This window comes from Enterococcus sp. B2E4 (assembly GCF_030499455.1).
GTDB lineage: Bacteria > Bacillota > Bacilli > Lactobacillales > Enterococcaceae > Enterococcus_D > Enterococcus_D casseliflavus.
Genome location: NZ_JAUKPK010000005.1, coordinates 115,344 through 230,686 on the forward strand (window position 1 = coordinate 115,344; position 115,343 = coordinate 230,686).

The window sequence follows — 115,343 nt, forward strand, 5'->3', positions numbered from 1 at the left end:
CTACCAACGCCTGAGAAAATCGCGGAGCTGCTGCCAAAGACTGATCCTGCCAAGATCATTTTGGATGAAACGCTGCAGACCGTCGGGTTAGCTGCTGGCATGAAGCTTGATCTAGGGGCTGTGGCAAAAGGATATTTTGCTGATTTGTTGATGACCTATTTCAAACAGGTTGGTGTCACAGCCGCTTTGATCGATCTTGGAGGCAATGTGGTGACTTACGGCGATGCCCCGAGCCACCAAGATGGCTATTGGCGGATCGGGATCCAAAACCCTTTCTTACCAAGAGGAAATTTTGTCGCAGCGTTGAAGGTTCGTAATCAATCAGTCGTTACATCAGGGATCTATGAACGAACCTATCAGGTAGCGGGCAAGACCTATCATCATATTTTTGATCGAGAAACGGGCTATCCGTTAGAGTCAGCCATTGCCAGTGTCACGATTCTCTCCGACCAATCGGTTGATGGAGAGATTTGGACGACCCGCTTGTTCGGCAAAGAGCCACAAGCCATCTTGCAGGAGCTGGCGCCGTTAGAAGGGATCACTGGGTTAGTCATTACCAAACAAGGAGAACTGATCTATCCGCAAGAATTAGCCCGTTTGATCGAAACGCCAACAGCAGAATGAAAACAAGCAGCGATCACCTAGGAATATAGGTGGTCGCTGCTTGTTTTTTTGTAAAAAAGAAAGCTAGACGTGTTGCAAAAAGGTCTCGATCAAGTCGGCTTCGCTGTTTGACAATGCCCGTTCGGCTTGATGGGCAATAAAATAGGTGAGGGACAAGAGTTCCTCTGGCATCGGATAAAGATTAAAAGGAGTCGCATTCGCTGCTTGCAGCACGCTTTCTGGTACGATCGCAATCCCAAGGTTGTTTTCTGCCAATGCTGCTGCTGTATAAATATTGCTGCTTTCTATGAGAACGGTCGCCTCTACTTTGTATTTTTGCAGCAATTGATCGATTTGGCGCCGAATCGCCGAGCCGCTGGCAGTCAAAATCAACTGACTTTGCAGCAAGTCTTTGACTGCCAATGAATCAGGTGCTAAATACCGCTTCTCTGGTTGATACAGGGGAGAACAAGGCGGAATGATCGCTAGATACCGTTCTTGATTGGTACTGTGGACTGTTAGATTCGGTGCGATCGTCTCAGGATTTTGTCCGATAAAAAAGTCCAGCTGCCCATTCAAAAGTCGTTTTTCATTGTGCTTCGGCAGGTCTTCCCGTAAGAAAAAGTGTACGTTGGGATAGTGTTCATAATATGCAGGCAAAAAGAGTGGCAGCAGATAGGAACCAAGGCTAGGCAAGATGCCTAAGCGCAAAGAACGCTTCTCGGTCGCGGTATACCAAGACAGCCGACTTTTCAATTTGGCAGACTCTGTTTCCAAGGTTTCCAGATATTGATAATAGATTTTACCAGCTTCCGTCAGTTGAAAATGACCCGGCTGCCGATTGATGATGGGGGTCCCTAGCTCTTGTTCGGCACGTTTCACGGTTTGTGTCAAGTAAGGCTGTGAGATGTAGAGGTCTTTGGCGGCTTTGGTATAGTTGCTATGCTTTAACAAGGTATCGAGGTATTGCAGCATCAGATGGGAATCTTTAAGTGCCATTGCGTGGTCCTCCTAGTCATTTTTTTATTATAACAAATTTGTTATCGATAGATAGTTAAATAAATATTTCACAAATAAAGAATTCAGTCGTACACTAAATGGGTACTTGGGGAAGATTTTTTTGTTTAGAAAGAAGCCTTTCATCTCAGTAGGTCTTAAAAACCAACTTGAGAAACGATTAAAAAAAGAAATCAAAGCCAATGGTCAAAAACTTTTTATTTATTGTTAAATGTTAAATTATTCACAATTAGGAGAGATGATAATGAAATTGATTGGAATCGTAGGAACCAACTCGACGCGTTCGACCAACCGTCGCTTACTGCAATTTATTCAAAGCCATTTTAGTGACCAAGCGGAGATCGAACTTTGCGAAATCAGTGATCTGCCAGCATTTAATGAACCAGAAGATCGGACGGCACCAGCGGCAGTCCAAGCCTTGTCAGAGAAGATCGAAGCAGCAGATGGGGTGATCATCAGTACACCAGAATACGATCACTCGATCCCAGCGGTGCTAAAAAGCATGATTGAATGGCTTTCTTATACGACGCGGCCTTTGATCGATAAACCAGTGATGATCACGGGTGCTTCTCTTGGTGCATTAGGTTCATCGAGAGCCCAAGCCCACTTGCGTCAGATCTTAGATGCACCAGAAGTAAAAGCTCGAATCATGCCGAGTGCGGAATTTTTATTAGGGCACTCCATGCAAGCCTTCGATGAACAAGGAAACTTGATCGATAGCGAAAAAGTTGCCGAACTAGAAGATTGTTTCAATGAATTTGTCTTGTTTGTCGAAATCACGAACCGTCTGGTCAGTGAATATTCAACGGCTAAAGAACGAGCAAAGAAATTTTCGTGGGAACAAGCATAAGAAAGAGAGGAACCAGTCATGAAATTTGTCGGCCTAATCGGAACGAACGCCAAAAAATCCACCAATCGCCAATTAGTGGCGTTTATGCAGCGAGAATTTGCTGCCCTAGCAGAAATTGAACTACTGGAAATCAAGGATGTCCCAATGTTCAATGAAACACAAGATCAAACCAATAGTGAAGTGATTCAACGGTTAAATAGCAAGATTTTAGCAGCCGATGGGGTGATCATTGCGACACCAGAGCATAACCATTCGATTCCTTCCGCATTGAAAAGCGTCTTGGAATGGCTCTCCTTCAATCTCCATCCCTTTGATGGCAAACCGGTAATGATCGTCGGTGCATCCTACGATGTACAAGGCTCTTCGCGAGCACAGCTTCATTTGCGCCAAATCCTTGATGCACCGGGTGTCAATGCGACAGTCATGCCAGGAAATGAGTTCTTGCTGGGACGTGCCCATCAAGCCTTTGATGAACAAGGCAATTTAAAAGATCAACGAACGGTCGATTTTTTGGAAAGCTGTTTCCGCAAGTTCGTTCGGTTTACGGAAGTCGCTAATTTGTTGAACGTACCAGAAGAAGTCGTTTATGAGCCTGGCGAATACACCGTCACAGCACCAGGACATAACGGGGATCTACCAATGGTCGTCAAATTGAGCGAAGAACGGATCGAAGCTATTGATATCGATACTTCTGGTGAATCCGAAGGGATCGCTGATGTCGTTTTCGTACGGATTCCTCAAGAGATCATTGAAGGGCAAACCTTAAATGTCGATGCGATCTCTGGTGCTTCGGTTACTAGTAACGGTGTCGTTGATGGCGTAGCAAAAGCCGTGAAAATGGCTGGTGCGAACCCAGATGTCTTGCGCAAACGGCCAAAAGCCGCCAGTGCTTTGCAAACAGAAGATGAAACGTATACCACCGATGTCGTTGTCGTAGGTGGCGGCGGTGCGGGTCTGAGTGCAGCTGCCAGTGTGCTGCAAGCCAATAAAGATGTGATCTTAGTAGAAAAATTCCCAGCGATCGGTGGCAATACTGTACGTACTGGCGGACCGATGAATGCCGCGGATCCAAAATGGCAAAACGGCTTTTCCGCATTGCCTGGCGAACGCAGTGCTTTAGAAGAAGTGCTGACGATCGATGAGCAAGAGATCGATACAGAATACTTACCAGACTTCAAAGCTTTGAAGGCACAAATCACTGCGTATCTTTCAGAAACGACGCCAGAAAAAGAATACTTGTTTGATTCTGCTTTGTGGCATCGAATTCAAACCTATTTAGGCGGAAAACGCAAAGATTTGAATGGTCAACCGATCTATGGGAAATACGAGCTAGTGAAGATCTTGACGGATCAAGCATTGGACTCAGTGAAATGGCTAGAAGAAATCGGCGTAGAATTTGATATGAACAATGTCGATATGCCAGTAGGAGCGAAATGGCGCCGAGGACATAAACCAGTCAAAAACGAAGGGTATGCCTTTGTCTCTGCTTTGCATCAATTCGTGAAAGAACATGGGGGAACGATCTTAATCGATACGCCTGTCAAAGAATTATTGATCGAAGATGGCAAGGTTACTGGAATCATCGGGGAAGGCCGTAACGGTCAAAAAGTCACGATCCATGCCAAAGCAGTGATTTTAGCTTCTGGTGGGTTCGGAGCGAATACGAAAATGTTGAAACAATACAATACCTATTGGACAGAGATCGAAGACGATATCAAAACGTCAAATTCACCAGCGATCACTGGTGACGGGATCAAACTAGGGGAAAGTGCTGGCGCGGACCTTGTTGGCATGGGCTTTTCGCAAATGATGCCCGTATCTGATCCAAACACAGGGGCTTTGTTCAGTGGCCTGCAAGTGCCACCTGCTAACTTTGTGATGGTCAATCAAAAGGGTGAACGCTTTGTCAATGAATACGAAAGTCGCGATGTATTGACCCAAGCGGCGATCGATAATGGCGGATTGTTCTATTTGATCGCGGATGAAGAGATCAAGAAAACCGCTTATAACACGAGCCAAGAAAAAATCGATAAGCAAGTAGCTGCTGGTACGCTGTTCCGCAGTGAGACCTTGGCTGGTCTGGCAGAGCAGATCAATGTTGATCCAGCCGTCTTAGAGGCGACCGTTGCGAAATACAACAGCTATGTGGATGCTGGGAAGGACCCAGAGTTTGGCAAGGATGTCTTCGACTTGAAAGTGGAAAAAGCACCTTTCTATGCCACACCAAGAAAACCAGCGGTTCACCACACGATGGGGGGATTGAAGATCGATCCGCAAACCCATGTGTTGACGAAGGAAGATCAAATCATTGAAGGGCTGTATGCAGCAGGGGAAGTTGCTGGGGGGATCCATGCTGGCAATCGCTTAGGCGGCAACTCGTTGACAGATATCTTTACTTTTGGCCGAATTGCTGGAAAAACAGCAGTCGCAGAACATCTCGAATAAAAAGCCTTGCGCGTTGTGTTTCGTCACGCGCGCTAGCTTTTGAAAAAACATGTGAATAAAGTAACATGCTTAAAGCAAAGGAGGGAAAAAATGGAAACAAAAATCAATCGCTGGCTGATTCTGATCGCTTCGACCGCGGTATTGCTGTGTACGGGCGCTGTTTACGCCTTTAGTGTTTTTGCAGGACCTCTTAGTCAATTAAAAGGCTGGTCCATGGAAGAGATCATGTTAGCCTTTACCATCAATGCCGCAGTTGGCCCGATTACCATGATTTTGGGTGGTTTGCTGACAGACCGAGGAGCCGCTAGATGGGTCATCGCTGGTGGAGGCGTGTTGTTCGGAGCGGGCTTCTTCTTGACGGGATTGGTCAACTCACCCGCCATGTTGTACCTGACTTATGGAGTCTTTGCTGGTTTAGGGCAAGGCTTTGCCTATTCGGCTTGTTTAAGCAATACGATTCGGCTATTCCCGGATAAACGGGGACTGGCGTCGGGCTTGATCACAGCAGGTATGGGTGGGGCAGCGATTATTGCCGCACCGATTGCGAATCGTTTGATCGAATCACAAGATGTACTAGCAGCGTTTCGGATTTTAGGGATCGCCTATATCGTGATCGTCTTAGTGGCTAGTCTGTTTATTCGCAAGGCACCAGAAGATTATCGCCCAGCAGGTTGGCAACCAGCTGCGCAAGGGAAAAATGGCCCACAAATCAATCTGAATTGGTTGGACATGCTAAAGACCCCAACCTTCTACTTGATTATCGTTATGTTAGGGGCAGGGGCTTTCTCAGGTTTGATGATTGCTTCTAACGCATCAGTGATCGGGCAAAGTATGTTCGGTTTGACGGCAGCCGCCGCTGCTTTTTATGTCAGCTTGTACTCATTGAGCAACTGTTTTGGTCGTGTCCTTTGGGGCACCGTTTCTGATAAAATTGGTCGGACGAATACGTTGATGATCATCTATGGCGTGGTGGCATTGTCCTTATTCTTATTAACGCTTGGTCAAACAACCGTGATCTTCACTGTCGGGATCATCGGTTTAGGACTGTGCTTCGGGGGCGTGATGGGGGTTTTCCCATCGATCGTTATGGAAAATTACGGACCGATCAATCAAGGAGTCAACTATGGAATCGTCTTTATTGGTTATTCTACGGCGGCATTCTTTGGGCCTAGAGTGGCAGCAGCAATCGCTGAAAGTAACCAAGGAGATTATACAAAAGCCTTTTATACAGCAATTTTCTTGGCGGTTTTTGGGCTCGTTCTCAACATTGGCTATGCGATGCTGAAAAAAGCCAAAAAGCCCGCACCTGTTATTAAATAACAATTCAACCAAAGCAGTCTTTTTGATAAAGGCTGCTTTTTTGGTGCCAAAACCACTCTTTTTTCTTTTTTTAAAACAGAGGATTGGCGGATGAAGCAAAAGAGAGAACTGTTTCATAGCAAGAAATTATCTCGTTGATTTCACTGTTTTTTCATCTTAACCCCCCATTTTTTAATAAATCGTGTTACAATAAAAAAAGGCTAATACGACGGAGGGATTAAATGACAATTCGTAAAGAACGACGCCGCTTAGAAAAGCGCTTGAAGCGCACACAATATACCCAAAAAAGTATTACGATGGCTACTACTTTAGTAGCGGGATCAACGTTTATCCCGACCTTAGGGCATGCGGCTGAAACGGCAACGACAGAAACTAGCAATGACCTCAAGGTCGTTGAACAAACAACAAACACTACACCAGAAACCGACAGCACACCGGTTGAGGAAACGACAGCATCGACGACAGCACCTGTTGTGACCGAAGAAACTTCGGAAACGACGGAGGAGTCAGGGACGGAAGTAGTCACTGAGGGATCAGAAACAGCGACGACAGAAAGCACAACAGTCGCTAGTGATGAAGTCTTAGAAGCAGATGAAGTACCATCAGCCCTTTCGGATTTGACCAGTCGGGCATTATTTTCACGGGCAACGATCGATCCGGCTGCCTTTATCAGTCAGATTTGCGGCTATGCAACGGAAGTAGCGGCAGCAAACGATCTGTATGCCTCTGTCATGATGGCACAAGCGATTTTGGAATCTGGCTGGGGCGCATCAACTTTGACGACCACGGCCAACAATATGTTTGGGATCAAAGGTAGCTATAATGGCCAATACGTGACAATGGATACGTATGAAGATGATGGTTCAGGCAATTATTATTTGATCAGCGCCAAGTTTCGGAAATACCCATCATTAAAAGAGTCTTTTGAAGACAATGCGTATGTGTTGCGCAACACGAGTTTTTCTAGCGGCAACTACTATTACAGCGGTGCGTGGAAAAGCAATACGACCTCTTACACGCAAGCGACCGCTTGGCTGCAAGGGCGGTATGCAACCGATACTTCTTATGCCAGCAAATTAAACAATTTGATCAGTACGTATAATTTAACGCAATATGACACTGGCAGCTCAAATGCAGGCGGCGGCAATAGCAATGAAACGATCGTCAGTGATGAAACAGCGATCAATCAGCAAATGAAAACCACGTCATCCATGAATATTCGTTCCGATGCCTCCACCAGTGCCTCTATTACTGGTTCGTTAGCAGCCAATACGACGTTTACGGCAACGGCGACCAAAACGGGCACCAGCGTCAACGGCAACACCACGTGGTATAAGATTTCTGGCAAAGGCTGGGTCAGCGGTGCATATTTGACGAAGGTTTCGACCGATGATTCAAATAACAATAGCGGATCAGGCAACACCGGTTCTGACAATAGCAATTCTGGCACGACGATCAACAAAAAAATGAAGACGACGGAAGCGATGAATATTCGTTCCAGCGCTTCTACTAGCGGATCAGTGGTAGGATCACTTAGCAAAGGCACGACCTTTACAGCCACTTCTATGAAAACCGGCACATCAGTCAACGGCAACAAAAATTGGTACTATGTCTCTGGCAAAGGTTGGGTCAGCGGTGCCTACCTTACTGAAGTGACCAACAATAATGCTTCTGAAGCAGAAAAAGAAGACAACAGTTCAAGCATCAATCAAAAAATGAAGACGACGGCCGCATTGAATGTCCGCTCGGATGCTTCTACCAGCAGCCGTGTCGTGACGACGCTTGGTCAAGGGGTGACCGTTACCGTGACAGCGAAAAAGAACGGCACTTCAGTGGAAGGCAATAAAACGTGGTACTACGTTTCTGGCAAAGGTTGGGTCAGTGGTGCCTACTTGACAACAACCAGCAGCTCTTCCAATAACAGCGGTTCAACGACGACAAATCAGAAAATGAAAACCACCGAGATTTTAAATGTTCGTTCCGATGCTTCTACCAGCAGCAGTATTACTGGTTCTTTAAGTAAAGGGGCAACCGTCACGGTTACCGCAACAAAAACCGGGACGACCGTCAATGGCACGAACAAATGGTATTATGTTTCTGGCAAAGGCTGGGTCAGCGGTGCCTACTTGACAGCTGCTAGCAGTGGGTCTTCTAATACGAATACCAGCAGTAGTTCAACGAAGACGCACACGGTGAAATCAGGTGACAGCCTATGGTCACTGGCACAAAAATACAACACCAGCATCAGCCAAATCGCATCATGGAACAAGATCAACAGCAGCTATACGATCTATGTCGGGCAAAAGTTGATCGTTTCCAAATAATAAGCAAAAGCAACCGCGTGTATGCCATTGGCTCACGCGGTTTTTTATGCTGGATCAAGCGTTCACTAAGATGCTAGCGGTTTATCAAGAAACTACTTGTTTTTCGTAAGCGCAATCAAACTATTTGGTCAATCATAGAACCCTGCGTTAGAATGAAAGAAGCAATAGAAATTGCTAGTTTTAAAAGAATTGCTTCAGAACCAGAACAATCGAAGCGTACACAAAATAAGGAGGATTTCACATGCACAACAGAAACCTAACGATTATTGGCAGTTACGACACTCGAACAGAAGTATTACCGGTTATTGAGCAATTGACAAACGAAGGCTATGGCAAAGACGATATCGTGCTGTATGCGAATCAAACAGTCATCGATCAATTTGGGTTAGAATCCATCGATGATGTGGAAGTGGAGCATGCTGCTAGTGAAGACGAAGATCGTTCGCTTTGGGAAAAAATCAAAGATGCGTTTTCTTTTGGCGATTCAGATCACAGAGACGATGAACATGATCCATTATACGGCTACCGAGATGACATCGAACGAGACAAACTCGTTGTCGGCGTCTACGATTATCAGCCGATGGACAAAATAACGGATCGTGATGCAGATACTGAGCCAATCATCGATCAACCGTTACCAGGTGAAACAGCGATGCCCGATGAGTCCGTTCATCCAACACCGCGCATGGGAGACAGTGATATTGAAGCACCGATCCATGACCCGAATCATCTGCGAAACTTATAAGTAAAAGAATTTCTTAAGTAAAGGAACCATTAAAGCCAGAGGAACGAGCATCCGTCGCACCTGCCAACCCTTAGTGAAGGGATGGGCCCGCAGGTGATCGACCGTCGCCCTCGGGCTTTTTTTGTTGCGCAACGGGCATTCATGTCTTTGTCATCTTTGAAAATAAAACTTAATTTGTTGACGATTGCTTTTTTTTGTATAATATAAGAATGAGATAGATCATTGACGGAAGGTCCAACCATATTTTTGGGAAAGGATGGGGAGTGCGATGAAATTCAAGTTCAATATGCAGTCGGCATTAGTCAGTTGTTTTGTTGCGGTTTTTTTGAGTGTGGCGATCAATCAAGATGCCAATGCCTTTGTTGCCGCGCCCTTTGTTCGAGATTCTTCCAGTAGTTCCTCCGAGCCACCTTACCAGACCGCAAGCAGCAGTATCGAAGAAACCTCTGATTCCAGTCAGATTTTTTATGAAGCCAGTGTTAGTTCGTATACACCGTCTTCAACGACTAGTCGCTCGATCGAAGCGTCGACAAATGAAGGCACGTCTGTTTCTGTAAGCGAAGTAGAGACAGAGCCTAGCGTCAGTACTTCTGCAAGTAGCGAAAGCAGTTCGAGTACCGCGCCGAGTGGCGGCTCAACGACCACCAGCGATACCTCCAGCAGTAGCGCTAGCAGCAGTTCTTCAAGCTCTTCGTCTACGAGTTCGACCAGTACTACAACAAGCAGCTCCAGTAGTGAAACGACTGAACCGTCTTCGGAAACCTCCAATAGCGATGACGAAGCTGCGGAAGATACGAGTGAAAACGTTGATCTAACAGTCGAAGGGGTCAACTGATCCCAGTTTATAAGGAAAACCAGTCCAATCCAAAGGCACCATTTCAGCTAGGCTTTATGCCTAGCTTTTTTATTTGCTTGTGTGAAGGAGGTCACGCCCGGCCATTGCTATAAACAGGCTTTTTCGTTGCTGTGTTTCCGTAAAGTCGCAGAAAGCAGCTATCCCTTTTGACTAGTGAAAAAAGCGACTACCCTCAGTCCTGCGTGTTTATTTCCTTCCTTCCTAAAAAAAGCTGCACTTGCAAGCATATCGTAAAGTGATTTTGAACAGTTTCGCTATAATAAGTGCGAGGAGGGGTGTTATGGGAAAGTATTTTAAGCACTTCGAAAAAATGATTAGTGTGATTGTTGATATTATGTTAGGACTGTTGGTTCTGTTGGTTTTGGTGGTGATGGCGGAAGCGATCTACAAAATCGTTGTCCATGTGATCCCGCTGCATGAAGTCAGTGATCTTTCCTTATTGATCGAAGAGATCGCGACATTGTTTATTTTACTGGAAATTATTTTGATGTTATTGCGTTACGTAAAAGAAGGTCACCATATTCCGGTGCGTTACTTGATTTTGATCAGTATTACAGCAATTTTAAGAGAGCTGCTTTTGGCACAAGGAAAAGGGTTAGAAACGCTCTTTTTGGCCTTAGCGATCTTGGTCTTGATCATTGTGCTGCAGGCGTTGGAAAAACTCAAAGCCTTTCATAGTTCTAAAGGACTGTAAAAAAAAATCATCCGATTGGTTGACGAATGACTCGTCAAGGGATCGGATGATTTTTTAATTCTTCAAAAAGCACTCGGCTTTCTTGCTGCAGCCGCTTGCCGATATCTGTTTGCCCTACCGTTGTTCTTTCCGTTTGCCGCACGACGATTTTTTTCTGAGTGACGATGTCACGTCGCTGCTGGATGGCTTGCTGGCGATCTGTAAAGGGTTGATGGGCTGCTAAGGTCATGCCGAAGGAATTTGACAACAGCGTGTAACCAGCAATGCCTGTGACGGATTGATAGGAGCGAGAGAGTCCCCCATCGATCACCAATAAACGACCATTTGCCTTGATGGGCGTCTCACCTTTACGCACTTTCACAGGGGTGTGGCCATTGATGATGTGGCCTGTCGGCGGCAGACCGAAGGCAGCTAGGACACGGCAGCAGAAGTCTTCGTTTTCCCTTAAAGAATAATAGGCATTTTTTTGTTCCGTATGGGTGTTGCGATCTGCTATAAAGTAGCGCTCAAAGGTTTTCATGGCTTTTTTGCCGAAGAGGGAAGAGCCTTCGCCGCACCAAAGATACCAGATCATATCGGTGGCAAGGTCTGTTTGCTTTTCTGGTTGGGTAAAGCTTTCCTGCAAGCATTGCTGAAAAAAGTCCATCAACGCTTTGCCTGCTAAGGGCTGCTGCTGGAAAGTAAAGGCCAGGAAATCGCCGTTTTCCTGACAAGGCAGGCAGCCGTGATACAGCAGGTTGTCGTTGAAGCGCTGGTATAATGTGCCATGCTCAACTAAAAAGCGCATATGCGCAGCTAAACGGGGCGAGCGTTGAAATTGGCTCAGCAAATCTTGCAGTACCTCATGTTCTTCTGCTGTCAAACGGTAAGGATCATCGGGAGCTACTAGTTGAAAACAGCCGTTGATCAAAGGATAGGTCTGGTCTAGCTGGATTTGTTGCCGATCTTGAGACAAGCGATGCAACAAGCAGCGCTCTGCCATCGCAAATGCTGGGCGCCGCTGGATCACGGCTGCTTCGACTTTGAATTGGATGATGGCAAACGCCTGTTGCAAAAGCATGGCTGCTTTTTTTTGCTGGCTTGATAAAGGGTCCACTGTTTTTTGCGGATAAAAGCCTTCATTTTCTGTGTAATATTTTTGGCTAAAAGCCAGTGCTTTTGATAGATCGATGCCATAACCATCTTGTAATAATGCCAGATTGCCGTAGCGAGCAGCGATGCGGATCGTATTGGCCAAACAGGGCAGCGAGCCGCAAAAGCTGCCGATCCACAAAATATCATGGTTGCCTAGCTGAATATCCAGTGAGGGCAAAGTCATCAAGCGATCGACGATTTTGTCTGGCGCTGGTCCGCGATCATAAATATCGCCTAAGACGTGGAGATGATCCACTACGAAGCGCTGAATCAAGTACGCCAGTTCTTGGCAAAAAAGCGGGGCTGCCTCTAATTCAATGATCTTATCAAAAATCGCCCGATAGTAAGCTTCTTTATTGAAGTCAGCATCATATTGGTACAACAGTTCTTCTAAGATATAAGCAAAAGAAGACGGCAGTGCTTTGCGTACCTTGGAGCGTGTGTATTTACTGGAAGTAAAGCGGGCAACTTTCACTAGCTGTGCCATCTTTAAGCGCCAATCGGCAGGGGTCCATGCCTGTTCTTGTAATAGCTCCTCTGGATAATAAATGACAAAACAAAGTTCGGTCTGTTCTTCTTTCGTCAAGACGCCAGTAAACAAAATCTCGACTTTTTCTCGGATACTGCCAGAACCATTCCGCAAAATATGGTCAAAGGCATCGTATTCACCATGCAGATCGCTGACAAAGTGCTCGGTGGCTTTCGGCAGCTGCTGGATGGCTTCCAAGTTGATGATCTCGGTCAGGTTTGCCAAGGCGTCTTTATTGAACATGGGCCTGTTCTTTGGCTTGTTCTTCAATCAGCATCGCGCTTTCTTCAATGGAGCGTTTGCTGACATCGATCACCGGAATGTTCAGCTTTTTGAACCATTCATTCGCGTAAGCTAATTCTGCTTCGATTCGTTCACAATTGGTGTAATGGGTCTCTTCTTTTAAGCCCAATGAATGCATTCGGGATCGCCGAATCTCGGTCAGAGATTCTGGATTCGTGGTCAAACCGACCATTTTTCGCGGGTCGACTTGGTGCACTTCGGCTGGCAAAGCAACTTCAGGAATCAAAGGCAGATTTGCCACTTTGTAGCCGCGGTTTGCCATGTATAAACTCAATGGTGTCTTCGAGGTTCGCGAAACCCCTAAGAGGACAAAGTCAGCATCGAGAAATCCCCGTGGGTCTTTGCCGTCGTCGTATTTCACCGCAAATTCCATCGCTGCCACCCGGCTGAAATATGCTTGGTTCAAGCGATGCAAGGCACCAGGCTCTTGGACGGCTTCTACACCGAATGTTTTTTCCAGCATCGTGGTCAAGGGCGACATAAAGTCGACATACTGCAAACCAGTCCGCTTGGCAAAGGCATCAACAAAGGCGACTAACTCTTTATTGACTAAGGTGGTAACGACGATCGATTTGTCTAGCAAGGCATCTTTGAGGATCTCGCCTAAGCTCTCTTCATCATTAGTAAAGGGAAAGAGCTGGATGTCTGAAAGGTCGATCGTGGGAAACTGCGCGGAAACGGCTGCGATCAGCTTTTGTGCCGTTTCGCCTACGGAATCTGAAATCAAATATATTCGAACGTTCTTCATTGTTTTTGCCCCCTAAAAGTGTGTGTTGTCACTGTCATTGCCTGCTTGAATAAAGTAATTCATCAGCCGTGTCTTCGTGATTTTGCCGATGACTTTTTTTGGTTCCTGCGGATCGACCACAGGCAAGGTATCGACTTCATGTCGCCCTAACAACGTACCAGCCGTCAAAATCGTTTCTTCGGGTGTGATGGTCACGATGTTTGGCATGCGAGTCATGATCATCGCTACAGGTGTTTTTTCTGGTGCGGCATTGCTGATCGCAAAGCGCAGTAGGTCTTTGCGGGAGAGGACCCCAATCAGCTCGTCTTGGTCATTTTTGACATAGAGGGAACCGACATCGTACATAAACAAAGTCGTGACCGCTTCATAAACGGAGACCGTTTGTGAGATCAGCAACGGTGGGATCATGATTTCTGCAACTTTGGTATGATAGAGTTTTTCGAAAAGCAAAGGCTCAACGGTTTGTCCTGTATAGAAATAGCCGACTTTCGGTCGGGCGTCTAATAAACCGGTCATGGTCAAAATCGATAAGTCATTCCTCAAGGTTGCGCGGCTCAAGCCCAACTGCTTCGCAATGGTCTCCCCACTGATCGGCTGATGCTCTTTGACGATCTCAATGATTTTCATTTGTCTTTGGCTTAATTCCAATGTGTCACCTTCTTTCTTTTATGTGCTATGCTATTGATTATATGATTTTCCGAATAAAAAGGCAATCCTTCTCTATTTAAAAAGGATAAATCCCTTAAAAGTTTTCTTTTTTCAGCTTGACGATTAAATGTGTCATACTATATACTGCTAATTAATCGAAATAGTATATAACATTTAAAAGGAGGAACATGATGGAAAAAGCAGTCGTATGGTTTTCAGAAGGCACAAAAGAGCAAAAAGCACTATTAGGCGGGAAAGGGGCAAATCTTGCGGAGATGACCAATTTGGGTTTGCCTGTTCCCCAGGGATTTATCGTCCCTGCGACTATTTGCCTGACCTATTTAGAAGAACAGGTTCTTCCTGAGGCGATCATCAAGCAAGTCAAAGCTGCCATCGAAGAATTGGCAGTCCGCAGGAACAAAACATTTGGCGGACTGCAGTCGCCGTTGTTGGTTTCTGTCCGCAGTGGGGCTAAGTTTTCCATGCCAGGGATGATGGATACGATCTTAAACCTTGGGTTGAATGATGAAACCGTCCAAGGCTTGGCTCAGCAGACGGGGGACCCCGTTTTTGCTTATGATTGTTATCGCCGCTTGATCCAGATGTATGGGGATGTGGTGAAAGGTGTAGCAAAAGAGCACTTTGAAGCCTACTTGACAGATTATAAGAAACAGCAGAATTATGCGTCAGACCAAATGATGACCGGCAATGATTGGCAAATGATCTGCCGCGTGTTTCAAAGTATTTATATGGAACATACTCAAGAAGCGTTTCCGCAAGACCCGTTTCAGCAATTGTTGGCAGCCATCACGGCGGTTTTTCGCTCATGGAACAACCCACGGGCAAAGACCTACCGATCTCTCCATCGCATCCCTGACGATCTAGGGACTGCCGTAACGATTCAAGAAATGGTGTTTGGTAACACCGGGATAAATAGCGGGACGGGTGTCGCCTTCACCCGCAATCCAGCAACCGGGGAACCGGGACTTTTCGGCGAATTTTTAGTGTGTGCCCAAGGGGAAGATGTGGTTGCAGGGATTCGTACACCGCAACCGATCCAAGCGTTGGCACAGCAGCATCCCATGATCTATCAGGAATTAAAGCAACTGGCTGAGCGTTTGGAGGATCACTATCAAGACATGCAAGACATTGAGTTTACCATCGATGACGGCCAGCTGTTTGTCTTGCAAACGAGAAACGGCAAACGAACCGCCGCTGCCGCAGCGCAAATCGCAACAGATATGGTCGCAGAAGGTCGGATCACTATTAGGCAAGCACTAGATCGCATCACACCAGAAATGATCGATCAATTGCTGCACCCGTTATTTGCCCCCGAAGCCTTACAGCAAGCCAAAGCCTTTGCGCAGGGCTTGCCGGCTAGTCCAGGAGCAGCTTCAGGACATGTCTATTTCACTGCAGAGGCGGCGGAAAAAGCCAACCGCGCAGGAGAAAAAGTCCTGCTGCTGCGGCAGGAAACCTCACCTGAAGATATTGAAGGTATGGTGGTGAGTGAAGCGATCATTACCGCTCGTGGGGGGATGACTTCGCATGCGGCGGTGGTCGCCCGTGGTCTGGGGGTCTGCTGTGTGGTAGGGTGCGAGGCATTAAGTGTCGATGTATTTTTGAAGCAGGCTCGCTGTGGTGAGCTGCTGATTGAAGAAGGTGACGTGCTTTCGGTAGACGGCAGCACTGGCAAACTGTATCAAGGGCAGCTGCCTATGACCAGTGTCCAGGAGCGGGTCTTGCTGGATCAGCTTTTGACGTGGGCACAAGCCCAGGCAGATCTAAAGGTTTACGCAAATGCGGAAACAAAAAATGACATTGAGGCTGCGCTGGCCTTTGAGGCAGCGGGCATCGGTCTGGCACGGACGGAGCATATGTTTTTTGGGGAAGAGCGTTTGTGGAAAATGCGGGAAGTCATTTTGGCAGAAACGAAGGCGGAACGATTGAAGGCGTTGGCTGAGATCAAGGCTTATCAAAAAGCCGATTTCCAAGAAATGCTGCAGGCCGCGCAAGGAAAGAAGTGCACGATTCGTTTATTAGATCCGCCACTTCATGAATTTTTGCCCCATGAGCATGAACGCCTTGAAATGGCTCGCCGCAGTCAAAAATCATTGGCAGTGATCGAGCGGCGAATTGCCGAGCTGCAAGAGGTCAATCCCATGATGGGGCATCGCGGCAGCCGTTTAGGACTGAGCTATCCAGAAATTTATGAAATGCAAACAGCGGCGATTTGTGAAGCGGCTGTGGAATTACGGCAGCAAGGAGTCGAGGTAGAGGCGGCGATTTTATTGCCCCTGATCAGTTTGCCCGCAGAGCTGCAGGTGTTGAAAGCGACGTTGACGCAGGTGATCGCTCAAGCAGAAGCAACCCTGCAGCAACCGTTGCACATCGAGATCGGCATGATGATCGAGACACCTAGAGCGTGCTTGATCGCTGGGGAGTGTGCTGAAGATGCTGCGTTCTTTAGTTTTGGTACCAATGACTTGACCCAAATGACCTTTGGCTTTTCGCGGGATGATGCAGGCAGCTTTATTCAAGCCTATTTGCAGTCGGGGATCTTACAAGAAGATCCTTACCAGCACTTAGATCAGGCGGGTGTTGGCACGTTGATGCGCCAAGCGATCACTGGCGTAAGAGATCGTCAGCCAGAGCACTCGATCGGTGTTTGTGGCGAAGTCGGTAGTGATCCCTATTCCATTGCATTTTTGCGAGAGATCGGCATCGACTATGTTTCTTGCTCCCCATACCGAATCCCTGCTGCCTGGTTAGCGATCGCCCAATCCGCCCCCATCATCGAAGAGGCGTCAGTGGGCTCCCGCTAAAATAGGAGAAAAAAATACACCGCAGTCCACTAGCAAGGCTCGCCTGCTTGGTAGATTACGGTGTGTTCGTGCAGCGTCGTTCTTACAGGGGCTGATCCGTTTTTTGAATCGCGGGTTTGCGTCCTTTTAAATACCAAGTGATCCCAATGACATGGGCGAGGTAGATGGCAGCGAGGACGAAACGTACCAGCAGATTAGGGATCAATAGTGCAGGAATTGCAAAGACTACCAGCATCATGGCAAACATCCGAACCATTCCCTTGGTGCTCAGCTGTTTTTGTACGAGTGGTTTTTCAATGTATTTTTGATAATTTTCTGATTGAACCAAGCGTTGATAATAGGTATCGGAACTCCGCAGCCAGAAATAAGCCGTCAGCAAGTAAAAGACCGTTGTGGGTAAGAAAGGTAAAAAGATTCCTAAAGTACCTAGACCGAATGTCAGTGATCCACAAAGAAAAAATAGTGTTTTTTTCAAAAGTAACCCTCCTTATTTGGGTGTTTCGTGTCTTACCCTCAGTATAACGGAGGAGGGGCAGCTTGAACATGCGTTTTGTGTTTTTCCCCGTTTTTTAGCGGCAATAAGAGTTTTTCTTCCCCTTACTCCTGCTTTTTTGATAGACTAGAAACAACACAAAGGGGGAAGCAGCATGGAAACGATTGAATTGAATACCGGCATTCAGATTCCAGTGATCGGCAGTGGGACGAATACATTTGGGAAAGAAAACCGAGAATACCAAGGTGCGATTAATGATGATACGACAGAGCTGTTGACTGCCATCAAGCTTGGGTATCGGCATTTTGATACGGCGATTTCTTACCGCAACGAAGCCGTGGTAGGCAAAGCCATCAAGGAAAGCGGGATCGACCGCAGCGAATTTTTCCTGACTTCTAAGATTCCTGGCAAACCAGAGCATACGCAAGATGCAGCTGCCGTGAAAGCGTCTGTCGAAGCGAGTTTAGCAGCCTTGCAGACGGAATCGATCGATCTTTATTTGATCCATCATCCGTGGGACAACTTGGCAGAGATCGCAGCTGTCTGGGCGGTTCTTGAGGCTTATGTCGATAAAGGAGTCTTAAAAGCGATCGGGGTGTCCAATTTCCAAGAAGAAGAACTTAGCTATTTATTGGCAAACAGTCGGATCAAACCAGCGGTCAATCAAATCGAATCGCATCCAGGCAAGTGGAACGATGCGATCATCGCCTATTCCTTAGCCAATCAGGTAGTTCCAGAAGCCTGGGGGCCCCTTTCGCGGATTTCAGAAGCGGCTCGGGAAACCTTGACCCAAATCGGTGAAGCGTATCAAAAAACCTGGAGCCAAGTGGTCTTGCGTTACCAAATCGAGCGTGGGGTGATCGTGATTCCGAAATCCCATTCAGAAAAACATCAAGCCGAAAATTTAGCGCTCTTTGATTTCGCTTTGACTGCGGAAGAAAAAGCCGTCATCAAAGAATTATAGGCAATAAAAAGCAGTCCCATTAAAGGGGCCCCTGCAGCCAGTGCGGAAACTTCCGTGCTGGCTATTTTTATGCAGTCGCAACGCTCCTTCATGACTGAGGAGCTTTTCTATTCGTTAGATCAGCAACCGTAAGCCTTAGCAAAAAAAGAAAATGCGCTTGCAGCCGTTTCTGCCAATGAACCCTCTTAATCATTCAAAGAAATAACCGATTATCCTTACTAAGGGTCGTCTACGGACGAGTCTTCATTGGATCGTGTGAAATTGGAAATGAAGGAGTGGCACAGTTGTGAAAAAAAGAAAAAAGACGATAGGAATTTATGTGATGATCACCTTGATGCTGGTTGCGGGGATCCCGATCATTGTCATGCTGACAAGTTCCTATTTAACCACCAAGAACTTATTGATTGAACGAAATGATTTGAACAAAGAAAGTGCCGTCAATTTGATCTTGGCGGAAGAAAAGAGTTTGCGCCGATCGACGGAAAGCAAATTGAAATCAATGGCTGAACTGCCAGCGATGAAAACAGAATTCAGCATGGGGCGCATCCGTTCAGATCTTTCTTTAGCGATTGCTGGAAGCAACAGCTTCTTAGCGGTGACTTTTGGGACAGAAGATGATGAGTATGTGACCTTCAATCCCTTACCAGATGATTATAAGCCTACGATTCGGCCATGGTACAAAGGGGCCGTAAAAGCTGAAGGAGAAGTGTATTGGACAGCACCTTATTTAGATACGGTGTCGAATCAATTTGTGACGTCGGCTTCGATCAGGGTCAAAAATTCCCATAATCAAGTGGGGGTTTTAAGCGTCGATGTTTCCTATGAAAGCATTCAAAATATCTTGTCTTCCTTTACCGTAGGGCGGACTGGGAATGTCACCTTAGTTTCAGAATCTGGGGTCATCGTGACCTCAAAAAACACCAAACAAATCGGTAAGAATATCAAAGAAGAAGAAGTGTTCCAAAAAATCAAAGAAGCTAAAAACCCGACAGGCATGGTTGGCTTAGGCGACTCGAATAAAGTCAACGATGTGTTGTATGACAAGTCTGCTGATTCCAATGTTTGGGCGTACTCCGAAGTCAAAGCTAGTGATCTAGACAAAGAGTTAGGGGCGTTAGTCCGCACCACCATTATCGTTACGATCTTGATGCTGCTCTTTGTAGGACTGGTTTCTTATGCCGCGATCAAAGTAGTCGCAGCGATCATCGATTGCTTCAATCGTTACTTTAGAAAAGTCGGTGAAGGCAAACTAGAGAAGATGAGCAAAACCAAACGAGCCAAAGGCGAAAAATGGACATGGGATCAATTGGCACGCCGAGTTGTGTATCCAGACAAAGCAGGCAATGAGATCCAGCAAATGGCGGACAATTACAATGTGATGATCGAAGGCACGGGTGCATTGATCCAAAAAGTACAAAAAGAAAGCAACAGTGTCGCAGGAATGTCGGATTCTTTATTAGAATTGTCAAAACAAACCAATATTGCGACAGAAGAAGTCTCTCAAACCATTACGGGGATTGCTGAAGTGACCGGTGCTCAAGCCCAAGAAACAGAATACAGCGTGTCACAAATGCAAAACCTCTCGCAGGTCGTGAAAGAATTACGAGAAAATGTTGGCGGCATGAGCAGCAAGTCACAAGAATCTACGAAGATCAATCAAGAAAACTTAACGATCATGGATCAAGTCGATGACAGCTGGCGACAAGAGTTGGCACAGATGGAGCGTTTGATGTCGAACATGACGGGAATGAATGATAGTATCCAAAACATCAACTCGATCATTGGGGTCATCAACGATATTTCTTACCAAACCAACTTGCTAGCCTTGAATGCATCGATCGAAGCCGCAAGTGCAGGTGAGTCGGGCAAAGGCTTTGCCGTCGTGGCTGCTGAGATCCGTAAATTGGCGGAACAAAGCAAGGCTTCTACCAAAGAGATCGAAGCGATCATTGAAGAAATTCGTGAGCAGTCTAGTCAAATGGTCAAACAAACGTCGGCGTCTGTCAAAGGCGGCGTTCGCCAAACCAACTTGATCAAAGAAGCGATCTCGTCTTCAAAAGAAGTTTTCCAACGCAGCAGCTATATGATCGAAGGCATCCATCATATTGAAGCAGCCAGTGCCCGTATCGAAAACATTCAAAACAGTGTACTGGAAAACTTAGAAAACATTTCCGCATCAACGGAAGAAAATGCCGCTGGTACACAAGAAGTTTCCGCAAATGCAGAAGAAGTCTTGGCAACCATGGATGAATTTACCAACCATGTGGCCGATCTCAGAGACATTGCAGAAGAGTTGAAGCGATTGACCAATCGGTTTGAAGTCGAAAAATAAATGATTGACTAGCGAAAGCTGATCATCCCCCCATTCCCAATAAATTCGTTGGTAATGGGGGTTTTTTGATGTGTATGGTTAAATCAGAATTGTCCAACTGCAAAAAAAGAAGGTCAGTTAGGAAACCGTAGGGTGAGGCATGAAGCATCTGTTATAATGAGAAGAAGCAACCAATGGCTGTCGACTTTTGCCAAGCAGCAACATCAGACAGGTGAACTGTGATTGCTCATTAAGAAGCGTACACTTTAAGTTGAGAAAAGGAGGGGTACGGTTGCTGAAGATTTTTGGAAAAGAATACCAATTGATTCGTCTCGCCTCTTGGCTGATGCTAGTTATGGGTATCATCATTTTAGGCTTAAAAGGGTTGCTTTTTATGGTTTTTGAGATTCCTTTTATTGACCGTTCCACATTGGTGGGCATTGTCATCATTTGTTACGGCTACTACAATTTATTTATAGATAAAAAAAACGATCGCCTTTGAAAGGGGATCGTTTTTTTAATTGGAAAAGGTTATTTATTGAGCAGCTGCCGTTTCAGTCCGCTGAATGATCATCTCCACGCGGCGGTTTTCCGAGCGGCCTTGGGGGGTGTTGTTATCGGCCTTCGGTTCGGTATCGGCAAAGGCTTGGATGGCAGCATTTTTTTCTAAAACAGCGCCTTTGCTGATGAAGTACTCCATAACGGTAATGGCCCGAGCGGAACTAAGATCCCAGTTAGATTGGTAGCGGCCATTGCCTTTTTCAGGTACGTTATCGGTATGCCCAGCGATCACGATTTTGTTGGCTTTTAATTTTTTTAGTGAGTCCGATAGCAGATCCAGTGACTGACGAGTGGTGTCCGTGATCTCGGCGCTGCCAGAGGCAAACAAGATACTGCTGGCAAGCGTGATATGCAAGCCATCGGATTCCAAGCGGACTTCTGTCTGCTCTTTTAAGCCAGAAGCTGCCAGCTCTTGTGACAGCTGGTCGCTGATTTTTTCTAGTTGCTGATTTTCCAGTTGGGTCCGAACCGCTGCTTCTTGCGCTTGTGCTTCGGCAGAAGTGGCGGCTTTTTTTCGCGGCGTGGTCTCGCCCATATCGATCACCGACCCAATCACAGATGAATTGCTGTGGTGGCTGGAAAGGATGGTGCCAAATTCGCTTTTGATTTCTTGGAACTTCTCATCATCGACTTTCGCCATGGCAAACATGACGATGAACAAAGCCAGCAGCAAGGTCAACATATCCGAGTAAGGCAAAAGCCACGCTTCGTCTACATGTTCTTCATGTTTCTTTTTTCGCTTCATGTCGCTTCACCCTTTATAATTGTTCTTGCCGTTTTTTCGGATCGATCAAGCTGTATAATTTTTTCTCAATGCTTTTCGGCGATTGCCCGGCTTGGATCGCTAAGACCCCTTCCACGATAATCGACATCATTTGGACCTCTTGTTCCGATTTCAAGGTCAGGCGTGAGCTAAAGGGAATGAACAGGACATAGCCGAAGAAAATACCATAAAGGGTCGCCACGAAGGCCGCCGAGATCATGTGCCCCAGTGCCTCTACATCCTCTAAATTACCTAGCGCCCCAATCAGCCCGATCACGGCTCCTAACACCCCTAAGGTCGGGGAACTCGTGCCGGCGGTTTTAAAAATAGCCGAGCCGATGCGATGCCGTTCTTCGATCCCATAGATCTCATTCTCCATGATTTCTTGGATCTGTTCGGCAGCGATGCCATCAACCACCATTTCCAAGCCCTTTTTTAAAAAAGGATCTTCTAAGTTTTGGATGGCACCTTCAAGAGATAACAAGCCATCGCGCCGGGCTTGGTTGGCTAATTCAACGATGGTATTGATGGTTGTTTTTAAGTCGTATTCTTTATTTTTCAGCAGAACGCCGAAGATCTTCGGGATTTTTTTGATATCACTGCTGGGAAATGAATTGATAACGGCTGCGATCACACCAACGAAAATGATGATCGCGGCTGCCGGATTGATCAAAACGGCCACATTGGCACCTTTTACAATCATCCCAACCACCACAGATATCAATCCTAAAATAATACCGATCAGCAAGAAAAAATCCATTTGTTGCGTCCTCCTAAATTCTATTTCCAGGTTTTAAACCCTCATTTATTTTATCGGTGAATTAAAATCATTCTTAATAGCAAAAAAAAATAATCCTAAAAATAACTAAAATAAATTTTCATCTTCTTCTTTTTTTGTTGTTTTTTGGGCAAGTGGCGGCAAACTTTTGAAATGGTACAGCTTGCAATTTTTGTGAATATTTATAGATGGTACCGTTTTTTTTTCGTGAAGCGTTTCTCAGGGTTTGTCATGTCATTCAGCACAAATGAAAATGTTTTAATCAATTTTTCGAATAATGCTTGTTTTTTTATCAAAAATCATCTTTTGATCAAAAAGCATAGATATGCTTGTAAAACGCTTTATATCGATCGTTTACTTTTTATAACTGGGGACGAAATTGCGATGAAACAGTGTTTAACAAATAACATAACATGGTTGTAACTTAAATGTCATATCCGTAAAGTTGCAAAAATCAAATTGTAAAATAAAAATAATTCTACTATAATGACATCACGTCTTCTTGTTTTTTTAATCTATAACAAAAAAATAAATAAATATATTTGTTTCTGTTCCATCGCTGAAAAAAACGTTTGGTACAGAAGGTGGAAGGAGCAATTATTGTTGGATACCTATGATTTATTAAAAACAGCCATGAACGTTTCTGCCCAACGCGCAGAATTGATTTCGTCTAATATCGCCAATGTCAACACGGATGGGTACAAAGCAAAACGCATCGTGTTTGAAAGCGAATTAAAGCAGGCACTCGCTTCATCAGGGACGGACGCTGCAACCGAAGCGTCAGTTTCTCAAGTAAAACCGAAAATCACTGAAAATGCAACTACCAGCATCAAAGACAACGGCAATAACGTGGATCTTGAAGTGGAGATGTTGGATCAAGCAGCCAATGGGTTATATTACAGTGCATTGACCGCACAAGTCAACGGTCGCTTGCAAATGATGAACCTTGTATTGAGTAATTGATAGAAAGCGCAGGAAAAACAAATGGGTATGTTTAATGGACTAACGATCAACGCGAGCGGTCTAGCATTGGAACGGTTAAAACTAGATACGATCTCCAGCAATATCGCAAATGTAAATACGAATCAAACACAAACAACCGCTGCTTATCAAAAAAAGAGTATTCTTTTTTCAGAAAATTTAAAAAATAGTCGCGAAGGAACACCGGCGACATATGGTGTCAAAGTGACGGGGATCGCTGCCGATGAGACGGAAAAACTGACCTATGATCCTACGAATCCCGCTGCCAACGATGAGGGATATGTCGGTCAATCAAATGTGGATATTGCCGATGAAATGGTGGCAATGTTGCAAGCGGTTCGAACGTACGAAGCCAATGTTTCTGCTTCAGAAATGAATAAAACGATCTTGAAAAAAGCATTAGAAATATCAAAGGGGTAACGAGAAAATGGATGGACTTTTAACGACAGGATTAACGGACTACCAAAACGTTTTGCGGACACTAGGCACGGGGGCTGCTTCAAACGAGACCAGTGCTGCAGGCGCCAAGGAAAATCAGTTTTCTTCTTACTTGACCAATGCGGTTGATCAGTTGAATCAAAAAACGGCGGTCATGGATCAAGATACTGTAAATTTGATCACCGGCGATGAAAGCGATCTAGGGAATGTGATGATTCGCATGACGGAGGCGCAATTGGCGCTACAAACAGCCGTTCAAGTACGAAACAAGTGTTTAGAAGCTTACAATGACGTGAAAAATATGCAGTTTTAGCAGTGGGTGAGGGAATAAGGATAAATGATGGATAAAGTGAAAGAATGGACAGAACAACTCAAAGACCGTTGGCAAATGCAAAGCTCTTTAAAGAAAATGATCGTTGTTCTTTCCGTTATCAGCGTTCTCGGAATCACAGCAGCTGTGTATTATTTAAATACGCGAATTGAATACGGTATCTTGTTTACGGATCTAAGCGATGCCGATGCGGGAACGATCAGCAAGGATTTGGAGGAACAGCAGATCGCCTACAAATTAGCCGACAATGGGACGACTATTTTGATCGACAAGGACCAAGTCGATGAATACCGCATCAATCTTGCCGTGGACAATAAATTACCAAATACCAGTACAGGCTTTGAATTATTTGATGATGCCAACATGATGACAACCGACGAAGACCGCAAGATCATGTATCAGCGGGCAGTAACGGGCGAACTGCAACGGGCGATCGAGTCGATCGATGCGGTCAAATCCGCCAAAGTTTTACTCGTAATGCCAGAAGAAAGTGTCTTTTCTTCTGAGGAAAGTGCGCCAACTGCTTCTATCGTGTTGACCTTGAAAAATCAGCAGATTTCAGATGAGTCCGTGCAAGGGATCGTTACCTTGACTTCAGGGGCAGTGGAAAAGCTGAAGCCAGAAAATGTAAAAGTCGTTGATAGCGCGGGCAATACCTTGACGAGAACCGAAGATGAAGCCAGTCAATTAAGTGGCCTGAACAATAAATACATTGCCATCAAAGATTCCTACGAAAAAACGCTAGAAGAAAAAGTAGCGAAGTTGCTGACACCGATCTATGGTGCAGACAAATTCCAAGTGTCGATCAATTTAGACTTGAATTTTGACTCGATCGAGCGGAAGAAAGTTACTTATGATGACCCAGAGATCAAGAGTGAGACAGTGCAGGCTGCTGGTTCGCAAGGGACCGTCCAAGAAGCCCAAACAGGGACGGTGGATGACAATGTCTCCAATGTGACGGGCACGGATGGAGAGGAAAACAATTCCTACAGCCGTTCGGTGGAAAACGAATTGGATACCGAGACCACCACAACCATTACGGCCCCTGGCATGATCGAACGAATGACCAGCTCGATCGTGATCAATGCGAACCTTTCGCAAGCGGATCAAGCAGAATTGCAGCAGTTGATTGCTAGTGCCGTCGGCTATGACAATGACCGTGGTGATCAAATCGCGATCCAAGGATTTGACTTTGCCCAAGCAGAGGTTGATCCAGCCGTTGATCCGCAAGGGAATGAACCGATTGCAGCTGCCAAAGGTTATCTCAAGTATGCCATCATCGGCGGCATCGTGTTGGCCTTGTTCTTAGTGATTTTAATGATCGTTGGCGTGATCCGACGTCGTCGTAAAGAAGACGAGCTGGAAGTCGATGTGACGGAGGAAATGGTCACTTTTGCACAACCGTCAGCAGTTAGCACTGGTACAAGTCCGTCAGTTGCACAAGAAGTCGTTTTTGGCGGTGTCGGCAATCGGTCTGCTGAAACGAAACCAGCGGTGCCAGAAGCATCCACACAAGAAGCCGCAGCAGAACATTCAGGAGAACCAACATTGGATCAAACGGCTAGAAATTATGCCGAAAGCAATCCTGAAGTAGCGGCGGAATTGATCAAAGCTTGGATGAAAGAAAAATAAGGGGGCAGCCATGGATACAATAGACGGGGTAAAAAAAGCAGCGATTCTTCTGATCTCTCTAGGATCAGATACCTCTGCAAAGATCATGAAGCTGCTGCCAGAATCATTTATACAAAAGGTGAGCTATGAGATCGCCAATATCGACTTTGTCAGTCCCGAAGAGCGGGATCAAGTGTTGGAGGAATTTTCTCATACCGCAACGGCTCGCAAATATGTCTTAGACGGCGGGATCGATTATGCCAAAAATTTGCTGAACCAAGCATTAGGCCCTCAAAAAGCCAAAGAAGTTATTGACGTATTGACTCAGATTCAGCTGCGGGAACGGCCCTTTAATATCGCTCGCAAAGCCGATGTTCAACAGTTGACCAATCTGTTGATCGGTGAACATCCGCAAACGGTAGCGTTGATTTTGTGCTACATGCAGCCGGACAAAGCGGCCAGCGTCTTGTCGCAGTTTCCCGATCATTTGCAAGTGGAGATCGCTGAACGGATCGGGACGATCTCCAGTACGTCGCCTTTGGTGATCGAACGGATCGAAAAAGTGATCGAGAACAAATTCTCGAATTACATTGAGAACGATACGGAAAATGTCGGTGGTGTGCATACTCTGGTTGAGATCTTGAACTCAGTCAGCCGCAGCACCGAAAAGAACATTTTGAACGACTTAGAAAAGCGGCAACCAGAACTCTCCAACGAAGTGAAATCCAGCTTGTTTACTTTCGAGGATATCGTGACCCTCGATCGCTTGGATGTTCAAAAAGTCTTACGAGATGTTCAAAACGATGTCTTAGTCTTAGCGCTTAAAGGCACGACCGATGACATCAAGAACTTTATTTTCTCCAACCTCTCATCACGGGCGGTGGAAAATCTGCAAGAAGAAATTCAATTTATGGGTCCTACCCGCTTATCTGCTGTAGAAGAAGCCCAACAAAGTGTGGTGGCTGTGATTCGACGGCTAGATGAAACCGGTGAGATCTACATCGGAAGGGGCGACCAAGATGCAGTGGTCAAATAGCAGTTTATTGAAGCAGCAGGCGGTCAAAACGACCGAAGCTGCGCGCAGTATTTTGACGGATACGACCATCAAAGCGCCGATTGAGAAACCAAGCTTAGACCCAGAACTGCAAGCGGCTAGACGTGCACGCCAGTTGGAGCAGGAACGGCATCTGCAGCAAATGGAAGCCTTGAAGCAGCAGATTTTGACCGATGCACAAGAACAAGCGGCGCAAATTCTAGCAGAAGCGAGAACGGAAGGCTTTCAAGCAGGACAAGCAGACGGCTTTCAACAAGGCTATCAAGAAGGACTCAATGCCAGCAAAGAAGCCGCGCAAGCATTGATGGCACAAGCCCAAGCCAATGTCGCTGAAGCCGTTTCTGAGATCAACACCTTTCGCTCAGAGAAAAAGCAAGAAATGATCGCTTACGGCACGGCAATCGCTGAAGCCTTGATCAATCAACGTTTTACAGATGAGCAAGCAAGCTTCCTGCCTTTTGTGGAGTCTGTGCTATGGCAATTTGAACAACCCGATCAATTTGTGACTGTTCGCAGCCAAGAGCAGCATCTTGCAGGGTTGCGAGAATTGTTGGAAACCAAAAAGCAGACGATCAGCGGGTTTCGCTATTTACTCATGGCAGATGACAGCTTGGCGGAACACGATTTTTGTATCGAATCTGAAAATGCCTTGGTGGTTTTTGAACTGAGGAAAGAAATCGCGCGCTTTTTGAGCCAATTTCTAGAAAGCAGTGTGAAGGAATGACGTTTGAATTACCGATCACAGCGCTGCGCAAAACGGCGCAAGCACAGCCGTTTTTTACCACCTACGGCAAAGTCAGCGAAGTCGTAGGTCTGCTGATCAAAGTCGAAGGGCTGGCGGTTTTCATAGGGGAAATCTGTGAAGTCGCATTGCAAAACAAGACACATACAGCCTTAGCTGAAGTCGTAGGCTTTGTGAAAAAAACCGTGCTCCTGATGCCCCTTGATCAGCTAGAAGGCATCGGACCGGGCTGTTTGGTGCGGCCAACTGGCAAATCGTTGACGGTAAAAATCGATGATACACTGCTAGGGCACACCTTAGATGGACTAGGGCGACCGTTAGATATGGCGCTGGAGCTGGAAAGTGCGCCAGAATATCCAGTTAGTCAAGATTCTCCTGACCCCTTTCGCCGTCAAAAAATCGCTGAGATCATGCCGACAGGTGTCCGGGCGATCGATGGTCTTTTGACCGTCGGTCTTGGCCAACGGATCGGCATTTTTGCCGGCAGCGGGGTCGGTAAGAGTACTTTATTGGGGATGTTGGCTCGTTATTGCGAAGCCGATGTCATCGTGATCGGCTTGATCGGCGAGCGGGGACGAGAAGTCAAAGAATTTATTGAAAATGATCTAGGCCCAGAAGGTTACCGCAAGTCGGTCGTTGTCTGTGCTACCTCCGATATGCCGCCTCTCGTACGATTAAAAGGGGCTCATGTGGCAACAGCGATCGCTGAGTATTACCGCGATCAAGGGAAGAAAGTCGTATTGATGATGGATTCGGTGACCCGTTTTGCGATGGCACAGCGGGAGATCGGTCTATCGACAGGCGAGCCGCCGACGACCAAAGGTTATACCCCTTCTGTGTTTACAGCTTTACCGAAGTTGTTAGAACGCAGTGGGATGTCGGACAAAGGCTCGATCACGGCCTTTTATACTGTCTTGGTAGAAGGGGATGACATGAATGAACCGATCGCTGATGCGGTGCGGGGAATTCTTGATGGACATATTCTGTTGTCCCGAAAAATCGCCGCTCAAAATCATTATCCTGCCATCGATATTCAAAACAGCCTCAGCCGCTTGATGAAGACCCTTGTTTCTGAGGAACAGCATAAACATGCGGGGGAACTAAAAGAAAACATGGCCGTTTATGCAGAGGCCAAGGATTTGATCGATATCGGTGCCTACAAAAGCGGCAGCAATGCGTTGACCGACCAAGCGATCGCGTTGCATCACCCCATCCTGAGGTTTTTACAGCAAAAAGTGGATGAGCGGATCCCATTTGAACAAACGATTTTTGAACTGGCGCATTTGTTCAGTGAAGAAGCGCTGATCGAGCGCCAGCGTTCGACCATGTAAAACAGATCATAAAGGAGCAGCTATGCAAGCATTTCACTTTTCCTTAGAAAAAGTATTGGATCACCGAAAAACCATTGAGCAAGAAGCCAAACGCGCTTACGCCCAAAAACAACAATTGTTGATTCAGCAAGAACAGCACCTGAATACGCTGACACAGGAAAAAGCCCAGCTTTTTGATGTCAATGAGATGACCATTGGGCGGATGCAAGTGCAGCAACGCTATTTGCTTGCGTTGAATGCCACCATCGATGAGGTTCAGAACAAAATGTTTCACGTGAAGCAAGAATTGGCAGAGTCTTTATCGGTGGTGGTAGAAGCGCAGCAGGAACGCAAGATCGTGGAAAAGCTGCGAGAAAAACAATTCGCTGAATACACCTATGAACAGCAATTGGAAGAGCAAAAACAATTGGATGAGTTTGGCAATCGCGCCTTATTTTCTTAAAGCACTAATGGTTTTAGTGATGAGACGACCTTGGTTTCAAAGCATCAGCTGAGAGGAGGTGAACAATGAAAGAGATCACAACAAGTGCCGCAACCGCTGTACCTGTCGGTAGCAAATCAAAAAAGACGGAGGCGTCACCAGAAGTCTTCAGTTTGCTGATGCAACAGCTGACAGAACAAACAGCAAGCAATCTGCCAGCATCCTTCGAACCATCAGGTATGACGGAGCAAACCGCCACCGCACCAGAAATGGGGATTGCCAGCAGTATGGAACATCTGCCGCAGGAGCCAGAAATCACTCCAGCAGTCGAACAACCTGCAACGACACAAGCGCCAGGAATGAGCCAGATCAGCCAGGCACCTTTTGCAGGCTTGCTTCAAGAAGCGCCACAGGCATCAATGGCAACGACGGAGCAGAACCAAACGAGCGCCACAGCAGCTTCTCTCGACAGTGTTTCAGCAGCTTTTCCAGCACCAATAGACGTAGCCACCACAGTCATCAACCCCTCCGAGCCTGCGCTTGAAGGTCTAGCTTTGATGACAAATGACAGAAGTGAAGCCGCAGCAACAACGCTTGAAACACCTTTGCCAGAAGACTTAGTAGGCGAGGAGCAGACCACGGCAAAAGAAATCGCTCCTTTCAAGGAAATCAAGGAAGTCGATTCAGTAACACAAGCCGCGATTGCGCAAACGACAGAAGCACAGCTGAAACAGTCCACCGAAGGGACCGCGCAATTGGGCCAAACGGGACCATTAAATCAAGTGTCGCCAGTGACCAACCAAGCGACGGATACGACTAGCACCTTGCAACGCACGAATGAAACAGTCGCCAAAAAAGCGGAAGCTGTTTCTGCACAAGCCATTGCTTCTTCAGCAGCAACCGACAATGAAATAGCGGCACCAGCACTGCAGCTACTTGATGTTTCTCCCCTTTTGACCAAGCAAGGACTAACGCCAACAAAAGCGAGTATGGAGCAAGCGGTCCTGCCCTTAGCAAAAGCGACTGCCCAACTCGTCCAAACGAGCAGCACGGCAAGCGAGAAAAAAATCACGCTGCAATTCGTTCCCGAAAAATTAGGCACGATCCAGCTTTCCCTAGAAACGAATGCCCAAGGCAGCCGCTTAGAACTGACCGTTCAGCAGCCACAAGCCAAAGAATTATTGCTGTCCATCAAGCATGAGCTAGAGCAAGTTTTGCAAAAGCAAGAGCAGCCGATCCTAGCGATCAAAGAACCTACGTTAGCTTCTGTCCAGCAGGCTAGTCCGCTGGCAAATCAATCCTTTGCCGGCAGTATGATGGCAAGTGACAGTCAGTTAAGCCAACAGCGGTTTTTACAGGCTCAAAAAGGACAAAGCAAAAAGCCATTTCATCAAAGCAATACGGCTGAGGAAGAGCCGCAATTAGCACCGATCGATCATGCGATCAGTATTTTAGTGTAAAGGAGGAGACCTATGGCAGATGAAATTACAGCAGCTGCGGCCGGTATTGCCAATACATCGGCATTAACGCAAACAAAAAAATCTTCAGATATCTCCATGGATGATTTTTTGAAGATCTTAGCCGCATCTATGAGCAACCCATCGATGGGAGGCAGCGATTCTTCTGGTGGTGGTAGCACCGACTATATCTCGCAACTGGTTCAATTTACGACCTTAGAGAGCTTGAATGAATTGAGCGAAACATTGACGACCTCGGTGATTTTACAGCAACAGCAGCAAGCCTTTAGCTTGATCAATAAACAAGTCACTCTGATGGACGGCATAGAAACATTGTCAGGAACCATCGAAAAAGTCCGCTTTGCCAATGGCTACGCCACGATCGTCGTAAATGGCAAAGAATACAGTATGAGTGCGATCCAAGAGATTGGCGGCGAAGCAAAATGAGTTTGAGGATACAACAGGGGCTGCAAAAAGTTGCCGGGGAGACTTATCAACATCCCCGCAAAGGCGTGGACAAACAAGCCTTTTCTGCAATGCTTGAACAAAAACAAAGCGACATCAAAGTCTCGCATCATGCGCAAAAGCGTTTGACCGCAAGAGAATTGACCTTACAAGACGATGATTATCAATCCCTTTCAACGGCGCTTAGTGAGCTCGCGGAAAAAGGCAGCAAAGAATCACTGCTCGTGTACAAAGATATGGGCTTGATCGCCGATGTCCATTCACGAACCATCATTACGGCGATGGGGATGAATGAGCTTCACACCGTCACCAATATTGACAGCGCCACATTTATCAAATAGCAGCTGGACTGAAAAGGGGCTGCAAGTATTTTCTGAATGACAGAGGAAAATACGCCAACCATAAGGAGGAAAACAAGCATGTTACGATCATTATATTCAGGTGTCAGTGGAATGAAAAATCTTCAAACGAAAATGGACGTGGTTTCCAATAATATCGCCAACGTCAATACGGTTGGATTCAAATCAAGTCGAGTCCTTTTTCAAGACATGATGAGCCAAACGATGTCTAACGCAACTGCGCCAGGCAATGGCTTAGGCGGGATCAACGCAACGCAGATCGGTTTAGGGGTTCAGACGGGCTCCATCGATACTATCAATACAGTCGGTGCCCCGCAATCGACAGGTCGCAGCATGGATTTTTATATCAGCGGACAGGGCTACTTTATGGTACAAGGACCAGGAGCAAATGGCGAAACCTATTACACACGAGATGGCGCATTCGTGCGCGACAGCAACGGAACCTTGACCAATAGTGATGGGATGCAAGTCTTAGGTCGTTCAGTCAACGGCGGTCAACCAGTTGTCTATGATGACAACTTTGATGAAAACACGGCATTGAGCGGACAAGATGCGGTATCTCCCTTGTCGATCCCAAGCACACTGACCGTCAATGGGGAAACCTTGACCTATAACTCCATGGCGATCGATGCCAATGGCTTAGTGTTGGCAAAATACGGCAATCAAACCTTTGTGATGGGAAAAGTCGGTGTCGCAACCTTCAATAACCCAGAAGGCTTAGAAAAAGTCGGCGGCAACAACTATATCCAAACCAGCAACTCAGGGAATCCGATCGTTGCAGGACCTGGCAACAATGGCGCAGGAACGCTGCAAGCAGGTGCCTTGGAAATGTCCAATGTCGATCTTTCGACAGAATTTACCGAAATGATCATTGCGAGCCGTGCCTATCAAGCAAATTCAAGAAGTATTACGACTTCTGATGAAATGCTGCAAGAATTATTGAATCTAAAACGTTAAGAACGTGACGCTTCATCATTGAGAGGAGTTTGACCATGATTCTAGTGACAGCATTGAATGGCAAGCCATTCTATTTAAATCCAACATTGATTTATCGGATCGAAGAAATGCCGGATACATTGATCACACTGACAGACGGCAAAACATTAGTGGTGACGGAAGCTGCGCAAGAAGTTGCGCAGCGGGTGATCGAGTATCATACGGTGATCCATTCGAACCAAGTGAAAACGTAAGGGTGGGAAAGATGGCAAAAGAAGAAAAAGCACCAAAAGCAGAAAAAGAGAAAAAAGGCTTGAGTATGGTTGTTTTACTGCCGATCCTCTTGATCGTGGTAGTCGGCGGCAGTATCGGCGGGACCTTAGTGACGAATCACTTTTTGACGGGGGAAAAAACAGCAGCTGCTGAAACAGCAAAAGACAGCAGCAAAATCTCCTCAGACGAAGCGATCGTGGCATTGGATGAATTTTTAGTCAATCTGGCCAAAGAAGACAACCAAGAGCAGCAATACATGAAGGTCAATTTATCGATTTTAGTGGCGGATGAGGAAAAAAGCGCGGAAGCCACGAAAAATGTGGCCGTCATTCGTGACAGCGTCGTAAATTTATTGCGCCAACAAAAGGCCAGCGGTATTTTGAGCTCCGCCGAAAGTGTACCGAATTTAAAAAAAGCATTGAAAGAAACAATTAATCAGGAATACGGATCAGAAATCGCCAAGGATGTTTATGTGACGGATTTAGTGATCCAATAGAAAGAGGCATGTTGATGGAAACATTTTTATCGCTGGTCAAAATGATTGGGTTTTTGCTGCTTATTCTTTATTTGATCAACATCAGTTTGAAATACTTGAATCGTTACACGAACCAGCACAATCACCAGCTGCGTATTTTGCAAAAAATCGCCGTCAGCAAGTCGTCTTCGATCGGGATCGTCCAAATCATGGACAAATGTTATGTCATGAGCTTTTCTGAACAGCAAAACCAAATCATCAAAGAGTTGACGCCAGAAGAAACGGCCGCTTTTTTACAGCAAAGCCTAGAAAGCACCCAAGTGCAAGCTGGCAAAGACTTTTCTGAATGGCTCAACAAAGCCAAGGCGGAAATTGCTGGAAAACGAGGCAAGCAAAAATGAAGATCAAAGGCAGAGATATCAAGATCATGGCTGCGGTCCTTTTCAGCAGTCTGATGCTTCCGCAGACGGCATTTGCGCTAGACACGGAAGACGTCAGTTCCACCATCAACAATTTATTGTCGAATGGGAATGGCTCAAGTGATACGATCAATACCTTCTTGTTGCTGACGCTGCTTTCCCTTTTACCAGTCTTGCTGATCATGATGACTTCTTTTACTCGTATCATCATGGTCTTGTCCTTTGTGCGCAGTTCGTTAGGTACACAGCAAAACCCGCCCAATCAAGTGTTGATCGGGTTGGCCTTATTCTTGACATTTTTTATTATGAAACCTGTGTATACCGACGTCTACCAGCAAGCGATCGAACCGTTTGATCGACAAGAGATCAGCCAAGCCGAAGCCTTTGACCGCTCAGAAAAACGGATCAAGGCCTTTATGATGGTACAGACACGGGAAAAAGACATTGCCTTGTTTGCGGAAGCTGATGGGGAGACCGAAAAGTATCATTCTTCTGACGATGTTCCTCTGACCGTTATGGTACCGGCGTTTATTATCAGTGAGTTACGAACGGCTTTCAGTATCGGCTTTTTGATTTTTATCCCCTTTTTGATCATTGATCTGGTCGTCTCCAGTATCTTGATGTCGATGGGGATGATGATGCTGTCGCCGATCATGATCTCACTGCCCTTCAAGATCTTACTATTTGTTTTAGTGGATGGCTGGTATCTGATCGTGGAGTCGCTGATCAAGAGCTTTCAATAGCCGCTAAGAAAGGAGCCAAGAGGAAATGACAGTAGAAATGGTACTTGATGTGCTAAGGGAAGCCTTTCTTCGAATTTTAGCGATATCTGGCCCTGCCTTATTGGTTGGCATGCTCGTTGGATTGGTGATCAGTATTTTTCAAGCCACTACCCAAATCCAAGAACAAACGTTGAGCTTTGTGCCGAAACTATTAGCGATTTTTTTGACCTTGATCTTGGCGGGGAATTTTATGCTGAATCTCTTGTTGAATTTTACCAAAATGATTTTCAAGATGATTGCGGCAATGTAAGGAGGAAACCTGATGGCGCCGATTCAAGCGACGGTGTTGATTTTTTGTCGAATATTGGCGTTTGTCGTCCTTTGTCCGATCTTCTCACAGAAAAATTTTCCGTCACTGGCAAAAATCGTGATCGGCATGGCGTTGACGGTCCTATGTCTGCCGACGACACCTGCGATTCCCGAGCTTTCCCTCTTTATGCTGACGGTTTTCGTCATCAAGGAAGTACTGTTTGGGATGGCGATGGGCTATTTGAGTCAGCTGGTCTTTACTGGTGTGGAAATTGCGGGTCAACTGATCGACTTTCAAGTAGGCTTTTCGATGGCGCAAGCCTATGATCCGACGTTGCAAATCGCCTCTTCCCAGTATGGCAAAACGTACTATTGGCTGACGATCGCTGTGTTTTTTGGACTTGATCTGCATCATCGACTGATCACAGCATTGCTGTTGTCTTTTCGGATCGTGCCCTTAGGCTCTGTGGTGATCCAAGGAACGACGGTTGAAGGCATCGTCAAACTTTTCAGCCAAATGATGGTGATGGCAGTCAATCTTGCGGCACCAATGATCATTGCGCTGCTGTTGGTGGACCTGGTGCTAGGTGTGATTTCTCGGTCGATTCCCCAGATCAATATTTTGATGATGAGTCTTTCGATGAAAACCGCCATCAGTTTTGTGGTGTTTCTCTTGCTACTACCCAATGTTCTTTCGTACTTAGGCAAACACTTGCCAGATACGGTCCGCTATTTGCAGGAGTTTATCGAGTCCTTTCAATAAAGTAACAGGTAGCCAGCAGGAGGTGAGAAGATGGCAGAAAAAGATGGCAAAACCGAACTACCTAGTGCCAAGCGGCTGCGGGATGCCCGCAAACGCGGGGAGGTCCCTAAGACCCAGGAATTAGCAGCAGCTGTTTCGCTATTGGTCTTCTCGTTTTTGATCCTGTCTTTATGGCAGTTTTTCGCAGCTTCTTTTTTGCCTTATTTTTCCCGAAGTTTGGCGCAGCTGGCTGATTATCAAACCAGTTTGGCGGATCTGCCGAAACTGGGGGTGCAGAGTATCTTGCTGCTGCTTTTGTTGTGTGCGCCCGTCTTTCTGGTCGCGCTCGGAGTCGGGCTTATCACGAATTATGCCCAAGTTGGTCTGTTGTTTTCTGGCAAGGCCGTCAAACCAGACTTTAAAAAGCTGAACCCCATCAGCGGGATCAAGCAGCAATTCAGTTTGCGCTCGTTGATGAATTTAGGCAAAACATTGGCGAAATTCGGCGTGATCGTCTACTTGTGCTACCAACAATTTTTAGCCGCCGTCCCTGTTTTACTGGGTTTGAGTGAAGTGGGGTTGGAAAAAACGATCCTGTTCATGCTGCTGCGGGCCAAAGAATTGTTTTTACAGATCTCGATTTTCTTGATCATATTGGCCGTAGTCGACTACGGCTACCAACGCTATAGCCATCGTAAGAACTTGATGATGAGCAAGCAGGAAGTCAAAGAAGAGTTCAAGCAAATGGAAGGTGATCCGCAAGTCAAAGCACAGCGCAAAGCGAAGTACCGTGCGATGACCCAAAATGCCATCGCCAACGTCAAAGAAGCGACGGTTTTGATCACCAATCCGACCCATTTCGCCATTGCGATTCGTTACGATGCCAGCAGTGAAGGGGTGCCGCGGGTCTTGGCCAAAGGGGCAGATCAGCTGGCGCAGCGGATGAAAGCAGAAGCACTGAAAGAAAATATTCCACAAATCGAAAACCGTGAAGTGGCACGAGCCCTTTATCGCCAAGTAGAACCCGGGGATCTGATCCCGGTTGAGATGTATGAAGCCATTGCCGAAATCATCGCTTTGGTCTATCAGTTAGAAGAAAGCCAACGCGGCAAGATTTAAGGAAACAGGAGGAACAAAAATGAATGAGGCTGCCTCAAAACCGAAAAAAGGCATTGGTCTGGCGGATATCTTAATCTCGGTGATCGTCCTAGCTATTATTGGTTTGATTATTATTCCATTACCGAGTGCACTATTAGATATTCTGATCATTATCAATTTGACGATCGCGATCAACATTTTACTGATCACCCTGTTTACCAAATCAGTGTTGGAATTCACTACGTTTCCAACCTTGCTGCTGATCACAACGATGTTTCGTTTAGGTTTGAACCTATCTTCCACGCGGTTGATCTTGACCCAAGGAAATGGCGGACACGTGATCGATGCCTTCGCCAATGTCGTTGCTGGCAGCAATTACATCGTGGGGATCATTTTGTTCGTGATCATCATGGTGGTTCAGCTAGTCGTCGTGACCAATGGTGCAGGGCGTGTCTCAGAAGTGACTGCTCGCTTCACATTGGATGCGATGCCTGGCAAGCAAATGGCGATCGATTCCGACCTAAATGCCGGTTTGATCACGGAAGCGGATGCCCGCAAACGACGAAAAGATCTGCAACGAGAAGCTGATTTCTTTGGTTCGATGGATGGTGCCAGCAAGTTTGTCAAAGGGGATGCGATCGCAGGGATCTTGATCACTGTCATCAATTTAGTCGGCGGGGCGATCATTTTCTCCATGGGGGGACAAATGACCGTCATGGAAGCCTTCGCCCAATTCGGGAAACTGGCGATCGGGGATGGCTTGGTCAGCTCGATTCCCTCTTTATTGATTTCGATTGCTTCTGGGGTGATCGTGACTCGTTCCGATAACGATAGTTCCTTTGGTTTGGATATTGCGGCAGATGTGATGCGTAATCCCCAACTGTTTCGGATCGTGGGGGCGATTCTCTTCGTCTTAGCCTTAGTTCCTGGGTTTCCGTTTGTGCCTTTTGTGTTGATTGGTTTAGGCCTTTTCGCAGCCAGCTTTCTGGTGACGCAAAAAGAAGAAAAGCAGCGAGTGGAACAAAAACAATGGGAACAAAAATTGGCACTGGAACGCAAAAAAGAAGCACAGGAAGAAGACGATTCCGTGGCTTCCTTCCAAGTGGAACCAATCTCAGTGGAAATCGGTTATGGTCTGATCCCTATCGTGGATAGTTCGATCGACAACAGCTTGATGAACCGCATCGTGGCCATCCGTAAACAGAGTGCTAGAGAATTAGGGATCTTAGTCAGTCCCGTTCGTATTCGCGACAACCTCTACTTGGATGCCAATGATTACGTGATCAAGATCCGCGGCAACGAAGTCGGCCGCGGCGATATTTACCCGAATAAAGTCATGGTGATCAGTCCGAATGAAGAGCCGTTTCCTTTTCAAGGAATCACAACAAAAGAACCAGCCTTTCATCTGGATGCTATGTGGATCGATGAATCCGATAAGGAGATGGCGGATCTGCAAGGGTTTACGATTATCGAGCCGTTGACCGTGATCGCAACACACTTAAAAGAAATCATCTATGCCCATGCACCAGAGCTGTTAGGTCGCCAAGAAGTCAAGAAATTATTGGAGGGCATCAAAGAGCAGTACAATGTCGTGATCGATGAATTGATCCCCGATATTTTGCGGCTCGGCGAGGTCCAAAAAGTTTTACAAAATTTATTGGATGAACAAATTCCCATCAATGACTTAGCAACGATCTTAGAAACCTTAGCCGATTACGGCGTTGTCACGAAAGACGTAGAAGTTTTGACAGAATATGTTCGCCAAGCACTTAAACGGACGATCGCTGCCAAGTATGCCAATGAGAACCACGAGCTGCAAGTGGCGGTGATCCAGCCGAAACTAGAAGAAATCATCGCTCAAAGTATCCAAAAAACCGCAACTGGCTCGTACCCGGTCTTAAAACCAGATACCGTGACCAAGCTGTTGGATTCCATCAGTGGGATCCAACATGCAGCGATCGCTCAAAATATCAATTTCGTCATTTTAGCATCGCCTAAGATCCGGTTAGCATTCAAAAAAATGATCGTTTTTAATTTTCCAGATATCGCCGTTCTTTCTCTAAATGAGATTCCCAATGAAATTGCGATCGAAACGGTGGGCAGTATTGACATTTAAGCAGAATTTTCTTAGGAAGGGGCATCGCCGATGTATGAAGTCGATCGAGAAGCGGAGATCATCAAGTATCTGCCGCTAGTGGAACGGGTGGTTCAGCGCCTGTCTATCAAAACCGCCGATTATGAATCAGGCGATCTCTATAATATTGGGGTGATTGGGCTGATGGATGCCTTGCGGAAATTCGATCCCTCAAAAAAAGTTCCTTTTGAAAGCTATGCAGCGATTCGCATCAAAGGGGCAATTATTGATGAAGTACGCAAGCACGCCAAAATCTCCCGATACAAAATGGCGGCAGTCAATCAGTTTTATCAAGCACGGCAAGAGTTGGAGCAAAGCCTCAAAAGAGAAGCGACCGACACCGAGATCTGCAAACAGCTGGGAATCAACCAAAGTCAACTAGCGGATATTTATGAGAGTCTGCACTACTTAGCCAGCGTCTCTTTGGAAGATACCTTGTTTGCTTACCAAGAAGAAGGCATGACCTTAAAAGATATGGTTCGGGATCCAGCCGAAAATGTCGAAGAGACCTTGGTCGCTGAAGAAAAACGCACCGCCTTGGTGGCGTGCATCAAAAAATTAGGGGAACGGGAACAATTGATTTTAAGTTTGTACTATACCGAAGAACTGACGTTAAAAGAAATCGCTGAAATCTTAGAAGTCTCGATTCCGCGAGTTTCACAAATTCATGGCAAAACGATTGCCAAATTGCGCACATTGATTGAGGAGGAACTGGCATGATTCGAGGATTGGATGTCTTATCACGGAACATTTCATTATTACAAAAGCGACAAGAGACGACGAGCGGCAATATTGCCAATGTCAATACAACAGGGTATCAAGCAAAAACTTTGTTCCAGTCGGCGCTAGATGAAGTGGCATTGCATAATTACCAAGGCGGGCCCAATGCGGATACCCGCCGTGATATCGGTGGATTGTCTTTAGGGACCCAATTGGCAGGCAGTACCATCAGTCAAGACCAAGGCGCCGTCAAACAGACCGGACAAGCCAGCGATTTTGCACTGCTTTCCGAAGGCTACTTTGTCGTTCAAAACAATGCGGGGCAGCGGTTGTATACGAGAAATGGCGACTTTACCGTCAATCAGCAGAATCAATACGTGACACAAGAAGGCTATCTTGTCTTGGGTGCCAATGGACAAGCAGTCAGCGCCTTGGGACCAGCGAACTTTCTGATCCAAACATTCCCCCCAGAAGCATTGACTACAGCTGGTCAAAACTATGTGACTAGCAACGCAGCAGGAACCACGGTGAATGCACCCGTGATCCAGCAAGGTGCCTTAGAACAAGCCAATGTAGCGGTTGCCGATGAAATGGTGGCGATGATCCAGACTTCTCGCGAATTTGAAGCCAATCAGAAAGCCTTGAGTTCAACGAATCAGACATTGCAAAAAGCGGTCAACGAATTAGGAAAGATTTGAGGATGAGTCAATGAATATCAGTGGATTATTAGGAATCAGCCGTTCTGGGTTGAATCATTTGCAGACAAACTTAGACACGACAGCCAACAACATCGCCAACGTCAATACCAATGGCTATCAAGCACAAACGACCCATTTTCAAGCATTGATGGAAAATGCCATCGGTGCAGAAGAAACGCTATTTAATGGCAACGCCGCCCAATATGGTGCGTCAATGGGGGCAAAAGCGACTACGACTACCAGTTTTGCCCAAGGCAATCTGGCGGGCACTGCTCAGCCATTAGATCTCGCGATCCAAGGCAATGGCTTTTTCGGGGTCCGGGACCAAACTGGTCAATTGCTGCTGAGTCGAGCAGGCAATTTTCATTTAAGTGAGAACAAGCAATTAGTCAATAGTGAAGGGTACCCTGTGGCAATGACCACAAACGTACCGACCCCTCAGTGGCCAGATGCGCAGCAAATCGCAATAGATGCCAGCGGTCAGCTGACGACGGAAGAAAATGGTCAGACTCGCGTGTTGGGGCAGCTGACCCTTTATCAGCCGACGAATACAGAAAACATCACGCCAGTGGGCAACCAACTTTACCGTGCCGGTGATCAAGCGTTGCTTACTTCGCAAACCAATCCAGCAGCCTTTGGCAGCGTCTTGCAAGGACAGTTAGAACAGTCGACGGTGGATCTAGCGACGTCCATGACAGACTTGTTAACGACCCAGCGTGCGTATGGATTGAATACGAAAGCCATGCAGACAGCCGATGAGATGTGGTCCGTGATCAATCGTTTTACAGATTAGAGGAGAAAGAACATGATTCGCTTAACCAAGGTCAGTAAAAAATTCAGCAATGGCACGTTGGCATTGGCCGATATTTCTGTTGCGATCCCTCAAGGAGAATTTATCTATGTGGTGGGTCCCAGCGGTGCGGGCAAATCGACCTTATTCAAATTGCTCTTGAAAGAAGAAGAGCTTTCGGCTGGTTCTATCCAAGTCGGCAATGTCTTGTTGGAACAACTCAAAGACCGTCATCTCTATATGGTTCGACGACAAGTCGGTATCGTCGGACAAGAAGACCTTTTGCTTCCTTATCTGACGGTTGCCAAAAACGTCGATTATGCGCTGCAAGTACTAGGCACTCCCCGCAAGCTGCGTCAGGAAAAAACCGCCAAAGCGCTGCAACTGGTGGGCATGTTTCCTCAAAAGGATCACTATCCTGAGGAGCTTTCCGTGGGACAGCGCAAAAAAGTAGCGATTGCGCGGGCGATCGTCACAGAGCCAGCAGTCTTGATCGCCGATGAGCCCACCGCCAATCTAGATGCCAAATCAGCCGTTGAAGTCATGAAACTGCTCTTGCGGATCAATCAAGTCGGTGCCACGATCCTCTTGGCGACCCACGACAGTACGATGGTCAATACGGTCCGTAATCGGGTGGTCGAGCTGCAAAACGGTCGCTTGGTTCGTGATGAATATCAAGGCGGCTATACGCGCTTTGCTGATCCAAAAGATACATATGTCTGGTGAAGATGCTTAACTTTTCTAGCAAAAGATCCGATTAAAGAACTAGAAGATTGTTTTCATAATCGGATAAAGAAGGAGTGACCCAACGATTATCAAGTGAAGAGCGAATCTTGATAAACAGCACGACTGATCATTTTGCATAGGAAAGGATACTGTTATGAAGAAGAAGGTACAAGCTATCATCAAAAAAATCCGCTTGGCGACGTTGATTCCGCTAGGATTTACCCTGATCGTATTATTAGGATGCTATTTCTTCGTGATCCGCACCCACGGAGACGGACAAGCAGCAAAAAGTTTCTTTATTTTTTCAGTAATCGTACTGCTGCTAGAAATCGCAGTGTTAGTAGGAATGACCTATTTGGTAAAAAAAGAGACCCACTCGGGCATGGATACGTTATTGACAGAACTAGAAGCAGTCGGTTCTGGCGATCTGTCGCATATTGATGAGATCGGCAGCAGCGACCAGACTTCTCTTTTTGGGCAAGTTCAAAATCGTTTTCAAGGGGTTTTAAACACCTTCAAAGCGGTGATCGTTGGCATGCACGAAGAAAGCAGCCGAATGGAAAAAATGGTAGGCGGCTTAACGACAACCTCAAAAAATGCCAAAAATTCAATTGAAAATGTGCGTCAGACGATGAATGCCATCGCAGATGCCACTAGTTCACAAGCCTCCGAAGCGGAACAAACCTCCTTTGATATGGACGAGCTAGCCTTAAGTATCGAAGAGATCCACAAAGAGATCGAATTGATGAATGGCTATGTCGGTCAATCCCAAAGCAGCAATGTCCACAATTCAGAAATGATGTTCCATGTATTTGAAAGCTGGGAGATCGAACGGCAAAACCAAGCAGAATTAGTAGAAAGCATGAACGACATGAACGAAGATGTCCAAAGCATCGGTAAGATCGTTCAGCTGATCAATGACATTTCTGATCAGACCAACTTACTGGCATTGAATGCATCCATCGAAGCAGCTCGAGCTGGAGAAGCGGGCCGAGGGTTTGCCATCGTTGCGGAAGAAGTCCGCAGCTTGGCGGAACAAAGCAGTCAATCAACGAAAAGCATTCGTTCGATCATTGAAACGATCCGCAAAAAATCGGAAAAAGTGGTCTCTGCAGTGACGGATTCCTTTGAAAGCGGCGAAAAACAAACCAACAATATCAACAAAGCGATCGAGTCAGCCAATGAGATCTCTGATATTGTCGAAAAATTGGTTTCAAGTATTCAAGCCGTGGAAGCCCATATTACGGGGATCGTTGAGAAAAAAGACATGGTTCAAGTTTCCGTCAGCAACATTTCGGCTGCTGTTTCGGAAACCTCTGCCGGCACCCAAGAAGTAACGGCAAACTTAGAGGACTTCTACTTAGTCATCGAAGACTTTGAACGGAATGTACAAGAGATCGAAACGATCGCCACTATCCTTAAATTCCAAGTGGATAGTTTCAAATTCTAAAAAGGAGCAGTGACGCCAATGGAACAATACGTTGTATTTAAAAGTCATCAACAACTCTTTGCCTTGCGTATCGACTATGTGGTACGGGTCATTGAGGCTGCTTCTTTTACCCAGCTGCCGGAAGTGGCGGATTTCGTGCTGGGGATCCAGCCTTTTGAAGAGGCAATGGTGCCGATCATTGACATCCGCAAAAAGCTGTTTGATGAATTTACACCGGAAACTGGGCAAAATGTGGTCTTGTTGTGTCACTGGCAAGAGCAGGCGATCGGCCTTTACGTGGAAGAGATCGTCGGCATTTTACCGCTCGTTGAAAGTCCTAGCAATGCGGAACTAAATACATCAGGACTCAAGCAAAACTATATCGAAGCCTTTCTGAAAAAAGACGATGAACTTGTGCTGGCATTGGAGCTGCCGTTTCTCTTCAGCTATGAACAAGCCGCTGAGATGACGGCGGAGTTAGACGCCTATCAGACAGAGGAATTGGCAGCCGCCAATGACCATGACAATGATGACCGTGAATGAGGAACTGCATGTGGGGATCTCGGAGTATAAGATCGCCCAAGCGCCGACGCGTTTGATCACGGTGGGTTTAGGTTCTTGCATCGGCACGATCATTTACGATGAAGCCAGTCATATCGGCGGCTTGAGTCATATTATGCTGCCAGATAGTCAGCCTTTTTTGCACAAGCGGGAAATCAAGCCCGAGAAGTTTGCGGATTTGGCATTGCCAGCGATGGTGGCTGAGCTGGAACAAAAGATCCGACGGCCTCGCTTTCAAGCGAAAATCGTTGGCGGCGCCAATATGTTTCAGTTCCAGACGCTTAACGCTGCCAGCAATATTGGTCAGCGCAATATTGAAGCCGTCGAGGAAGTCTTGGCTCGGCTAAACATTCCGATCGTAGCCAAACATGTTGGCGGCAGCGCTGGTCGAACGATGATCGTAGATCTTCAGGATTTCAAGACCATGGTTCGGCAAGTCAAACAAGAAATCGTTTATTTGTAAAAGGAGTACAGGGACATGAAAAAAGTAATGATCGTCGATGATTCGGCATTCATGCGGAAAGTAGTGACAGATTTATTGAATCAGCTGCCTGATATCGAGGTGACCGTCGCTGCCCGCAATGGCAAACAAGCATTGGACTATCTGACCAAAGAAGCGATCGATTTGGTAGTAATGGATGTGGAGATGCCAGTGATGAACGGATTAGAGACCTTGCGGAGGATGAAACAGCAATCAGCCATTCCCGTCATCATGCTTAGTTCATTAACCAATCAAGAAACCACGATTGAGGCTTTGGCGCTTGGAGCCCGAGATTTTGTGGAAAAACCCGTCAGTCTATCGATGATCGAAAAAGAATGGATCGCTGAATTTCATCAAAAGATTTTGGCGATGGATCATGAAGTCGGTACGGTTCAAACCCTGATGCCAACGATTGCCCAGCCCACTAAGCTGACACAAAACAGCTTGCCGGTATCACTTGATGCGCTAGTCATTGGTGCTTCAACAGGCGGCCCCCGTGCTTTGCTGGGAATTATTCGCCGTCTGCCTGCGCGTTTGTGTTGCCCGATTTTGATCGTTCAGCATATGCCAGCGGGCTTCACGGCTTCCTTTGCAAAACGCTTAGACACAGAGACAACCGTCCGAGTACAAGAAGCAGTCGACGGCATGCGGATCGAAAATCAAGTGTATCTTTGTCCAGGGGATTACCACATGACGGTCCAACAAGGGCACCTGCAGCTGGACCAGCGAGAAAAACGGCATGGGACGCGGCCAACCGTCGATTATCTTTTTTCCTCAGCAGCTGACTACTATGGCCCGCAACTAGCGGCAGTGGTTTTGACGGGGATGGGAAAAGACGGCACCGCTGGCTTACGACAGATCCAAGCGGCTGGGGGCTATACGATCGTTCAAGACAAAGAAACGTGTACAGTCTTTGGGATGCCGCGGTATGCCATTGAACAAGGAGTCGTGGATGAAGTCCTGCCATTGCAGGGCATTGAAGCAAAAATTGCACAGATGGTCAGGTGAAGAAGATGGAAGAAGAATTTGCCTTATTTAATGCGTGGGTGGATCGCCGATTAGGGATTCCCTTAGCCGCATACAAAGAAAATCAAATGCAGCGCCGCATCCTTACGATCATGGAAAACAGCGGGGCAAAAACGTTGAGGGAATACCAGCAATTGATCGAAGGCGATGACGGGGTGCGGGCGGCTTTTTTAGCCCATATCACCATTAACGTAACGGAATTTTATCGCAACAAAGAACTGTTTGACGCCTTTGAACGCGTCTTGAAAACCATTGTTCTCCCGAAAACCACGCTGCCCAAAATTTGGAGTGCCGCATGTTCGATTGGGGCAGAACCCTATACGATCGCGATGCTGCTAGAAAAAAACCAAATTGCCGCAGCCAATGTCTTGGCTACCGATATCGATACGCAAATTTTGGCAAAAGCCAAGCAAGGACTCTATCGAGACCACGAATTGCGGAATGTCTCAGCGGCAGAACGTACCCGTTTTTTTGATGCAAAAGAAAAGAACCAGTTTCAGATCAAACCAGAAATCAAACGGCGGGTTCATTTTAAGCAACACGATCTTTTGAAAGACCCGTACAATGGGCCTTTTGATGTGATCGTTTGCCGCAATGTGACGATTTATTTCAAAAGTGATGCTCGGGATGCCGTCTATCAAAAATTCAGCGATGCATTGGTCCCAGGGGGCATTTTGTTTACGGGAGCGACAGAAACGATCAATTTTGCGGAACAATTCGGCCTCAAGAAAATCGATTCGTTTATCTATCAAAAAGTATAATTTTGTAAAGGAGGGACCCATTTGGATGACAATAGTGTCTATCGTACCCTTTTCTTTGAAGAAACAGACGATCATTTAGCACAGTTGAATGATCATGTCTTGCAATTGGAAAACGATCCAAAAGATAGCGCCTTGCTGAATGATATTTTCCGTTCTGCCCATACCCTTAAAGGGATGGCGGCAACGATGGGCTATGACGTCATGACGCAGCTGACCCATAAAATGGAAAATATTTTTGAGTTATTTAAAACTGGGACCTTGCAAGTGACCCAGCAATCGATCTCATTGATTTTCAAATGTCTGGATCGCCTGTCAGAACTTGTGGAGGACTTGCGGGAAGAACGAGACCTGCAGCCAGCTCAAATTGCCGATTTATTGGCCGAACTTGACCAAACGGAACATTCTGGCGGTATATCAACCGAGACAGAAGCAAGCCAAAAACCCACCGCAGTGGGCGCGTTAACCCCACAGCTTCAACAGATCGATCCTTCTGATCTGTATGTGATCGAGCAAGCGGCTGGAGATGGCTATCAAGCGGTCCAAATTGCTGTTCGCTTAGATGCCCAATCCATGTTAAAAGGTGCTCGTGCCTTCTTGATCATGGAAAAGCTTGGCCAAGCAGGGGATGTTCTTTATACAGAACCAGATGCCCAAACACTCGAAGAAGGCACCTTTGAATCAGATTTTTCACTGCTGTATTTGACGCAGCAAACACTGGCTGATGTCGAGCAAAACATCGCCAGCAATAGTGAGATCGAAGCCTTCGTGGTGGCACCGTTTGATCCATCAGCCGCTGTGTTGGAGGAGGCAGAAGAGCTGCTTCAACCAGTGCCGACCCCAGAGCCAGAGACTTCTGCTCTTCAACGAGCGACAACAGAAACGAAAGAAAAATCGCCGACGCCCGCGCATCATGCGTCCGCCCAAAATCAATCGATCCGAGTCGACTTGAATCGCTTAGATTCATTCTTGGATCTCGTGTCCGAATTGGTGGTCTATCGCAATCAATTAGAAGATGTCAGTGAGCGGGAAAACATCGAAGCAGTCAAAGACCCCTTAGAGCAAGTTTCACGATTGACCTCTGAGCTGCAAGATTTGGTCTTGCGGATCCGCATGCAGCAAGTCAATGTCGTCTTTAGTCGCTTTCCGCGAATGGTTCGGGACTTATCCAATGAACTGCAAAAGGAAATGGAACTTGTCATTTTTGGGGAAGAAACGGAATTGGATAAAACAGTAGTTTCTGAGTTGAGTGAACCTCTGGTCCATCTGTTGCGTAATTCTGTCGATCACGGCATCGAAGCACCCGATGTTCGGGAAAAACTGGGCAAACCGCGCAAGGGCACGATTCGCTTGGCGGCCTACCAAGAAGGCAATCGCGTAATCATTACTTTAGAGGATGATGGCAAAGGCCTTGATCCGCAAGTAATCAAAGCAAGTGCTGAAAAGAAAGGCTTAGCAACGGAAGGTCTTTCCGATGAAGCGTTGCAGCAGTTGATTTTCCATCCTGGTTTTTCAACGGCACAAGAAGTGACTAACATTTCTGGGCGCGGTGTCGGGATGGATGCCGTGCAATCCAAGATCACCCAACTAGGGGGTACGATCGAAATGAAGAGCCAGCCAAATAAAGGCACGCAGTTTGTGATCAAATTGCCATTGACTCTGTCGATCATTCAAGCGTTGATGGTTCGCGTCGGAGCAGAAACCTTTGCGATCCCATTAAATCTCGTCGAACGCGTGGTGATGGTCAAAGAAGAAGAGATCATCCAGACGGTCTCGGATGAGGTCTATCGTTTTCAAGAGGAGTTGATTCCCTTGGTTCGGACCGATCAACTCTTAGCGATCGAAGGCGATCCATCTGAGAAAAAATTCGCCATCATCGTCAACAATGACCAGCAGTTTCACGGCATTTTGGCAGATGAGCTGATCGGCCAGCAAGAAATCGTCATCAAGAAAATCGATCCATTGCTGCAAAAGCTGAATCGCTATCAAGGGGCAACGATTATGGGCAACGGCTCGATCGCACTGATCCTAGACATTCATGCCATCTGTCAGGAAAAAAAGGATGACCGCTTATGAGCTATACAGCGCTGCAGATCGATGGCCTAAAAGAACTGATCAATATCGGCGGTGGTCACGCTGCGACTAGTTTATCAAAGCTCGTCCAACAACCGATCGATATGCGGGTACCGGAAGTCGAGATTCTAGCGTATGAGGACCTGTATCAGCAGATCATGGCGGAAGACAAAGAAGTTCATGTGGTGATGAGCCAGATCGAAGGGGCGTTTCGAGGGATCTTCTTGTTTGTCTTAACGGATGAATCCGCCGCAAAATTGCGTCAGTTGATGATCCAAGAAAGCGATCCGTCTGAAGAATTGAAGCAATCGGTCATCAACGAGTTGACCAACATCCTTACCAATTCTTTTTTGATCGCTATCGGCCAACTGTTGGAAACCCAGCTGAGTGCGTCTTTACCAAGCGCCAGCTATGATTTCTTTGGCGCAGCGATCAGCTCCATCTATTTGGCGATGGCCCAGTATGATGAGCAGGTGATGGTGATCCGTAATGAGTTCGTCTACGCCAAAGAAACATTAGAGGCATCGTTATTTTTGATTCCAGAAATCGGTGTACTAGAAAACATATTTGATTCATTAGGAATTTGAAAGGGGCAAATACAATGTCAAAAAAAGTATTGATCGTGGATGATGCGGTATTTATGCGCATGAAATTAAAGGATATTTTAGAAAAAAACGGCTATGAAGTCGTGGGGGAAGCCCAAAATGGCCAAGAGGCTTTTGAAAAATACCAAGCAACGACACCAGACTTAGTGACCATGGATATCACGATGCCAGAAGTGGATGGCTTAGAGGCATTAAAAATGATCCGCACGTTTGATGCGCAGGCCAAAGTCGTAATGTGCAGTGCCATGGGACAACAAGGAATGGTGATGGATGCGATTCGCGCCGGTGCGGTGGACTTTATCGTGAAGCCCTTTGACACGGACCGCGTAATCACTGCCATCGACAAAGCCTTTGCCTAATGCCTAGGAGGATAGCGACATGCAGATGATTCTTTTCAAAATGGCTCAGCAGTACTATTTGATCTCGGCGGATTCGGTGGACGAGGTCATTGATGCCCCTTCCTTTACGAAGGTGCCCCTAGCACCAGAGTGGGTGGAAGGGCTGATCAATTTGCGGGGGTCTGTCGTAACGGTGATTCGTTTGGCAAAATTGATTCCCATCATGGAACCAGCCTACGAAAAAAACATATTGATCATGAAGAAGCAAGAGGAGACCAAAGGGGTCCTTGTAGAAGAAGTAATTGAAGTTCTTGATATCACCGAAGACGATATCCAACTAAGCAATCAAGAGACAGAACATGCCGTTGGGGTCGTGACGATCGGTGAAAAAGTAGCCAGTGTGATTCAAATCGATCACATGATTTTTTAAAAAAATGGGGGATTAGTGTGGATCAGGTATTGACGCAGCAAGAGATTGATTTATTGTTGAATGCGATGAGCAGCGGAGAGATCGATCAAGAAATTATTGAGATAGAAGACAAACAAGCCAAAGTGAAAGCCTACGATTTTCGCCGACCAACAAAGCTGTCGAAAGAATACGTCAATACCCTGCACATGATCTTCGAGGATTTCTCGAAGATGAGCAGCAGCATGCTTTCTACCCAACTGCGGACCAATGTTTCTTTGCAGTTGGCAGCTATCGAACAAGTCAGTTATGACGAATTTATCCATTCGATACCAAAATTTACTTTGTTGGGGCTCTTTCATTCGCAGCCTTTGAGCGGGATCCAAATGATCGAGATGAACCCACAACTGTGTATGATGTTGGTGGAGTTGTTGTGCGGCGGCTTGGATGTCTATCAAAACAAGCCGATCGAAATGGATTTTAGCGAGAAAAAAAGTTTTACTGATATTGAAACAGCAATCTTGGAAGAAGTGGTGGCACAATTTGTCCGGGTCTACCAAAATGTTTGGAAGGACATCGTTGCCTTGGATTCGGTTTTGGATGGAATCGATACGAATCCGCAATTGATGCAAAACATGTCGCCCAACGAACCCGTCGTGTTAGTGACCTTTACTATCAAAATTTTTGAAGTGAAACATTTTATCAATCTATGTATCCCTTATGTCTTCTTTGAAGGGATCATTGATAAATTAAGTTTCCGCAATTGGTTTGATAGCAATCAGCCAGTCAACCAAGACGATAGCCGCGAGTTGCAAAAAAGTTTGAATGGCGTCGGATTGAATTTAGAAGTTCTGCTGGGCCATGCTCAAATGAGTCTTTCTGAGTTTCTCCACTTAGAAGAAGGCGATGTCATCAAACTAGACAAAAAAATTACTGAACCATTGGAGACTTTCATCGATGGAAAACCTTACTTCCGAGCAAAACCTGGGAAGCAAGAGGACCGTTTAGCCATTGAATTATTAGACAAGTTAGAAGAGGAGCAAGAACTATGAGTGAACGTTTATCCCAAGCAGAAATCGATGCATTGTTGAATCAAAGTGCCCCAGCCCAGCCGCAAGGATTAGAAGAGCAAGTCAAAGTCGACATTATCGGCGAAGTTGGCAATATCTCCATGTCGCAAGCGGCGACGACGTTGTCTTCCATTCTTGATCGTCGGGTCAGCATCACGACTCCCCGGGTGTCTAAAATCAAATTTGGTGAGATCTTAAACGACCTCGTTGCACCAAAAGTAGCGACGACAGTTGAATTTAAAGAAGGCCTTTTAGGCAGTAATTTGATGCTATTAGAAGTCAAAGATGCCATCGTGATCGCCGATTTGATGATGGGTGGAACTGGTGAAACCAGCAACACTCAATTTACGGAACTAGAGCTAAGTGCTGTGGCAGAAGCTATGAACCAAATGATTGGGACTGCCTCGACTTCGATGGCGACGATGATCAGCCGCAAAGTGGATATCTTGCCGCCGATCGTCAAACTATGGGAGACACCAGAAAACATTGAGTATAGCGGGATCGAGGCAGAGGAAGAGATTTACTGTATCTCATTTTCTTTGCGCGTCGAAGGTTTGATCGAAAGCAAAATCATGCAGATCTTTACCGATCCTGTGGTCAACGATATCGCCAGTGCGATGCTGTCCGATGAAGCGACTGTCGTTACTCGGGAAACACCAACACCGCAGCCAACGGCACCCGTTGCTGCACCTACGCCAGAACCAGCGGCTGCATCAAAGCCCGTGGAAGTCAGCAAACCTGCGTTTCAAACATTGGCCTCCAGCGGAGTGAGCGATGGGGATAATTTGGACTTGATCCTTGATGTGCCATTGGATCTAAGTGTCGTCTTAGGCCGCAGCAAAAAAACCATTAAGGATATTTTATCTTTCAATACGGGGTCCGTCATCGAGCTGGAAAAACTGACGGATGAACCGCTAGAGATTTTGTTGAACGGCAAACTGATCGCCACTGGGGAAGTCGTGGTCATCAATGAAAACTTTGGTGTGCGGATCACCAACATTCTTTCGCAAAAACAACGCATCCACAATTTGCATTAATTTGAAGAAATCGCAAAAAGTTAAACATATGGGTTTAACTTTTTTGTGATTTGACCGATAGTAGAGGGTAGAAGAATGAGAACGGAGGAGAACCTATGAAAATCGAAAGAGGTTACGCAGAATACAGCGACAAGGCCATCAAACGTGAAGCGGTCAAACAAGAAAAGCCATCTGCTGCTCAGACAGAAAAAACCGTCGATGTTCAATTGTCCGAAACAGCTCAAGCTATTCAAAAGAGTGCCAATCAAACAGCCAGTCGCAGTGAGCGAGTGGCAGAATTGAAACGAGCGATCAAAGAAGGCACCTACCAAGTATCTGCCGAAACGATCGCAGATAAAATGCTGCAACAAGATGAAAAGCAGGTCGACTAGATGACAGAACGGGAATTTGAGCGTCGGCTTCAGCAGTTCTTGCGGTTGCTGCAAAAAGAAAAGACCTGCTTGATCAAAAATCAAGCAGAAAAATTACCAGAACTCGTCGAGAAAAAAACCGCCTTCGTACCCGTTTTTTCCACGTATGAAGGAACTCTTTCAGTGGCGATCAAAGAACTCATCCGCCAGATCCAAGTGCAGCAAGCCGAAAATCTCCTGCTGACGGAGCAAGCCATTAGTTTCCAAACTGTTTTGATGGATGCAGTCAAAGAAAATATCAAGACACCGGCAAATACGTATTCGAAATACCAAGAAAAACAAGCTGTCTCAACAGCGATCATCGATCAAAAAATGTAAGGAGTACTTCTATGACAGGACTATTTGGTTCATTAGGCACCGCAACCCGAGGCATGACCGCCAATCAAGCAGCGTTGCAAACCAGCAGCCATAACATTGCAAATACCAATACAGACGGCTATTCAAGACAACGAGTCAACTTGCAAGCCGAAGCGTCTTATCATTTAGCGGGTGTCGGCAGCATCGGTATGGGTGTGAAAGTCGGCAGTGTCGAACGGATCGTCGATGATTTTGTCATTGGACAAGTACGCAATGCCAATTCTACCTATACATATTATGAACAAAAAGCAGACATATTAGGACAGCTGGAAAGTTTAATGAATGAGCCTTCTGACAACGGACTGTCCAAACAGCTGGCAACGATGTTTGATTCTTGGACCGCATTAGCCAACAATCCTGAACTGGATACGTCTAAGACCCTTGTGCTGGAAAACAGCAGTACGTTTGCCGATACCATCAACCAAATGGGCAAACAAATGACGCAGCTGCAAAGCGATACGCTGGATACCATCGAAAAATCCGCGCTGGACTTCAATGAGAAGGTCAAACAGCTGCAATCCTTGAATGAACAGATCTATGGGTTGACGACGAGTGGTGAGACACCCAATGATCTTTTAGATCGTCGAGACAGTCTGTTGAAAGATCTCTCGGGTCTAGCAGGGATCGAAACCAAGACCGATCAGTATGGTCGTGGGTTTGTATCCATGAGCGGACAGACGATTTTAAGTGCGGAGGAACGCAATACCCTTAGTGTGGTGGTGGGACAAAGCGACACGGGCGCCTTGGTTTCCAAAGACGGCAACGCCTTGAATCCTGCCGAAACCATCACAGGGTCTTATCCAGCTGGAACCGTCTTGTTGACGAAAACCACCGACAATGGCGAAACCGCCTATACAGAATTGCCGATCAAAGAAGGCGCGATCGGTGGCCTGCAAGCATCATCTGGGGAGATCGGCAGCCGCTTGACGGAATTGAACAACTTTACGACGACGATCGCGCAAGCCATGAACATGGTCTTTACCGGCGGCGCTTCTCCTACTAGCGGTCTATTTGAGATCGGCCAAGATGATACTGGTACAGCGACGACGATTCGGGTCAGCCAAGCACTGTTAGATAACCCAAGTCTGGTGACCGGCGGAACGAGCAATGCAGCAGGAGATGGTTCAAGAGCTGCTGCAATGGCGAAACTCAGCAGTGCCAAATTGGACTTCCCGTTGTCAGAAAAGACGATCGCTTCTTTTGATTCTGAGACATTGACGTTTGCCAATGCAGCATCTGGCATGAGTGTCAGCAGCTATTTTAACAGCATCGTCACCAAAAACGGGATCTCAAAACAGCAAGCCGACAATACAGTCAGTGCCCAATTGTCGCTGCTGAATCAACTAGAATACAAAAATCAATCGGTGTCTGGGGTTTCATTAAATGAAGAAATGTCCGATGTGATTCGTTTCCAACAAGGATTTCAGGCCAATGCCCGCATATTATCGGTCGTTTCTGAAATGTTAGACACATTGATCAATCGAACAGGAGTGTAGACCATGCGTATTTCCAATTCAATCACCTACAATGATTTTTTACGAAATCTAGGAACCAACGCCTCCAAAGTCCAATCCACGTTGAATCAGCTATCGAGCTTAAAAGAAGTCAGCAAGTCCTCGGATAATCCGCTGCTGGTTTCAAAAATCATGGATCTCAATGTGTCGTTAAATCAAAACAAAACTTACAACAATACGATCAAAGACAGTATTTCTTGGACAAAAGCCCAAGATTCTGCTTTAGAAAGCGTCAGTACCTCGATGCTGCGGATTCGCTCGTTGGTTCAATCTTCTGCCAATGCGACAGCTGGCAGTGAGGAATTAGGGGCAAATCGTTCAGAGATCGAGCAAGAGATCGAAGGCATCGTTGAATCATTAAACACCAACTTTGATGGCCGCTATCTATTTAGCGGAACGAATACGACGACGGCGCCTTTTGAGATCGTCAAAGAAAATGACGCCATCGTCGGTATCAAATACAATGGCACGAGCGAAGACTTGCCGCGAGAAATCGCAAATGGGGTCTCGGTGGATCTGTTAGCCAGCGGTGATCGTCTGATGAACGAGACGGGCACCGCTGCGGATCCCCAAAATTTAAGCACCTATTTCAATGATTTGTTGTCTGCGTTGCGCAGTGATGATAAAGATGCTTTAGGGGGCGAGCTTTTAACCGCTCATGACCAGCATGCCACTAATGTGGTGAATGTACGGGCGCAGATCGGCACCCTCTACAATCGCTTGGAGGCGGCAGCTGATCGAAATGAGACGGAAAAGCTGAACTTGACCGAAACACTGTCCAACAAACAAGACGTCGATATTGCGGAAAAGTATATGGAATATCAAAATCAAATGACTGCCTACCGTTCAACATTAGCGATGGGAACAAAGATCATGCAGATGTCCATTCTAGATTATTTAAATTAACCCAAAAACTTTTGTTCTTTGCTGAGAGCAAAAGTTTTTTATTTTTTTTTAGAAAAAAGGCTTAACCCTGAACGGTTTCTTCCGATAAATAGTAGCAGAGGGAAACCTTAGCGAATAAAAATTAGGAGGAACTACACATGAGAATCAATACAAACGTTTCAGCATTGAATACTTACTCACGCCTAACGGCAGCAAATGCTTCTAAAAGCAATTCTTTGTCTAAATTATCTTCAGGCTTACGCATCAACAAAGCTGGGGACGACGCAGCTGGCTTAGCAATTTCTGAAAAAATGAAAGGCCAAATCGGCGGTTTGTCACAAGCAAAAAGCAACGCACAAGATGGTATTTCATTGATCCAAACAGCAGAAGGTGCATTAAATGAAACCCACAGCATCTTAGGCCGTATGCGTGATCTTGCGGTTCAAAGTTCAAATGGTACGTTAAGTGATGACGACCGCAGTGCGATCAACAAAGAATACACCGCATTGTCTGATGAAATCGACCGTATCAGCAATACCACTGAATTCAATACAAAAAGCTTGTTAACTGGTGAAGGCGATGATGCGAAATCATTCACTTTCCAAATCGGTGCCAACGCAAACCAAACAATGAGCGTTTCAATCAACAACATGAGCTCATCTGCATTGAAAGTAAAAGGCTTAGATTTAACACAAGCCATTGATACAAGCGATGCTAAAGCTGTTGCTGCAGCAAAAGATAAAGCAGTAGCGACTGCCTTCAAAGCAGATGCTACAACAAAATATGCAGCGGACGGCACAGTTGATGCGGCTGCTGGTAAAACAGTTGCTGAATTACAAACAGCCATCGATACAGCTGCTGATGATACAGCAAAAGCAACAGCTCAAAAAACATACGATGATGCTTTAGCAACATTTACCGCTTCTGATGAAGGCAAAGCAGCAGCGGCAACTGTCAGCGTTGAAAACAATCCAATCACAAAAATCGATGAAGCGATCAAAGCAGTTTCTGCACAACGTGCGGATCTTGGTGCGGCGCAAAACCGTCTAGAACACACAATCAACAACTTAGGTACAACACAAGAAAACCTATCTGAAGCAAACTCACGTATCCGTGACGTTGATATGGCGCAAGAAATGATGAGCTTTACGAAGAGCAACATCCTTTCTCAAGCAGCAACTTCAATGTTGGCACAAGCAAACTCAATGCCTAACAGCGTATTGAGCTTGTTACAAGGATAATTTTTGATCAAGTGAACCAATGACACAAGGACTGCCTAGGGGAAGCGCAGTTCTTGTGTTTTACATAGCAGCACAAAAACGCTTAGAAATGAGGAAGCTCTGATGGATATTCAGCCAATGTCAGGAATACACCCGATCGAAGCCGTTGCGTCGGTCGCTAAAGCACGTCCGATCGAATCCCTAGATCAAGAGAACGCCAACCTTCAGCCGCAACACCAAGAGGGGAAACTGGCGGAGAAAAAGGAACAGACAGTGGCCACTGAACCGCCGATCCACTATTTTTCAGTAGCCGATCAGCACAAGATCGCAGCCTCCGTGGAGGAAGTGAATCAGCGACTACTTGGCAAAGATATGAAATTGGCTTATGAAGTACATGAGCGCACGGGGCGTACGATGGTGCGTTTAGTGGATATGCAGACCAACGAAGTGATCAAAGAGATCCCGCCCGCCAACATGCTAGACGTGATTGGAAAAATATGGGATGACATGGGCATCGCGGTCGATCGAAAGGGATGAAAACATGGCAAGTGTAACCAGCAGTTCAGGAATCAGTACAACGCTAGGGAGTTATTCTGGCGTGACTTCAGAAGATATTGAAAAATTATTGGCGGCAGATGCGATCAACAAGACCCGCGCTGAGAATAAAATCACGTCGCTAAAAGCACAAAAAACGGCGTGGAGTGATATCAGCACTCGCTTGACTAACTTTTTGTCAAAAGTCGATGCATTACAAAAAGATGATGCTTATCAAACGAAAAAAGCGACGACCACCAATAGCAGCATCGCTTCAATTGCAGGAACAACGGAAGCTCCAGAAGGAACCTATGATCTAAAAGTCAACCAACTAGCAACAGCCACGAAGGTGACGGGGAGTCAAGTAGCTCAAAGCAGCAAAACGGCCCTAAATGTCAGTGGTCAGCTGTCATTGACCAGTTCGGAAGTCGATGAAGATGGCAAACCGATCACCGCTTCGATCGAGATCACGGCCGAAGACAGCTTAAAAGATGTGGCAGCCAAGATCAATAGCCAAAGCAAGACGACCTTCGTCGCGGCGAGCATCGTGGATAACCGTTTGATTTTAACAAATACCAAAATGGGCGACAAAAATTTCTTGATCGACGGCAATGCTGCCGAAGGGTTAGGGATCGGTTCAACTGCGACAACGACGCAAGGCCAACCGGCTATTTTTGAGCTAGACGGCATGAAGATCACTCGCGACAGCAACAGTGTGACGGATGTTATCGATGGTGTCACGCTGACGTTAGCGAAAAAAAGCGAGGAGCATGTGACGCTTTCTTTAGCCAATGATACCTCGAAAGTCGTTGATGCAGTGCAAGGATTAGTGGATCAATACAATAGCTTGATGAGTTTTATCGGCGACAATTTGACCGTGGGAGATCCTAGTAGTGAAAACAACAAGACGGGGACCTTGGTGGGAGACAGTGCGTTGACCCGTCTACAGACCCAATTGCGAAATTTGATCACCATTCCAGCCGTCAGCGGCTCAAAGCTGACCGCCAATAAGCTAGGCATCTCCACCGTTGATAATGATGGTACATTGGGACTGGATACGACAAAGTTAAAAGAAGCCTTAGCGGAAGATCCCGCTGCTGTGAAGTCTTTCTTTTATGCAAGTACGAAAACCAAAGAAGCCGATGGCACTGCGAGCACGAAAGAGACTGGCTATACACTAGCCCTAAAAGAATTAGCCAACAGCTATGTCGTCAATACTTCAGCCAATAAAGGGATCATTGCCACCAAATCTGCGACCTATGACAGTACCATCAAGGATTTAAACAAGCAGATCACACGGTTTGATGATATTTTAGCAATGAAAAAAGAGCGTTACATCACAATGTTTACCAAGTTAGACTCCGTGATGATGGAGGCTGAAAATCAGCTGAGCTACCTAAGCAATCAGTTTGCCAATACGTCAAACTAGGCTGGATAGCCGATTAAAGCAGTCATTTTTTCATTTGCATAAGAAACCCTCGTCAACATGAAAGGAAACAACCTATGGAGCCACACGTATCATTAGATGAACGTTTGAATCAGATCTTAACTGGTTTTGCCCAATGGCGCGGCGACAGCGAAGAAGCCAGTCGTTTGATGGCAGCCAATGCAGCGGTCATAGCAGCCATGCAAGCAGAAGCACAGAGCCATAGTCCACAAACCAGTGTATTGGCGCAACAAGTGATCCAAGCGTATCAAGCGTTCTTAGACCAGGTCAAAGCCCAGCAGCAAGAGATCAAACAAGAATTGGGGCGTTTGAACCGCAAAAACAATCTTGTCAAAACGTATTTGCAGCAAGAAGACAGTGCCGCCTTCGTCGAATTTGATTTATAGTGAGGAAAAAAAGATGAATTATCAAAAAATGCAAAACAACTATTTGCAGAACCAAGTAATGAGTGCCTCCCCCAACAAACTGATTGAAATGCTGTTGCAAGCAGCGATCAAAAATATCAAATTAGCAGTGATCGCATTGGAAAAAGAAGAGTTGAGCCAAGCTCATCAGCAATTTGTCAAGGCGCAGAATATTTTATTGGAATTACGGGTCTCTTTAGACCGTGAGCAAGGTGGCGCTATCGCTGAAGATCTCGATTCTCTGTATGGCTATATGTACGATCAGCTAGTCAGTGCCAATGTCCAAAAAGAGGCAGCCCCTGCAGAAACGGTCGTCCCGCTTTTAAGCGAACTACTGGAAAGCTGGCAAACGATCACCCAATAAATTTGAGAAAAAGCACAGAAACGACCACCTAAAACCTAGAAAAGTTTAGTAATTGGTTAAATTTTTACCATGTATCCCTTTTCACTAAGCTTTCTTTTTCCCCTCCTCGTCCCTATCTGGTACTCTTTTTATGAGCGTACCGAAAAGGTGCAAGGAGGTTTTTTTTTGAAACAAAAAATAGTACAAAAGCCGCTTTTCTGGCAAGTGGTGATTCTGATTGCAATGAGTGGTGTTTTTTTATTACCGCAGATCTTAGGCCAAGGCATGATTTTGGGCTCTGATGTGGTCTTTCACTTCAATCGTTTTTATGAGACCAGCCAGCAGATCAAAGAGGGCAATTTTCAATATTTTCTTTCTATCTACGGGTTTCAGCAATCTGCTCGTATCGTCAATGCATTATACGGGCCCTTTTTTGCCTATTTCCAAGGATTGCTGGTCTTGCTGAGTCCTTCGTGGTTTTCCTACCAGCTGCTCGCCAACGGGCTGCTCTATTTGTTAGCAGGGTTTTCGATGTTTGGCTTATTAAAGAAATTACGAGTCAATGGTTGGCTGTCAGTGGGGATGAGCGTCCTGTTTATGGCGACCTATTCTGTCCAGTATTGGATTGAGCGACAGGGCTTTTCTGCTTGGGGGGCGGCTGTGCTGCCGCTGTGCCTGATTCCACTGATCGCACTAGGGGAACATAAACGGTTACGGCCTTTTGCGGTAGGGGTTTCCGTGGCGGTCTTATTTCAAATCCATGTGTTTTCCAGCATCTTGTTAGTGTTCTTATACGTGCCCTTTTTCTTACGCGCCTTTTTTGTTGGGACTTCTGGCGAAGAAAAACGACAATTGGTGCTGCGCTTAGCAGGAGCGATCGGGATCTTCTTGCTACTGACCGCCAATATTTGGTTAGGGATGTTGGATCTTTATACGAGTAACACGTTGATCGCGCCTTTTGTGAATCGCAACATGCAGAAAAATACCATTACTGGAACCAGCAGCTATTGGTGGACGACTCCGTACCTGCTGCCCATCTTATGTGCTTTGTTCTTTTGTGGTGCGATCCGTGTGTGGCCACGTCTATCTGGCGGCTTCAAATTAATGACGGCAGCTGCAGCAGTCTTTTTCGTTTTATCATCGAACGCTGTTCCTTGGCAATGGCTAGGCAGTCTGGACAATGGTGTAATCAATTTACTGCAATTTCCTTTTCGGTTCTTTGTTCCTGCCACGATTTTGATCTTAGTCGGTTTGTGCCTGCTAGTTCCTTATTATCGGGGCAAGCCATTGGCAAATCCGCGTTGGTTTGTCCTCGTTTTAGTCTTGAGTGTTGGTCAAATCCTGATCCAAAACACGGTCAAAATGCAGGACTGGCACTCCGATGAAGCTGCGGTTTCACTGCGAAACCACACCTATCTGTCGGCGGAATCTGAAGCGCAATTGAAGGAAGCCTATTTTAGTAAAGACAAGTCCTTAGCATTAGCGCTGTATCAACGTTCTACGCCAGATTATCTGCCCCTCTATCAAGAAACCAAGAAGAACAAGTACAATTTGTACGGGGAAGAAATCATTGAAAAGAATGATACCGTGGCAAAAACCGTAGAAAACGGGAAGCTTACTTTACGTTGGCAAGGTGATCAAGAGACGTGGAAGGCGTTACCGATAATCAATTACCGATATACTGAATTGACCCTCAATCAGCAGCCGCTAACTGAAAAAGATGTCTCTTTGAGTGCCATTGGTGCCGTTTCTGTCCAACAGCAAGCAGGGGAGAATGTCTTAGTCGTTGATTACGACGCGCCTTGGTTTTTCGACGGAGCTTTATGGCTGACGATCATTTCTTGGCTCGCTTTACTCATCGGCTTTATCAGCTGGAAAACCAGACAGCTGTACCGTCGTCGTAAGGTCGTACAAGCTTTATTGAAAGAATCTGAATAAAATGAATCAGAAAAGAACTTCAGCGAGAGGGCTGAAGTTCTTTTTTTGCTGATCAACAACAGTGTACCTGCTTTTTTTCGTCAGAAACAATAATCGTTGCGTGCGCAACGATTATTCCTTATAATAGATTAGACACTTTGAAGAACTAAGAAAGGCAGGAGTGCTCATGGAAGCCATTATCCGCTCAATCAATCATATTGCCCGTCTCGCCACCCTTTATCGGGAAAAAGAATTGAAAAAATTTGGTTTAGGTGGGATGCATCATACCTATATCTTAAACATTTGCCGCCAACCGGGGATCAGTCAAGAAGCCTTAGCCAAGAAGATTTTTGTGAATAAAAGCAATGTTGCCCGTCAACTAGCAATCCTAGAAGAACGAGGATTTGTCACTAGAACCAGCAGTCCCACCGACAAACGACAATTACTGGTTTATCCAACCGAAAAAGCACTCGCCGTTCAACCAGCCATCCAACAGCTACTTCAAAGCTGGAATGAACAAGTCGTAGCAGGTTTTTCTGCTGCCCAACAGCAGCAGTTGATCGCCGATCTGGAAATCGTCAAAGAAATTTCCCAGCGGCTTTTAGCGAAAGATGAGGCGATGGAATGAATCTTTTGACTCAATATTTAAAACCCTATATCGGCCGCATCTCCCTTGGCGTCAGTATCAAATTCTTCGGCTCCCTGATGGACTTGCTATTGCCTTGGATTTTGGCGTATATCATCGATTCTGTGATCCCCACGAAGCAGGTATCTGCGATTTTTGCTTGGGGTGGGGCGATGGTGGTCTGCTCCATCATCGCAGTCGTCACCAATATCATCGCCAATCGGATGGCCTCCAGTGTTGCTCGCGATACCACCGGCAGTATACGCCATGACTTATTTGAAAAAGTTTCCTATCTGTCGATTCCGCAAGTCGAAGAAGTCGGGATCCCTTCCTTGGTGTCTCGCTTGACGACAGACACTTACAACATCCATCAAACGGTAGGCATGATCCAACGGATGGGGATTCGTGCCCCGATTCTGTTATTAGGGGGGATCATGATCACTGCCACATTAGATCCCGTGTTGACGCTGGTCTTAGTGGGCGTCTTGCCCTTCACTTTAGTGGCGGCAGTCACGATCTCGAAACGGGGGATTCCCTTGTTTGCCTCATTGCAAAAGCAAGTGGATGTGTTGGTGCGAACTGTCCGTGAAAATGTGACTGGGGCTCGGGTGATCAAGGCCTTGTCCAAAGCAGATTACGAGAAAAAGCGCTTTGACCACGTCAATCAAGACGTAGTAGCTGCGGAAACCACCGCTAATCGAACGATGGCTGCAACACCGCCCCTGATGGACCTATTTTTGAATATCGGACTGACGCTAGTGATCGTCGTCAGTGCCTTTCGCGTCAATCAAGGATTGACCCAACCAGGCGTCATCATCGCCTTTTTGACTTATTTTACGATCATTTTGAATGCCATGCTCAGTATCACGCGCATCTTTGTGATCGTGTCGAAGGGGCTGGCTTCTGCCGATCGAATCCAATCCGTCTTGCGCCTGCCGCAAAATATGCAAGTCATTGAGGCGCCTGTCAAAGAAGAGTCTGCGCATATCGTTTTTGAAAAAGTTTCCTTCACCTATCCTAACGGTACCCAGGTGCTGAAAGACATCGATTTTTCCTTGCAGCCGGGAGAAACCTTAGGGATCATCGGTGCGACTGGTAGTGGAAAATCAACGATCGTCAAACTACTGCTGCGTCTCTATGACCCAACGAAGGGCATGATTCGCATCGCTGGTCGCGACATTCGCTCCATCGATCCGACGGAGCTGCATCAGTTATTCGGTGTCGTCTTACAAAAAGACGTGCTTTTTGCGGAAACGATCGAAGAAAATATCGCTTTTGGTCGGCGGTTTTCCAAAGAACAGATCGAAGAAGCGGCGGCTCGCGCCCAAGCCAAGGAGTTTATCAATCAACTACCCAAGCGCTTAGCTCATCCACTGCATGCCAAAGGCAGCAATTTAAGCGGGGGTCAAAAGCAGCGGGTCTTGTTATCGCGGGCCTTGGCGGGGGATCCAGAGATTTTGATTTTGGATGATTCTGCCAGTGCGCTGGATTATCGGACCGACGCTCAGTTGCGCAAGGTCCTGAGACAGCAGTTTCAACAGACGACGACGGTCTTGATCGCGCAGCGGATCAGCTCGATCCAGCATGCCGACAAAATTTTGGTGCTGGAAAACGGGCAAATGAACGGCTTTGGCAGTCACCAAGAATTACTAGCAGAAAATGCGATCTACCAAGCCATTTATCAAGGTCAGACAGGAGGTGCCGACGATGCCGAAGAAAAAAACGGAAAAACCGCAGGATAGTAAGAAAACACTACGGCGTTTGTGGGGCTATCTCTACGAGTACAAAGGTCTCCTGCTGGCAGCCGCTGTATTGATGATGGCCAGCAACATTTTCGCCTTGGTGGGCCCGTTGCTTTCAGGGTACGCCATTGATGCCATTCAACCGGGTCCCGGCAAGGTCATTTTTGACCGAGTCTTCTTTTATTGTGGGCTGATGCTGCTGTTTTATCTTGCGTCTTCCCTTCTTAGTTATCTGATTTCGCTCATGATGATCCGCTTGAGTCAGCGGGTGGTGGCAGCGATGCGCAAGGCGATTTTTGATAAAATCACCGAACTGCCGGTGGGGTATTTTGACCGAGTCGCCACTGGGGATATCATCAGCCGCATCAGTTATGATGTCGATACCATCAATACGTCATTGGCCAGCGATGCCATTCAAGTCCTCAGCAGTCTTGTGACGATCATTGGTTCGTTTGTGATGATGGTTTTGATTTCGCCGCTGCTGGTGCTGATTTTTGTCGTAACGGTTCCCGCTTCGATCTTTTTGACCCGCTTTTTGATGAGCAAATTTCAACCATTGTTTCGCCGTCGTTCTCGCAAATTAGGCGAACTGAACGGCTTTGTGGAAGAGATTATTTCTGGTCAGCAAACGATCAAGCTGTATAACCAAGAAGAAGCGATCATCAGCCGTTTTGACGAAAAAAACCAAGAAGCGGTGGATGCCTATTACAATGCCGAGTACTACGGCAGTATGACTGGTCCTTCCATCAACTTTATCAACAATCTGTCGTTGTCCTTGATCAGTATGTTTGGCGCCTTGCTGTTTTTGTTCGGTCATCTGACATTAGGGAATGTTTCTTCCTTTGTTCTTTACTCCAGAAAATTTTCAGGACCAATCAATGAGTTAGCCAACATCTTCAGTGATTTGCAATCAGCATTGGCGGCGGCAGAACGGATCTTCCGTTTGCTGGATGAAGAACCTGAAGTTTCTGATGTTCCTGGAGCCTACGAATACCACGAGGTGTCTGGTGATGTCGCCTTTAACCATGTGACCTTCGGTTATCAAGCACAGCAGCCCATCATCAAAGACCTTTCGCTACAAGTACCAGCTGGCAGCTTGGTCGCGATCGTCGGACCGACCGGAGCCGGGAAAACCACCATCGTGAACCTCTTGATGCGGTTTTATGACCCTGACCAAGGAGCGATTCGGTTAGATGGTAAAAATATCCGCCAAGCGACACGTCGCAGCCTACGGCAAAGCTATGCGATGGTGCTGCAAGATACCTGGTTGTTCACGGGAACGGTTTTCGACAATTTGGCCTACGGCAAGGCGAATGCGACGTTGGCAGAAGTCCAAGCTGCTGCACAAGCCGCCCATATCCATGACTTTATTATGAGCCTGCCAAAAGGCTATGATACTTTGATCTCAGAAGACGGAACCGGTATCTCACAAGGGCAAAAACAGCTGTTGACGATTGCACGAGCAATGCTGTTGGATGCCGATCTGTTGATTCTTGATGAAGCCACATCGAATGTCGACACGCAAACAGAGCTGCTGATCCAAGCAGCGATGACCAAATTGATGAAAGGCAAAACCTCCTTTGTGATCGCCCATCGCTTGTCCACGATTCGACATGCCGATACGATCCTCGTGGTGGAACAGGGGAATATCGTAGAGCAAGGGACCCACGAAGAGTTATTAGCCAAAGAGGGGCGTTACGCCGCACTCTATCAGGCACAATTTGATGCATGATCCATAGCTAGTCCACATCCTTGCAAGGAGAACGCCACTGCTTGCACGGATGTTTTTTGCGTGCCATCGGCTTTCTTGGCATAGGTACAAAATCTTCTTATGACAAATCAGGCAATTATCGGTATACTTAAGAAAGGGGTATCATCAAACAGAAAGAAGGGAAACAATTGGATCATAAACAACTAAAAGAATTCCCCAATGATTTTTTATGGGGTTCAGCATCAGCAGCCTATCAAGTAGAAGGCGCATGGCAAGAAGACGGCAAAGGCGCTTCGGTTTGGGACGATTTTGTCCGCATTCCCGGAAAAACCTTTAAAGCAACTAACGGAGATGTCGCGGTCGACCATTACCACCGCTTCAAAGAAGATGTTGCCTTGATGAAAGAACAAGGATTGAAAACCTATCGTTTTTCCATTGCTTGGACACGGATTTTTCCAGAAGGACGAGGAGAAGTCAATCAAGCAGGGTTAGACTTTTATTTAGCATTGATCGATGAACTGATAAAAGCAGGGATCGAACCGATGGTGACCTTGTACCATTGGGATCTGCCCCGAGCTTTGCAAGAAGAATATGGTGGCTGGGAATCTCGCAAAATCATTGAAGATTTCACCAACTATGCGGCGGTATTGTTTGAAGCCTTTCGCGGCAAAGTCCACTATTGGGTAAGCTTGAATGAACAAAATATCTTTACTTCGTTAGGATATCTTTTAGCTGCCCATCCACCAGGAGTGACCGATCCTAAACGGATGTATGAAGTCAATCATATCGCTAACTTGGCGAATGCTTCGGTGATCAACAAGTTCCATGAGATGAAAATCCCAGGGAAAATCGGACCAAGTTTCGCCTACTCACCAAACTACCCAATCAACAGCGACCCGAAAAATATTTTGGCAGCTGAAAACGCGGAAGACTTGATGGCGCATTATTGGTTAGACGTCTATCTATGGGGCGAATACCCGATTGCTGCAATGAATTACTTGAAAGAGCAAGGGATCGCACCAACGATTGAACCAGGAGATATGGACTTGCTGCGTTCAGCAAAACCAGATTTCTTAGGGATCAACTATTACCAAACAGCAACAAATGCCTACAATCCATTAGATGGAGTCGGTGCGGGGAAAATGAACACCACTGGGAAAAAAGGCAGCTCCGAAGAAACCGGGACACCAGGAATGTTCAAAAAAGCCGAAAATCCATTTGTGGAACGGACGAATTGGGATTGGGAGATCGATCCTCAAGGGCTGCGGATCGCTTTACGACGAATCACTAGCCGTTATCGGGTGCCTGTGATCATTACAGAAAACGGACTTGGTGAATACGACAAACTAACCGACGATCATCAAATCCATGACCAATACCGCATCGATTATTTAGCAGGGCATGTCCATGCCATTAAAGAAGCGATCAGCGACGGCGCGGAAGTTCTTGGCTATTGCACCTGGTCCTTCACTGATTTGCTAAGCTGGTTGAACGGCTACCAAAAACGCTATGGCTTTGTCTATGTCGACCAAGATGAAACGCAAGAAGGATCTTTGGCACGCTACAAGAAAGACAGCTTCTACTGGTACCAAGAGCTGATCAAAACCAACGGGCAAGAGTGCTAGCCTCCTAAAACCAATACCTGAATAAGCGAAACGATCCCTGCAACGGCAGTGATCGTTTCTTAGAAAAAAGTACGTTCCACCTGTAGCGACCGCCCAAAGGTAGACCAAAAGTCTCGCGTTTTGAGCCGCTTCAAAGGAGAACGTCCTTTTTTTGAGTATTATCGTTGACAAGTGTAAACGATAATTGTAAAGTAGAAGAAGATTACAACTGTAAACATAAAAGGTTAATGGGTTTGCATAGCAAGCAAGGAGGAAGGAAACAATGATCGAAAAGAATTATGGGGTAAAAGGGATGACCTGTGCGTCTTGTTCCCAGACCGTCGAAAAAACAGTCAGCAAGTTGGCGGGGGTCGACCAAGCAGCTGTCAATTTGGCTACTGAAAAATTACATATTCGTTATGATGAGCAGCAGCTCACCGAAGAAACACTCGCTGCGGCCATCAAAGCAGCGGGCTATCAACTGATCGGCTCCCAAAGACAAGAGACCTTTGCCATCTCGGGCATGACCTGTGCGTCTTGTGCCCAAACAGTAGAAAAAGCTGTCCAAAAATTAGCGGGTGTGGAGCAAGCCTCCGTCAATCTGGCAACAGAAAAACTGACGGTCAGCTATCAACAAGATCAAGTGACCGCCGCGAAGATCGCAGCTGCCGTGAAAGAGGCGGGCTATGATGCACAGCTGCCGACCGCTTCTGCCGACAAGGTGGATTCAAAACAGGCAGAGATTCGTGCTTTATGGCAACGGTTTTGGCTTTCAGCGCTCTTTACGATCCCCTTGTTCTATTTGACGATGGGGGAAATGATCGGTTTGCCGATCCCTGGCTTTTTAGATCCGATGGCCTATCCAGTCAATTTCGTTACCACTCAATTGCTTTTGGTCTTACCGGTGATGGTCCTCGGTCGCGCCTTTTACATTGCTGGTTTCAAAGCGCTTTGGAAAGGCCATCCCAACATGGATTCCCTTGTTGCATTGGGAACCAGTGCTGCCTTCTTTTATAGTATTTATGGAACCGTGATGGTCTACCTTGGCACGAACCACTATGCGATGCACTTGTACTATGAAACGGCCGCCGTTATTTTGGCATTAGTTACTTTAGGAAAATACCTTGAGTCGGTCTCGAAGGGCAAAACCTCCGAAGCCATCAAGAAGTTGTTGGATCTCGCACCGAAAAAAGCCCGCGTGCTTCGCGGCAGCGGGAATCAAGCCGAAGAAGTCGAAGTGGGTATTGAAGAAGTCGCAGCTGGCGATATCTTAGTCGTACGACCTGGAGAAAAGATTCCTGTGGATGGGATCGTTACCCAAGGCCGGTCTGCCATCGATGAATCAATGATCACTGGAGAAAGCTTACCTATCGAAAAACAAGTCGGTGATCGGGTGATCGGCGCCAGTATCAACAAAAACGGCTCGTTTCAATATGAAGCCACCAATGTGGGAGAAGATTCAACGTTAGCGCAAATCATTCAGTTAGTAGAAAATGCTCAAGGATCCAAAGCGCCGATTGCCCGCATGGCTGACAAAGTTTCGGGTGTGTTTGTCCCGATCGTCATGGTCTTGGCGATTTTTGCAGGACTTGCCTGGTTTTTCTTAGGACAAGAAACCTGGATCTTCTCATTGACCATTACGATCTCTGTATTAGTGATTGCCTGTCCGTGTGCCTTAGGATTAGCGACACCGACCGCCATCATGGTGGGTGCGGGCAAAGGGGCAGAAAATGGCGTCTTGATCAAAAGCGGCGATGCGTTAGAAACAGCTAGAAACGTGACGACCATCGTCTTTGATAAAACCGGCACGATCACAGAAGGCAAACCAGTCGTAACCGATCTCCTGCCTGCAGGTAATCACACGCCGACGGAATTGCTGCAACTGGCGGCTTCTGTAGAAAAAGGCTCAGAACATCCATTAGGCGAAGCCATTGTGATCGAAGCCCGTACGCAAGCCCTCGCCCTACAAGAAGTTGACGGGTTTGAAGCGATTCCAGGTCATGGAATTCAAGGAACGATCGCTGGCAGTCCAGTCCTATTAGGCAACCAGAAATGGTTGGAAAAACAAAACGTTGCCATCGATGGCCTGATCGAGCAAGCCCAACAATTGGCTCACGAAGGGAAAACACCGATGTATGTTGCCAAAGACGGCGAAGCGATCGGGATCATCGCTGTGGCAGATACTATCAAAGAAAGCAGTCGAAAAGCCATTGAACGGTTGCATCAAATGGGCTTGTACGTAGCAATGATCACGGGCGACAATGCCCGAACGGCCCAAGCCATCGCCAAACAAGTCGGTATCGATGAAGTGATCAGTGACGTCTTGCCAGAAGATAAAGCCGCCAAAGTAGCTGGCCTGCAAGCCAAAGGCCAAAAGGTTGCGATGGTAGGTGACGGAATCAATGATGCGCCCGCGTTAGCCCAAGCCGATGTAGGGATCGCGATCGGCTCCGGTACCGATGTCGCCATCGAATCGGCAGACATCGTACTGATGCGCAGCGATCTGATGGACGTCCCATCAGCGATCGAGTTAAGTCGGGCAACCATCAAAAACATCAAAGAAAATCTTTTCTGGGCTTTTGCTTATAACGTCTTAGGCATCCCTGTCGCAATGGGTGTGCTGCATCTTTTCGGTGGTCCCTTGCTCAATCCAATGATCGCTGGGGCGGCCATGAGCTTCAGCTCGGTATCCGTTTTATTAAATGCCTTGCGGCTGAAACGATTCCAACCCTCAGCGAAAAAATAAACGAAGCAACGAATGCACCAACAAAAAGACCTGCCCACGGTTTTCTTCCATAAGAAACCGTGGGCAGGTCTTTTTAGTGCTGGACATCTAAATAAGAGTAGGCCCGCACGTCATAACGGTTGCGACTACGGGAAAATTCGATAGGTGAGCCATTTTTCTGATAGACGATCTGTTCGATCTCTAAGACCGGATCATCGGCTTTACAGTCCAAATACTGTTGATCGTATGCGGTACTTTTATCAGCGGCAATAGTGCGGTAGGCGCCAGCAAACTGGACCCCTAGTTCCTCTTTGACATAACGGTAGATAGAACTTTCTAAATGGCCACGAGTTAAATTGGGCACCAAATGGACGGGCATATAGGTATATTCTAAAATAAACGGTTGGTCTTCAAGAATCCGCAAGCGGACAATACTATAGATCGGCTGTTCTTCCGTTAACATCAACTTTTCTTGGATCGTTTGGTCAGGAAATTCGACTTGAAAATCGATGACCTGACTGACTAGCTTGCGGCCAGCTTTGCCCATTTCCGTTGACAAGCCTTCATAGACCGTTAAAGCAGTGGTGTCTTTTTTTAAGAATGGGTGGTTCAATATTTTTGTTCCAGCGCCCCGCTGAGAATAAACCAGTCCTTCCATGGCTAAAATACCGATGGCTTTTTTGACGGTCATCCGGCTGACTCCGAATTCCTCGACTAAATCAGTTTGGTTCGGCAGTAAGCTGTCAGGCGGATACGTTTTGTTTTTGATACGTGTGCGTAAAATATTGGCAATTTCTTGGTATTTTGGCATCTGATCACCTCGCAAGAAGTATAGCTGAAAAAAGCGGTTTCGACAATCAAACCTTGGTTTTTTTATAAAAAGAACGGCTGACTGAAAAAATTCAGCCAGCCGTTGCGCTTAATCGATCGATGGTTCTGCTTGACGATCTAACACACGTAAGAATGGATACCAGATCAAGCCGACGATCACCACGTCAATGACTTGCAGCAAACCACCTAACCAAGAGTTGGTTGCTAAGACACCACTGAAGACCACTGGAACGGTCCAAGGAACAGAAACACCAGTTGGTGCAGGAACAAGTCCAGCCGCCATCACTAAGTAGTTGAAGGTCGTTACCACAAGAGGTGCTACGACCCAAGGAATCAGGATCGTCGCATTCAAGACGATCGGCATACCGAAGATGGCTGGTTCGTTAACGTTAAAGATCCCTGGTGCTAAAGCCAAACGACCCACATCGCGGTATTGTTTTTTCTTCAATACGAAAGCCATCAAGATAACAACGGCTAACGTCATACCAGAACCGCCTAATCCAACAGTAAAGGTTTCCATAAATGGTTTTGTGACGATATGCGGCAGTGCATCCCCATTTTGATACGCTTCTAAGTTGTCTAACATCAATGTATTCCAAATCGGGTCCATCACAGAGTTGACGATGATTTGACCATGTAGACCGAAGAACCAAAGGAATTGAACAAAGAACAAAGCCAATAGAGTTGCTGGCAAGCTGCTGCCTAGTCCAGTCAATGGTTTTTGGATCAATTCATAAACCAAGTCATGCAAGTTGGCATTGAAGACACCCGTCATGATGGCATTGATCACTAAGAATACCGTTAAGGTGATAATTGCTGGAATCAAAGCGGCAAAAGATTTAGAAACTGCTGGTGGTACCCCATCAGGCATTTTGATCTGCCAGCCGCGTTTTGTGATGCGGCAATAGATTTCAGCTGCCAAAAATGCTGCGATCATCCCGATAAACATCCCTTTTGCGCCAAGACGATCAAGAGACAGCACACCGGAGATTGTTTCGCCAGATTCAGTAGTCATAAAGAAAGGAGTCAAGATCAAAAAGCTGGCAAACGAAACGGCACCACCAAAAATCCCTTCCACATCATATGATTTTGATAAATAATAGCCAATACCGAAAGTAACGAAAACAGTCATGATACTCATTGTTGCATTTTGCCCATTGCCAAACAGTGTTCCTAATGTTCCTTTAGTGGCATCACTGAAGAAGGGCAGGTTGTTTAAAACGACCACGATCGATCCAAACATAGTGATTGGAAACGAAAGCATAAACGCGTCCCGCAAGACGGTCAGGTAGCGATTTTGTCCTAAGGCATTCGCCAAGGGCAAAATCTTTTCAGATAACTTGTCCATAAAACCATTCATTATTATTTCACTCCTTAAATTTCTTTTTGCAATCGATTACATTGATAATGTATCATGTTTTATTTTAAATGTCTATACATTTATTTTAAAAAAGATTGATTTTTGTAACTGCTTCCTTTATGATTAGGGCAGCAAAGAAAAAATGAGGAGTGAATGAAGATGGATTATCAATTTCCAGCAGGCTTTTGGTGGGGGTCAGCCGCTAGTGGCCCACAAACAGAAGGTGTATTTGAAGGCGATGGCAAAGGGGCAAGCATCTGGGATTACTGGTATCAGCAGGAACCAGAGAAATTTTTCAATGGGGTAGGTCCTGAAAAAACCTCGCAAGTCTATACACGCTATCAAGAAGATATTCAATTAATGAAAGAAACCGGCCATACGACGTTTCGGACGTCGATCCAATGGAGTCGTCTCTTCCCGCAAGGCAAAGGAGAAGTCAATCAGAAAGCCGTTGATTTTTACAATGCCTACATTGATGAGTTGATCGCCAACGGGATCGAACCTTTCATGAACCTTTACCACTTCGATATGCCGATGGCGCTGCAAGAAAAAGGCGGCTGGTTGAACCGAGAGACCGTGGATGCCTATGTCGCATTTGCGCAAACCTGCTTTACATTATTTGGTGATCGTGTCAAGAAATGGTTCACTCATAATGAACCGATCGTCCCTGTTGAAGGCGGCTATCTTTACCAATTCCATTATCCGAATGAGATCAACATGAAACATGCAGTCCAAGTTGGGTTCCACGAAACGTTGGCGAGTGCTAAAGCCATCAAAGTCTATCATGAGATGAACCTTGATGGGGAGATCGGCATCATCTTGAACTTGACGCCAAGCTATCCAAGAGATGAGAACGATCCAGAGGATGTCAAAGCAGCGCAAATCGCGGATGCCTTCTTTAATCGTTCTTTCTTAGACCCTGCGGTCAAAGGCACGTTCCCAGAAGAATTAGTGATCATCGTCAAGGAATTGGATATGGTACCAGCGATGGAAGCCGATGATTTACAAACGATTCGCGAAAATACGATCGACTTGTTGGGGATCAATTATTACCAACCTCGTCGTATCATGAAGAAAGAATCACCGATCGATGAAGCGAAAAGTCCAATGCCTGATGATTACTTTGATAACTATGATATGCCGAACAAGAAAATGAACCCGTATCGTGGATGGGAAATCTATGAAAAAGGGATCTATGATATTTTGACGAACACGCGAGAAAACTATGGCAATATCAAGTGCTACATTTCTGAAAATGGCATGGGTGTCGAAGGAGAAGAACGTTTCGTCAATGCTGATGGCGTGATCGAAGATGATTACCGCATCGAATTTGTCTCTGACCACTTGAAGTACGTCCACCAAGCGATCCAAGAAGGAACCAATTGTGTTGGCTACCATATGTGGACCTGCATGGACAACTGGTCATGGACCAATGCTTACAAGAACCGTTACGGATTTATCTCCGTTGACTTAGCAAATGATGCTAAACGAACGGTGAAAAAATCAGGTCGTTGGTTTAAAGAAGTTTCAGATAATAACGGCTTTTAATAACAATGAAAAAAGCAATGCTGTAGGAATCAGCATTGCTTTTTTTGTGTAAAATCGCGGATTTTTTCTGGCTAATTTCAAAGGGGGGATTCTATTAAAAAACCACCTGTTTTTGCAAATGATAAGCTGGGTTAAATAAAAGCACAGTTTTGATAAAGAAAAGACTAGACATGGAAACGTTCTCGTGGTATTCTTTAGTAGAAATCGGTTTCATTATTTTGTTTAGGGTTTGAAAGGAGAAAAAACAATGGATAAATTTATTGGATTTATGGAGAAGCACTTTATTCCGATCGCTTCTAAAATAGGCTCTCAAAGACATCTAGTGGCCATTCGTGACGGATTTATCGTAACGATGCCGTTGATGATCTTAGGCTCTTTTGGGGTATTGATCAACAACTTACCAATCCCTGCCTATATTGATTTTATGAATGGCATTTTTGGTGAAGGAACATGGCAAGCCTTTGGGAACAACTTGTCAGCAGGTACTTTTTCAATACTTGGTCTGTTAATCGCTTTCACAGTAGCGTATAATTTAGCTAAAAGCTACAATCAAGACGCATTAGGTGCTGGGGCGATCTCAGTTGCAAGTTTCTTCGCATTAGGTGCAATGGCGACAGGCCCAGATGGTTTGTTAACAGCTGCCGGACTTGGTTCTCAAGGATTATTTTTAGCATTAATCGTATCGATCATTTCTACTGAGATCTTCCGTCGTCTAGCTGGCAACCCACGCTTAGTCATCAACATGCCTGATGGAGTACCACCAGCAGTCTCACGTTCATTTGCTGCATTATTCCCAGCAATGATCACCGTATCGATCTTTGCTTTGTTTACAGCAATTTTCCAAGCATTTGGTGTGACAAGTATCGTATTGTCCTTCTATGAATTGGTGCAACAACCATTCATGGGCTTGGCAAACTCTTACCCAGCTGCTTTGCTATTAGGTTTTATCTCTGCATTCTTATGGTTCTTTGGTTTACATGGTGCCAACATCATCGACCCGTTCATGCAAACGATCAATGTGCCTGCGATCGAAGCAAACGCACGAGCATTAGAAGCAGGAACAGATTTGCCTTATATCGTGAACAAACCATTCTTTGATTCTTTCGTGAACATCGGCGGAACAGGTGCGACACTAGGTCTTTTGATTGCGATCTTTTTAGTTGCTCGTCATCATAAAGCATATATGACTGTCGCAAAACTATCCGTTGCACCAGGTGTGTTTATGATCAATGAACCAGTGATGTTTGGGTTACCAGTTGTCTTGAACCCAATCTTGTTCATCCCATATGTGTTGACCCCACTTGTTTTAGTAACGACTGCTTATTTTGCAACCGCAACTGGCTTAGTTCCTGCAAGTACCGTCATCGCACCATGGACGACGCCACCAATCATCGGCGGTATTTTGTCGACACAAAGTATTGCTGGCGGAATCTTGGCAGCTGTTAACTTGATCTTGTCGATCGTTATCTACTTGCCGTTCGTGAAAATGGCGCAAATTCAAGAAACACGCCGTTTAAAAAATGCGTAATGTCTGATCGAGTCGATTAGAAACAAGCGCCAAACGTAATAGACCTTATCCGGCCGCGATCAGAGTGCAATACCCCTTATCACACTGCTTCATTGGAAGGTGCAGTGGTGTGATGACACTCTTTTCGTTTGGCCGGTTCTTTTATCGTTTTTCAATCAATACAATACAACACACGTTTTGGAGGTGGCAAAATGCCCAAATATATGGAGATCGCAGATGTTCTGCGTAAAAGAATCAAGGACGGAACTTATCCGAAAGACAGTCTTTTACCTTATCAAACAGAGTTAGTGGAAGAGTTTGGCGTCAGCCGAATGACGATTAAAAATGCGGTGAATATCCTGATTATGGAAGGCTTGCTGCTGACAAAGCGCGGCTTAGGGACCAAAGTTTTGAATCATTCCTTTTGGGGCAAAGATACCTCATCGGTGACAGAATACAAAGGCCTGAGCTATCAGATGAAACAAGAAAAACGGACATTGACTAGCCAAGTCATCACCTTTGAAGTCTGTTTTCCTACAACAAGAATTCAAGAGATGCTTCAGATCACTGCCGAACAACCAATCTATCATGTGATCCGTTTGCGGATCTTAGAAGGCAATCCATACATACTCGAGCATTCCTATATGCCGTTGGATCTGGTCAGCGGTTTGACGAAAGAAATCTTGGAAGAATCCGTCTATGACTATCTACTGCAAGATTTAGGCTACAAATTTGCTGGTGCTTATCGGACCTTTCAGGCCGCCAAAAGTGATGAATACGATCAAACCTATTTAGCGTGCCAAGTAGATGATCCAGTATTGGAATTAGAACAGATCATCTATTTAGAATCGGGACGTCCAGTGGACTATTCCTGCAGCCGCAATCGGTATGATGTTCGTGGCTATTCCATGTTAGACATGAAGCCTGATCTGTTACAGCACCGCAAAAAGTAACGGCTTACAAAATGCTTCTTCAATGAAAAAACGCTTCATAGCTACTGTTGGCTATGGAGCGTTTTTGTTTTGACTTAAGAAGTAGGTTGGTTTTGATCGCCTAGTTTGGCTAAGATAGTTTCCGCAACGGCTTTGGGGATGCCAGCTTGCTGGATCTCTTCCACGGAAGCTGCTTGGATGTTTTTTAACGACTTGAAGGTTTTCATCAGCTGTTGCTTGCGTTTTGGTCCTAAGCCAGGAATTTCATCCAGTTTGGAAGAAAAGCTGTTTTTACTGCGCAGTTGGCGATGGAAGGTGATCGCAAAACGATGGACCTCATCTTGGATCCGTTGCAGCAAAAAGAATTCCACAGAATTGCGTTCCAGCTGGATCGGATCTAAAAATTCCCCGAAAATCAACTCGCTGGTTTTGTGTTTGTTGTTCTTCACTAAACCCGCAACGGGAATATCTAAACCTAGCTGGTTATACAGCACTTCTTGGGCGGCACCGACTTGGGCTTTCCCACCATCGATGATGATCAGATCAGGAAAAGGCAGGTTTTCTTTTAGGACACGAGAGTATCGGCGGTAGATGACTTCTTGCATAGAGCCATAATCGTCGCCGCCTTGTGCGGTACGGATCTTATATTTCCGATAATCATCTTTAAACGGCTTCCCGTCGACAAAAACCACCATTGCAGACACCGGGTCGGTCCCCATGATGTGGGAGTTGTCGAAAGCTTCGATCCGATAAGGTGTCGCGATCCCCATGGCTTCGCCTAGACGATCCACTGCACCGATCGTCCGTTCTTCGGTACGCTCGATCAACGCAAATTTTTGCGCCAAGGCAATGCGGGCATTTTTATTGGCCAAATCGACCAATTTCTTTTTGTCGCCTCGTTGGGGCTGCAGGACTTTGGTTTCCAGCAGCGCTTCTAATGGGGCAGCATCGACATTTTGCGGAACAAAGACTTCTTTGGGAATGAAGTGTTCATTCTTTTGGTAAAACTGGCCGACGAAGGTCAAGAAATCCTCATCCGCTTCATTGTAGAAAGGAAATAAAGAGACTTCTCGTTCGATCAGCTTTCCTTGACGGATAAAAAAGACTTGGACACACATCCAGCCTTTGTCGACACTGTAGCCAAAGACATCACGGTCCATCAGATCTGTCAGAGTCATTTTTTGTCGCGTCATGACGGTATCGATTGCTTGGATCTGATCCCGCAGCTCAGCCGCTCGTTCAAACTCTAACGTTTCAATGGCTTCGCCCATCTTCTCTTTCAGGTCTTTCAAAATATCGACGTGACCGCCGTGGAAAAAGTGTTTGACTTGATCAACGATCTTCTGATAATCCTTGGGATCTACATTGTTGACATAAGGACAGACGCATTGACCCAAATGATAATAAAGACAAGGCCGCTTTTGAGAAGGACCGCATTTTCGCAATGGAAAGAGGCGATCCAGCACCCGTTTGGTTTCGTTGGCTGCTCGTGCATCAGGATAGGGGCCAAAATATAAAGCCCCGTCTTTTAAAACTTTACGAGTGATGATCAGACGCGGATAGCGCTCTTTGGTCACTTTAATAAAAGGATACGACTTGTCGTCCTTTAGCATGATATTGTATTTCGGTTTGTTTTTTTGAATCAAATTGATTTCCAGCAATAAGGCTTCCGTATTTGATTCGGTAACGACGTACTCAAAATCATTGATTTCTTGAACGAGCCGTTCGGTTTTCGTATCGTGACTGCCGGTAAAGTACGAACGGACACGATTTTTTAAAATTTTGGCTTTCCCAACATAGATGATTTTGTTATTTTTATCTTTCATTAAATAACAACCGGGTTGGTCAGGAAGCAGCGCTAATTTGTTCTTGATTTGTTCGTTCATTTCAAGATCCTTTCTTACTGGTTTGCTCACGAACTGCAAAAGTAGTCAAAGGGCGGTCTAAGATCCACCGAAAAGGGGAACATTAGAGCCCATAGCCAGTACTCTTCATTTTAGCACAAATTTCTTAAGAAACAATCAAACGGGCCAGATCGGCAGCGAGGAAGCGTAATCGTAAGAAAAGGTTAAGAAATCCCACGAGGCGGTGGTTTCCTCCCTTAAAAACAAGTGAATTTATTTGCTTTCTGCTTGTGAGGAATCCTTTTGCGACCACTCCTGAATGAAGGTCCGCAATCCCTCGATGGCTGGTTCTGTGACGGCTTTGCGCTGGATGAGGTAAAATTGCCGCTCAAAATTTTTATCCAGCAGTTGATAGCCAATGCCGTAGGCGGCTCGCTTGGAAAGGATCGAACAGCCGAAGCCTTGTTTCAGTAAAGCGACGATCAATTCATTGCTGGCGATCTCAATGATCGGTCCTTGAATATTTTGTTCCTCTAGATAGCGCTTAGTGTAATAGTAGACACCAGAACTCGCTTCTCGAACAAGCCAAGGACCGACTTGGGGATCACCAGCTAAGACGAGCTGATCTTTCAAAATCGGGAAACGCAAAATACTTGGTGCAGATAAGGGTTTTTCAATGATCCCTAAATCTAATTGATGTTGTTCAAGCGCTGTTAAGACTTCAGCGGAGTTCATCATCGATACCCGAAAACGCACCGTGGGAAAGGCGTTGTATAAAGCAATCATCAAGTCAGGCATCAAGGCCATCGCATAGGTATGAGAGATGCCTAGGGCACAGTGGCTTTGATGCTGCGTGTTGGTATGGATCTCGCTGGCGATCGTCGACCACTCATCCAATAAATTCAGTGCCTTTTCGTAAAGGTACTCTGCTTGGGGCGTGGCGATCACGTTTTTACGACCATTGCGTAAAAAAAGCGGTGCATCCAGGTCTTGTTCCAACTGCTTGATCTGAGCAGAAACCGTGGGCTGTGAAATAAACAGCAATTCGGCAGCTTTCGAAAAATTTTTCGTTTCATAGACCATCTTAAAGGTCTCCAGTAATTTTAACATTGCAATCCCTTCCATTAGAAAATTCAATCATAACTATTATACCAATAAATCCTATTGATCGGTCAATCTGTGTATAATGGATGTTATATGAAAGGATGAAAGCAATGAAGCAACGACAAACAGCTTTGATACTTCCCGGTTTGTTCCTATCCTTTTCGGTAGCCGTCATCGCCCGAATCATGGCTTTGGCTGTGCCAAAATTAGGAGGAGCAACCCTTGCAATTTTATTAGGAATCATTTTAGGAAATACACTGTTCAAGCAAGAACGCTATCAAGTCGGGACGAAGGTTGCGGAAAGTCGGCTCTTGGAATATTCGGTGGTTTTGCTGGGCTTTACCGTCACTTTCCAGACCATCAGTGAAATGGGCCTTCGGGGCTTTCTCTTTATTTTGCTGATGATGAGCTTGGTCATTACCGCTGCTTATTTGATAGGGAAAAAAATGGGCTTTAATCAAAAGATGAGCCTGATGATGGCAGGCGGCAATGCTGTCTGCGGGTCTTCTGCGATTGCGGCGATCGCACCAGCCATTGATGCCGATGATGAAGAAAAAGGGCAGATCATCACCTTGGTCAATCTTTTAGGAACGGTGATGATGCTGACGCTGCCGTTTTTAGGCTTGGCCTTATACGGCGATGATCTGTTGCAAAAAAGCGCCTTACTTGGTGGCACGTTGCAATCCGTCGGACAAGTCGTGGCGGGGGCTAGTTTGATTGATACCGACACCGTCAAATACGCGATGCTCTTTAAAATCGCGCGCATCATCATGTTGGCAGTCGTCGTCATTGTTTTTGAACGAATGACGACAAAGACCCCCACCAAAACCAAAGCCAAAGGCAAGCTGCGGCTGCCGATCCCTTGGTATGTGTTGGGCTTCTTGACCATCTGTATCTTGAACAGCTTCTTGCCGCTGCCTAGTTGGTTGAATGAGGGCGCTCATTTTATCAGTACGTGGTTTGAAACGACGGCGTTGGCAGCCATCGGTTTGCGCTTGGATTTCCGTAAGTTTTTAAAAGAAGGCCCGCGCTTTTTATTCTATGGTCTTTCCGTTGGCGCCGTCCAAACCGTTGGTGCTGTTGCATTGATTTGGTTGCTGCGGCTCTAATGTTTTCACATAAAAGCGATCCATCGTGGTATGCTGTGCTGCCAATAGTGGCTGGCACAATGCGCGATAGCCGGCTTTTTGATAGACATGCAAGGCTGCTTCTAGAGAATGATGGGATTCTAAATAGAGTTGCCGATAACCTAGTTCAACAGCTTTGGCCTCGATCTTCGCCAGCAAGGGATAGCTGAGACGCTGCCCTTTGGCGGCATCACTGAGATAAAATTTTTGCAGCTCGGCGATTTGCCCTTCTGAATCATAAGCGGCAAGACCACCGCCGCCTAAAAGGGTACCCGATTCATTAGTGACGACAAAATAATGGCGGCTAGCAGGATCTGCGGCATAAAATTCACTTAAGTGGTCTAACTCGGGATCAAAATAGGCAGTTCCTGGAACCGCCAACTGGTGGTCGGTCAAGCTTTTGCGAATGATAGCGGCTAAGGGCGCATCATCTTGAGATTGGATCGGACGAAATATCGGCTTCATGCAGTTCCTCCTTAACGTAAAAGTAAATGAATAGCTATAGTGTACCACAGCATCGAGGGAGTGTTTAGTGATGATAAGAAAAGACATCCTCGCAATGGCGCACCTCTTTAATAAGAAAATCGCCCCCTCGTTGCCAGGCTCCTAATGTAAAAAGGAGGATGGCGCAACGAGGGGACGGTTTTTGTGCGTTAGTCATGGAAGCAGTAATTAGAGCGTTTCACCATTAGAGGCGATCACTTGCTGGTACCACGCAAAGGAATCTTTTTTCAAACGATTCAAGGTTCCTTTTCCAGTATTGTCTTTGTCGACATAGATCATGCCATAGCGTTTTTCCATTTCGCCGCTGCCGAAGCTGACGATATCAATGATCCCCCAAGGCGTATAACCTAATAACGGTACACCATCTTCAACCACCGCTTTTTTCATCTGTTCGATGTGCTCTTTCAGGTAAGTGATGCGGTAGTCATCATGGACTTGCTGCTCATCAGTTAGGTGATCGTAAGCACCAAAGCCATTTTCCACGATAAATAGCGGCAAGTCATAGCGTTGATAGATGGTATTTAACACATAACGCAACCCGACTGGGTCAATAGGCCAGCCCCAATCAGAAGCACTGATATAAGGATTACTCACGATTTTTGCTCCTGGGATATCCTCAGTTGGTGTGCCAGCCACTTCATCAAGGGTTGAGATCGTTCCTGACATGTAATAGCTGAACCCAATATAATCAACGGTTCCCGCTTTTAATAGCGCTTGTTCCTCGGGCGTGATCTCAATCGTGATGCCTTTTTTCGCCCAATATTTTTGCACATAGGTTGGGATATTGCCTCGTACATGGACATCGCTGTAAAAATAGCGCCGTTCATTGGCTTTGACGGATGCCATCAAATCAGCGGGTGCGCAAGAGTAGGGGTAGACTGGGACATAGGCCATCATACAGCCAATCTGAAAATCTGGATTGATTTTTTTGCCTTCGATCACCGCTGCCGCACTGGCAATCAACTCATTGACGCCCGCTTGAAAGACGAGTGCTTCTTTTTGACTGTCATCCTCGATGATCATGGCAGAATTGGTCCAAACGTGCAGCGGCTCTTGCCCATCTGCTTGATTATTGATCTCATTGAAGGTCATCCAATACGTTACTTTGTCACGATACCGTTGAAAAACAGTCTTGGCGAATTTGACAAAGAGGGGAATCACTTCTTTGTTAGCAAACCCACCAAATTCTTCATAGAGGGCATAAGGCATTTCAAAGTGGGACAAAGTGATCACGGGTTCGATGCCGTTTGCCTGCAATTCGTCGAAAAGATCATCGTAGTATTGGAGACCGGCTTCATTTGGTTCTTCTTCTGTTCCAGTTGGATAGATCCGACTCCAAGAAATCGATGTCCGTAGACATTTCAAGCCCAGCTCTTTGAATAACTGGATATCTTCTTTGTACCGGTGATAAAAGTCAATGGCTTCATGGTTCGGGTAATACTCTCCTTCAATGACGCCTTTGGTGATTTTACGGGGAATACCGTTGCCACCGGCCGTCATAACATCAGCGGTACTCATTCCACGGCCAGCAACATTCCAAGCGCCTTCCGCTTGATGGGCAGCGATCGCGCCGCCCCACAAAAAATCTTTTGGCATTTTTGCGGACATAAATTTCATTCCTCCTCGACTCATTCGTTTGCTTATAATTCTACTTTTTGGGAACGGTTAGAGGCGATCACGAATGGCAAATAGATCAAGACCGAAATCGCAAGACAAACGACACCGACAACTGCAGCGATCGCATTTCCTCCAGTTCCTAAAAAGAGATTAATGATTCCTGGGGTCGTCCATGGTACCCCAATTGCTGGGGTCGGCATGATCGGCCAGACAACAGTGACAAAATAACCCACTAAAATATTGACCATTGGCGTTAATATAAACGGAATGATCATGATTGGGTTCAAGACGATCGGCAGACCGAAGATCATCGGCTCATTGATTTGGAAAATCCCTGGAACTAAAGACATCTTAGCGATCTCACGTTGTTCTGGACGTTTTGAAGCGATGAAGATCGCAATGATTAAGCCCAATGTCATACCAGTTCCGCCCATATTTGCGAACATATCATTTAAAACGCCCCAAGTTTCTTTGTAAGGAACGTCCCACAAGGAGCCGCCTTGGTTGATAAAGTCTAGGTTAGCTAGGTCCTGTTCGGTAAAAATCGCTGAACGAACCGCATTCAAAGTATTTGGTCCGTGGATCCCGATCGCAAACAACGTAGTTTGCAAGAACGCCAAGATCAAGACACCGACGACATTGCCCCCCAGATCCCGCAATGGACTTTGGATCCCATTATAAATCAGTTCATTGATGCCTTCTGGTGCGATCATCAAAACTAAGAAATTGATCAAAGCAGTGACTGCCACGATGATCACGATCGGAATCATGCCAGAAAAGGAACGAGAAACTGCTGGTGGTACCATTTCAGGCATTTTGATCTGCAGTCGTTTGACTTTGAAAAGCTTCGGCAAGAATTCACCGACCAAACAAGCCACGATCATAGCTACAAACAACCCTTGGGCGCCTAAATATTGTGTGGAGATCACATTGACATCATCTACTGCAAAGGAGGTCGGGTACAAGATCATAAAGGCAGCGACACTTGTCAAACCAACTAGCGTAGCATCTGCTTGGAAATGCTTGGCTAAAAGCTGAGCAACAAGAAACGCAATAAATAAACTCATAATGTTGATGGTCCCGTTCGCCACGGAAGCCAGGACTTGCTGGGCACTTTCCAGATTCGGGAAAAGTCGATTCAGTTGAAATAATTGCACGATGAAACTCTCATTGGAAAATAAAATATTGTTGACCAAAATAACGAGAGAAGAAGCGATGGTCAGTGGGAAAATCAGCATGAACGCATCTCGAATCGCTGCTACGTGGCGTTGATTGTTCAACTTTGTTGCGATTGGTACCAACGAGCGGTCTAACAGGTCATTGAATTTTTGCATAATAATAACACCTTTCATTAATTGATGCCATCATTATAGCGAATGAAAACGACTAAAAGTAAGCGGATACGGATTCCGTACATATCTCTCAAGAAATGAAAAAAATTCCGCAGCTGGAACACAGTGTTACAAAAAAAGATGGTTCAGTTAACTGAACCATCAAGAGTGGGTACGATAATCTTGCAAATAGCCGATCAGCGTTTCTAAAATCGCTACTGAAGGCAGTTGACTAGTCAAATCAAGAAAGATGTCTTTGCGTTCCTCTTTGATCGCATACTCGATCGAATAATCGCACAGGCGTGCCAACGTACTTTCCCGATTTGGGGTAATGCAGTACTTCTGCACGATCGCCTGATTGTCTAAACCGGTAATAACTTCGATCAGTTCTTTGGTTTCACCAGAGACACTCAAAAAAACCAAAACATTTTTTTGATCTTTTCGCAAAAAGCTTTTGATCGGGTAGGTCAGCTCATCAATGCTGATGCTAAAGTAACCGAGGCTGGCTAGTTTGCGGGCAACATATTGCGCGATCGCACCGGATGCCCCCATCCCCATAAATAAGATCAAATCGGCATCCCGCATCGCTTCGGCGAGTTTTCGTATTTGGTATTCCGCATCAGGGTGGAAGATCTGCATATTCAAGCCTTTGATGCGCGCTTCTAAACCTAAGTGTTCAGGATGCGCGTTAAAATGGGCTTTTTCTAGATGATTTTTGATATAGAAGCGAAACTCTGGAAACGACTGAAAGCCGACTTTTTGAATAAAACGAAAGACCGAAGTCGAAGAGACATGGGCATCATCGGCAATGTCGCGCACGCGCATATACGGGATCTTTTCTAAGTGATTGACGATAAAACGGTAGATTTCTTGTTCTACCGCAGAGAGCTTGTTCAAGTTTAATTGTTCAAAAAGCGCCATGCTGGTTCCTCGCTGTCCTAGATAATCAATTTACACCAGTATAGCATATCCGAACTTTTAACGGTGCAGCTGTTGGTGGATCTGATAGACTGCGCCGATCAAGCCGGCGTCGTTTTTCAGCTTCGCTGGACGAACAGGTGCGATGGTTTGTCCGCGCAAATAATTGATCGCTTCATGCCGTGTTTCCGTGATCGTCAAGCGAGCCTGCAGGCGTTCCCAGAAATAAGGATTGGCACTGATGCCGCCGCCGATCAATACCAATTCTGGGTCAAAGCAGCTGATCAAATTGATCAGCCCTACAGACAGATCCGTCAGAAATTGGTCCGTCAGCTTCAGCGCCAACGCTTCGCCTTGCTGCGCGCGGTAAAAAATCTCTTTGGCGTCTTGGGTGGGTTCAAAGCCAGGAACTGCTGCCCCCGCTAAATTGTAGAGGCGAATCAAGCCGCCCACGACGGCAGTTTTTTTATTGATGGAACTTTCCTCGATATTGCCTTCTTCTGGCAGCTGATCGATCACCATCCAGCCAAATTCACCAGCCATGCCATGAGCACCTCGGTAGACTTGATTATTGATCACGATCCCACCGCCTACACCAGTGCCTAGGACAAGACACAAATAGTTGGCAGCCTCTTGCGCATTGCCGATCCATTTTTCAGCGATCGCTGCTGCATTGGCATCATTTTCCACCGCCACAGGCAACCCTGTCCGCGCTTCCAAGACTGCTTTGAAATTTTCGCCATATAACGATTTGATGGCGCCCGCAGTTAACATAAAGCCGTCTTTTTGAACGATCCCCGGGGCGCTGATCCCAATGCCATCAATCGTGTGGCGGTTCTGGGCATCTTCGATGATCGTGAGTAGATCCTGATAAAACTGGGCTGGTTCATAGCTAGTAGGGATCGCTGATTTTTCAAGGATCACTCCGCTTTCATCTAAAACACCATATTTAATACTTGTTCCGCCAATATCAAATCCTACGTACATTCTTCTTCCTCACCTTCTAAAACATTGTTGCCTTAAGTGTACCATCTGGCAGGAGGAATTTTTTTCTTTTTTAGCTATTTTTTGCCTGCCGTTTCCGCTGCATCCAAATAAAACAAAATGTCACTTTTGCCTTCCTGATTGGTTCCTTTGTACACTTCCGTATCCAGACCTCCGATACGAAAGCCTGCTCGCAAGTAGAACAGACAGGCAGAAGGATTGTTGTCCTGTGCTTGCGTGTAGATGCCGCGATAACCTTTGGCAAGGGCCGCTTCCAGTGCCTGGTGGATCAGTAGTTGACCGATTCCTTGCTTACGGTAGTCTGTGTTGACCTTTAAGTCATAGAGGTACAGATACTTGAAAAAAGCGTCTTGAACGATCGCTAAGCCGATGCATTTTCCATCATCATAAGCACCGATAAACAGACTGTTTCGGCTCATTTCGTCATAGGAATAATTTTCATCTGGGAAACACATCGTCTGAATGTCTTCGGATGCAAATTTACAGATCGTGTACTGCCAGCTGCCCTCATTATAAGACGGCAGCATTTTCCCCCATAAGGAGAAGGGTTCGTTTTTTAAGCGGATGTCAGCTTGATGTTTTTGATCGATCAGTTTGATTTCTAGCATGGGGCACCTCGATTTTCTATAGATTTCAATCATGAGTATTTAAAAGTAAGTTGTTGCAGTTTAGTTTACTACAAAGAATGAAAAATCACGATACTTATTAAACAGTCTGGTCTTCCTGTGAGAAGGGACGTTTTTGTAGGAGAACTTAGTTGTTTGTCTTTACGTTGAGGTTGGAAAAAGCAGAAATATTCCATTGATACCTTAGTCACAATGACCGACGGAAAAATACGCCTTAAGTTTGATTATATTTATCGCTTGTTTTTTTATACTGAAGGTAGATAGAAAAAACGGAGGACAATCACTTGAAGAAAGCAATTAGTATGATCCTGCTCGTGTTAACGATCGGGAGCGTCACATTGGTTACATGGTCTTATTTTACGAAAGATGATTCCAGCGAACTGGTTCAGCTGGTGGATCGTTTCAATCCTTTCGTACCGGAGAAAAAGGTTTATGTCAAAACTTCCGATGAGTATGGCGTGTTGCAAGAACATGATTCCTACGAATATACGCAAGAAGGAATCAATGAAGATGGACAAAAAATAAAAATCACGTTTTGGGCACCACAAAAATTAAAAGAAAATGCCTACCTAGAGCTTGATGCAAAGGGCAAACATGTGGAGTCGTATCAAGAGGTGACCGAGCAGGATCTCCCTGACACTATCAAAGAAGAGTTGGTTACGACCCATTGATCATCAAGCCTGCTTGAAAAAAAGGACAGAAAGTCATTTCCCGCAAGTTGGGAGATGGCTTTTTTTAGTGCCTTCACCTGAAGAAAGGCTCGCCAAGATTTGATTTAGGTGAAAAAGATTAGAGGATGATAGAATTTTCAGAAAAAATAGATAATTTTTTCAATTCTTAGTTGCAATAGCAGAAGCGTCTGGTATTCTCTATGAGGTAGTTAAAAAAAATCATTCGTATAATTAAAAAAAGCAATAGTGAGAGAATCACCTTTGTATGGAGGATCAACGGTTTTCAAGGAGGAACCTATGACAGAAAAAAATCAATTAAAAAAGCAGATGAAAACCAGACATATCACTATGTTGGCACTAGGTGGCGCCATCGGTGCTGGCCTATTCAAAGGCAGCGGTGAAGCGATCCAGTTAGCGGGGCCTGCGGTCTTGCTGGCGTTTATTTTTGTGGGCTGATCTTATTTGTCGTCATGACAGGACTGGGACAGTTGGTTTTATCTGACCAAAAACAACATGGCCTTTCGGGCTTAGTCCAGCCATATCTTGGCGTGCATACAGCGGATTTCATCGACTGGATCTATTGGTCGATGTGGATGATCAACATCATCGCCGAAGCAGTTGCCGCCGCAAGCTTTTTGCAGTTGTGGTTTCCCAATATTCCAGCTTGGATCTTTGTGTTGATTTTGGCACTGCTCACGACCATCATCAATTTGTTTTCGGTTCGCTTGTTTGCGGAAACGGAATATTGGCTTTCCTGGGCCAAAATCAGTGTGGTGATCGCGCTGATCTTGGTGGGTCTCTATCTGGTTGCCACGCAAGTTTTAGATCTGGGCTTTTTCCCGACGATGAGACAAATGACAGACTATGGCGGTTTTGCCCCTCATGGTCTCAAAGGATTTATCAATTCTTTATTGGTCGTAATCTATTCTTATGGCGGTTCTGAGTTAGTAGCCATCACGATCAGTGAAGCAGAAAATCCCAAAAAAGCGATCCCTCAAGCAATCAAAGGAGTGATGACTCGGATTGCCGCTTTTTACATCATTCCCTTGTTTCTTTTACTGATCATTTATCCGTGGAATCAATTAGCCGATCCAAATGTCAGTCCTTTTGTGATGGTGTTTCAAAAAATCCATGTGCCTTTTGCTTCCGACATCGTAAATTTAGTGATCATTTTGGCTTTGTTTTCCTCCATCAATTCTGGGGTCTATGCTTCTTCAAGAACGTTGTTTTTCCGGTTAAGCAACAATGGACAGAAAAAAAGCCGCTTCACGATGCTGAATAAAAACAGCGTGCCTCAACGAGCGATCATGTTTTGTAGCGGCACCTTATATCTTGGGGTCGTTCTTTCTTACTTCTTAGGCGACAAACTCTTCAATTATCTGGCAGGCTCCCTGTCGTATACTGTATTACTGATTTGGTTGTTGATCAGTGTGGCGGCGTTTGTTTTGGTACGCAAGCAGCAGAAAATGGGCTATACGATTTTTTTGGGTGGGGCGATCCTTGCGTTGCTTTTGCTGTTTGCCGGTATCTTGATCACTAACCCATTAGCGGTCACAGGTTTCACCGCATTGCTGTATACGATCATTTTTCTTAGTTTTTATTGGAACCATCGAAAAATAGGGGAAACCAGTGAAAAAAGTTGAAGAAACATCCCTTAAGACATAAACTGATGGAGAAGGAACCCCGCGTTCGGTTGTTTCTTCGGTTCTCAGGAATGTGACGATAAAATAAAGTGTAGGAGAAAACGAAAATGGTTAATTTTTGGACATTGATTTTCGGCACCCTCAGCTGGGTCGTGGTGGAAAGTCTGCTTTACAATCCGATGCATAAGTGGGGCAAGTTTTGGGCGAAAGAATCAGGAATGGCAGAGAAGATGGCTGATCAGCAGATGACGACCGGTGACATGCTCTTTACCTTTGGCGGCACGATCGTTGGTGGGATTCTCTTATCAGCAGCGACCTATCAAGTCGTCTATTGGTTTGCAACATTCGATCATGATGGTTGGCTGATGACCTCCTTGCAAGTCGCTTGCTTATTGTGGCTAGGGGTTTATGGGGTCGCCACCTTCGTGATGGCTGTTTACTCGGGACAGTCCCGCAAATTAGTCGGGCTGCACCTTGTGAACGGGTTTCTAGGAGTGATCGTTTTAGGACTTGTTGTCGGACTAATTGGACAATAGGCAGCGATCATACCCCAGCGAGAGCGTTCAAAGGTCTCAACGAATCAATCCTAAAGAAAGCCGATCTTGTTTCAACAAGGTTGGTTTTTTTTGTGCGTAAAATTAATCTTACTATAAAAAATAGCTATAAAAGCAAATAATTTATGCTATACTAAAAGCACTTTAATCTGTAGGAAACCAAATCCGCAGATTGCGGAAAAATCATCAAAGAAACAAAATTAGGGGCAACGAGGAGGAAAAAATGAAAACGAAAAGCATGTTAGGTAGAGGAATATTTGCTACCGTTTGTTTAGCGGCGTTATTTTTTTTGGCAAGCTGCAGCCACTCAGAGGTTGACTCTGCAGCTGCGAATCAAGTATTGACCAATAGCAACAGTCATCAACAATATGCTTTGTATCTATTTGAAGATGGAAAGATCACTGTCAATAAAACGCTGAGTTTTTTGGTCGATCCGAATCAGGAACCTGCGGACTTGGTAAAAGAACAAGAGGCGCAATTAGCGCAGATCAACGAACAACTGCAAGCAGAGTTCCCCAAAAGTAAAGAATTGACTGCGGCAGACATCGGTCCTATGCACACCTTTGAAGTGACAAATGCCCAAGTGATCATTGATCAAGAGAAAAAGGAAGTGCGCATGACTGGCGATGATTTTGAGAAAGTATTCAAAATGGCGGACAACAATGACAAGCGACTGATCGATGACGAACAAAACGAGTACGAGTTTTCTTACGATGAGAAATAGCAAGTGATAAAAAAAGCGGCTGTCTCCGTCGAGACAACCGCTTCAGACTGTAGACAAACCTTAGACAAAAATGAGGTTTGTCTTTTTTCGTTGCAAAATTTAGTGACTATTACGGAAAACATTTTGCGCAAGGAGTAAGTCCACGGCTTTGCGCTTCTGCTAAAGTGGCAGGCGTGTAGGTACCGTTGCCGCATTTTCTCGTATGATATTTCGAACCTGTTGGTGTAACAAGGACCGACGTTTGGGCTTGATTGCTAGCAGCGGCTGGCTGACTTTGTTCTGGCACAGCGGCGGCTGCCTGCCGTTCTTCCTCCGCCTTGGCTTGAGCGGCTGCTTGTTCGTTGGCAGCGATCGTTTGCGCCACTGTTTTTGTTCGAGCAGCTAATTCCTCATCGGGGGTCTTGAGACGAGCGACAGCATCTTCTGCACGAGCAAGGGTATCTTTTGTCGGCTCCGCCTCTGCCGCTTCCACCGCTTGGACAGCTTCTGCAACGAGTGCTTCTGCTTCTTTCTCAGAAATCTTAGTTTCTACAGTGGATAACCGACTTTCAAACGTTTCCTTGTTCAAAACCGCTTGTGCGACCAATTCTTTTGCCTGATCGAAATCACTGCGTTCAAGAGAAGCTTCAGCAGTATCAAGGGCTTTGCCGATGGCAAGATGGTCTTCAACTACCGCGAGCCGAGTAGTGAGATCTTCGTAGGTTTTACTTAAAGCATGAATCAGCGTCACGGCTTCGTCGTAATTCTTTTGGTTTGGCTGGGTTTCGGCAAGAGCCAGTGCCGTCTCGGCTTTTACCAGTGCTTCTTGTTCTTGTTTTTCAGCTTGCAAACTCGCTAGAAATGCGCGAGAAGGTTTGACGGTGACGACCTCTTCTTTAGTGATTCCACCCATGGAGGCTTGGAGAGTAAATTCCTGTTCCTCTTCATCTTCCAGTTGGACAGCATAAGAAAATGTTTCGTCCGCCAGCGAAACCTCCACCCCGTTGATCGTCAGTTGCGCTTCTGGGTTGGTTCGCCCAGTGATCGCCGCTTCGCCTTGCTCATTCGTAACCAGTTCTGCTTCATCTACGTGAAGCTCCGGTGTTGCTGCAGGAGTCAATAGTGCCCCGCCAATCAATAAGAGAAAACCACCCATAAAAATAACGATTTTGTTGCGAAGCGGCTTTTTCTTGATCAATCCAAGAATAAAAAAGATTCCGCTTACAACCATTGTCAAAAAACCAATAACAAAAATAAACATCCCCATAACTTTTTCCAATTCCTTTCTTGTGAATATTTTAATTATAACATTTTTATTAACGTATCCGCCATCAATAACCGACTAGTAAGGGTTGCTGAGCGTACGGAGGGAGTTTAATTAGTAAATCATCAGATATTTTTATCAATAATAAATAGATTTAAGGTATTTTTTATTATAAAATGATATAGAAAGAGTTGTTTTCCGTTTGTAGTTGTTTTTTGGCTAAACAGCTCTTGGTACAAATACACTTGTTTGCTTCATCACTGGAAAAAATGTTTCGAACAAACGGATGAGAGCGAGCAACTACCTGCAAACAAGCAGCTTTCCTTCGCTGCTTCCCCCAACTAACACCTTAAAAAAGATATTCCCCCTCACTTGCAACCAAGCCACTTCATTGATAAGAAAATCAGTATGTGCAAAAGGAGAAGCAATGAAAATCACACAAATCCAATGTCCCAGCTGCTTGGGTCAGTTAACCGTTGACTGGGAGACAGGAAAAGCAGTCTGCCAGTATTGCTTAACTAAGTCAGTCCTACATTCGCCGCCAAAACAAACGCAAGAAGCTTCGAATGAACAGGTTCCCGTAGTTTTTCAAGAAGTCAAAGAAGGGTTTTATTCGTTTACCTTTAATGAAGACGAGATAGCAAATGCCTTGAAAAAATGGCTGATCCAACAGGAATCAGTTCCTAAGGACATTGTCGTTCATCTTGAAGTCAGCGAGGTAAAACGATATTTTATTCCGATTTATGAATTTCAGGTGACCTATACGATGCACTGGGAGGGGGCCTTTGGCTACGATACCCATTCCATTGCTTGGGACGGCTCGCATACGACCACGTGGGAAAAGAAGCGAGGCGACCATCCAGATGAGACGGTCATACTCTATCAATGCGGCAGTTCGGAGGTGATCGAGCAAGAAATTCCTCAGAGCTTCGAGGTCAATAATGAAATGAAAAGAAAACCGCACTGTAGTACCGATCAAAAGGAATTTCAACAGCTAATCTCAGCACATGCTATTCATGTTTTTCCCTTTGATATTGAGCAAGAGCAGGCGCTCTTTGGTTCTGAAAAACAAGCGGAACTGAGAGCCCATGCGAATGCCGTGATCCAGAAGAAAGAATCTGCCGATCATCTAAAAGAGCTGCACCTAGATCTTTCCCTGATCAGCTGTGCTACAGAAAAGCTATACTTTCCCCTGTATATGGGCACCTTCAAGTACCAAGAGCAATCCTTTGAATTTGCGATCGACGGCAAAGATCCTGACCGAATGAAGCTGCCGACTATCCCACAGTGCCAAGAAACCTTACAAATGGTTGCGAATTTTTCAAAAGCTCGCAAGGTTTTTGGCTGGTCCTCTGTACTCTTTTTTACGTTAGGTGTGCTCCTGCTGTTCCTTGCACTATTCATTTCTGAATGGCTCCCTCTAGGAAGAGTGTTCAGAGCTGTCATAGGGGGGATTGTCATGAGCTCCCTGCCAACTGCCGTCTATTGGGTAGTATCGGGGATAGTGTTGCACTTTCTAAAAGAACATTATCTCAAAACAGTCCAAAAATTTAGAGATGAGCTTAAAAGAGAATTATTAGGCAAGAAAACGGCTGGGACAGCTTTGTTAGCAAACTATGAGAAGCGTGGGAAGCACCTTGCAAGAATCAGGAAATTTTCTGAATGGCTCGATACACTCGCTTATGTGGTCGTGGCCGCTACCCTTATTTGGAATATTATTTGGAACATTCGTCGATTTTTTTGATAAGCCATCTTGTTGAAAAAAATGATTCATAAAAAAGGAGAAAAAATGAAAATCACACAAATCCAATGCCCCAGTTGCTTAGGGCGTCTAGAAGTTGATTGGGACTCAGGAAAAGCAGTCTGTCAGTATTGCTTGAATGAGCTGTTGATCAAACCAGAACAAAAAAAACAGGAACAAACAAACCAAGTCGTCTCGCTGAAAGAGTTGCCACGCATTCAAGGACCCGTCAAAGAAGGGTTTTATCCGTTTGCTTATGATGAAAAGGCATGTGAAGCGGCGTTGAAAAATAAACTCGCCTGGCAAGAGACCATCTCGGAAAGTATCTTTTTTGAGCTAGAGATGGTTCATCTAAAACGTGTATTCATCCCGATGTATTATTTTCAAATTGCTTATGATGCGCAAGTGAGAGGAAGCTATGTCCAAGAGGACCAGCAGAGGGAGAGTGGGCGCATTACTGCCGACATTTCTTTACATAACAGCGGAAACACAACGGTTTTCAATGAATATTTTCCTACGGATACCCAAAAAGAAGCGGATTACAGTATCGATGGCAAGCTGCCGTTGCATCTTCAAAAAGGCGCCGCCTATTGCACGGATATGCAGCAGTTTTCGGCACTTAGCCAAGACGTTCAGGTGCTGCCCTTTGATATTTCCAGAGAAGCAGCACTTGCTGATACCCATCTATTGGAAGTCTTTGAAGCAAAAGCCAAAGACCATTTGGTGGGAGCTGAGGTTGCCAATGAGGTTCAACTGACTCTTTTTCCGAAACAATGTGATACGGAAAAACTGTATTTTCCTTATTACATTGGCGAATTCAAGTACGGAAACCAAACCTATTCTTTCGTGGCTGATGGCACCGATGCTGAACGTCTTTTTCTAACCCAGCTTCCTGAATGTGAACAGCTCGTGCAAGTGAAAAAAAGTTTTTCCAAAACCAGCAGGATCCTTGGAAATTCTTTCTGTATATTTTTATTGTTAGGTATGCTTTCAGGAACGTTCTTGAATCTTTTTTTTGGTGGATTTTTAATGCCTGCCGTTGCCTTTAGTCTGACTGTTTCAGCGATCATCTTGCTGATTGCTTGTGTCGTGACTTGGTATTTCTTGCTCGTACCAGAGGTCAAGTTTTTCTCAGAGTACGGCAAATTCAAAGCAGAACTTTCTCAGGCATTGAGTCAATCGGATGCATCAGCAACTGCAGTGAAGAAAGCTTTTGAAACGCGTAGGAAGAAACTCGTCCGACAGACAGTATTTTACAGCAGTCTGGAAAACATGGCGTATGAATTTGCCTTGATCCTTTTTTTAACATTCCTTATTTGGTATTTCGGTTTTTATGGCATATCGCTTCTAGTGCTGCTGGCGTTTGTCAGCTGGAATACGATCCGTATCTTTACCACGGATAGCTCCGATACCTGTATCGAAACGAAAGGATGATTCAATGGATATTATTCCGATTCAATGCCCCCACTGCCTAGGAGAACTAGAAGTCAATTGGGACGCTGGCACGGCGATTTGTCTGTATTGTCGTGGGAAAATGGTGATCAAACGGTCCTTCGATCCTACCAAAAGCCCACATGCCAATCCTATGACAGCAAAACAGCTTTCGTTGACGCATCTTGCTTTTTTACTGAAGAAAATCAGTCAGTCATCTGCTGCCAACCAAACGATGGATCCTCTTCCCCTGGGAAACTCCTCAGCGGCAGGGGGTTCAAGTGATCACAAGCAGTCAAAGCAAGCGGCAATGAATCAGACGTCTTTGATTCAGCGGGCGCCACGTGATCCAGTCAAGGAGCGACAAACTCGTTTGAATGCTTTTTTGCAAGAGCAAGATTTTTTGTTCTATTTTTCTGGAGAAAGACAAGTGCTGCCACGGCAATGGCAAAGACAAGTCCTTACCAGTTTTCAAGTGCCTGAAACGGAGACGCCTCTGGCACTGCTAACGGCACAGATGACTGGCAAGAAAGCGAATGCGGGGCTACTTTTTGGTATCGAGCGAGTGTATTTGTGCACGTACGAAAAGAAAGAAAAACGAATAGCCAGTTTTTCGTGGAGTATTTGGAAAAACCTCGCCTTTGAGGTCCAACATAAAATCTTTGGCAGTTTTTTGGTGGTTCAACAGGAATATCGTGTTCCTCTTCAAGCATTGGGCTTTGCGACCCAATCATTTTTGCAAGAATTACAGCAGTTGTTGCAAGAGTGGGAGGCTGGCTAGTGCTGAGTATCAATAAAATCAAATAATGGATCAATTTATTGGTCAAAAAAACAAAGAGAGCGTCGCAAACAGCGGCGCTCTTTTTTTATTCATTTGGTTTCTAGGTTTCCAACTCAGCGTCGTTGGTTTCTGATAAATACTCGGCTTCATCGTTTAAAAGACTGGCCGTCGTTCGCAGCGTGTCGTAAGAATGCAAAACGGCAGCGAGGCTTTTTTGCGAATCACTGATTTTCATGATCGTCGAATCGGCACTATCTAACACGACTAAGGCTTGTTGGTTGATGGCTTGCATGGTTGCGGCAATGGTTTGGGTCAACTGCTTGGTCTGTTCAGCTAATTTTTGCATTTCATCCGCAACCACCCGAAAGCCAGCTGCCTGTTCGCCGATCCGTGCCGTTTCGATGGAAGCATTGAAGGACAGCAGTTTGGTTTGTTGCGCAATGCGGTCGATGTCATGCAGCACCGCTGTCACCTGTTGGCTACCCATTTCTAAGGCATGGGTCGTTGCTTGATTTTGATCAGACAGCTGTTTGACTTGCGCCAAGTTCTCTGACAAATGATCGACTTGCTGGTGTCCGTTGGCAGAAAGTCGTGTCAGGGAAGCAGCACTTTCTTGCACTTTTTTGATAGTGACCGCTAAGGCTTGTTCTCTTTGGGTAATGTCAAAAGCGATTTTGACGACGTTAACGACTTCTTGCTGCTCATCGAGGACGGGGAAGTAAATCCCTTCTAAAATCAGTTTTTCTCCTTGTTTGTTTTTCCGAATGATTTTGTCTTGAAACCGTTGCTTTGAGTAAAGCAGTTGATCCCAGAAAGCTTGGTAATCCGTACTGGCAGCATAATGGTCAAAACAAAAGGTCCGATGCGGCAAGCCAATGATTTCTTCTTGGCTATAACCTAGAATATCCGTCATGTTGGCATTGGCGAAAACAACTTCTTTTTGCGGATCAAAGACTATGACAGCGAGTTCTTGAAAAATAGCAGCGAGCAGACGGTTATTTTGTGTTTCATCTAATGTGAATTTCATACGTACTTACCTACGCCTTTCAGTTTTTTGGGAAGTTTACACAGCGAGTGTCTTACAGTTATCGGTGATGAAGGCAAGGCAGTTAAGAGTGCAAAAACCACCTTTTTTGTCGAGCGAAATGCTTGGAAGCAGAAGGAAGCAAGATTCTTTGCATCAGAATGACTTGGTGGTACCCTTAAGGTCAACACGAACGATTTCAAACAAAAGGAGAGAATCGTATGACAGATAGAATTTCGTTGGAAAAAGCAGCCGTTGAATTTAGTGAGGCAAATGCACCGCACCCACGGATCTATGAATTACCGCCAGAAGAAGGGCGCGCACTATTGGAACAAGTCCAAGAGTCACCCGTCAATAAATTGGCGGTTGAGATAGAAGATCAGACCGTAGATACAGGCGAATGGGGGACCATCAATGTTCGTTTTGTTCGTCCTGAAGGAAATCATGCGATTCTCCCTGTCATTTATTATCTCCATGGCGCGGGCTGGGTCTTCGGCAGTGCCGCGACTCATGATAAATTGATCCGTGAATTGGCGGTACGAACCAACTCGATCGTCATTTTTCCTGAATATAGTCGTTCACCAGAAGCAAAATACCCAACGGCGATCGAACAAAATTATGCGGTCTTGCAGCAATTACCGGGATTTGTTGATGTCAAAGGCTTAGACCTTAGCCGTTTGACCGTGGCTGGCGATTCCGTAGGTGGGAACATGGCGACGGTTATGACCTTGTTGACGAAAGCCCGTGGCGGCATTCCGATCGCACAGCAATTATTGTTTTATCCTGTGACAGATGCCCGCTTTGATACGCCTTCGTATGAAGCATTCGGCGAAAATTATTTTCTGACCAAAGAAGGGATGCAATGGTTCTGGGATCAATACACGACAGATGAAACACAGCGGGATCAAATGACCGCTTCTCCACTACGCGCGACCAAAGAGGAGTTAGCCGATCTGCCGCCAGCGTTGATCATTACAGGCGAAGCAGATGTCTTGCGGGATGAAGGGGAGGCCTATGCGCAATATTTACGAGCAGCTGGCGTGGAAGTCACCCAAGCACGGATGCAAGGGATCATCCATGATTTTGTGATGGTCAATGCGATGGATCAGACCCAAGCCGCACGAGCTGCCATGACACTGGCTGTCGGTTGGCTAACGGAAAAAAATGTCCCTGCAGAATAAGAAACCGACGAAAGCAGCTTCTTTTTAAGCGGTGTTCTGATACAGAAAAGGATGTATGGAGTGGAGCGATCCACTCCTTTTTTTGTCGGAAAAATTGAAAGACGTACACCTACAGTCTGAAGCAGATGCAAACGCTCTCTAAAAAAACTCGTTATTATAATACAGATTTTAATAAGTGTTTTTCGTTGATAAATAAATAAAAAGTGCTATTATATGTATTGTGATTAATACAGTTTTTGAAAAGAGGTAATACAGTGAGCGCAAAAGGATCAGAAATCATTGTTGAAAGTTTAGAGAATCATCGGGTGCCTTATATCTTTGGGATTCCCGGTGCAAAAATCGATGGCGTGTTTGACGTGTTGAGTGATCGGGGACCAGAGTTGATCTTGGCACGACATGAACAAAACGCGGCCTTTATGGCACAAGCAATCGGTCGCCTGACAGGAGAGCCAGGAGTCGTCATTGCAACAAGTGGACCAGGAGCCAGTAATTTAGCGACTGGGTTGGTCACGGCAACCGCCGAAGGTGATCCCGTCTTGGCACTAGCAGGCCAAGTGAAGCGTTCTGACCTTTCAAAATTGACCCACCAAAGCATGAATAATGCGGCGTTGTTTGCGCCGATCACGAAATTCAGCAGTGAAGTCCAAGATCCTGAAACCCTTTCTGAAAGTATTGCCAACGCCTTTCGTATCGCAAAAACAGCGAAAAAAGGGGCGAGCTTTTTATCCATTCCTCAAGATGTGACAGACGGAACCGTTCAAGGGGCAGCGATCAAACCACTATCTTCGCCTAAATTAGGCAGTGCCGATGCAGAAGATATCCAGGCACTCGTCGATCGGATCAAAGAAGCCAAATTGCCTGTCTTACTCTTAGGGATGCGGGCTTCAGGCGTGAAAGAAACACAAGCGATTCGTCAGTTAGTTGCAAAAACTGGGTTGCCTGTCGTAGAGACCTTCCAAGGTGCTGGGATCATTTCTCGTGAGTTAGAAGAGCATTTCTTTGGCCGCGTCGGCTTATTCCGCAATCAGCCTGGTGATATGCTGTTGAAACGCAGCGACTTAGTGATCGCTGTAGGGTACGACCCGATCGAATACGAAGCCCGCAACTGGAATGCGGAAAAAGATGCCCGCGTGATCGTCATCGATGAAGTACCGATGGAGATCGATCCATTTATGCAGCCAGAAGTTGAATTGATGGGCAGTATCGCGAAAATTATTGAACAACTATCAAAAGCCATCGATCAGTATCACTTGAGCGAAGACGCCCAAAACTATTTAACGACGCTGCAAACCAAACTCAATGAAAAACCAGCGGATGTCGAAGGCAGCAACAATACCTTGCATCCCTTGGAAATCATCGATGCTTTGCAACAAGAAGTGACCGACGACATGACGGTAACAGTGGATGTCGGCAGCCACTACATTTGGATGGCCCGTCATTTCCGTAGTTATGAACCACGGCATCTGCTCTTTAGTAATGGCATGCAGACCTTAGGGGTCGCTTTGCCATGGGCAATCGCTGCAGCGCTCGTGCGACCAAATACTCAAGTGATCTCTGTATCTGGCGATGGCGGCTTCTTGTTTTCTGCCCAAGAGTTAGAAACAGCCGTCCGTTTGAAACAAAACATCATTCACTTGATTTGGAATGACGGTACCTACAATATGGTGAAATTCCAAGAAGAAATGAAATATGATCGTGCTTCTGGGGTTGATTTTGGCCCTGTTGATTTCGTAAAATATGCCGAAGCATTTGGTGCCAAAGGTTTGCGGGCAACCACTAAACAAGAATTGATGGCAGCCATCGAAGAAGGCTTTGCAACGGATGGTCCAGTGATCATTGATATCCCTGTGGATTATTCAGATAATGCCGATCTTGGCAAAACGATCCTACCTGATCAATTTTATTAAGACCAAAGGAGCAGCAAGATGAAAGTGAAAAACAAAAGTTATTTATATCAGCATGGCACCCTAGGTGGGTTGATGCAGGATTTAATGGATGGCACGGAGCAAATCGGCAAAATGCTTGAATACGGCAATTTTGGGATCGGTACGTTGGCTGGCTCCAATGGTGAAGTGATTATTTTAGATGGTGAAATCTACCATGTAGACGAGTCAGGCAAGGTGCAAGTGCTCCAAGGCAATGAAGGAACCCCCTATGCGGCAGTCGTTGATTTTTCTGCAGCGAAGCACCTACAGGTCAGCCAAGAAATGACCGATGAAGAAGTGAAAAACCACGTCCTGACAGAAGTCAGCCCGAATTTGTTTTCCGCTGTCAAAATCCATGGGGTATTTACCAAGATGCACGTCCGCGTTGCCCCAAAGCAAGAAAAACCATACCCAAAATTCATTGAGATCATCCAGCATCAGCCAGAATTTCAGGCAGAAAATATCAGCGGAACGATCGTCGGATTCTTTACCCCGCTGTTGTTCCACGGTGCTGCGGCTGCTGGTTTCCACCTGCATTTTATTAGTGATGATCAGACATTTGCTGGCCATGTCTTAGACTTTGAAGTGGCAGCTGGTGAAGTCGAATTGATGGAACTAGCCGAATTTCGTCAGCATTTTCCTATCGACAACCAAGACTACTTGCAGCGGGAGATCGATGTCGCAAAAATTGCCAAAGATATTGAAGCTGCCGAATAAGCAGCAGACAGCAAAAATAATTGATCGCCAGTAGAGTGGTCTTGAATCGAATGGAACGCAAAAAAGCAGTGAAGCCAACGCTTCGCTGCTTTTTTGTGCTTCTTTCTATTCGGATGGTTGGTATCGTCATGTATTATCAAGTACAACTAATCGCAAAATCCTTGGATTGATCCGATTCAAGAGATGATTCCAATCGGCAGCATCAGGTATCGATTTTAATAAGACGCTTTCGACATCCAGCAAATACTCCGTCGCATATTCAGGGTAGTTGGTGATCAGCAAGTTGATATTTTTTTCCTTTAAGTACTCATGGGAAAGTTCGTTTGAATCAGGGTAGTACATTTCATGATAAAACCCTAGATATTTTCGGATAATGCTTTCGGCATGCTCGCAAACATATTCATTGCCTTCAAAAATAACAGCAATGATTCGCGGCTTGCCCCAATTTTCTTCAATAATTGCTTCCATATGGAACGTGAGGCTTGTACAAAAATCATCCAAATGATCGAGAGAATAGAGATTTTTTACAAGCGGGTGGGAAAGGAGAAACTGGCGATTTTTCGCAAATTCTGCGGCAAACTTTTCTTGGACAAAGTCATTGAGGTCGTCAATATTGATATTCATCGTTGGCGATAACAATTCACGGAGTTTGACAACGATGAAAAAAGATTCTAGCCAAAGCAAGTCTTTTTGTTCATCCAAACTATGCCCGCGATTTTGTGCGTAAAAATCTGCAGTGATCTGTTTGATCTCTGGCCATTGGTTGTAATTGCGGCAAAACGCTTCGCTGGCTGCTAGGTCGGTGTTGATTTTGCGGCGACAAATGATACACGTCAAAAGGTAGACGGCTTCTTCTTGAGGGAATTCATAATGAAAATAACGCCGAATGATTGTTTTTAGCGCCTCATAATCAAACAGCAGATCATTTTTTTTGATCAGCTCCTTGAGTTGAGGGGAGGGGGCAGCAAGTAAACCACGTTTGCTGCGCTCCACGCTAATATAAAGGATATAAGCAAAATAAGAAAACGAAGAGCTCTGTAAGGCCTTCGTTTCCAAAAGATCAGTGATTTCCATCACCGCATCTTGGACATGGATCGAAGGAAATAGCGTGTGGACATTAATGTCAGACTCGTAGTAAAAAAGACAGAAAAATTTCCGAATATCGATCTCAGAACCTGCCAAAGAGACGTTGTCCGTTTTGATTTTTAAACCGAAAGGGGATAAAAAAGGCTGTATTTTTCGGAAATAGCTGATCAGTGCTTGTTCAGAAATATTAAGCGTTAAGCTCCAATCAAGGAGTGACTGCTGCTCATTATAAAAAATACTCTCTAAAATTTGGAAAATCGGTTCATCATTTACTAACTCTTGCTTTTGCTTTCGATACCTATCATGATCGATTACTTCAAAAAGGTACCCGATTTTTGCTGTATGGATCGCAATCGCCCCTTTAAAGTGCTCTCGCAGGCTAGCGATGTCAGTAATCAACGTACGGGTACTGCTTTCGGTCACTTCAGCAAGTTCTCCCAATGTACGGGTGGGACTTTTCTCAAATTCATTTAACAATTGCAGCCAGCGAATCAACGTGCGGTTTCGCATGAATTTTAATTGAAATGTTTTCATGTCAGCCTCCAACAAAATAAGTTTAAATAATTATAGCATAATCATTTGCACAGATAATGGCACCTTCAACTGTTCGGCGTTTTTGGTCATAATCTCTTGAAACCTTTGACTGCCAGCAGAAAATTTCCAAGAATATCAACCCTTCAGAGTAAGTATAGCAAGGACCTGAGAAACCAATTGCCAAAAATCATACATAAACTTGAGAAAAATGAAGCACGAATAGAAAGGTTCCCAACGCTCGATGGAAGGTCAATGGAGCAAGAAGAGATAATTGAAACACTGTTGTTCAACGGGCAGCCGCCTATATGAACAGCAGTGTTTTTTTCTGATGACGCCAGAGGATCTTAGGCAACAGAAAAAAACTACTGAAGCCGAGGATCGACAATGCGTTGGATGCAAAACGTGATCTTTTACCAGTAGACCCATTCTCCAAAAGCTCGTTCTCTTTCGCTAGGGCGGGAGTTATTTGCTTGAGTCGAAAAAACGAAGCGTAGTATAATAAAAGAGAATTGATATTTATTTACTAATTGGATGGCAAGATGTTTTTTCAATAGAGGTTGTTAAGAGGAAAAAGAAAGAGAAAGGATTTCGCCTATGAAGCATTCGCAAAAAGGGGTAGCGCTTCTTTTGGTTTGCGGACAACTTTTAGCTGGTGTGCCAGTTTCAGCTGCGGTTGTTGCATCAGAAAGTACGACCGTTACCCAAACATCAGAAACAGCTGCACAAGCAAGTGACAGCAGCACAGCAGGGACGATCGAAGAAACCGCTCCAGCAGTGGAAGGACAAGTGCCCGATTCTGAGCAAGGATCGGTACCTGTAGAAAGTGTACCAGAAGGATCTGAGACAGCGGCGGAGGGAACAGAGCAAACCGAAGAACCGACCCCAGTTCCCCAACCGACCCCAGAGCCAGAACCAGAACCAGAACCAGAGCTACCGAGTAAGCCAGAGCCTTCTCAGCCAGAAGAACCAACGCCAGCACCGAAACCAGAAAAACCAACACAGCCTGAAGCGCCCAAACCTGAGACGCAGCCAGAGAAGCCCCAACCGTCAAAACCTGTAGAAACAAAACCGACACCAGAAGCAAACAGTGAAGCAAGTCAAGAAACACCTGCGGCTGTGTCACCGATCATGCCACCAAGTACCCAAGCACCAAGCGCGCCAAGTCAATCCGATCCGACACCGCAGCAAGGCAGCGAAACGACCTTGACGGTCACACCAGTAAAAGAAGTGTGGGATTTTATCCAAGAAATTGGTGAAGATGCCCGAGAAATCGGCTTGAAAAATGATTTGTACGCTTCTGTCATGATTGCACAGGCTATTTTAGAGTCAGGTGGCGGGCAAAGCAGACTGAGTCAGGCGCCGTACTTCAATCTCTTTGGTATCAAAGGAACCTATCAAGGACAGGGTGTCGCTTTTCGGACACAAGAAGATGATGGTACGGGAAATCACTATACGATCACGGCAACGTTCCGCCAATATACTGGCTACAAAGAGTCATTGATGGACTATGCTCGCTTGTTGAAAGAAGGGGTCGGGCAGCAGACTGATTTTTATAAAGGCGTATGGAAATCAGAAGCGGCTTCTTATCAAGAGGCTGCCCGTTATTTGACTGGTCGGTATGCCACAGATACGACGTATGATCAAAAACTGACAGCTTTGATCGAAGCCTATGCGTTGACCCGTTATGATCAGAAAAAACCTGATGTGACCGCAAGTGAGACGTATCTTTTTCCTGTTGAAAAAGCCGTTGTCACTTCTACTTTTGGCCCACGTTGGGGAAGCTTTCATCGGGGCGTTGACTTTGCCGCAGCGTTTGGGATCCCAATCCTGGCGAGTCAATCTGGAACGGTCATTCGTTCAGAGGTTCATCCTTCTTGGGGGAATTATGTAGCGATTCTCCATGAGGACGGGATGACGACACTCTATGCCCACAATCAACAGAACCTTGTGAAGGTTGGTCAACAAGTGGAACAAGGAGAAACGATTGCCCTCATGGGTAGTACGGGCAATAGCACAGGCGCACACCTGCACTTTGAAGTCAGTGCATCGCCTAGCTTGAGCCAAGCGCAATTGGTCGATCCAATCGCTTTTTTAACAAAATAAGAATAGTCAAAAAAGAGAGTATCAGAGATGCTTTCTTTTTTTTGTTTTTTTCTAGTCATTTTTTCGAGAGCAACGATTTTAATTTTTTTTTCAGGAAAACCGAAAAAATGTTTAAAAAAATCGTGCATAGATTCTTTATAATTTTCACATAACCGTAACCGTTGCTAATCCATAAACTGGCGCGAGCAGATCGGTCAGCAAGCAGCACAAATGGTAGATTCGCATGCTCTTGGTGACGAGCGGAGAAGCAAAATCGTTACAGTTGTTACACCTACGAATAAAAACTTGCTAACGAAGTAGGGGAGCGAATAATCAGGAAGTGCATCAATTATAAGTCTAATCCTTTTTCTATCAGTATTGATCGTTGAAAAGAACTAACAAGAAATGATTAACCATAAAAAAGTAGAAGAGATAAATGAGCTGCTCTTTTTTCTGACAAACGAAAAGAACGTCGTAAACAGTGATGCATAAAATAGAAAAAGAGGGGAACATTTTATGAGAATAAATAAAACGGATTTTGAGACAGTCATGGCTAATAGTGAATTTTTAGACTATTACTGTCAATTATTTGAACGAAATGATGAACGATCCGTCACGGATACGCAATTAGAAAAATTGTACTATTTGATTCAAAAACAGGTGGCACTAACGATTCAACAGACTGCACGCTATTCTTTTTTTACTCAAACATACAAGCTGCCGCAAACACTCGCAAAGGATTACCAACTGCTAGCGGAGTGTACTGAGCGGCTTTCAAAAATAGAAATGGATCAGTTGATACCCAAACAATTTATTGAACAGGACTTTAACGTACAAGTGAAAAAAACAAGTCAAGAATCTCAATATGAGCAGCTTTTAAACATCATGTCAGACACGTTTAGACAAATAAAGAAAACATAGGTGATTTTCAACATAGCAGTTTTTTTCAAAATGAAGCAAATGATACAAAGAATTTTCTTGTTCCTTAAGAAGAATCTGATGAAAGCAAAAGCGAAATCCTTGCACTATTTTCAATAGCCGATAAAATAATTGTTATACAACAGTAGTCTGGAAACAACGCTTTTTTTCATCAGGCTATGAAAAAACCGATTTTTTATGTAGGATGAAAACCGATATAATGAGACTGCTTAGGCGCCTTTCATGCGTAATTTAGCCGCAAAAAGAAATTTTTTAGTAAGGAGCTTATGTTTGAAAAATTTTCAATTGAGTTTTGTCACCAGCAAATCGACCGTCCGATGGTTGCAGATTCTAAGTGAATTTGAAAAAAATGAAATTTGCAGTGCCAGTCAATTGGCTGAAGTAACAACTAGTACCACAAGGACGATTGGCAAAGACATCAGTCAGATCAACGAGTATTTCTGTGGGCTGATCCTGATCACTTCCACCAATCAAGGCTATTCGTTTGAACTATTTGATTATTCACAGTATGAAAAGAAAAAAGCCTCGCTTTTATCGAATGAACCGCTCTTTATTTTATTGGAAAATATTTTTATTGGAGAGTTAAAGACGATCGATGAGTGGGCGGACTGCTTGTTTTTATCCAAGAGTACCTTATCGAAGTACTTGCAGCGCATTCATGAACAACTGGCACGTTTTGATCTCCAGCTAGCATTAGATCCTGTGAATATCGTTGGGGAAGAAGCAGATATCCGCAATTTCTTCTGTACCTTTTTTTATGAAACGGACAGCACCCCCCACACTGTATTTCCGCCAGCTGCGGTCCAGCAGGCAGTAACGGAAATCGGCAGGATGTTTGACAAAAATAGTTACCACACCGTTTCGTTTTCACAATACACGTATCTGCTCTATATTTCGCTTGAGCGATTTATGCAAGGTAAGACTGTGCAAATCAACGCCGAATTGTACCACGCCTTGCGACACAGTATTCAGCTGATGCATTTTCAACGAATCAATGGGGTCATTGAAAAGTACTTTCAATGTCGATTGACGAACGATGAACTTATCTTCTTATTTGTTAGTATTATCACAAAGAAAAAACTGCAAAATGTGATCGTCGAACAAAAGTTTTGTCTTTCGTATAATCATTGGACAGAGATCCGCACGTTGACCAACGATTTTTATCAGATGTTGAAGGTATCGTCGAAAAAACCCAAAGAGGATCAGATTCTGATTGAATCCTTTTTTACCTCTGCTAAATTGAAGGAGTGCTTATCCACGTCTGCCAATCGCAATATCTATGATGTGAATGCGTTTATTAAGAAAACCTTTCCTAAGGAGTTTGCTGCTTACCGAGAGTTTTTAGAAAATAGTCGCGAGTACCACAACCTTTATTCTGAGGAGTATCTGACGGATTTTTGTGCAAACTTAGTGATTTATATCGAGTCTGTTCGAGAACGTCATTGGTTTCCCCGAAAAAATATCGCCTTTATCTTCGAAGGAAATAACAATATCGTTCAGTACATTGAAGGCTGGTCTAACCGCTATTTTAGCCGATCCCATCAAGTCTTTTATCCTGACTCAGGGGAAGTCAATGCTCAGTATTTGGAACAAAACACCATCGATCTGCTAGTGACAAACTATGCCGAGCATGCGACCGAATTTCGAGATATCGTTGAATGCATCGTCTTCAAAACGATTCCTTCTTCTTCTGACTGGAATCGATTGCTTGAACGGATCAATCCTAACGTCACCCGCCAATTTGCCTTAAAAGACCTCTTCTAGTTTCCCATTATGTTTTGACCTAAAGAGCTGCTAGAAAGGGCCTTTTACATGAAAAGAAAGCATTTTTCCTTCACCGCTTAAACAGTGAAAAGGAAAGATGCTTTCTTTTTTAATGGCTTGACTCTCCGAAGCTGTGCAGGAGTGTGGGGAGGGGAAGTGGGGAGTGCATCAGGTACGGATGCAAGCCTTTGGAACCAGCGGTTTTCAATTCAATCGATCGATGTGGGCGAACTCATTGGGCTTCACTTAAGTAAATCAAACTCCAAGGCGCCTTTTGGTTTAGCTGAAGACCGGTCAATTCCCGATAGAAACAGGTTTTGTCTTTGACCGTCAGCTGAATGATCTCTTCTTCCGTATACTCATTTAAAGAAGAAATTTTTAAAACATAAAGTTCTTTTAGTATTTGCAGCTGTGCGTCGATATCTAGTAGCAACGACATTTTTTCGAAAAAAGTACCCTCTTCTTGTTCATAGATCGCCAAAAATCGTTGGCGCAAAGAGAGATAAAAATTAAAGATTTTCGGATGAGTATAAGAACAGGGCGAGTGGATAAATTCTTCGTCAAAAAAGTTTAAATATTCTTCGGCTGATTGGATCGTTTTTAAGTTCATATCAATACTCCTTATAAGTGTTAGGAAAAAGCGACAATACGTGTCATTATCAAAAACAGTCACTGTTAAGCAATGTCTTACTGAGAAGGTCCGTTTGTTTTTTTAAAATGATTGGGGGAAGGACTTTCGCTACATTCAATGTACAGGATATTCCAAATTGGCTCAAACGCGTTTTTTCGTAACCATACGAAGATTTGTTTTTCGCTGGTATTAACGTCAAAAATGTTCAAATATTCTGATAATTGTTGTTATAAAAAGAATATTTCCGAATTGGGCGAAATTGCTGGGTTTCCATTCTTTGCCTGCAGGTTGTTTTTTCATTTGCTGAAATCATGGACGAGGACAAAGCAGTATCAATTGACCGATAGGCTCATCCCCGTCATTTTTTCAAAGGTGTGATACTATAGAATTATCTAGAAAAACGATCCTTTGATTCAAGCTACCAATGCCAAAACAGTGCCAAGACACGCAGTTGCAGTGAGACGCAACCGTCTGTTTTGACGAGAAGGTTTGGCTAAATAGGGACGTTCATTAAAGCAAACGAGGAGCAATTCAATGAAAGAGAAAAAAACAGTTGTAGTGATCGGCGGCGGACTTGGTGGTCTATCAGCGGCGGTCTCATTAGCCCAAAATGGCTTTGATGTATCATTATATGAAAAAAATCACCACTTAGGCGGCAAGTTGAACCGACTGGAAACAAACGGCTTCGGCTTTGACTTAGGTCCATCGATTTTGACGATGCCACAGATTTTCGAAAAATTATTTACTGGTAGCAACCGCGATATGGCGGATTATGTTGCGATTCGCCGATTGCCATTGGAATGGCGCTCCTTTTTTCCTGACGGCACCAAGATCGATCTCTATGGCGATCTTGCACGTATGGCAAAGGAAAACCCGCACTTGTCGGAAAAAGACATGGCCGAGTACCAAGACTTTTTGGACTATGCGCAAAAGATTTATGAAATCACAGAAAAAGGCTATTTTGAGAAAGGCTTAGATACCACGAAAGAAATCTTGAAGTATCATGGCGTGATCAAAGCGCTGAAAGGCTTTGATTATTTCTCTTCGATGCATGATGCCATTCAAAAACGTGTCAGCAATCCGCAGCTGCAAGACATGCTGAGCTATTTTATCAAGTATGTCGGCTCATCTCCTTATGACGCCCCAGCCGTCTTGAACATGATGATCTATATGCAGCATGCCCAAGGTGTCTGGTACGTGCCAGGCGGGATGCACCGTTTAGCCGAAGGCATCGTTCGCTTAGCAAAAGAGATCGGTGTGACCTTCCACACGGGACACAAAGTGGAAAAATTGATCGTTGAACAGGAACAGATCCGTGCCGCTCGTTTGGATGATGGTACGCTGATCGAAGCCGACTATTTTGTTTCCAACATGGAAGTGATCCCGGCCTATGAAGAGCTGTTAGAAGAAGCACCGACCTTTACTCAAAAACTGGAAGAAAAATTTGAACCAGCAAGTTCTGGTTTTGTCTTGCACTTAGGGGTCAAAACCTCCTATCCGCAATTGGCCCATCACAACTTTTTCTTTTCAAATGCCTCAAAAGAAAACTTTGATCAAAATTTCCATCAGCATCAGCTGCCAGAAGACCCAACGATCTATTTGGTCAATGCCAACAAAACCGATCCTTCGCAAACAGTGGCAGGGCATGAGAACATCAAAATCTTGCCTCATATCCCTTATTTGCAGGATAAGCCCTTTACGGAAGCGGAATACGATGCTTTTCGTGAACGGATCTTGATCAAGCTGGAAAACATGGGTTTAACGGATCTACGTAAGCACATCGTGTATGAAGACCGCTGGACACCCGAAGACATCCAAAAGAATTATTTGTCACATCGTGGCGCCATCTACGGCACGGTCTCTAATCGCAAGAAAAATCATGGCTTTAAACACCCGAAACACAGCGAACGCTACGACAATCTATACTTCGTTGGCGGTACGGTCAATCCCGGTGCCGGCATGCCGATGGTGACCCTCAGTGGCCAGCAAGTCAGTGAGATGATCACCAAAAGAGAACACTAAGACAAGAAAGGATGATGACTGTGTACCTGCTGCTCGCTGGTATTTGCGCTGCTTGGCTGGCAGGCTGGCTGATTTTTTTCCGCCTGCCGACGATACCCACCCGCAAGGAGACAGCCGCATCCAAAGACTTGACGGAGAGGGGAGAACTGTCGATCATCATCCCCGCCCGCAATGAAGCAGAAAATTTGCCGCAATTGTTGGCGTCCTTGCAGCAGCAAACCCTTCATCCTGTGGAGATTTTGGTGGTTGATGACGGATCGGAAGACGAGACGATCGCCTGTGCTAAGGGCTTCGGTGCGAGGGTCTTGCAAACCACTGCTGATTCTGCTGGGAAAGCAGCGGCTTGTTGGTTAGGCGCCTCACAAGCAGTGGGCAAGTATCTATTATTTTTGGATGCCGATACCTTCTTTCTAGCAGAAGATGGCTTAGAGCGTCTTTTCGCTGCGTATGAGGAGCGATCGGGACAAGGACTGCTCTCGGTGCAGCCCTATCATCAAACGAAGCGCCTGTATGAACAACTGTCTGCCGTCTTTAATGTCGTCTTACCTGTCGGGTTGAACCGCTTTTCTATCGTAGGCGAAAAACTCTCAGCTGGCGGCGCCTTTGGTCCGTGTATTTTGTGCAGCAAAACTGCGTACCTTCAAGCCAATGGACATCAGGACATGCCACAAGGAATCTTAGATGATCTAGCATTAGCGAGACGCTTTAAGAAAAAACGCTTGCCGATCGCCTTGTATGGTGGAAAAGACTTGGTGGCCTTTCGGATGTATCCAGCGGGTGTTCGTCAACTTGTTCAAGGCTGGACGAAGGACTTTGCCACTGCTTCGCAATCCACTCACCCTTTGATTATGGCGGGCGTCATCTTGTGGATCAGCGGCGGCATTGGGGTACTGGCGGCACCATTTCTGATGGAACCGCTTTGGCTAGGACTGCTTTTTTATGCTGCTTATTTTGGACAAACTCTGTGCTTTGCCCGCCGTGTCGGCAACTTCAACCGAATCCTGCTGCTTTTTTTCCCATGTTACTTTCTTTTTTTCCTAGGCTTATTTGGTTGGTCGTGGATCCAAATCCATTTGTTGAAATCCGTGACCTGGAAAGGACGCAAAATCAATTTATAGGAGGCGATGCACATGCCGCTGATCACCTTATCTCCACTGCTCTTGCTCATTACAGACAGCTTGGCTTGGCTGCTGTTTCATCTAGGCATCTCCTTTGGCTTGCGCAAAGTCAGTGATGCCTTTTTTGAACGTCATGCCAACTGGTTCCGTTCTCTTGCCTTTGAAAAAGGCGGTAGGATCTGGGCGGAGGTGTTTCGTATTCGTCAGTGGAAAGACAAATTGCCCGACGGCACTGTGATTGCCAAAAAAGGCTTTGACAAATCCCGCTTGGCTCAACAGCAAAAGGACTATCTGGAAAAATTCGTCATCGAGACACGCCGAGCAGAGCTGACCCATTGGCTGCTGATGGTTCCAGCACCGTTCTTTTTCCTCTGGAATCCTGCGTGGGCGGGCTGGGTGATGATCGTCTATGCGTTATTGGCTAACTGCCCATTTATCATGATCCAACGCTACAATCGCCCCCGTTTGGAGCGAGTCTTGCGGAAAAAAAGTGCCCTGCAAGTCAAGCAGAAGGCGACGGTCTAGGTTCCTGTAGGTGCCGCTTTAAGATTCGCTGAAAAATAGGCAAACTGGAAATCAAAAGGATCGGAGGGCAACTGCCTTCGATCCTTTTTAAAAAATTGGTGTTAATTTTTATGGGATGTGCCAAGTCCATTTTTTGTACACTAAGGTCATTCAGAGGAAAGGGTGATCGTATGTCATCAGAAGGATGTGGGCAAATTTTCGAACTGCCATTGCAGACTGCTGCATTGGTTGATCGTGTGTTTGGACAGGCACGAAGTATTTTTGTAAGTGTAGAAAAGAGGGAGGGATGCGCAAGATGATTGAAGATAGCCGACAACGGGACCACTATTACGACATGCTGATTGAAAAAAATTCCCAATATGAAGGGATTTTTTATGTTGGGGTAAAAACCACCGGCGTCTTTTGCCGTCCCACCTGCCCAGCGAAAAAACCGCTCAAAAAAAATTGCGAGTTTTTTCAGACGGCACAAGAAGCGCTGCTGGCGGCGTATCGTCCCTGCAAACGATGTCGCCCGCTCAGCTCGCCTAGCCACTTATCCCCTGACGTGAAAAGCCTGGTGGAAGCCGTGGAGAGTAACCCAGAGAAAAAGTGGACCGACAAAGATTTTGAAGCACTAGCGATCCATCCCAATACCGCACGACGACAATTCAAAAAATATTTTGGCATGACCTTTATCGAATACTCCCGTGCACGCCGCTTAGGATTAGCGTTTAAGCAGATTCGTGAAGGAGAACCGCTGATCCAAGCGCAATTAGAAGCCGGTTTCGATTCTGGCAACGGCTTTCGAGATGCGTTTTCTCGGATTATGGGGGAGTTGCCTTCCAACAGCCGCGAAAAAACGATTCTTTCTTCTGCTTGGCTTGAGACCAAGCTGGGGTCGATGTTGGCGATCAGCGACCAGCAGCAGCTTTACTTGTTAGAATTCGTGGATCGCAGAGGACTAGAAACGGAGATTGCTGTTTTGAGAAGCCGTTTGAATGCAGTGATCATTCCCCAGCAAACAGCAATCATTCAGCAACTCAAACAAGAACTGACGGAATATTTTGCAGGGAATCGAACTGTCTTCACGGTACCCATCGCATTGATCGGCTCTGATTTTCAAAAAGCCGTCTGGCAGCAGCTGTTGGCGATGAAGATCGGAGAAACATACTCTTACAAACAATTGGCACAGCGAATCGGCAATGAAAAAGCCACCCGAGCTGTTGCCAATGCCAACGGAAAAAATCAATTGGCGTTGATCGTTCCATGCCACCGCGTCATCAATAGCGATGGCAGTATCGGCGGCTATGGTGGCGGGATCGAACGCAAAAAGTGGCTGCTGGCTTTGGAAAAGCAGGTGCAGCCGACCACAATGATCTAAAAAGGACAAGTATGCGTCGGAATCAGCGCTTCATTGATCGGTACATGGAATGGATCGAATCCTTTTAATTAAAATATATATTTAGCGGAACTTATGGAACTTTTCATAAGTTCCGCTTTTTTTTTAGATTTGGCGGGTTCATAGAGAAAAGGCGGGACCGTCGTTAGTGTCTAAGTGTTCTTTATCTCTACAAAAATAAGCATTGAATGATTTTCTTAAATAACCAAAGCATATCCTTTTACAACTTACAAAAAGTAAGTTATGATTATCTCGAATTCGAAATAAAGAGGTGAGGAAAATGGCGCATCAAGAAGAAGCGCTCAAAGCATACATCGGTTTGCTGCGTACGGCGAGTCGTTTGGAACAAGTGGCAAAAAAAGATGTCCGTTGTTATGGCTTAAATATCACAGAGTTTTCCGTACTGGAATTGCTTTACCATAAAGGCACCCATACGACGCAAGCCATCAAGGAAAAAATCTTGATCGCCAGCAGCTCCACAACCTACGTGGTCGATCAATTAGTCAAAAAAGGCTGCGTGCAACGGGAACCTAGCCAAGAAGATCAACGGGTAACATACGTCAGTATTACGGAAGCAGGCAGGGCGTTGATGGAGAAAATTTTTCCCAGTCATGCACAAAAGATTGCGGCGAGTTTTTCCGAACTCAGCAGTGAAGAATTGCAACAATTAAAAACAATTTTACGAAAAATAACTTACGATCAGAAATGAGGAAAAGAAAATGAGAAAACAAGACCAATTATTAGGGGTACACCATGTGACGGCTATGACAAGTGATGTGGAACGGAATTACCATTTCTTTACAGATGTGTTAGGGATGCGTTTAGTGAAAAAAACCGTCAATCAAGATGACATTTATACGTATCATACTTACTTTGCGGATGATTTAGGGACACCGGGAACGACCATGACGTTCTTTGATTTTCCCAATACCGCTCGTGGTAGCAAAGGAACCAATTCGATCACCCGCACCAGTTTTCGAGTATCCAGTGATGCAGCCCTTGATTATTATGCCGCACGCTTTGATGAATTTGAGGTAAAACACGAGGCAATCACCACCGAATTTGGGAAAAAAGTGTTGCGCTTTTGGGATTTTGATACGCAAGCCTATCAACTGATCTCTGATGAACACAATACTGGCGTGAAAGCTGGTATCCCTTGGAAAAAAGGACCGGTTCCTACTGAGTTTGCGATTTATGGCTTAGGTCCTGTTGAAATGTCTGTTTCTTATTTGGCAGATTTCAAAGGGCTGCTGGAATCCGTCTTTGATTTCAAAACCATTGATCAAGTAGACAATCGCTATTTGCTAGAAGTCGGTGAAGGCGGCAATGGCGCCCAAATCGTTTTAGTGGAAGACACCACGAGCCCACAAGCACAACAAGGGGACGGCGAAGTGCATCATGTGGCTTTTCGCTTAGCCCATCACGATTCGTTAGCAGTCTGGCAAGAAGTCTTTGATAACTTGGGATTGGCCAACTCTGGCTATGTCGATCGTTACTATTTTGAATCGTTGTATGTGCGCATCGGCCATATTCTTTTTGAACTAGCGACAGATGAACCAGGGTTTATGGGGGATGAGCCATACGAAACATTGGGTGAATCCTTATCATTGGCACCATTTTTAGAAAATCGCCGTGAATACATCGAAGGAGTCATCAAACCCTTCAATACAAAACGCGCCTAAGGAGGCACATAGTATGCAACCCATTCAACAGATCCACCATATTTCAGCCATCGTAGGCGATCCCCAAACGAACGTTGTCTTTTACCGTGACGTGTTGGGGTTGCGCCTCGTAAAACAAACCGTCAATTTTGATGATCCCTACACGTATCATCTTTATTACAGCAATCAAGCGTTAGAAAATGGGACCATCATCACCTTCTTCCCTTGGGCAAAGGCCCATCCTGGGCGAGTAGGAAGCGGACAAGTCGGCACGATCGCGTTTCGCATTCCAAAAGACAGCAGTGCCTATTGGCAAGAACATCTGGCGAAACATCAAGTAACTGTCCAAGAAAGTACATTGTTTGACCGGCCAACTTTAGAACTTCATGATCAGCATGACCTGTCTTTGGCGCTAGTCGAAGCCGAAGAATCGGCGGAAACACCAGCGATTGTAGGCTTTCATGGGGCCGTCTTGCTTTCGGCACAACCAGAAGCGACCATTCAAACGCTGGCAGATGATCTAGGACTGAACATTTTTAACAAAACAGAGAAAAGCACCCATCTTCATACCGCAGGCACCCTCGCTCATGAGATCGTCGTGCCCCATGAAGCACTGCCAGCAGGGCGCTGGGGTGTTGGCACCGTCCATCACATCGCGTGGTCTGTGCCAACGGAAGCAGTGCAAAAAGAGTGGCAAGAGTACTTCTACGATCAAAGATACGGAGTCACTGAAATCAAAGACCGCAATTATTTCAAAGCCGTCTATTTCCAAGAGCGGGGCAACATCGTCTTTGAGATCGCAACAGAAACCCCAGGCTTTTTAGTTGATGAACCATTAGAAACGTTAGGACAGCAGTTGATGCTGCCAGCCCAATTTGAAAGCCGGCGTGCAGAGATCGAGGATCGCTTGCCAGACTTATCGGTTTAGAAAAAAGGAGACGCTGTATGCACTATTTAGATCCCAAGGATTTGACCCAACGAGAAAATTATAAGCTACTGATTGGCTCCATCATTCCACGGCCAGTGGCAGTGGTCAGTACGCAATCAGCCGATGGTATCGTCAACATCGCCCCATTCAGTTTTTTTAACATCGTCAGCTCAGAACCCGTGATCCTCTCGTTGGCTATCCAGCGCAAAGAGGGGGAACTGAAAGACACCGCCCGCAATCTGTTGGCGACGAAAGAAGCCGTCGTGCATATTTTGGATCAAACAAATGTCCAAGAGGCCAATAAAACCGCGGCATTATTGCCCGCAGACCAAAGCGAGTTGACGGTTTCTGGGTTTACCACAACGACATCGAAAACGATTGCCGTTCCTGGCTTGAAAGAAGCCAGTGTACGCTTAGAAACGATTCTGCATCAGCACGTACCCATCAAAAAAGACCAGCAGACCACTGCCGATCTCTTATTGTTGGAAGTCGTCGGCTACCAGATTGCAGAGCATGTCTATCAAGACGGCAAGATCGATCCCCATGCCTTACAAGCAGTCAGCCGGCTAGCGGGAAATTCTTACGCAACGATTGGGGAGATTTTCGATATCAAACGACCAAGTTAAAGGAGGAACTTCGATGAAAGCAATCTACCAACAAGGAGCAGCCGACGCACCAGTTTTGGTGCTGCTCCACGGCACTGGTGGCGACGAACAGTCGTTGCTGGAAGTAGGCAAAGCCCTTGATCCCCAAGCATCACTATTAGGTATTCGCGGGAACGTTTTAGAAAACGGCATGCCTCGTTACTTCAAACGTCTAGCTGAAGGGGTGTATGATGAAGCCGACTTAGCACTTCGCGGCGACGAATTAGCCGATTTCATTCGGCAAGCCGCCAAAGAATACAACTTTTCGTTAGCGCAAGTGGTACTGGTGGGTTATTCCAATGGCGCCAACATTGCCATTCGCTTATTACTAAATGATAGCGACCACTTCAAAAAAGCGATCCTCTACCACGCCATGTATCCAGTCGAGAATTTACCGACGAATTCCTTGCCTGACACTCATGTGTTTCTGAGTTTTGGCAGAAACGACCCAATCGTTTCCCTAGCCGACAGTACTTACGTCCAAGAGATCTTCACCTCCCGGGGTGCAGTCCTTTCAACCGTTTGGACCCCAAGTCATCAGTTAACGTATGAAGAAGTCGAACACTCGCGCACGTGGTTGACCGAACAATAAAGCAGTGCCTCTTTCCTAATCAAACAGCGATCCTGCTGGTTGGTTAGGCTTTTTTGTTTCACGTGAAAACAATTCGAAAGAGTGAGAGGGGATACATTACTAGGGGCGCCTAGTTCAATAGCAGCCCACTAAGGATTTACCAAATGATCCTTTTTCTGAAACGAATAGAGTCAAATCAGCATAAT

The 115,343-nt window shown here is 45.6% G+C and carries 108 protein-coding genes and 1 pseudogene (1 of these 109 only partly in view); 88 read left to right on the forward strand and 21 right to left on the reverse strand.

Annotation, left to right across the window (positions count from 1 at the left end):
- On the forward strand, positions 1–624 hold the 3' portion of the coding sequence (locus Q1X33_RS04555) for an FAD:protein FMN transferase (protein WP_005226548.1). Its footprint begins 318 nt before the window's first position; 624 of the gene's 942 nt are visible here — the last part of the coding sequence; the start codon falls outside the window, past its left edge; its stop codon occupies positions 622–624.
- A gap of 63 nt (positions 625–687) precedes the next feature.
- Here Q1X33_RS04555 and Q1X33_RS04560 read toward each other — a convergent pair whose 3' ends face one another.
- Positions 688–1,602, reverse strand: a complete 915-nt coding sequence (locus Q1X33_RS04560) for a LysR family transcriptional regulator (protein WP_005226549.1) — start codon at positions 1,600–1,602, stop codon at positions 688–690.
- Between the two features lie 262 nt (positions 1,603–1,864).
- On the opposite strand from Q1X33_RS04560, the gene Q1X33_RS04565 reads away from it, so the two are divergent.
- The 7 genes from Q1X33_RS04565 (at position 1,865) to Q1X33_RS04595 (ending at position 10,854) form a co-directional block, all read left to right on the forward strand.
- On the forward strand, positions 1,865–2,470 hold the full coding sequence (locus Q1X33_RS04565) for an NADPH-dependent FMN reductase (protein ID WP_005226550.1): 606 nt from the start codon (positions 1,865–1,867) through the stop codon (positions 2,468–2,470).
- Between the two features lie 18 nt (positions 2,471–2,488).
- Complete coding sequence (locus Q1X33_RS04570) at positions 2,489–4,915, forward strand: flavocytochrome c (RefSeq protein ID WP_005226551.1); 2,427 nt, start codon at positions 2,489–2,491, stop codon at positions 4,913–4,915.
- A 90-nt stretch (positions 4,916–5,005) separates the two neighbouring features.
- Positions 5,006–6,235: an OFA family MFS transporter gene (locus Q1X33_RS04575; RefSeq protein ID WP_005226552.1), complete on the forward strand. Its 1,230-nt coding sequence runs from the start codon at positions 5,006–5,008 to the stop codon at positions 6,233–6,235.
- Between the two features lie 221 nt (positions 6,236–6,456).
- Positions 6,457–8,559: an SH3 domain-containing protein gene (locus Q1X33_RS04580; protein ID WP_005226554.1), complete on the forward strand. Its 2,103-nt coding sequence runs from the start codon at positions 6,457–6,459 to the stop codon at positions 8,557–8,559.
- 241 nt (positions 8,560–8,800) lie between these two features.
- Positions 8,801–9,304, forward strand: coding sequence for a general stress protein (locus Q1X33_RS04585; protein WP_005226556.1), 504 nt, complete (start codon positions 8,801–8,803; stop codon positions 9,302–9,304).
- Positions 9,305–9,572: 268 nt separating this feature from the next.
- Positions 9,573–10,139, forward strand: a complete 567-nt coding sequence (locus tag Q1X33_RS04590; RefSeq protein WP_015508723.1) for a hypothetical protein — start codon at positions 9,573–9,575, stop codon at positions 10,137–10,139.
- A 301-nt stretch (positions 10,140–10,440) separates the two neighbouring features.
- Complete coding sequence (locus Q1X33_RS04595; protein WP_010748527.1) at positions 10,441–10,854, forward strand: phosphate-starvation-inducible PsiE family protein; 414 nt, start codon at positions 10,441–10,443, stop codon at positions 10,852–10,854.
- 34 nt (positions 10,855–10,888) lie between these two features.
- Here the strand turns inward: Q1X33_RS04595 and Q1X33_RS04600 are convergent, their stop codons facing one another.
- The 3 genes from Q1X33_RS04600 to Q1X33_RS04610 are packed head-to-tail and all read right to left on the reverse strand — an operon-like array spanning position 10,889 to position 14,216.
- Complete coding sequence (locus tag Q1X33_RS04600) at positions 10,889–12,760, reverse strand: fructose-bisphosphatase class III (RefSeq protein WP_034868946.1); 1,872 nt, start codon at positions 12,758–12,760, stop codon at positions 10,889–10,891.
- A complete protein-coding gene (locus Q1X33_RS04605) occupies positions 12,750–13,568 on the reverse strand; it encodes a pyruvate, water dikinase regulatory protein (protein ID WP_005226564.1) in 819 nt (272 codons plus the stop codon). Before Q1X33_RS04605 ends, Q1X33_RS04600 begins: the two co-directional genes overlap by 11 nt.
- Before the next feature lie 12 nt (positions 13,569–13,580).
- Positions 13,581–14,216, reverse strand: a complete 636-nt coding sequence (locus Q1X33_RS04610) for a helix-turn-helix transcriptional regulator (RefSeq protein ID WP_005226566.1) — start codon at positions 14,214–14,216, stop codon at positions 13,581–13,583.
- Between the two features lie 191 nt (positions 14,217–14,407).
- Here Q1X33_RS04610 and ppdK point away from each other — a divergent pair, with 191 nt between their 5' ends.
- Positions 14,408–17,041 (forward strand): pyruvate, phosphate dikinase, encoded by a 2,634-nt coding sequence (gene ppdK / locus Q1X33_RS04615; RefSeq protein WP_270787963.1) that lies wholly within the window; start codon positions 14,408–14,410, stop codon positions 17,039–17,041.
- A gap of 82 nt (positions 17,042–17,123) precedes the next feature.
- Here the strand turns inward: ppdK and Q1X33_RS04620 are convergent, their stop codons facing one another.
- Entirely contained in the window at positions 17,124–17,516 is a 393-nt protein-coding gene (locus tag Q1X33_RS04620; protein WP_005226569.1) for a YbaN family protein, read from the reverse strand.
- A 172-nt stretch (positions 17,517–17,688) separates the two neighbouring features.
- On the opposite strand from Q1X33_RS04620, the gene Q1X33_RS04625 reads away from it, so the two are divergent.
- The 3 genes from Q1X33_RS04625 to Q1X33_RS04635 all read left to right on the forward strand — a co-directional run bounded on the left by Q1X33_RS04625 (position 17,689) and on the right by Q1X33_RS04635 (position 21,311).
- Positions 17,689–18,498 carry an aldo/keto reductase gene (locus tag Q1X33_RS04625; RefSeq protein WP_005226570.1) on the forward strand — a complete coding sequence of 270 codons (810 nt, stop codon included), beginning with the start codon at positions 17,689–17,691 and terminating at the stop codon, positions 18,496–18,498.
- 286 nt (positions 18,499–18,784) lie between these two features.
- Positions 18,785–20,830, forward strand: a complete 2,046-nt coding sequence (locus Q1X33_RS04630) for a methyl-accepting chemotaxis protein (RefSeq protein WP_005226571.1) — start codon at positions 18,785–18,787, stop codon at positions 20,828–20,830.
- Between the two features lie 271 nt (positions 20,831–21,101).
- On the forward strand, positions 21,102–21,311 hold the full coding sequence (locus tag Q1X33_RS04635) for a hypothetical protein (RefSeq protein ID WP_005226572.1): 210 nt from the start codon (positions 21,102–21,104) through the stop codon (positions 21,309–21,311).
- A 33-nt stretch (positions 21,312–21,344) separates the two neighbouring features.
- On the opposite strand, the gene Q1X33_RS04640 is transcribed toward Q1X33_RS04635, so the two are convergent.
- The gene (locus Q1X33_RS04640; protein ID WP_005226573.1) at positions 21,345–22,115 is read right to left on the reverse strand and encodes a flagellar motor protein MotB; all 771 of its coding nucleotides are present in this window, start codon (positions 22,113–22,115) and stop codon (positions 21,345–21,347) included.
- Between the two features lie 13 nt (positions 22,116–22,128).
- Complete coding sequence (gene motA, locus Q1X33_RS04645; RefSeq protein ID WP_005232810.1) at positions 22,129–22,893, reverse strand: flagellar motor stator protein MotA; 765 nt, start codon at positions 22,891–22,893, stop codon at positions 22,129–22,131.
- Between the two features lie 618 nt (positions 22,894–23,511).
- On the opposite strand from motA, the gene flgB reads away from it, so the two are divergent.
- From flgB to Q1X33_RS04895, 50 genes are all read left to right on the forward strand, one after another.
- Positions 23,512–23,874, forward strand: coding sequence for a flagellar basal body rod protein FlgB (gene flgB / locus Q1X33_RS04650; protein ID WP_005226575.1), 363 nt, complete (start codon positions 23,512–23,514; stop codon positions 23,872–23,874).
- Between the two features lie 21 nt (positions 23,875–23,895).
- Positions 23,896–24,312 carry a flagellar basal body rod protein FlgC gene (gene flgC / locus Q1X33_RS04655; protein ID WP_003129038.1) on the forward strand — a complete coding sequence of 139 codons (417 nt, stop codon included), beginning with the start codon at positions 23,896–23,898 and terminating at the stop codon, positions 24,310–24,312.
- A gap of 7 nt (positions 24,313–24,319) precedes the next feature.
- A complete protein-coding gene (gene fliE, locus Q1X33_RS04660) occupies positions 24,320–24,643 on the forward strand; it encodes a flagellar hook-basal body complex protein FliE (RefSeq protein ID WP_005226583.1) in 324 nt (107 codons plus the stop codon).
- Positions 24,644–24,670: 27 nt separating this feature from the next.
- Positions 24,671–26,293, forward strand: coding sequence for a flagellar basal-body MS-ring/collar protein FliF (gene fliF, locus Q1X33_RS04665; RefSeq protein ID WP_005226585.1), 1,623 nt, complete (start codon positions 24,671–24,673; stop codon positions 26,291–26,293).
- 10 nt (positions 26,294–26,303) lie between these two features.
- Positions 26,304–27,308 carry a flagellar motor switch protein FliG gene (gene fliG / locus Q1X33_RS04670; RefSeq protein WP_005226586.1) on the forward strand — a complete coding sequence of 335 codons (1,005 nt, stop codon included), beginning with the start codon at positions 26,304–26,306 and terminating at the stop codon, positions 27,306–27,308.
- Complete coding sequence (locus Q1X33_RS04675) at positions 27,292–28,050, forward strand: hypothetical protein (RefSeq protein ID WP_034868939.1); 759 nt, start codon at positions 27,292–27,294, stop codon at positions 28,048–28,050. The genes fliG and Q1X33_RS04675 overlap by 17 nt, the downstream gene beginning before the upstream one ends.
- Positions 28,047–29,399, forward strand: a complete 1,353-nt coding sequence (gene fliI, locus Q1X33_RS04680) for a flagellar protein export ATPase FliI (RefSeq protein WP_005226590.1) — start codon at positions 28,047–28,049, stop codon at positions 29,397–29,399. Before Q1X33_RS04675 ends, fliI begins: the two co-directional genes overlap by 4 nt.
- A gap of 22 nt (positions 29,400–29,421) precedes the next feature.
- Positions 29,422–29,841: a flagellar export protein FliJ gene (gene fliJ / locus Q1X33_RS04685; RefSeq protein WP_005226592.1), complete on the forward strand. Its 420-nt coding sequence runs from the start codon at positions 29,422–29,424 to the stop codon at positions 29,839–29,841.
- 65 nt (positions 29,842–29,906) lie between these two features.
- Positions 29,907–31,280, forward strand: coding sequence for a flagellar hook-length control protein FliK (locus Q1X33_RS04690; RefSeq protein ID WP_005226605.1), 1,374 nt, complete (start codon positions 29,907–29,909; stop codon positions 31,278–31,280).
- Between the two features lie 12 nt (positions 31,281–31,292).
- Positions 31,293–31,724 carry a flagellar hook capping FlgD N-terminal domain-containing protein gene (locus Q1X33_RS04695; RefSeq protein ID WP_005226606.1) on the forward strand — a complete coding sequence of 144 codons (432 nt, stop codon included), beginning with the start codon at positions 31,293–31,295 and terminating at the stop codon, positions 31,722–31,724.
- The gene (locus tag Q1X33_RS04700) at positions 31,721–32,083 is read left to right on the forward strand and encodes a hypothetical protein (protein ID WP_005226607.1); all 363 of its coding nucleotides are present in this window, start codon (positions 31,721–31,723) and stop codon (positions 32,081–32,083) included. The genes Q1X33_RS04695 and Q1X33_RS04700 overlap by 4 nt, the downstream gene beginning before the upstream one ends.
- A gap of 78 nt (positions 32,084–32,161) precedes the next feature.
- A complete protein-coding gene (locus Q1X33_RS04705) occupies positions 32,162–33,058 on the forward strand; it encodes a flagellar hook-basal body complex protein (RefSeq protein WP_010748537.1) in 897 nt (298 codons plus the stop codon).
- Positions 33,059–33,093: 35 nt separating this feature from the next.
- Positions 33,094–33,291, forward strand: coding sequence for a flagellar FlbD family protein (locus Q1X33_RS04710; protein WP_005226609.1), 198 nt, complete (start codon positions 33,094–33,096; stop codon positions 33,289–33,291).
- A gap of 11 nt (positions 33,292–33,302) precedes the next feature.
- The gene (gene fliL, locus Q1X33_RS04715; protein WP_005472968.1) at positions 33,303–33,806 is read left to right on the forward strand and encodes a flagellar basal body-associated protein FliL; all 504 of its coding nucleotides are present in this window, start codon (positions 33,303–33,305) and stop codon (positions 33,804–33,806) included.
- A gap of 14 nt (positions 33,807–33,820) precedes the next feature.
- A complete protein-coding gene (locus tag Q1X33_RS04720; protein WP_005231716.1) occupies positions 33,821–34,186 on the forward strand; it encodes a flagellar biosynthetic protein FliO in 366 nt (121 codons plus the stop codon).
- Positions 34,183–34,947 carry a flagellar type III secretion system pore protein FliP gene (gene fliP / locus Q1X33_RS04725; RefSeq protein WP_005232783.1) on the forward strand — a complete coding sequence of 255 codons (765 nt, stop codon included), beginning with the start codon at positions 34,183–34,185 and terminating at the stop codon, positions 34,945–34,947. Before Q1X33_RS04720 ends, fliP begins: the two co-directional genes overlap by 4 nt.
- Positions 34,948–34,972: 25 nt before the next feature.
- Positions 34,973–35,236: a flagellar biosynthesis protein FliQ gene (fliQ, locus tag Q1X33_RS04730; protein WP_005226613.1), complete on the forward strand. Its 264-nt coding sequence runs from the start codon at positions 34,973–34,975 to the stop codon at positions 35,234–35,236.
- Positions 35,237–35,248: 12 nt separating this feature from the next.
- Positions 35,249–35,998, forward strand: coding sequence for a flagellar biosynthetic protein FliR (gene fliR / locus Q1X33_RS04735; RefSeq protein WP_005226614.1), 750 nt, complete (start codon positions 35,249–35,251; stop codon positions 35,996–35,998).
- Between the two features lie 30 nt (positions 35,999–36,028).
- Entirely contained in the window at positions 36,029–37,096 is a 1,068-nt protein-coding gene (locus Q1X33_RS04740) for a flagellar biosynthesis protein FlhB (RefSeq protein ID WP_005226621.1), read from the forward strand.
- Positions 37,097–37,115: 19 nt separating this feature from the next.
- Complete coding sequence (gene flhA / locus Q1X33_RS04745; protein ID WP_005226622.1) at positions 37,116–39,191, forward strand: flagellar biosynthesis protein FlhA; 2,076 nt, start codon at positions 37,116–37,118, stop codon at positions 39,189–39,191.
- 30 nt (positions 39,192–39,221) lie between these two features.
- Positions 39,222–39,929 (forward strand): sigma-70 family RNA polymerase sigma factor, encoded by a 708-nt coding sequence (locus Q1X33_RS04750; protein WP_005226623.1) that lies wholly within the window; start codon positions 39,222–39,224, stop codon positions 39,927–39,929.
- Positions 39,926–40,627: a flagellar hook-basal body protein gene (locus Q1X33_RS04755; RefSeq protein WP_005226624.1), complete on the forward strand. Its 702-nt coding sequence runs from the start codon at positions 39,926–39,928 to the stop codon at positions 40,625–40,627. Before Q1X33_RS04750 ends, Q1X33_RS04755 begins: the two co-directional genes overlap by 4 nt.
- A gap of 10 nt (positions 40,628–40,637) precedes the next feature.
- Positions 40,638–41,420 (forward strand): flagellar hook-basal body protein, encoded by a 783-nt coding sequence (locus Q1X33_RS04760; protein ID WP_005226625.1) that lies wholly within the window; start codon positions 40,638–40,640, stop codon positions 41,418–41,420.
- A 12-nt stretch (positions 41,421–41,432) separates the two neighbouring features.
- A complete protein-coding gene (locus Q1X33_RS04765; RefSeq protein ID WP_005226626.1) occupies positions 41,433–42,143 on the forward strand; it encodes a cell division ATP-binding protein FtsE in 711 nt (236 codons plus the stop codon).
- A 154-nt stretch (positions 42,144–42,297) separates the two neighbouring features.
- Complete coding sequence (locus tag Q1X33_RS04770) at positions 42,298–43,593, forward strand: methyl-accepting chemotaxis protein (protein WP_301969563.1); 1,296 nt, start codon at positions 42,298–42,300, stop codon at positions 43,591–43,593.
- A gap of 18 nt (positions 43,594–43,611) precedes the next feature.
- Positions 43,612–44,115, forward strand: a complete 504-nt coding sequence (locus Q1X33_RS04775; RefSeq protein WP_010748543.1) for a chemotaxis protein CheW — start codon at positions 43,612–43,614, stop codon at positions 44,113–44,115.
- On the forward strand, positions 44,087–44,596 hold the full coding sequence (locus Q1X33_RS04780; RefSeq protein WP_005226629.1) for a chemotaxis protein CheD: 510 nt from the start codon (positions 44,087–44,089) through the stop codon (positions 44,594–44,596). The genes Q1X33_RS04775 and Q1X33_RS04780 overlap by 29 nt, the downstream gene beginning before the upstream one ends.
- Positions 44,597–44,611: 15 nt before the next feature.
- Complete coding sequence (gene cheB, locus Q1X33_RS04785) at positions 44,612–45,622, forward strand: chemotaxis-specific protein-glutamate methyltransferase CheB (protein ID WP_005226630.1); 1,011 nt, start codon at positions 44,612–44,614, stop codon at positions 45,620–45,622.
- A gap of 5 nt (positions 45,623–45,627) precedes the next feature.
- Positions 45,628–46,401: a protein-glutamate O-methyltransferase CheR gene (locus tag Q1X33_RS04790; protein WP_005226631.1), complete on the forward strand. Its 774-nt coding sequence runs from the start codon at positions 45,628–45,630 to the stop codon at positions 46,399–46,401.
- A gap of 21 nt (positions 46,402–46,422) precedes the next feature.
- Positions 46,423–48,474 carry a chemotaxis protein CheA gene (locus Q1X33_RS04795; protein ID WP_005226633.1) on the forward strand — a complete coding sequence of 684 codons (2,052 nt, stop codon included), beginning with the start codon at positions 46,423–46,425 and terminating at the stop codon, positions 48,472–48,474.
- Complete coding sequence (locus Q1X33_RS04800) at positions 48,471–49,058, forward strand: chemotaxis protein CheC (protein ID WP_005226634.1); 588 nt, start codon at positions 48,471–48,473, stop codon at positions 49,056–49,058. Before Q1X33_RS04795 ends, Q1X33_RS04800 begins: the two co-directional genes overlap by 4 nt.
- A 14-nt stretch (positions 49,059–49,072) precedes the next feature.
- On the forward strand, positions 49,073–49,435 hold the full coding sequence (locus Q1X33_RS04805; protein ID WP_003129084.1) for a response regulator: 363 nt from the start codon (positions 49,073–49,075) through the stop codon (positions 49,433–49,435).
- Between the two features lie 19 nt (positions 49,436–49,454).
- Entirely contained in the window at positions 49,455–49,844 is a 390-nt protein-coding gene (locus Q1X33_RS04810) for a chemotaxis protein CheW (protein ID WP_005226635.1), read from the forward strand.
- 17 nt (positions 49,845–49,861) lie between these two features.
- On the forward strand, positions 49,862–50,872 hold the full coding sequence (gene fliM, locus Q1X33_RS04815) for a flagellar motor switch protein FliM (protein WP_005232756.1): 1,011 nt from the start codon (positions 49,862–49,864) through the stop codon (positions 50,870–50,872).
- Positions 50,869–51,927: a flagellar motor switch phosphatase FliY gene (gene fliY, locus Q1X33_RS04820; protein WP_005226637.1), complete on the forward strand. Its 1,059-nt coding sequence runs from the start codon at positions 50,869–50,871 to the stop codon at positions 51,925–51,927. The genes fliM and fliY overlap by 4 nt, the downstream gene beginning before the upstream one ends.
- Before the next feature lie 95 nt (positions 51,928–52,022).
- Positions 52,023–52,298, forward strand: a complete 276-nt coding sequence (flgM, locus tag Q1X33_RS04825) for a flagellar biosynthesis anti-sigma factor FlgM (protein ID WP_005226638.1) — start codon at positions 52,023–52,025, stop codon at positions 52,296–52,298.
- The gene (locus Q1X33_RS04830) at positions 52,299–52,655 is read left to right on the forward strand and encodes a hypothetical protein (protein ID WP_005226639.1); all 357 of its coding nucleotides are present in this window, start codon (positions 52,299–52,301) and stop codon (positions 52,653–52,655) included.
- Between the two features lie 11 nt (positions 52,656–52,666).
- Positions 52,667–54,190, forward strand: coding sequence for a flagellar hook-associated protein FlgK (gene flgK, locus Q1X33_RS04835; RefSeq protein ID WP_005226640.1), 1,524 nt, complete (start codon positions 52,667–52,669; stop codon positions 54,188–54,190).
- Between the two features lie 3 nt (positions 54,191–54,193).
- Positions 54,194–55,114: a flagellar hook-associated protein FlgL gene (gene flgL / locus Q1X33_RS04840; RefSeq protein ID WP_005226641.1), complete on the forward strand. Its 921-nt coding sequence runs from the start codon at positions 54,194–54,196 to the stop codon at positions 55,112–55,114.
- Positions 55,115–55,251: 137 nt separating this feature from the next.
- Positions 55,252–56,334, forward strand: a complete 1,083-nt coding sequence (locus tag Q1X33_RS04845; protein WP_005226642.1) for a flagellin — start codon at positions 55,252–55,254, stop codon at positions 56,332–56,334.
- 102 nt (positions 56,335–56,436) lie between these two features.
- The gene (locus tag Q1X33_RS04850) at positions 56,437–56,850 is read left to right on the forward strand and encodes a flagellar protein FlaG (protein ID WP_005226643.1); all 414 of its coding nucleotides are present in this window, start codon (positions 56,437–56,439) and stop codon (positions 56,848–56,850) included.
- A 4-nt stretch (positions 56,851–56,854) separates the two neighbouring features.
- Complete coding sequence (gene fliD, locus Q1X33_RS04855) at positions 56,855–58,276, forward strand: flagellar filament capping protein FliD (protein WP_005226644.1); 1,422 nt, start codon at positions 56,855–56,857, stop codon at positions 58,274–58,276.
- 74 nt (positions 58,277–58,350) lie between these two features.
- Complete coding sequence (locus Q1X33_RS04860; protein WP_005226646.1) at positions 58,351–58,680, forward strand: hypothetical protein; 330 nt, start codon at positions 58,351–58,353, stop codon at positions 58,678–58,680.
- Between the two features lie 13 nt (positions 58,681–58,693).
- Positions 58,694–59,062, forward strand: a complete 369-nt coding sequence (fliS, locus tag Q1X33_RS04865; protein WP_034859136.1) for a flagellar export chaperone FliS — start codon at positions 58,694–58,696, stop codon at positions 59,060–59,062.
- 165 nt (positions 59,063–59,227) lie between these two features.
- A complete protein-coding gene (locus Q1X33_RS04870; RefSeq protein ID WP_301969564.1) occupies positions 59,228–60,979 on the forward strand; it encodes a hypothetical protein in 1,752 nt (583 codons plus the stop codon).
- A 166-nt stretch (positions 60,980–61,145) separates the two neighbouring features.
- Positions 61,146–61,586 (forward strand): MarR family winged helix-turn-helix transcriptional regulator, encoded by a 441-nt coding sequence (locus tag Q1X33_RS04875; protein WP_034868929.1) that lies wholly within the window; start codon positions 61,146–61,148, stop codon positions 61,584–61,586.
- A complete protein-coding gene (locus Q1X33_RS04880; protein ID WP_005226665.1) occupies positions 61,583–63,325 on the forward strand; it encodes an ABC transporter ATP-binding protein in 1,743 nt (580 codons plus the stop codon). Before Q1X33_RS04875 ends, Q1X33_RS04880 begins: the two co-directional genes overlap by 4 nt.
- Positions 63,291–65,057, forward strand: coding sequence for an ABC transporter ATP-binding protein (locus Q1X33_RS04885; RefSeq protein WP_301969565.1), 1,767 nt, complete (start codon positions 63,291–63,293; stop codon positions 65,055–65,057). The genes Q1X33_RS04880 and Q1X33_RS04885 overlap by 35 nt, the downstream gene beginning before the upstream one ends.
- Before the next feature lie 167 nt (positions 65,058–65,224).
- Positions 65,225–66,661: a glycoside hydrolase family 1 protein gene (locus Q1X33_RS04890; RefSeq protein ID WP_005226667.1), complete on the forward strand. Its 1,437-nt coding sequence runs from the start codon at positions 65,225–65,227 to the stop codon at positions 66,659–66,661.
- A gap of 262 nt (positions 66,662–66,923) precedes the next feature.
- Positions 66,924–69,386: a heavy metal translocating P-type ATPase gene (locus tag Q1X33_RS04895; protein WP_005226668.1), complete on the forward strand. Its 2,463-nt coding sequence runs from the start codon at positions 66,924–66,926 to the stop codon at positions 69,384–69,386.
- Between the two features lie 73 nt (positions 69,387–69,459).
- On the opposite strand, the gene Q1X33_RS04900 is transcribed toward Q1X33_RS04895, so the two are convergent.
- Together Q1X33_RS04900 and celB are read right to left on the reverse strand one after the other, a co-directional pair.
- The gene (locus tag Q1X33_RS04900; protein ID WP_005226669.1) at positions 69,460–70,176 is read right to left on the reverse strand and encodes a GntR family transcriptional regulator; all 717 of its coding nucleotides are present in this window, start codon (positions 70,174–70,176) and stop codon (positions 69,460–69,462) included.
- Positions 70,177–70,284: 108 nt separating this feature from the next.
- On the reverse strand, positions 70,285–71,556 hold the full coding sequence (gene celB / locus Q1X33_RS04905; RefSeq protein WP_005226670.1) for a PTS cellobiose transporter subunit IIC: 1,272 nt from the start codon (positions 71,554–71,556) through the stop codon (positions 70,285–70,287).
- A 153-nt stretch (positions 71,557–71,709) separates the two neighbouring features.
- Here celB and Q1X33_RS04910 point away from each other — a divergent pair, with 153 nt between their 5' ends.
- The 3 genes from Q1X33_RS04910 (at position 71,710) to Q1X33_RS04920 (ending at position 75,564) form a co-directional block, all read left to right on the forward strand.
- A complete protein-coding gene (locus Q1X33_RS04910) occupies positions 71,710–73,104 on the forward strand; it encodes a glycoside hydrolase family 1 protein (protein ID WP_005226671.1) in 1,395 nt (464 codons plus the stop codon).
- Positions 73,105–73,351: 247 nt separating this feature from the next.
- Positions 73,352–74,632 carry a PTS sugar transporter subunit IIC gene (locus tag Q1X33_RS04915; RefSeq protein ID WP_005232725.1) on the forward strand — a complete coding sequence of 427 codons (1,281 nt, stop codon included), beginning with the start codon at positions 73,352–73,354 and terminating at the stop codon, positions 74,630–74,632.
- 191 nt (positions 74,633–74,823) lie between these two features.
- Positions 74,824–75,564, forward strand: coding sequence for a GntR family transcriptional regulator (locus Q1X33_RS04920; RefSeq protein ID WP_005226685.1), 741 nt, complete (start codon positions 74,824–74,826; stop codon positions 75,562–75,564).
- Between the two features lie 74 nt (positions 75,565–75,638).
- Here Q1X33_RS04920 and uvrC read toward each other — a convergent pair whose 3' ends face one another.
- Together uvrC and Q1X33_RS04930 are read right to left on the reverse strand one after the other, a co-directional pair.
- Positions 75,639–77,429, reverse strand: a complete 1,791-nt coding sequence (gene uvrC, locus Q1X33_RS04925; protein WP_005226686.1) for an excinuclease ABC subunit UvrC — start codon at positions 77,427–77,429, stop codon at positions 75,639–75,641.
- Between the two features lie 231 nt (positions 77,430–77,660).
- On the reverse strand, positions 77,661–78,512 hold the full coding sequence (locus Q1X33_RS04930) for a LysR family transcriptional regulator (protein WP_034868923.1): 852 nt from the start codon (positions 78,510–78,512) through the stop codon (positions 77,661–77,663).
- Between the two features lie 65 nt (positions 78,513–78,577).
- Here Q1X33_RS04930 and Q1X33_RS04935 point away from each other — a divergent pair, with 65 nt between their 5' ends.
- Positions 78,578–79,600 carry a YeiH family protein gene (locus tag Q1X33_RS04935; RefSeq protein WP_005226688.1) on the forward strand — a complete coding sequence of 341 codons (1,023 nt, stop codon included), beginning with the start codon at positions 78,578–78,580 and terminating at the stop codon, positions 79,598–79,600.
- Here Q1X33_RS04935 and Q1X33_RS04940 read toward each other — a convergent pair.
- The 6 genes from Q1X33_RS04940 to Q1X33_RS04965 form a co-directional block, all read right to left on the reverse strand.
- Positions 79,526–80,083, reverse strand: coding sequence for a GNAT family N-acetyltransferase (locus Q1X33_RS04940; RefSeq protein WP_005226689.1), 558 nt, complete (start codon positions 80,081–80,083; stop codon positions 79,526–79,528). The genes Q1X33_RS04935 and Q1X33_RS04940 overlap by 75 nt on opposite strands.
- Positions 80,084–80,290: 207 nt before the next feature.
- A complete protein-coding gene (locus tag Q1X33_RS04945; RefSeq protein WP_005226690.1) occupies positions 80,291–81,730 on the reverse strand; it encodes a 6-phospho-beta-glucosidase in 1,440 nt (479 codons plus the stop codon).
- A gap of 32 nt (positions 81,731–81,762) precedes the next feature.
- The gene (locus tag Q1X33_RS04950; RefSeq protein ID WP_008376519.1) at positions 81,763–83,073 is read right to left on the reverse strand and encodes a PTS sugar transporter subunit IIC; all 1,311 of its coding nucleotides are present in this window, start codon (positions 83,071–83,073) and stop codon (positions 81,763–81,765) included.
- Between the two features lie 159 nt (positions 83,074–83,232).
- Positions 83,233–83,991 carry a MurR/RpiR family transcriptional regulator gene (locus tag Q1X33_RS04955; protein ID WP_005226692.1) on the reverse strand — a complete coding sequence of 253 codons (759 nt, stop codon included), beginning with the start codon at positions 83,989–83,991 and terminating at the stop codon, positions 83,233–83,235.
- Positions 83,992–84,048: 57 nt separating this feature from the next.
- Positions 84,049–84,975, reverse strand: coding sequence for an ROK family protein (locus tag Q1X33_RS04960; RefSeq protein WP_005226694.1), 927 nt, complete (start codon positions 84,973–84,975; stop codon positions 84,049–84,051).
- Between the two features lie 74 nt (positions 84,976–85,049).
- Positions 85,050–85,601: a GNAT family N-acetyltransferase gene (locus Q1X33_RS04965; RefSeq protein ID WP_034868920.1), complete on the reverse strand. Its 552-nt coding sequence runs from the start codon at positions 85,599–85,601 to the stop codon at positions 85,050–85,052.
- A 320-nt stretch (positions 85,602–85,921) separates the two neighbouring features.
- On the opposite strand from Q1X33_RS04965, the gene Q1X33_RS04970 reads away from it, so the two are divergent.
- The 4 genes and pseudogenes from Q1X33_RS04970 to Q1X33_RS04985 all read left to right on the forward strand — a co-directional run bounded on the left by Q1X33_RS04970 (position 85,922) and on the right by Q1X33_RS04985 (position 89,211).
- A complete protein-coding gene (locus tag Q1X33_RS04970) occupies positions 85,922–86,290 on the forward strand; it encodes a YxeA family protein (RefSeq protein ID WP_005226698.1) in 369 nt (122 codons plus the stop codon).
- Positions 86,291–86,638: 348 nt separating this feature from the next.
- Positions 86,639–87,933 (forward strand): annotated as a pseudogene (locus Q1X33_RS04975) (amino acid permease).
- A 107-nt stretch (positions 87,934–88,040) separates the two neighbouring features.
- Positions 88,041–88,469 carry a DUF1761 domain-containing protein gene (locus tag Q1X33_RS04980; RefSeq protein ID WP_005226702.1) on the forward strand — a complete coding sequence of 143 codons (429 nt, stop codon included), beginning with the start codon at positions 88,041–88,043 and terminating at the stop codon, positions 88,467–88,469.
- A gap of 241 nt (positions 88,470–88,710) precedes the next feature.
- A complete protein-coding gene (locus Q1X33_RS04985) occupies positions 88,711–89,211 on the forward strand; it encodes a hypothetical protein (protein ID WP_005226703.1) in 501 nt (166 codons plus the stop codon).
- Between the two features lie 109 nt (positions 89,212–89,320).
- Here the strand turns inward: Q1X33_RS04985 and Q1X33_RS04990 are convergent, their stop codons facing one another.
- Positions 89,321–90,457 (reverse strand): serine protease, encoded by a 1,137-nt coding sequence (locus Q1X33_RS04990; protein WP_034868918.1) that lies wholly within the window; start codon positions 90,455–90,457, stop codon positions 89,321–89,323.
- Between the two features lie 424 nt (positions 90,458–90,881).
- Between Q1X33_RS04990 and Q1X33_RS04995 the strand changes: the two genes are divergently transcribed.
- From Q1X33_RS04995 to Q1X33_RS05005, 3 genes are read left to right on the forward strand one after another with little or no spacing between them, the layout of a single operon-like run.
- Complete coding sequence (locus Q1X33_RS04995) at positions 90,882–92,198, forward strand: hypothetical protein (RefSeq protein WP_034868915.1); 1,317 nt, start codon at positions 90,882–90,884, stop codon at positions 92,196–92,198.
- Positions 92,199–92,243: 45 nt separating this feature from the next.
- Positions 92,244–93,629, forward strand: a complete 1,386-nt coding sequence (locus Q1X33_RS05000) for a hypothetical protein (RefSeq protein WP_301969566.1) — start codon at positions 92,244–92,246, stop codon at positions 93,627–93,629.
- A gap of 4 nt (positions 93,630–93,633) precedes the next feature.
- Positions 93,634–94,407: a hypothetical protein gene (locus Q1X33_RS05005; protein WP_005226711.1), complete on the forward strand. Its 774-nt coding sequence runs from the start codon at positions 93,634–93,636 to the stop codon at positions 94,405–94,407.
- A 100-nt stretch (positions 94,408–94,507) separates the two neighbouring features.
- Here Q1X33_RS05005 and Q1X33_RS05010 read toward each other — a convergent pair whose 3' ends face one another.
- The gene (locus Q1X33_RS05010; protein ID WP_034868908.1) at positions 94,508–95,434 is read right to left on the reverse strand and encodes a methyl-accepting chemotaxis protein; all 927 of its coding nucleotides are present in this window, start codon (positions 95,432–95,434) and stop codon (positions 94,508–94,510) included.
- Between the two features lie 218 nt (positions 95,435–95,652).
- On the opposite strand from Q1X33_RS05010, the gene Q1X33_RS05015 reads away from it, so the two are divergent.
- From Q1X33_RS05015 to budA, 3 genes are all read left to right on the forward strand, one after another.
- The gene (locus Q1X33_RS05015; protein WP_005226715.1) at positions 95,653–96,612 is read left to right on the forward strand and encodes an alpha/beta hydrolase; all 960 of its coding nucleotides are present in this window, start codon (positions 95,653–95,655) and stop codon (positions 96,610–96,612) included.
- 254 nt (positions 96,613–96,866) lie between these two features.
- Positions 96,867–98,519 (forward strand): acetolactate synthase AlsS, encoded by a 1,653-nt coding sequence (alsS, locus tag Q1X33_RS05020; protein WP_010748583.1) that lies wholly within the window; start codon positions 96,867–96,869, stop codon positions 98,517–98,519.
- Positions 98,520–98,537: 18 nt separating this feature from the next.
- Positions 98,538–99,254, forward strand: a complete 717-nt coding sequence (gene budA / locus Q1X33_RS05025) for an acetolactate decarboxylase (protein WP_034868905.1) — start codon at positions 98,538–98,540, stop codon at positions 99,252–99,254.
- Between the two features lie 126 nt (positions 99,255–99,380).
- Here budA and Q1X33_RS05030 read toward each other — a convergent pair whose 3' ends face one another.
- Complete coding sequence (locus Q1X33_RS05030) at positions 99,381–100,874, reverse strand: helix-turn-helix domain-containing protein (protein WP_301969567.1); 1,494 nt, start codon at positions 100,872–100,874, stop codon at positions 99,381–99,383.
- 594 nt (positions 100,875–101,468) lie between these two features.
- On the opposite strand from Q1X33_RS05030, the gene Q1X33_RS05035 reads away from it, so the two are divergent.
- From Q1X33_RS05035 to Q1X33_RS05045, 3 genes are all read left to right on the forward strand, one after another.
- Complete coding sequence (locus Q1X33_RS05035; RefSeq protein WP_034868900.1) at positions 101,469–102,977, forward strand: glucosaminidase domain-containing protein; 1,509 nt, start codon at positions 101,469–101,471, stop codon at positions 102,975–102,977.
- 495 nt (positions 102,978–103,472) lie between these two features.
- Positions 103,473–103,877, forward strand: a complete 405-nt coding sequence (locus tag Q1X33_RS05040) for a hypothetical protein (RefSeq protein ID WP_005226727.1) — start codon at positions 103,473–103,475, stop codon at positions 103,875–103,877.
- A 240-nt stretch (positions 103,878–104,117) separates the two neighbouring features.
- Positions 104,118–105,659 carry a helix-turn-helix domain-containing protein gene (locus Q1X33_RS05045; RefSeq protein ID WP_034868897.1) on the forward strand — a complete coding sequence of 514 codons (1,542 nt, stop codon included), beginning with the start codon at positions 104,118–104,120 and terminating at the stop codon, positions 105,657–105,659.
- A 232-nt stretch (positions 105,660–105,891) separates the two neighbouring features.
- Here Q1X33_RS05045 and Q1X33_RS05050 read toward each other — a convergent pair whose 3' ends face one another.
- Complete coding sequence (locus tag Q1X33_RS05050) at positions 105,892–106,269, reverse strand: hypothetical protein (RefSeq protein WP_034868894.1); 378 nt, start codon at positions 106,267–106,269, stop codon at positions 105,892–105,894.
- Between the two features lie 555 nt (positions 106,270–106,824).
- Here Q1X33_RS05050 and Q1X33_RS05055 point away from each other — a divergent pair.
- From Q1X33_RS05055 to Q1X33_RS05095, 9 genes are all read left to right on the forward strand, one after another.
- On the forward strand, positions 106,825–108,312 hold the full coding sequence (locus tag Q1X33_RS05055; protein ID WP_005226730.1) for an NAD(P)/FAD-dependent oxidoreductase: 1,488 nt from the start codon (positions 106,825–106,827) through the stop codon (positions 108,310–108,312).
- A gap of 11 nt (positions 108,313–108,323) precedes the next feature.
- Complete coding sequence (locus Q1X33_RS05060) at positions 108,324–109,430, forward strand: glycosyltransferase (protein ID WP_309420041.1); 1,107 nt, start codon at positions 108,324–108,326, stop codon at positions 109,428–109,430.
- 12 nt (positions 109,431–109,442) lie between these two features.
- Complete coding sequence (locus Q1X33_RS05065) at positions 109,443–109,955, forward strand: glycosyl-4,4'-diaponeurosporenoate acyltransferase (protein WP_241761022.1); 513 nt, start codon at positions 109,443–109,445, stop codon at positions 109,953–109,955.
- Positions 109,956–110,250: 295 nt separating this feature from the next.
- Positions 110,251–111,315, forward strand: coding sequence for a bifunctional transcriptional activator/DNA repair enzyme AdaA (locus Q1X33_RS05070; protein ID WP_005226733.1), 1,065 nt, complete (start codon positions 110,251–110,253; stop codon positions 111,313–111,315).
- Positions 111,316–111,613: 298 nt separating this feature from the next.
- Entirely contained in the window at positions 111,614–112,042 is a 429-nt protein-coding gene (locus Q1X33_RS05075) for a MarR family winged helix-turn-helix transcriptional regulator (protein WP_010748593.1), read from the forward strand.
- A 10-nt stretch (positions 112,043–112,052) separates the two neighbouring features.
- On the forward strand, positions 112,053–113,015 hold the full coding sequence (locus Q1X33_RS05080) for a ring-cleaving dioxygenase (RefSeq protein WP_005226737.1): 963 nt from the start codon (positions 112,053–112,055) through the stop codon (positions 113,013–113,015).
- A 13-nt stretch (positions 113,016–113,028) separates the two neighbouring features.
- Entirely contained in the window at positions 113,029–113,922 is an 894-nt protein-coding gene (locus tag Q1X33_RS05085) for a VOC family protein (protein WP_005226739.1), read from the forward strand.
- Positions 113,923–113,939: 17 nt separating this feature from the next.
- Positions 113,940–114,548, forward strand: a complete 609-nt coding sequence (locus tag Q1X33_RS05090) for a flavin reductase family protein (protein WP_005226749.1) — start codon at positions 113,940–113,942, stop codon at positions 114,546–114,548.
- Between the two features lie 13 nt (positions 114,549–114,561).
- Entirely contained in the window at positions 114,562–115,158 is a 597-nt protein-coding gene (locus tag Q1X33_RS05095) for an alpha/beta hydrolase (protein WP_005226754.1), read from the forward strand.
- Positions 115,159–115,343 lie beyond the last annotated feature (185 nt).

Bases quoted from the DNA above. Each gene is read 5' to 3' on its own strand.
- flhA (WP_005226622.1), top strand. From the start codon at position 37,116: ATGAATGAGGCTGCCTCAAAACCGAAAAAAGGCATTGGTCTGGCGGAT.
- Q1X33_RS05045 (WP_034868897.1), top strand. From the start codon at position 104,118: ATGCGTAATTTAGCCGCAAAAAGAAATTTTTTAGTAAGGAGCTTATGT.
- Q1X33_RS04990 (WP_034868918.1), bottom strand. From the start codon at position 90,457: ATGGGGATGTTTATTTTTGTTATTGGTTTTTTGACAATGGTTGTAAGC.
- Q1X33_RS05080 (WP_005226737.1), top strand. From the start codon at position 112,053: ATGAGAAAACAAGACCAATTATTAGGGGTACACCATGTGACGGCTATG.
- Q1X33_RS04995 (WP_034868915.1), top strand. From the start codon at position 90,882: ATGAAAATCACACAAATCCAATGTCCCAGCTGCTTGGGTCAGTTAACC.
- Q1X33_RS04700 (WP_005226607.1), top strand. From the start codon at position 31,721: ATGAGTTTGAGGATACAACAGGGGCTGCAAAAAGTTGCCGGGGAGACT.
- Q1X33_RS05065 (WP_241761022.1), top strand. From the start codon at position 109,443: ATGCCGCTGATCACCTTATCTCCACTGCTCTTGCTCATTACAGACAGC.
- Q1X33_RS04640 (WP_005226573.1), bottom strand. From the start codon at position 22,115: ATGAAGCGAAAAAAGAAACATGAAGAACATGTAGACGAAGCGTGGCTT.
- Q1X33_RS04805 (WP_003129084.1), top strand. From the start codon at position 49,073: ATGTCAAAAAAAGTATTGATCGTGGATGATGCGGTATTTATGCGCATG.
- Q1X33_RS04900 (WP_005226669.1), bottom strand. From the start codon at position 70,176: ATGCCAAAATACCAAGAAATTGCCAATATTTTACGCACACGTATCAAA.
- Q1X33_RS05010 (WP_034868908.1), bottom strand. From the start codon at position 95,434: ATGAAATTCACATTAGATGAAACACAAAATAACCGTCTGCTCGCTGCT.
- Q1X33_RS04910 (WP_005226671.1), top strand. From the start codon at position 71,710: ATGAAGATGGATTATCAATTTCCAGCAGGCTTTTGGTGGGGGTCAGCC.
- ppdK (WP_270787963.1), top strand. From the start codon at position 14,408: ATGGAAAAAGCAGTCGTATGGTTTTCAGAAGGCACAAAAGAGCAAAAA.
- fliR (WP_005226614.1), top strand. From the start codon at position 35,249: ATGGCGCCGATTCAAGCGACGGTGTTGATTTTTTGTCGAATATTGGCG.
- Q1X33_RS05035 (WP_034868900.1), top strand. From the start codon at position 101,469: ATGAAGCATTCGCAAAAAGGGGTAGCGCTTCTTTTGGTTTGCGGACAA.
- flgK (WP_005226640.1), top strand. From the start codon at position 52,667: ATGACAGGACTATTTGGTTCATTAGGCACCGCAACCCGAGGCATGACC.
- Q1X33_RS04625 (WP_005226570.1), top strand. From the start codon at position 17,689: ATGGAAACGATTGAATTGAATACCGGCATTCAGATTCCAGTGATCGGC.
- fliS (WP_034859136.1), top strand. From the start codon at position 58,694: ATGAATTATCAAAAAATGCAAAACAACTATTTGCAGAACCAAGTAATG.
- Q1X33_RS05060 (WP_309420041.1), top strand. From the start codon at position 108,324: ATGATGACTGTGTACCTGCTGCTCGCTGGTATTTGCGCTGCTTGGCTG.
- celB (WP_005226670.1), bottom strand. From the start codon at position 71,556: ATGAATGGTTTTATGGACAAGTTATCTGAAAAGATTTTGCCCTTGGCG.
- Q1X33_RS04705 (WP_010748537.1), top strand. From the start codon at position 32,162: ATGTTACGATCATTATATTCAGGTGTCAGTGGAATGAAAAATCTTCAA.
- fliL (WP_005472968.1), top strand. From the start codon at position 33,303: ATGGCAAAAGAAGAAAAAGCACCAAAAGCAGAAAAAGAGAAAAAAGGC.
- Q1X33_RS04775 (WP_010748543.1), top strand. From the start codon at position 43,612: ATGGAACAATACGTTGTATTTAAAAGTCATCAACAACTCTTTGCCTTG.
- fliE (WP_005226583.1), top strand. From the start codon at position 24,320: ATGGATGGACTTTTAACGACAGGATTAACGGACTACCAAAACGTTTTG.
- Q1X33_RS04585 (WP_005226556.1), top strand. From the start codon at position 8,801: ATGCACAACAGAAACCTAACGATTATTGGCAGTTACGACACTCGAACA.
- Q1X33_RS04605 (WP_005226564.1), bottom strand. From the start codon at position 13,568: ATGAAGAACGTTCGAATATATTTGATTTCAGATTCCGTAGGCGAAACG.
- Q1X33_RS04765 (WP_005226626.1), top strand. From the start codon at position 41,433: ATGATTCGCTTAACCAAGGTCAGTAAAAAATTCAGCAATGGCACGTTG.
- Q1X33_RS04960 (WP_005226694.1), bottom strand. From the start codon at position 84,975: ATGTACGTAGGATTTGATATTGGCGGAACAAGTATTAAATATGGTGTT.
- fliI (WP_005226590.1), top strand. From the start codon at position 28,047: ATGACGTTTGAATTACCGATCACAGCGCTGCGCAAAACGGCGCAAGCA.
- budA (WP_034868905.1), top strand. From the start codon at position 98,538: ATGAAAGTGAAAAACAAAAGTTATTTATATCAGCATGGCACCCTAGGT.
- Q1X33_RS04695 (WP_005226606.1), top strand. From the start codon at position 31,293: ATGGCAGATGAAATTACAGCAGCTGCGGCCGGTATTGCCAATACATCG.
- Q1X33_RS05095 (WP_005226754.1), top strand. From the start codon at position 114,562: ATGAAAGCAATCTACCAACAAGGAGCAGCCGACGCACCAGTTTTGGTG.
- motA (WP_005232810.1), bottom strand. From the start codon at position 22,893: ATGGATTTTTTCTTGCTGATCGGTATTATTTTAGGATTGATATCTGTG.
- Q1X33_RS04915 (WP_005232725.1), top strand. From the start codon at position 73,352: ATGGATAAATTTATTGGATTTATGGAGAAGCACTTTATTCCGATCGCT.
- Q1X33_RS05000 (WP_301969566.1), top strand. From the start codon at position 92,244: ATGAAAATCACACAAATCCAATGCCCCAGTTGCTTAGGGCGTCTAGAA.
- Q1X33_RS05090 (WP_005226749.1), top strand. From the start codon at position 113,940: ATGCACTATTTAGATCCCAAGGATTTGACCCAACGAGAAAATTATAAG.
- Q1X33_RS04965 (WP_034868920.1), bottom strand. From the start codon at position 85,601: ATGCTAGAAATCAAACTGATCGATCAAAAACATCAAGCTGACATCCGC.
- flgM (WP_005226638.1), top strand. From the start codon at position 52,023: ATGAAAATCGAAAGAGGTTACGCAGAATACAGCGACAAGGCCATCAAA.
- fliY (WP_005226637.1), top strand. From the start codon at position 50,869: ATGAGTGAACGTTTATCCCAAGCAGAAATCGATGCATTGTTGAATCAA.
- flgL (WP_005226641.1), top strand. From the start codon at position 54,194: ATGCGTATTTCCAATTCAATCACCTACAATGATTTTTTACGAAATCTA.
- Q1X33_RS04720 (WP_005231716.1), top strand. From the start codon at position 33,821: ATGGAAACATTTTTATCGCTGGTCAAAATGATTGGGTTTTTGCTGCTT.
- Q1X33_RS04580 (WP_005226554.1), top strand. From the start codon at position 6,457: ATGACAATTCGTAAAGAACGACGCCGCTTAGAAAAGCGCTTGAAGCGC.
- fliG (WP_005226586.1), top strand. From the start codon at position 26,304: ATGGATACAATAGACGGGGTAAAAAAAGCAGCGATTCTTCTGATCTCT.
- Q1X33_RS04755 (WP_005226624.1), top strand. From the start codon at position 39,926: ATGATTCGAGGATTGGATGTCTTATCACGGAACATTTCATTATTACAA.
- Q1X33_RS04780 (WP_005226629.1), top strand. From the start codon at position 44,087: ATGACCATGACAATGATGACCGTGAATGAGGAACTGCATGTGGGGATC.
- Q1X33_RS04935 (WP_005226688.1), top strand. From the start codon at position 78,578: ATGTTATATGAAAGGATGAAAGCAATGAAGCAACGACAAACAGCTTTG.
- fliQ (WP_005226613.1), top strand. From the start codon at position 34,973: ATGACAGTAGAAATGGTACTTGATGTGCTAAGGGAAGCCTTTCTTCGA.
- Q1X33_RS04970 (WP_005226698.1), top strand. From the start codon at position 85,922: ATGATCCTGCTCGTGTTAACGATCGGGAGCGTCACATTGGTTACATGG.
- Q1X33_RS04930 (WP_034868923.1), bottom strand. From the start codon at position 78,512: ATGGAAGGGATTGCAATGTTAAAATTACTGGAGACCTTTAAGATGGTC.
- Q1X33_RS05085 (WP_005226739.1), top strand. From the start codon at position 113,029: ATGCAACCCATTCAACAGATCCACCATATTTCAGCCATCGTAGGCGAT.
- Q1X33_RS05015 (WP_005226715.1), top strand. From the start codon at position 95,653: ATGACAGATAGAATTTCGTTGGAAAAAGCAGCCGTTGAATTTAGTGAG.
- Q1X33_RS04980 (WP_005226702.1), top strand. From the start codon at position 88,041: ATGGTTAATTTTTGGACATTGATTTTCGGCACCCTCAGCTGGGTCGTG.
- Q1X33_RS04790 (WP_005226631.1), top strand. From the start codon at position 45,628: ATGGAAGAAGAATTTGCCTTATTTAATGCGTGGGTGGATCGCCGATTA.
- Q1X33_RS05050 (WP_034868894.1), bottom strand. From the start codon at position 106,269: ATGAACTTAAAAACGATCCAATCAGCCGAAGAATATTTAAACTTTTTT.
- Q1X33_RS04600 (WP_034868946.1), bottom strand. From the start codon at position 12,760: ATGTTCAATAAAGACGCCTTGGCAAACCTGACCGAGATCATCAACTTG.
- flgC (WP_003129038.1), top strand. From the start codon at position 23,896: ATGGGTATGTTTAATGGACTAACGATCAACGCGAGCGGTCTAGCATTG.
- fliP (WP_005232783.1), top strand. From the start codon at position 34,183: ATGAAGATCAAAGGCAGAGATATCAAGATCATGGCTGCGGTCCTTTTC.
- Q1X33_RS04860 (WP_005226646.1), top strand. From the start codon at position 58,351: ATGGAGCCACACGTATCATTAGATGAACGTTTGAATCAGATCTTAACT.
- Q1X33_RS04565 (WP_005226550.1), top strand. From the start codon at position 1,865: ATGAAATTGATTGGAATCGTAGGAACCAACTCGACGCGTTCGACCAAC.
- Q1X33_RS04845 (WP_005226642.1), top strand. From the start codon at position 55,252: ATGAGAATCAATACAAACGTTTCAGCATTGAATACTTACTCACGCCTA.
- uvrC (WP_005226686.1), bottom strand. From the start codon at position 77,429: ATGAACGAACAAATCAAGAACAAATTAGCGCTGCTTCCTGACCAACCC.
- Q1X33_RS05075 (WP_010748593.1), top strand. From the start codon at position 111,614: ATGGCGCATCAAGAAGAAGCGCTCAAAGCATACATCGGTTTGCTGCGT.
- Q1X33_RS04830 (WP_005226639.1), top strand. From the start codon at position 52,299: ATGACAGAACGGGAATTTGAGCGTCGGCTTCAGCAGTTCTTGCGGTTG.
- cheB (WP_005226630.1), top strand. From the start codon at position 44,612: ATGAAAAAAGTAATGATCGTCGATGATTCGGCATTCATGCGGAAAGTA.
- Q1X33_RS04945 (WP_005226690.1), bottom strand. From the start codon at position 81,730: ATGTCCGCAAAAATGCCAAAAGATTTTTTGTGGGGCGGCGCGATCGCT.
- Q1X33_RS04985 (WP_005226703.1), top strand. From the start codon at position 88,711: ATGAAAACGAAAAGCATGTTAGGTAGAGGAATATTTGCTACCGTTTGT.
- Q1X33_RS04750 (WP_005226623.1), top strand. From the start codon at position 39,222: ATGTATGAAGTCGATCGAGAAGCGGAGATCATCAAGTATCTGCCGCTA.
- fliF (WP_005226585.1), top strand. From the start codon at position 24,671: ATGGATAAAGTGAAAGAATGGACAGAACAACTCAAAGACCGTTGGCAA.
- Q1X33_RS05005 (WP_005226711.1), top strand. From the start codon at position 93,634: ATGGATATTATTCCGATTCAATGCCCCCACTGCCTAGGAGAACTAGAA.
- Q1X33_RS04880 (WP_005226665.1), top strand. From the start codon at position 61,583: ATGAATCTTTTGACTCAATATTTAAAACCCTATATCGGCCGCATCTCC.
- Q1X33_RS04895 (WP_005226668.1), top strand. From the start codon at position 66,924: ATGATCGAAAAGAATTATGGGGTAAAAGGGATGACCTGTGCGTCTTGT.
- Q1X33_RS04885 (WP_301969565.1), top strand. From the start codon at position 63,291: ATGCCGAAGAAAAAAACGGAAAAACCGCAGGATAGTAAGAAAACACTA.
- fliD (WP_005226644.1), top strand. From the start codon at position 56,855: ATGGCAAGTGTAACCAGCAGTTCAGGAATCAGTACAACGCTAGGGAGT.
- Q1X33_RS04850 (WP_005226643.1), top strand. From the start codon at position 56,437: ATGGATATTCAGCCAATGTCAGGAATACACCCGATCGAAGCCGTTGCG.
- Q1X33_RS04710 (WP_005226609.1), top strand. From the start codon at position 33,094: ATGATTCTAGTGACAGCATTGAATGGCAAGCCATTCTATTTAAATCCA.
- Q1X33_RS04590 (WP_015508723.1), top strand. From the start codon at position 9,573: ATGAAATTCAAGTTCAATATGCAGTCGGCATTAGTCAGTTGTTTTGTT.
- Q1X33_RS04740 (WP_005226621.1), top strand. From the start codon at position 36,029: ATGGCAGAAAAAGATGGCAAAACCGAACTACCTAGTGCCAAGCGGCTG.
- Q1X33_RS04950 (WP_008376519.1), bottom strand. From the start codon at position 83,073: ATGCAAAAATTCAATGACCTGTTAGACCGCTCGTTGGTACCAATCGCA.
- Q1X33_RS04810 (WP_005226635.1), top strand. From the start codon at position 49,455: ATGCAGATGATTCTTTTCAAAATGGCTCAGCAGTACTATTTGATCTCG.
- Q1X33_RS04875 (WP_034868929.1), top strand. From the start codon at position 61,146: ATGGAAGCCATTATCCGCTCAATCAATCATATTGCCCGTCTCGCCACC.
- Q1X33_RS04560 (WP_005226549.1), bottom strand. From the start codon at position 1,602: ATGGCACTTAAAGATTCCCATCTGATGCTGCAATACCTCGATACCTTG.
- Q1X33_RS05070 (WP_005226733.1), top strand. From the start codon at position 110,251: ATGATTGAAGATAGCCGACAACGGGACCACTATTACGACATGCTGATT.
- fliJ (WP_005226592.1), top strand. From the start codon at position 29,422: ATGCAAGCATTTCACTTTTCCTTAGAAAAAGTATTGGATCACCGAAAA.
- Q1X33_RS04800 (WP_005226634.1), top strand. From the start codon at position 48,471: ATGAGCTATACAGCGCTGCAGATCGATGGCCTAAAAGAACTGATCAAT.
- Q1X33_RS04575 (WP_005226552.1), top strand. From the start codon at position 5,006: ATGGAAACAAAAATCAATCGCTGGCTGATTCTGATCGCTTCGACCGCG.
- Q1X33_RS04595 (WP_010748527.1), top strand. From the start codon at position 10,441: ATGGGAAAGTATTTTAAGCACTTCGAAAAAATGATTAGTGTGATTGTT.
- Q1X33_RS04675 (WP_034868939.1), top strand. From the start codon at position 27,292: ATGCAGTGGTCAAATAGCAGTTTATTGAAGCAGCAGGCGGTCAAAACG.
- Q1X33_RS04690 (WP_005226605.1), top strand. From the start codon at position 29,907: ATGAAAGAGATCACAACAAGTGCCGCAACCGCTGTACCTGTCGGTAGC.
- Q1X33_RS05030 (WP_301969567.1), bottom strand. From the start codon at position 100,874: ATGAAAACATTTCAATTAAAATTCATGCGAAACCGCACGTTGATTCGC.
- Q1X33_RS04955 (WP_005226692.1), bottom strand. From the start codon at position 83,991: ATGGCGCTTTTTGAACAATTAAACTTGAACAAGCTCTCTGCGGTAGAA.
- Q1X33_RS04770 (WP_301969563.1), top strand. From the start codon at position 42,298: ATGAAGAAGAAGGTACAAGCTATCATCAAAAAAATCCGCTTGGCGACG.
- Q1X33_RS04920 (WP_005226685.1), top strand. From the start codon at position 74,824: ATGCCCAAATATATGGAGATCGCAGATGTTCTGCGTAAAAGAATCAAG.
- Q1X33_RS04760 (WP_005226625.1), top strand. From the start codon at position 40,638: ATGAATATCAGTGGATTATTAGGAATCAGCCGTTCTGGGTTGAATCAT.
- Q1X33_RS05040 (WP_005226727.1), top strand. From the start codon at position 103,473: ATGAGAATAAATAAAACGGATTTTGAGACAGTCATGGCTAATAGTGAA.
- Q1X33_RS04940 (WP_005226689.1), bottom strand. From the start codon at position 80,083: ATGAAGCCGATATTTCGTCCGATCCAATCTCAAGATGATGCGCCCTTA.
- Q1X33_RS05055 (WP_005226730.1), top strand. From the start codon at position 106,825: ATGAAAGAGAAAAAAACAGTTGTAGTGATCGGCGGCGGACTTGGTGGT.
- Q1X33_RS04570 (WP_005226551.1), top strand. From the start codon at position 2,489: ATGAAATTTGTCGGCCTAATCGGAACGAACGCCAAAAAATCCACCAAT.